At 46.1% G+C, this 115,343-nt stretch carries 115 protein-coding genes, 15 pseudogenes, 1 riboswitch and 1 other annotated feature (2 of these 132 running past the window's edge); of the genes and pseudogenes, 41 read left to right on the forward strand and 89 right to left on the reverse strand.

Annotation, left to right across the window (positions count from 1 at the left end):
* The 23 genes from ACWGOO_RS00810 to ACWGOO_RS00920 all read right to left on the reverse strand — a co-directional run.
* A protein-coding gene (locus tag ACWGOO_RS00810; RefSeq protein ID WP_452481578.1) for a ribonuclease HII crosses the window boundary here: on the reverse strand, nt 1-420 show its 5' portion. 249 nt of this gene lie to the left of the window's left edge; only the first 420 of its 669 coding nucleotides appear in the window; its start codon is at nt 418-420; its stop codon lies off the left edge, out of view.
* A gap of 197 nt (nt 421-617) precedes the next feature.
* Nucleotides 618-1,478 (reverse strand): ribosome biogenesis GTPase YlqF, encoded by an 861-nt coding sequence (gene ylqF, locus ACWGOO_RS00815; protein ID WP_452480675.1) that lies wholly within the window; start codon nt 1,476-1,478, stop codon nt 618-620.
* Nucleotides 1,479-1,565: 87 nt separating this feature from the next.
* Nucleotides 1,566-2,192 carry a signal peptidase I gene (gene lepB, locus ACWGOO_RS00820; protein WP_452480677.1) on the reverse strand — a complete coding sequence of 209 codons (627 nt, stop codon included), beginning with the start codon at nt 2,190-2,192 and terminating at the stop codon, nt 1,566-1,568.
* A 101-nt stretch (nt 2,193-2,293) separates the two neighbouring features.
* Nucleotides 2,294-2,638, reverse strand: a complete 345-nt coding sequence (gene rplS, locus ACWGOO_RS00825; protein ID WP_452480678.1) for a 50S ribosomal protein L19 — start codon at nt 2,636-2,638, stop codon at nt 2,294-2,296.
* A 246-nt stretch (nt 2,639-2,884) separates the two neighbouring features.
* Complete coding sequence (gene trmD / locus ACWGOO_RS00830) at nt 2,885-3,691, reverse strand: tRNA (guanosine(37)-N1)-methyltransferase TrmD (protein WP_452480680.1); 807 nt, start codon at nt 3,689-3,691, stop codon at nt 2,885-2,887.
* The gene (gene rimM, locus ACWGOO_RS00835) at nt 3,691-4,206 is read right to left on the reverse strand and encodes a ribosome maturation factor RimM (protein ID WP_452480682.1); all 516 of its coding nucleotides are present in this window, start codon (nt 4,204-4,206) and stop codon (nt 3,691-3,693) included. The genes trmD and rimM overlap by 1 nt, the downstream gene beginning before the upstream one ends.
* A 97-nt stretch (nt 4,207-4,303) precedes the next feature.
* Nucleotides 4,304-4,534 (reverse strand): KH domain-containing protein, encoded by a 231-nt coding sequence (locus tag ACWGOO_RS00840; RefSeq protein WP_452480684.1) that lies wholly within the window; start codon nt 4,532-4,534, stop codon nt 4,304-4,306.
* A gap of 23 nt (nt 4,535-4,557) precedes the next feature.
* Nucleotides 4,558-4,830, reverse strand: coding sequence for a 30S ribosomal protein S16 (gene rpsP / locus ACWGOO_RS00845; protein ID WP_014281051.1), 273 nt, complete (start codon nt 4,828-4,830; stop codon nt 4,558-4,560).
* Between the two features lie 67 nt (nt 4,831-4,897).
* Nucleotides 4,898-6,274 carry a signal recognition particle protein gene (gene ffh, locus ACWGOO_RS00850; protein WP_452480687.1) on the reverse strand — a complete coding sequence of 459 codons (1,377 nt, stop codon included), beginning with the start codon at nt 6,272-6,274 and terminating at the stop codon, nt 4,898-4,900.
* 52 nt (nt 6,275-6,326) lie between these two features.
* Nucleotides 6,327-6,695, reverse strand: a complete 369-nt coding sequence (locus ACWGOO_RS00855; RefSeq protein ID WP_452480689.1) for a putative DNA-binding protein — start codon at nt 6,693-6,695, stop codon at nt 6,327-6,329.
* Nucleotides 6,696-6,861: 166 nt separating this feature from the next.
* Nucleotides 6,862-7,512: a PAQR family membrane homeostasis protein TrhA gene (gene trhA, locus ACWGOO_RS00860; protein ID WP_452480691.1), complete on the reverse strand. Its 651-nt coding sequence runs from the start codon at nt 7,510-7,512 to the stop codon at nt 6,862-6,864.
* Between the two features lie 180 nt (nt 7,513-7,692).
* Nucleotides 7,693-8,709, reverse strand: a complete 1,017-nt coding sequence (ftsY, locus tag ACWGOO_RS00865) for a signal recognition particle-docking protein FtsY (RefSeq protein WP_452480693.1) — start codon at nt 8,707-8,709, stop codon at nt 7,693-7,695.
* 38 nt (nt 8,710-8,747) lie between these two features.
* Nucleotides 8,748-12,317, reverse strand: a complete 3,570-nt coding sequence (smc, locus tag ACWGOO_RS00870; RefSeq protein WP_452480694.1) for a chromosome segregation protein SMC — start codon at nt 12,315-12,317, stop codon at nt 8,748-8,750.
* Nucleotides 12,318-12,574: 257 nt separating this feature from the next.
* Entirely contained in the window at nt 12,575-13,273 is a 699-nt protein-coding gene (gene rnc, locus ACWGOO_RS00875; protein WP_452480696.1) for a ribonuclease III, read from the reverse strand.
* Between the two features lie 12 nt (nt 13,274-13,285).
* Complete coding sequence (gene fabF, locus ACWGOO_RS00880; RefSeq protein WP_452480698.1) at nt 13,286-14,524, reverse strand: beta-ketoacyl-ACP synthase II; 1,239 nt, start codon at nt 14,522-14,524, stop codon at nt 13,286-13,288.
* A 226-nt stretch (nt 14,525-14,750) separates the two neighbouring features.
* Nucleotides 14,751-14,984 (reverse strand): acyl carrier protein, encoded by a 234-nt coding sequence (locus ACWGOO_RS00885; protein WP_007429985.1) that lies wholly within the window; start codon nt 14,982-14,984, stop codon nt 14,751-14,753.
* Nucleotides 14,985-15,093: 109 nt separating this feature from the next.
* Nucleotides 15,094-15,843 carry a 3-oxoacyl-[acyl-carrier-protein] reductase gene (gene fabG, locus ACWGOO_RS00890; RefSeq protein WP_452480701.1) on the reverse strand — a complete coding sequence of 250 codons (750 nt, stop codon included), beginning with the start codon at nt 15,841-15,843 and terminating at the stop codon, nt 15,094-15,096.
* A gap of 52 nt (nt 15,844-15,895) precedes the next feature.
* Complete coding sequence (gene fabD, locus ACWGOO_RS00895) at nt 15,896-16,837, reverse strand: ACP S-malonyltransferase (RefSeq protein WP_452481579.1); 942 nt, start codon at nt 16,835-16,837, stop codon at nt 15,896-15,898.
* A gap of 81 nt (nt 16,838-16,918) precedes the next feature.
* On the reverse strand, nt 16,919-17,908 hold the full coding sequence (locus tag ACWGOO_RS00900) for a beta-ketoacyl-ACP synthase III (RefSeq protein WP_452480703.1): 990 nt from the start codon (nt 17,906-17,908) through the stop codon (nt 16,919-16,921).
* 8 nt (nt 17,909-17,916) lie between these two features.
* Complete coding sequence (gene plsX / locus ACWGOO_RS00905) at nt 17,917-18,909, reverse strand: phosphate acyltransferase PlsX (RefSeq protein WP_452480705.1); 993 nt, start codon at nt 18,907-18,909, stop codon at nt 17,917-17,919.
* Nucleotides 18,893-19,489, reverse strand: a complete 597-nt coding sequence (gene fapR, locus ACWGOO_RS00910) for a transcription factor FapR (protein ID WP_452480707.1) — start codon at nt 19,487-19,489, stop codon at nt 18,893-18,895. The genes plsX and fapR overlap by 17 nt, the downstream gene beginning before the upstream one ends.
* A gap of 276 nt (nt 19,490-19,765) precedes the next feature.
* Nucleotides 19,766-19,939, reverse strand: coding sequence for a 50S ribosomal protein L32 (rpmF, locus tag ACWGOO_RS00915; protein WP_007429979.1), 174 nt, complete (start codon nt 19,937-19,939; stop codon nt 19,766-19,768).
* 185 nt (nt 19,940-20,124) lie between these two features.
* Nucleotides 20,125-20,643: a YceD family protein gene (locus tag ACWGOO_RS00920; protein WP_452480709.1), complete on the reverse strand. Its 519-nt coding sequence runs from the start codon at nt 20,641-20,643 to the stop codon at nt 20,125-20,127.
* A gap of 355 nt (nt 20,644-20,998) precedes the next feature.
* Here ACWGOO_RS00920 and ACWGOO_RS00925 point away from each other — a divergent pair, with 355 nt between their 5' ends.
* Nucleotides 20,999-22,234, forward strand: a complete 1,236-nt coding sequence (locus ACWGOO_RS00925) for a nucleotidyltransferase (RefSeq protein ID WP_452480710.1) — start codon at nt 20,999-21,001, stop codon at nt 22,232-22,234.
* Here the strand turns inward: ACWGOO_RS00925 and ACWGOO_RS00930 are convergent.
* A complete protein-coding gene (locus tag ACWGOO_RS00930) occupies nt 22,224-23,255 on the reverse strand; it encodes a YlbL family protein (RefSeq protein WP_452480712.1) in 1,032 nt (343 codons plus the stop codon). The two genes, ACWGOO_RS00925 and ACWGOO_RS00930, sit on opposite strands and share 11 nt — an antisense overlap.
* A gap of 233 nt (nt 23,256-23,488) precedes the next feature.
* On the opposite strand from ACWGOO_RS00930, the gene ACWGOO_RS00935 reads away from it, so the two are divergent.
* Entirely contained in the window at nt 23,489-24,784 is a 1,296-nt protein-coding gene (locus ACWGOO_RS00935; protein WP_452481580.1) for a nucleoside recognition protein, read from the forward strand.
* Here the strand turns inward: ACWGOO_RS00935 and coaD are convergent.
* The 8 genes and pseudogenes from coaD to ACWGOO_RS00975 form a co-directional block, all read right to left on the reverse strand.
* The gene (coaD, locus tag ACWGOO_RS00940; protein WP_452480714.1) at nt 24,747-25,268 is read right to left on the reverse strand and encodes a pantetheine-phosphate adenylyltransferase; all 522 of its coding nucleotides are present in this window, start codon (nt 25,266-25,268) and stop codon (nt 24,747-24,749) included. The genes ACWGOO_RS00935 and coaD overlap by 38 nt on opposite strands.
* The gene (gene rsmD, locus ACWGOO_RS00945; protein ID WP_452480716.1) at nt 25,261-25,899 is read right to left on the reverse strand and encodes a 16S rRNA (guanine(966)-N(2))-methyltransferase RsmD; all 639 of its coding nucleotides are present in this window, start codon (nt 25,897-25,899) and stop codon (nt 25,261-25,263) included. The genes coaD and rsmD overlap by 8 nt, the downstream gene beginning before the upstream one ends.
* Nucleotides 25,900-26,211: 312 nt before the next feature.
* Nucleotides 26,212-26,334, reverse strand: a complete 123-nt coding sequence (locus tag ACWGOO_RS00950; protein ID WP_452480718.1) for a cyclic lactone autoinducer peptide — start codon at nt 26,332-26,334, stop codon at nt 26,212-26,214.
* A 5-nt stretch (nt 26,335-26,339) separates the two neighbouring features.
* On the reverse strand, nt 26,340-26,855 hold the full coding sequence (locus ACWGOO_RS00955; RefSeq protein WP_452480720.1) for an accessory gene regulator ArgB-like protein: 516 nt from the start codon (nt 26,853-26,855) through the stop codon (nt 26,340-26,342).
* Nucleotides 26,848-27,480: a hypothetical protein gene (locus tag ACWGOO_RS00960; protein WP_452480722.1), complete on the reverse strand. Its 633-nt coding sequence runs from the start codon at nt 27,478-27,480 to the stop codon at nt 26,848-26,850. The genes ACWGOO_RS00955 and ACWGOO_RS00960 overlap by 8 nt, the downstream gene beginning before the upstream one ends.
* A 174-nt stretch (nt 27,481-27,654) precedes the next feature.
* Nucleotides 27,655-28,245, reverse strand: a pseudogene (locus ACWGOO_RS00965) (acyltransferase family protein); the annotation flags it as partial.
* A 257-nt stretch (nt 28,246-28,502) separates the two neighbouring features.
* A complete protein-coding gene (locus ACWGOO_RS00970; protein WP_452480724.1) occupies nt 28,503-30,320 on the reverse strand; it encodes an APC family permease in 1,818 nt (605 codons plus the stop codon).
* A 192-nt stretch (nt 30,321-30,512) separates the two neighbouring features.
* Entirely contained in the window at nt 30,513-30,650 is a 138-nt protein-coding gene (locus tag ACWGOO_RS00975; protein WP_452480726.1) for a helix-turn-helix domain-containing protein, read from the reverse strand.
* Between the two features lie 266 nt (nt 30,651-30,916).
* Here ACWGOO_RS00975 and ACWGOO_RS00980 point away from each other — a divergent pair, with 266 nt between their 5' ends.
* On the forward strand, nt 30,917-31,549 hold the full coding sequence (locus ACWGOO_RS00980) for a hypothetical protein (protein ID WP_452481581.1): 633 nt from the start codon (nt 30,917-30,919) through the stop codon (nt 31,547-31,549).
* A gap of 37 nt (nt 31,550-31,586) precedes the next feature.
* Here the strand turns inward: ACWGOO_RS00980 and ACWGOO_RS00985 are convergent.
* The 3 genes and pseudogenes from ACWGOO_RS00985 to ACWGOO_RS00995 form a co-directional block, all read right to left on the reverse strand.
* Nucleotides 31,587-32,344 (reverse strand): annotated as a pseudogene (locus ACWGOO_RS00985) (VOC family protein).
* Nucleotides 32,345-32,459: 115 nt separating this feature from the next.
* The gene (locus tag ACWGOO_RS00990; RefSeq protein WP_452480728.1) at nt 32,460-33,290 is read right to left on the reverse strand and encodes a DegV family protein; all 831 of its coding nucleotides are present in this window, start codon (nt 33,288-33,290) and stop codon (nt 32,460-32,462) included.
* 21 nt (nt 33,291-33,311) lie between these two features.
* Nucleotides 33,312-33,485 carry a hypothetical protein gene (locus ACWGOO_RS00995; RefSeq protein WP_452480730.1) on the reverse strand — a complete coding sequence of 58 codons (174 nt, stop codon included), beginning with the start codon at nt 33,483-33,485 and terminating at the stop codon, nt 33,312-33,314.
* 157 nt (nt 33,486-33,642) lie between these two features.
* Between ACWGOO_RS00995 and ACWGOO_RS01000 the strand changes: the two genes are divergently transcribed.
* Together ACWGOO_RS01000 and ACWGOO_RS01005 are read left to right on the forward strand one after the other, a co-directional pair.
* The gene (locus tag ACWGOO_RS01000; protein ID WP_452481582.1) at nt 33,643-33,816 is read left to right on the forward strand and encodes a GNAT family N-acetyltransferase; all 174 of its coding nucleotides are present in this window, start codon (nt 33,643-33,645) and stop codon (nt 33,814-33,816) included.
* 291 nt (nt 33,817-34,107) lie between these two features.
* Nucleotides 34,108-34,388 (forward strand): annotated as a pseudogene (locus ACWGOO_RS01005) (IS3 family transposase); the annotation flags it as partial.
* 60 nt (nt 34,389-34,448) lie between these two features.
* On the opposite strand, the gene ACWGOO_RS01010 reads toward ACWGOO_RS01005, so the two are convergent.
* On the reverse strand, nt 34,449-34,994 hold the full coding sequence (locus tag ACWGOO_RS01010) for a DUF1003 domain-containing protein (protein ID WP_452480732.1): 546 nt from the start codon (nt 34,992-34,994) through the stop codon (nt 34,449-34,451).
* A 315-nt stretch (nt 34,995-35,309) separates the two neighbouring features.
* Nucleotides 35,310-35,482, reverse strand: a riboswitch (M-box (ykoK) riboswitch).
* Nucleotides 35,483-35,707: 225 nt separating this feature from the next.
* Between ACWGOO_RS01010 and ACWGOO_RS01015 the strand changes: the two are divergent.
* A pseudogene (locus tag ACWGOO_RS01015) lies at nt 35,708-35,803 on the forward strand (DUF3231 family protein); the annotation flags it as partial.
* 133 nt (nt 35,804-35,936) lie between these two features.
* Here ACWGOO_RS01015 and ACWGOO_RS01020 read toward each other — a convergent pair.
* The 3 genes and pseudogenes from ACWGOO_RS01020 to ACWGOO_RS01030 all read right to left on the reverse strand — a co-directional run.
* Nucleotides 35,937-37,037 carry a fibronectin type III domain-containing protein gene (locus ACWGOO_RS01020; protein ID WP_452480734.1) on the reverse strand — a complete coding sequence of 367 codons (1,101 nt, stop codon included), beginning with the start codon at nt 37,035-37,037 and terminating at the stop codon, nt 35,937-35,939.
* Between the two features lie 240 nt (nt 37,038-37,277).
* A pseudogene (locus ACWGOO_RS01025) lies at nt 37,278-37,491 on the reverse strand (NucA/NucB deoxyribonuclease domain-containing protein); the annotation flags it as partial.
* Nucleotides 37,492-37,536: 45 nt separating this feature from the next.
* A pseudogene (locus ACWGOO_RS01030) lies at nt 37,537-38,189 on the reverse strand (IS630 family transposase); the annotation flags it as partial.
* 257 nt (nt 38,190-38,446) lie between these two features.
* On the opposite strand from ACWGOO_RS01030, the gene ACWGOO_RS01035 reads away from it, so the two are divergent.
* Nucleotides 38,447-38,827 (forward strand): VOC family protein, encoded by a 381-nt coding sequence (locus tag ACWGOO_RS01035; protein WP_452480736.1) that lies wholly within the window; start codon nt 38,447-38,449, stop codon nt 38,825-38,827.
* A 180-nt stretch (nt 38,828-39,007) separates the two neighbouring features.
* On the opposite strand, the pseudogene ACWGOO_RS01040 reads toward ACWGOO_RS01035, so the two are convergent.
* The 9 genes and pseudogenes from ACWGOO_RS01040 to ACWGOO_RS01080 form a co-directional block, all read right to left on the reverse strand.
* Nucleotides 39,008-39,085 (reverse strand): annotated as a pseudogene (locus ACWGOO_RS01040) (YjcZ family sporulation protein); the annotation flags it as partial.
* Nucleotides 39,086-39,254: 169 nt separating this feature from the next.
* Nucleotides 39,255-39,470 (reverse strand): annotated as a pseudogene (locus ACWGOO_RS01045) (hypothetical protein).
* 202 nt (nt 39,471-39,672) lie between these two features.
* On the reverse strand, nt 39,673-40,329 hold the full coding sequence (locus tag ACWGOO_RS01050) for an ABC transporter ATP-binding protein (RefSeq protein ID WP_452480738.1): 657 nt from the start codon (nt 40,327-40,329) through the stop codon (nt 39,673-39,675).
* A gap of 5 nt (nt 40,330-40,334) precedes the next feature.
* Nucleotides 40,335-41,615: an ABC transporter permease gene (locus ACWGOO_RS01055; protein WP_452480740.1), complete on the reverse strand. Its 1,281-nt coding sequence runs from the start codon at nt 41,613-41,615 to the stop codon at nt 40,335-40,337.
* Between the two features lie 2 nt (nt 41,616-41,617).
* The gene (locus ACWGOO_RS01060) at nt 41,618-42,667 is read right to left on the reverse strand and encodes an ABC transporter permease (RefSeq protein WP_452480741.1); all 1,050 of its coding nucleotides are present in this window, start codon (nt 42,665-42,667) and stop codon (nt 41,618-41,620) included.
* Nucleotides 42,668-42,761: 94 nt separating this feature from the next.
* Complete coding sequence (locus ACWGOO_RS01065; RefSeq protein ID WP_452480743.1) at nt 42,762-43,061, reverse strand: hypothetical protein; 300 nt, start codon at nt 43,059-43,061, stop codon at nt 42,762-42,764.
* Between the two features lie 93 nt (nt 43,062-43,154).
* Nucleotides 43,155-43,562, reverse strand: coding sequence for a hypothetical protein (locus ACWGOO_RS01070; RefSeq protein ID WP_452480745.1), 408 nt, complete (start codon nt 43,560-43,562; stop codon nt 43,155-43,157).
* 14 nt (nt 43,563-43,576) lie between these two features.
* Complete coding sequence (locus ACWGOO_RS01075) at nt 43,577-43,717, reverse strand: hypothetical protein (protein WP_452480747.1); 141 nt, start codon at nt 43,715-43,717, stop codon at nt 43,577-43,579.
* Between the two features lie 727 nt (nt 43,718-44,444).
* On the reverse strand, nt 44,445-45,884 hold the full coding sequence (locus ACWGOO_RS01080; protein WP_452480749.1) for a DNA-binding protein: 1,440 nt from the start codon (nt 45,882-45,884) through the stop codon (nt 44,445-44,447).
* Between the two features lie 283 nt (nt 45,885-46,167).
* Between ACWGOO_RS01080 and ACWGOO_RS01085 the strand changes: the two genes are divergently transcribed.
* Nucleotides 46,168-46,374, forward strand: a complete 207-nt coding sequence (locus tag ACWGOO_RS01085; protein WP_452480751.1) for an XRE family transcriptional regulator — start codon at nt 46,168-46,170, stop codon at nt 46,372-46,374.
* Nucleotides 46,375-47,202: 828 nt separating this feature from the next.
* On the opposite strand, the gene ACWGOO_RS01090 is transcribed toward ACWGOO_RS01085, so the two are convergent.
* From ACWGOO_RS01090 to ACWGOO_RS01130, 9 genes and pseudogenes are all read right to left on the reverse strand, one after another.
* The gene (locus tag ACWGOO_RS01090; RefSeq protein ID WP_452480753.1) at nt 47,203-47,841 is read right to left on the reverse strand and encodes a GDSL-type esterase/lipase family protein; all 639 of its coding nucleotides are present in this window, start codon (nt 47,839-47,841) and stop codon (nt 47,203-47,205) included.
* 127 nt (nt 47,842-47,968) lie between these two features.
* A complete protein-coding gene (locus ACWGOO_RS01095) occupies nt 47,969-48,391 on the reverse strand; it encodes a GNAT family N-acetyltransferase (protein WP_452480755.1) in 423 nt (140 codons plus the stop codon).
* Nucleotides 48,392-48,433: 42 nt separating this feature from the next.
* On the reverse strand, nt 48,434-48,988 hold the full coding sequence (locus ACWGOO_RS01100) for a nucleotidyltransferase family protein (protein WP_452480757.1): 555 nt from the start codon (nt 48,986-48,988) through the stop codon (nt 48,434-48,436).
* Nucleotides 48,989-49,008: 20 nt separating this feature from the next.
* Nucleotides 49,009-49,302 (reverse strand): hypothetical protein, encoded by a 294-nt coding sequence (locus ACWGOO_RS01105; RefSeq protein WP_452480759.1) that lies wholly within the window; start codon nt 49,300-49,302, stop codon nt 49,009-49,011.
* Nucleotides 49,303-49,441: 139 nt separating this feature from the next.
* Nucleotides 49,442-49,606, reverse strand: a complete 165-nt coding sequence (locus ACWGOO_RS01110; protein WP_452480761.1) for a hypothetical protein — start codon at nt 49,604-49,606, stop codon at nt 49,442-49,444.
* 177 nt (nt 49,607-49,783) lie between these two features.
* Entirely contained in the window at nt 49,784-50,242 is a 459-nt protein-coding gene (locus ACWGOO_RS01115; protein WP_452480763.1) for a MarR family winged helix-turn-helix transcriptional regulator, read from the reverse strand.
* Nucleotides 50,243-50,421: 179 nt separating this feature from the next.
* Entirely contained in the window at nt 50,422-50,868 is a 447-nt protein-coding gene (locus ACWGOO_RS01120; protein ID WP_452480765.1) for a VanZ family protein, read from the reverse strand.
* Nucleotides 50,868-51,536, reverse strand: a complete 669-nt coding sequence (gene rpiA / locus ACWGOO_RS01125; RefSeq protein WP_452480767.1) for a ribose-5-phosphate isomerase RpiA — start codon at nt 51,534-51,536, stop codon at nt 50,868-50,870. Before rpiA ends, ACWGOO_RS01120 begins: the two co-directional genes overlap by 1 nt.
* 114 nt (nt 51,537-51,650) lie before the next feature.
* Nucleotides 51,651-52,066: pseudogene (locus tag ACWGOO_RS01130) on the reverse strand (GNAT family N-acetyltransferase).
* A 469-nt stretch (nt 52,067-52,535) separates the two neighbouring features.
* Between ACWGOO_RS01130 and ACWGOO_RS01135 the strand changes: the two are divergent.
* From ACWGOO_RS01135 to ACWGOO_RS01145, 3 genes are all read left to right on the forward strand, one after another.
* Entirely contained in the window at nt 52,536-54,305 is a 1,770-nt protein-coding gene (locus ACWGOO_RS01135; protein WP_452480769.1) for a methyl-accepting chemotaxis protein, read from the forward strand.
* A 143-nt stretch (nt 54,306-54,448) separates the two neighbouring features.
* Complete coding sequence (locus tag ACWGOO_RS01140; RefSeq protein WP_452480771.1) at nt 54,449-58,147, forward strand: non-ribosomal peptide synthetase family protein; 3,699 nt, start codon at nt 54,449-54,451, stop codon at nt 58,145-58,147.
* Between the two features lie 116 nt (nt 58,148-58,263).
* The gene (locus ACWGOO_RS01145) at nt 58,264-59,262 is read left to right on the forward strand and encodes a polysaccharide deacetylase family protein (RefSeq protein ID WP_452480773.1); all 999 of its coding nucleotides are present in this window, start codon (nt 58,264-58,266) and stop codon (nt 59,260-59,262) included.
* Between the two features lie 87 nt (nt 59,263-59,349).
* Here the strand turns inward: ACWGOO_RS01145 and ACWGOO_RS01150 are convergent, their stop codons facing one another.
* Both ACWGOO_RS01150 and ACWGOO_RS01155 read right to left on the reverse strand, forming a co-directional pair.
* Complete coding sequence (locus ACWGOO_RS01150) at nt 59,350-59,970, reverse strand: TraX family protein (protein WP_452480775.1); 621 nt, start codon at nt 59,968-59,970, stop codon at nt 59,350-59,352.
* A gap of 20 nt (nt 59,971-59,990) precedes the next feature.
* A complete protein-coding gene (locus tag ACWGOO_RS01155; RefSeq protein ID WP_452480777.1) occupies nt 59,991-60,674 on the reverse strand; it encodes a CBS domain-containing protein in 684 nt (227 codons plus the stop codon).
* A gap of 165 nt (nt 60,675-60,839) precedes the next feature.
* Here ACWGOO_RS01155 and fsa point away from each other — a divergent pair, with 165 nt between their 5' ends.
* Nucleotides 60,840-61,487 carry a fructose-6-phosphate aldolase gene (gene fsa, locus ACWGOO_RS01160; RefSeq protein WP_354452659.1) on the forward strand — a complete coding sequence of 216 codons (648 nt, stop codon included), beginning with the start codon at nt 60,840-60,842 and terminating at the stop codon, nt 61,485-61,487.
* Between the two features lie 288 nt (nt 61,488-61,775).
* Nucleotides 61,776-61,952, forward strand: a pseudogene (locus tag ACWGOO_RS01165) (MFS transporter); the annotation flags it as partial.
* A gap of 60 nt (nt 61,953-62,012) precedes the next feature.
* On the opposite strand, the gene ACWGOO_RS01170 reads toward ACWGOO_RS01165, so the two are convergent.
* Both ACWGOO_RS01170 and ACWGOO_RS01175 read right to left on the reverse strand, forming a co-directional pair.
* Entirely contained in the window at nt 62,013-63,320 is a 1,308-nt protein-coding gene (locus ACWGOO_RS01170) for an MFS transporter (protein ID WP_452480780.1), read from the reverse strand.
* Between the two features lie 89 nt (nt 63,321-63,409).
* Nucleotides 63,410-65,125 carry a methyl-accepting chemotaxis protein gene (locus ACWGOO_RS01175; RefSeq protein WP_452480782.1) on the reverse strand — a complete coding sequence of 572 codons (1,716 nt, stop codon included), beginning with the start codon at nt 65,123-65,125 and terminating at the stop codon, nt 63,410-63,412.
* A gap of 184 nt (nt 65,126-65,309) precedes the next feature.
* On the opposite strand from ACWGOO_RS01175, the gene ACWGOO_RS01180 reads away from it, so the two are divergent.
* Nucleotides 65,310-66,299, forward strand: coding sequence for a serine hydrolase domain-containing protein (locus ACWGOO_RS01180; RefSeq protein WP_452480784.1), 990 nt, complete (start codon nt 65,310-65,312; stop codon nt 66,297-66,299).
* 178 nt (nt 66,300-66,477) lie between these two features.
* Here the strand turns inward: ACWGOO_RS01180 and ACWGOO_RS01185 are convergent, their stop codons facing one another.
* The 5 genes and pseudogenes from ACWGOO_RS01185 to ACWGOO_RS01205 all read right to left on the reverse strand — a co-directional run bounded on the left by ACWGOO_RS01185 (nt 66,478) and on the right by ACWGOO_RS01205 (nt 73,273).
* Nucleotides 66,478-66,819, reverse strand: coding sequence for a darcynin family protein (locus ACWGOO_RS01185; protein ID WP_342417431.1), 342 nt, complete (start codon nt 66,817-66,819; stop codon nt 66,478-66,480).
* Nucleotides 66,820-66,899: 80 nt separating this feature from the next.
* The gene (locus ACWGOO_RS01190) at nt 66,900-67,481 is read right to left on the reverse strand and encodes a Crp/Fnr family transcriptional regulator (protein WP_452480786.1); all 582 of its coding nucleotides are present in this window, start codon (nt 67,479-67,481) and stop codon (nt 66,900-66,902) included.
* A 161-nt stretch (nt 67,482-67,642) separates the two neighbouring features.
* Nucleotides 67,643-69,484: pseudogene (locus ACWGOO_RS01195) on the reverse strand (adenine deaminase).
* Between the two features lie 83 nt (nt 69,485-69,567).
* Nucleotides 69,568-71,946: an RNA polymerase recycling motor HelD gene (gene helD, locus ACWGOO_RS01200; RefSeq protein ID WP_452480788.1), complete on the reverse strand. Its 2,379-nt coding sequence runs from the start codon at nt 71,944-71,946 to the stop codon at nt 69,568-69,570.
* 295 nt (nt 71,947-72,241) lie between these two features.
* The gene (locus ACWGOO_RS01205; RefSeq protein ID WP_452480790.1) at nt 72,242-73,273 is read right to left on the reverse strand and encodes an FUSC family protein; all 1,032 of its coding nucleotides are present in this window, start codon (nt 73,271-73,273) and stop codon (nt 72,242-72,244) included.
* Between the two features lie 292 nt (nt 73,274-73,565).
* Here ACWGOO_RS01205 and ACWGOO_RS01210 point away from each other — a divergent pair, with 292 nt between their 5' ends.
* A complete protein-coding gene (locus ACWGOO_RS01210; protein WP_452480792.1) occupies nt 73,566-73,748 on the forward strand; it encodes a hypothetical protein in 183 nt (60 codons plus the stop codon).
* Nucleotides 73,745-74,107 carry a hypothetical protein gene (locus ACWGOO_RS01215; protein ID WP_452480794.1) on the forward strand — a complete coding sequence of 121 codons (363 nt, stop codon included), beginning with the start codon at nt 73,745-73,747 and terminating at the stop codon, nt 74,105-74,107. Before ACWGOO_RS01210 ends, ACWGOO_RS01215 begins: the two co-directional genes overlap by 4 nt.
* Nucleotides 74,108-74,328: 221 nt before the next feature.
* On the opposite strand, the gene ACWGOO_RS01220 is transcribed toward ACWGOO_RS01215, so the two are convergent.
* The 3 genes from ACWGOO_RS01220 to ACWGOO_RS01230 form a co-directional block, all read right to left on the reverse strand.
* Nucleotides 74,329-74,532: a YwbE family protein gene (locus ACWGOO_RS01220; RefSeq protein ID WP_452480796.1), complete on the reverse strand. Its 204-nt coding sequence runs from the start codon at nt 74,530-74,532 to the stop codon at nt 74,329-74,331.
* A 71-nt stretch (nt 74,533-74,603) separates the two neighbouring features.
* On the reverse strand, nt 74,604-75,344 hold the full coding sequence (locus ACWGOO_RS01225; RefSeq protein WP_452480798.1) for a DUF1361 domain-containing protein: 741 nt from the start codon (nt 75,342-75,344) through the stop codon (nt 74,604-74,606).
* Between the two features lie 263 nt (nt 75,345-75,607).
* Nucleotides 75,608-76,675, reverse strand: a complete 1,068-nt coding sequence (locus ACWGOO_RS01230; RefSeq protein ID WP_452480800.1) for a LacI family DNA-binding transcriptional regulator — start codon at nt 76,673-76,675, stop codon at nt 75,608-75,610.
* 218 nt (nt 76,676-76,893) lie between these two features.
* On the opposite strand from ACWGOO_RS01230, the gene ACWGOO_RS01235 reads away from it, so the two are divergent.
* Both ACWGOO_RS01235 and ACWGOO_RS01240 read left to right on the forward strand, forming a co-directional pair.
* Nucleotides 76,894-77,061, forward strand: coding sequence for a hypothetical protein (locus ACWGOO_RS01235; RefSeq protein ID WP_452480802.1), 168 nt, complete (start codon nt 76,894-76,896; stop codon nt 77,059-77,061).
* Nucleotides 77,024-77,314 (forward strand): annotated as a pseudogene (locus tag ACWGOO_RS01240) (ABC transporter substrate-binding protein); the annotation flags it as partial. The gene ACWGOO_RS01235 and the pseudogene ACWGOO_RS01240, both read left to right, overlap by 38 nt.
* On the opposite strand, the pseudogene ACWGOO_RS01245 reads toward ACWGOO_RS01240, so the two are convergent.
* Both ACWGOO_RS01245 and ACWGOO_RS01250 read right to left on the reverse strand, forming a co-directional pair.
* Nucleotides 77,313-77,402, reverse strand: a pseudogene (locus tag ACWGOO_RS01245) (GNAT family N-acetyltransferase); the annotation flags it as partial. The pseudogenes ACWGOO_RS01240 and ACWGOO_RS01245 overlap by 2 nt on opposite strands.
* A gap of 63 nt (nt 77,403-77,465) precedes the next feature.
* Nucleotides 77,466-77,831: a DUF2500 domain-containing protein gene (locus tag ACWGOO_RS01250; RefSeq protein WP_452480804.1), complete on the reverse strand. Its 366-nt coding sequence runs from the start codon at nt 77,829-77,831 to the stop codon at nt 77,466-77,468.
* A 402-nt stretch (nt 77,832-78,233) separates the two neighbouring features.
* Here ACWGOO_RS01250 and nrdI point away from each other — a divergent pair, with 402 nt between their 5' ends.
* From nrdI to nrdF, 3 genes are all read left to right on the forward strand, one after another.
* Nucleotides 78,234-78,593 carry a class Ib ribonucleoside-diphosphate reductase assembly flavoprotein NrdI gene (nrdI, locus tag ACWGOO_RS01255; RefSeq protein WP_044646968.1) on the forward strand — a complete coding sequence of 120 codons (360 nt, stop codon included), beginning with the start codon at nt 78,234-78,236 and terminating at the stop codon, nt 78,591-78,593.
* Nucleotides 78,580-80,664: a class 1b ribonucleoside-diphosphate reductase subunit alpha gene (gene nrdE, locus ACWGOO_RS01260; protein ID WP_452480806.1), complete on the forward strand. Its 2,085-nt coding sequence runs from the start codon at nt 78,580-78,582 to the stop codon at nt 80,662-80,664. Before nrdI ends, nrdE begins: the two co-directional genes overlap by 14 nt.
* A 207-nt stretch (nt 80,665-80,871) precedes the next feature.
* Complete coding sequence (nrdF, locus tag ACWGOO_RS01265) at nt 80,872-81,837, forward strand: class 1b ribonucleoside-diphosphate reductase subunit beta (protein WP_452480808.1); 966 nt, start codon at nt 80,872-80,874, stop codon at nt 81,835-81,837.
* Nucleotides 81,838-82,059: 222 nt separating this feature from the next.
* Here nrdF and ACWGOO_RS01270 read toward each other — a convergent pair whose 3' ends face one another.
* Nucleotides 82,060-82,485, reverse strand: a complete 426-nt coding sequence (locus tag ACWGOO_RS01270) for a VOC family protein (protein WP_452480810.1) — start codon at nt 82,483-82,485, stop codon at nt 82,060-82,062.
* Nucleotides 82,486-82,862: 377 nt separating this feature from the next.
* Here ACWGOO_RS01270 and ACWGOO_RS01275 point away from each other — a divergent pair, with 377 nt between their 5' ends.
* Nucleotides 82,863-83,756, forward strand: a complete 894-nt coding sequence (locus ACWGOO_RS01275) for an IS256 family transposase (protein ID WP_452480812.1) — start codon at nt 82,863-82,865, stop codon at nt 83,754-83,756.
* 323 nt (nt 83,757-84,079) lie between these two features.
* On the opposite strand, the gene ACWGOO_RS01280 is transcribed toward ACWGOO_RS01275, so the two are convergent.
* The 5 genes from ACWGOO_RS01280 to ACWGOO_RS01300 all read right to left on the reverse strand — a co-directional run bounded on the left by ACWGOO_RS01280 (nt 84,080) and on the right by ACWGOO_RS01300 (nt 88,557).
* Nucleotides 84,080-85,012 (reverse strand): M23 family metallopeptidase, encoded by a 933-nt coding sequence (locus ACWGOO_RS01280; protein ID WP_452480814.1) that lies wholly within the window; start codon nt 85,010-85,012, stop codon nt 84,080-84,082.
* A complete protein-coding gene (locus ACWGOO_RS01285) occupies nt 85,013-86,137 on the reverse strand; it encodes a serine hydrolase (protein ID WP_452480815.1) in 1,125 nt (374 codons plus the stop codon).
* A 10-nt stretch (nt 86,138-86,147) separates the two neighbouring features.
* Nucleotides 86,148-86,936, reverse strand: a complete 789-nt coding sequence (locus tag ACWGOO_RS01290) for a DCC1-like thiol-disulfide oxidoreductase family protein (protein ID WP_452480817.1) — start codon at nt 86,934-86,936, stop codon at nt 86,148-86,150.
* A gap of 544 nt (nt 86,937-87,480) precedes the next feature.
* On the reverse strand, nt 87,481-88,164 hold the full coding sequence (locus ACWGOO_RS01295; protein WP_452480819.1) for a DUF5819 family protein: 684 nt from the start codon (nt 88,162-88,164) through the stop codon (nt 87,481-87,483).
* Nucleotides 88,165-88,239: 75 nt separating this feature from the next.
* Nucleotides 88,240-88,557, reverse strand: coding sequence for a hypothetical protein (locus ACWGOO_RS01300; RefSeq protein ID WP_452480821.1), 318 nt, complete (start codon nt 88,555-88,557; stop codon nt 88,240-88,242).
* 234 nt (nt 88,558-88,791) lie between these two features.
* On the opposite strand from ACWGOO_RS01300, the gene ACWGOO_RS01305 reads away from it, so the two are divergent.
* Nucleotides 88,792-89,013: a hypothetical protein gene (locus ACWGOO_RS01305; RefSeq protein ID WP_452480823.1), complete on the forward strand. Its 222-nt coding sequence runs from the start codon at nt 88,792-88,794 to the stop codon at nt 89,011-89,013.
* A 459-nt stretch (nt 89,014-89,472) separates the two neighbouring features.
* Here the strand turns inward: ACWGOO_RS01305 and ACWGOO_RS01310 are convergent.
* Nucleotides 89,473-90,821: pseudogene (locus ACWGOO_RS01310) on the reverse strand (class I SAM-dependent methyltransferase); the annotation flags it as partial.
* Nucleotides 90,822-91,254: 433 nt separating this feature from the next.
* Nucleotides 91,255-91,493 (forward strand) — a binding site (T-box leader).
* 43 nt (nt 91,494-91,536) lie between these two features.
* Between ACWGOO_RS01310 and ACWGOO_RS01315 the strand changes: the two are divergent.
* Entirely contained in the window at nt 91,537-92,721 is a 1,185-nt protein-coding gene (locus tag ACWGOO_RS01315; RefSeq protein WP_452480825.1) for an aminotransferase class I/II-fold pyridoxal phosphate-dependent enzyme, read from the forward strand.
* Nucleotides 92,722-92,833: 112 nt separating this feature from the next.
* Nucleotides 92,834-93,112, forward strand: coding sequence for an iron-sulfur cluster biosynthesis family protein (locus ACWGOO_RS01320; RefSeq protein WP_452481583.1), 279 nt, complete (start codon nt 92,834-92,836; stop codon nt 93,110-93,112).
* A gap of 46 nt (nt 93,113-93,158) precedes the next feature.
* On the opposite strand, the gene ACWGOO_RS01325 is transcribed toward ACWGOO_RS01320, so the two are convergent.
* Nucleotides 93,159-93,392: an SDR family NAD(P)-dependent oxidoreductase gene (locus tag ACWGOO_RS01325; RefSeq protein ID WP_452481584.1), complete on the reverse strand. Its 234-nt coding sequence runs from the start codon at nt 93,390-93,392 to the stop codon at nt 93,159-93,161.
* Nucleotides 93,393-93,603: 211 nt separating this feature from the next.
* On the opposite strand from ACWGOO_RS01325, the gene ACWGOO_RS01330 reads away from it, so the two are divergent.
* Entirely contained in the window at nt 93,604-94,839 is a 1,236-nt protein-coding gene (locus ACWGOO_RS01330; protein WP_452480827.1) for an MFS transporter, read from the forward strand.
* A 93-nt stretch (nt 94,840-94,932) separates the two neighbouring features.
* Here the strand turns inward: ACWGOO_RS01330 and ACWGOO_RS01335 are convergent, their stop codons facing one another.
* The 3 genes from ACWGOO_RS01335 to fabF (ACWGOO_RS01345) form a co-directional block, all read right to left on the reverse strand.
* A complete protein-coding gene (locus tag ACWGOO_RS01335; RefSeq protein WP_452480829.1) occupies nt 94,933-95,676 on the reverse strand; it encodes a zinc ribbon domain-containing protein in 744 nt (247 codons plus the stop codon).
* Nucleotides 95,677-95,755: 79 nt separating this feature from the next.
* A complete protein-coding gene (locus ACWGOO_RS01340) occupies nt 95,756-96,730 on the reverse strand; it encodes a helix-turn-helix transcriptional regulator (protein ID WP_452480831.1) in 975 nt (324 codons plus the stop codon).
* A gap of 162 nt (nt 96,731-96,892) precedes the next feature.
* Nucleotides 96,893-98,131 (reverse strand): beta-ketoacyl-ACP synthase II, encoded by a 1,239-nt coding sequence (gene fabF, locus ACWGOO_RS01345; RefSeq protein WP_452480833.1) that lies wholly within the window; start codon nt 98,129-98,131, stop codon nt 96,893-96,895.
* Between the two features lie 163 nt (nt 98,132-98,294).
* Here fabF (ACWGOO_RS01345) and ACWGOO_RS01350 point away from each other — a divergent pair, with 163 nt between their 5' ends.
* The 4 genes from ACWGOO_RS01350 to ACWGOO_RS01365 all read left to right on the forward strand — a co-directional run bounded on the left by ACWGOO_RS01350 (nt 98,295) and on the right by ACWGOO_RS01365 (nt 103,475).
* A complete protein-coding gene (locus ACWGOO_RS01350; RefSeq protein ID WP_452480834.1) occupies nt 98,295-99,134 on the forward strand; it encodes a helix-turn-helix transcriptional regulator in 840 nt (279 codons plus the stop codon).
* Nucleotides 99,135-99,219: 85 nt separating this feature from the next.
* Nucleotides 99,220-101,109 (forward strand): DEAD/DEAH box helicase, encoded by a 1,890-nt coding sequence (locus ACWGOO_RS01355; protein ID WP_452480836.1) that lies wholly within the window; start codon nt 99,220-99,222, stop codon nt 101,107-101,109.
* A gap of 1 nt (nt 101,110) precedes the next feature.
* Nucleotides 101,111-102,118 (forward strand): YqhG family protein, encoded by a 1,008-nt coding sequence (locus ACWGOO_RS01360; RefSeq protein WP_452480838.1) that lies wholly within the window; start codon nt 101,111-101,113, stop codon nt 102,116-102,118.
* A 253-nt stretch (nt 102,119-102,371) separates the two neighbouring features.
* On the forward strand, nt 102,372-103,475 hold the full coding sequence (locus ACWGOO_RS01365) for a hypothetical protein (RefSeq protein WP_452480840.1): 1,104 nt from the start codon (nt 102,372-102,374) through the stop codon (nt 103,473-103,475).
* A gap of 94 nt (nt 103,476-103,569) precedes the next feature.
* Here the strand turns inward: ACWGOO_RS01365 and ACWGOO_RS01370 are convergent, their stop codons facing one another.
* Nucleotides 103,570-103,761: a YqzE family protein gene (locus ACWGOO_RS01370; RefSeq protein ID WP_452480842.1), complete on the reverse strand. Its 192-nt coding sequence runs from the start codon at nt 103,759-103,761 to the stop codon at nt 103,570-103,572.
* A gap of 274 nt (nt 103,762-104,035) precedes the next feature.
* On the opposite strand from ACWGOO_RS01370, the gene ACWGOO_RS01375 reads away from it, so the two are divergent.
* A complete protein-coding gene (locus ACWGOO_RS01375) occupies nt 104,036-104,797 on the forward strand; it encodes an N-acetylmuramoyl-L-alanine amidase (protein WP_452481585.1) in 762 nt (253 codons plus the stop codon).
* Here ACWGOO_RS01375 and ACWGOO_RS01380 read toward each other — a convergent pair.
* Both ACWGOO_RS01380 and ACWGOO_RS01385 read right to left on the reverse strand, forming a co-directional pair.
* On the reverse strand, nt 104,772-105,710 hold the full coding sequence (locus ACWGOO_RS01380) for a divergent polysaccharide deacetylase family protein (protein WP_452480844.1): 939 nt from the start codon (nt 105,708-105,710) through the stop codon (nt 104,772-104,774). The genes ACWGOO_RS01375 and ACWGOO_RS01380 overlap by 26 nt on opposite strands.
* 121 nt (nt 105,711-105,831) lie before the next feature.
* Nucleotides 105,832-106,046 (reverse strand): annotated as a pseudogene (locus tag ACWGOO_RS01385) (peptide-methionine (S)-S-oxide reductase); the annotation flags it as partial.
* Nucleotides 106,047-106,823: 777 nt separating this feature from the next.
* Here ACWGOO_RS01385 and ACWGOO_RS01390 point away from each other — a divergent pair.
* From ACWGOO_RS01390 to ACWGOO_RS01425, 8 genes are all read left to right on the forward strand, one after another.
* Nucleotides 106,824-107,615, forward strand: coding sequence for a ParA family protein (locus tag ACWGOO_RS01390; protein WP_452480846.1), 792 nt, complete (start codon nt 106,824-106,826; stop codon nt 107,613-107,615).
* A complete protein-coding gene (locus ACWGOO_RS01395) occupies nt 107,605-108,102 on the forward strand; it encodes a JAB domain-containing protein (protein ID WP_452480848.1) in 498 nt (165 codons plus the stop codon). Before ACWGOO_RS01390 ends, ACWGOO_RS01395 begins: the two co-directional genes overlap by 11 nt.
* Nucleotides 108,090-108,227, forward strand: a complete 138-nt coding sequence (locus ACWGOO_RS01400; RefSeq protein WP_452480850.1) for a hypothetical protein — start codon at nt 108,090-108,092, stop codon at nt 108,225-108,227. Before ACWGOO_RS01395 ends, ACWGOO_RS01400 begins: the two co-directional genes overlap by 13 nt.
* 17 nt (nt 108,228-108,244) lie before the next feature.
* Nucleotides 108,245-108,517 (forward strand): hypothetical protein, encoded by a 273-nt coding sequence (locus ACWGOO_RS01405; RefSeq protein ID WP_452480852.1) that lies wholly within the window; start codon nt 108,245-108,247, stop codon nt 108,515-108,517.
* Nucleotides 108,499-109,116 carry a secretion protein F gene (locus ACWGOO_RS01410; protein WP_452480854.1) on the forward strand — a complete coding sequence of 206 codons (618 nt, stop codon included), beginning with the start codon at nt 108,499-108,501 and terminating at the stop codon, nt 109,114-109,116. Before ACWGOO_RS01405 ends, ACWGOO_RS01410 begins: the two co-directional genes overlap by 19 nt.
* Nucleotides 109,117-109,132: 16 nt before the next feature.
* Nucleotides 109,133-109,441, forward strand: a complete 309-nt coding sequence (locus ACWGOO_RS01415) for a DUF4320 family protein (protein WP_452480856.1) — start codon at nt 109,133-109,135, stop codon at nt 109,439-109,441.
* A 144-nt stretch (nt 109,442-109,585) separates the two neighbouring features.
* Nucleotides 109,586-109,888 (forward strand): hypothetical protein, encoded by a 303-nt coding sequence (locus tag ACWGOO_RS01420; protein ID WP_452480858.1) that lies wholly within the window; start codon nt 109,586-109,588, stop codon nt 109,886-109,888.
* Nucleotides 109,885-110,223, forward strand: a complete 339-nt coding sequence (locus ACWGOO_RS01425) for a hypothetical protein (protein WP_452480860.1) — start codon at nt 109,885-109,887, stop codon at nt 110,221-110,223. Before ACWGOO_RS01420 ends, ACWGOO_RS01425 begins: the two co-directional genes overlap by 4 nt.
* A 292-nt stretch (nt 110,224-110,515) precedes the next feature.
* Here the strand turns inward: ACWGOO_RS01425 and ACWGOO_RS01430 are convergent, their stop codons facing one another.
* Both ACWGOO_RS01430 and ACWGOO_RS01435 read right to left on the reverse strand, forming a co-directional pair.
* Nucleotides 110,516-110,701, reverse strand: coding sequence for a diguanylate cyclase domain-containing protein (locus tag ACWGOO_RS01430; RefSeq protein WP_452480862.1), 186 nt, complete (start codon nt 110,699-110,701; stop codon nt 110,516-110,518).
* Complete coding sequence (locus ACWGOO_RS01435) at nt 110,701-111,378, reverse strand: diguanylate cyclase (protein ID WP_452481586.1); 678 nt, start codon at nt 111,376-111,378, stop codon at nt 110,701-110,703. Before ACWGOO_RS01435 ends, ACWGOO_RS01430 begins: the two co-directional genes overlap by 1 nt.
* Nucleotides 111,379-111,400: 22 nt before the next feature.
* On the opposite strand from ACWGOO_RS01435, the gene ACWGOO_RS01440 reads away from it, so the two are divergent.
* The gene (locus tag ACWGOO_RS01440; protein WP_452480863.1) at nt 111,401-112,339 is read left to right on the forward strand and encodes a hypothetical protein; all 939 of its coding nucleotides are present in this window, start codon (nt 111,401-111,403) and stop codon (nt 112,337-112,339) included.
* Nucleotides 112,257-112,907, forward strand: coding sequence for a hypothetical protein (locus ACWGOO_RS01445; protein WP_452480865.1), 651 nt, complete (start codon nt 112,257-112,259; stop codon nt 112,905-112,907). The genes ACWGOO_RS01440 and ACWGOO_RS01445 overlap by 83 nt, the downstream gene beginning before the upstream one ends.
* A 159-nt stretch (nt 112,908-113,066) precedes the next feature.
* Here the strand turns inward: ACWGOO_RS01445 and ACWGOO_RS01450 are convergent, their stop codons facing one another.
* On the reverse strand, nt 113,067-114,614 hold the full coding sequence (locus tag ACWGOO_RS01450) for an MFS transporter (protein WP_452480867.1): 1,548 nt from the start codon (nt 114,612-114,614) through the stop codon (nt 113,067-113,069).
* A gap of 23 nt (nt 114,615-114,637) precedes the next feature.
* Nucleotides 114,638-115,343 carry the 3' portion of an RNA polymerase recycling motor HelD gene (helD, locus tag ACWGOO_RS01455; RefSeq protein ID WP_452480869.1) on the reverse strand. The gene runs 1,634 nt beyond the window's last position, so the window shows 706 of its 2,340 coding nt (coding positions 1,635-2,340); its start codon lies off the right edge, out of view; its stop codon occupies nt 114,638-114,640.

The raw sequence follows: 115,343 nt of genomic DNA on the forward strand, positions 1-115,343 counted from the left end.
GAGCTGGGGGATAGGCAAGTCCACCTTTTCTGCATCTACAAGCAAATAATCAGGAGATACCTGCAATGCCTCAACTGCCTGCTTCATCGCCAAACGAGCTGCCTGTTTAATATTGATGGCATCAATCGTTCGTGCGTCCACATACCCGACTCCTACGGCAATGGCCTTCTCCATAATTAGCTCATAGTAGGTTTCCCTCTTCTTGTCCGTCAGCTTTTTGGAATCATCCACGCCCTCCAGCAGCTCACCATTCTGCAAAATGACCGCTGCTGCCACAACATCCCCGAACAAGCAGCCTCGGCCTACCTCATCAATACCAGCGATGCGCTCATAGGATTGCTCCCAGCATTCTTTTTCATAGCGCAGCATGTTCGTTACTGCTACCCCTTGTTCTTCCATACTCCATACCCGCCTATCTATATGTAGTTTGACGCTTAATTTACGCCATGGTTCAGCACAATTTTATTCAGCTTAACACAGACCAGCCCGTCCCAAAACCCCTTTCGTTAACCTGGCTTCACATACCAAAAAACCTTCCTCTCTCCGGAGAGATGGGGAAGGTTCTTCCTTGCCACACTATACTATGCGGTGTATCCAATACATCAGGCAGAATCGAATCAGTAAGGAGCTTCCAAACTGAAACGTCCCAGCTTACCTGCACGCAGTTCACGCAAAATGATTTTTGATGATTTTTCGAGATCTACACGTCCACCGCTGACTATACAGCCGCGTTTACGTCCAATCGCTTCCATGACACTGACAATTTCATCGGCATTTTCCGTATCCTCAGGATGTTCAGTCAGCTCAAAGCGCGCTGCCAGCTCATTCCAGTAATATTGAACCAAATATTTTGTCGCGAAAAAAGCGATATCCTCAACATTCAAAATCTCTTCTTTGATCGCGCCTGTAACCGCCAGACGATAACCAACATTCTGATCCTCAAATTTGGGCCACAAAATACCCGGTGTATCCAGTAGCTCAATTTCACCAGTCTTGATCCATTGCTGTGCCTTCGTCACCCCCGGACGGTCGCCCGTAGCTGCAATGCTACGTCCTGCCATACGGTTGATCAGAGTCGATTTACCGACATTCGGTATACCAACAATCAAAGCACGCATAGGACGTGGGTTCATACCTTTAGAAATCTGCCGATCTATCTTTTCCTTGAGCAGCAACTTGGCCTGAACCGGAATTTCTTTCATTCCTGTACCTGTTGTAGCATCCACCTGAAAAGCGATATGCCCTTGCTCCTTGAAGTAGGCAATCCACTGCTGTGATACTACCGGGTCTGCCAAATCTGCCTTATTTAAAATAATCATTCGCGGCTTGCCCTGCAAAATATCATCAATCATTGGATTCCGGCTGGAAAGCGGCAACCGAGCATCAATCAGCTCAATTACCAAATCAATCAGCTTTAATTTTGCTTCAATTTGGCGGCGCGCTCTGGTCATATGACCAGGAAACCATTGAATCGTCACCGTCATCACCTCATTGATCGTAACTCCTAACGTTCCCCCTACGGTTAATCGTCAGGATTACGGCAGCTATGCTGCATATTAGTTGTTCTAGTGGTTAATCCACTTCATATCCTTCACCGGCCAAAAAATAACATCAGCCCGGCCCACGACTTCCTTCAAATCAATATATCCAATCATCCGACTGTCTGTACTGTTGGAACGGTTATCCCCCATAACAAAAATATGTCCTGCCGGAACTTTACCATCCTTAAATTTTTCATTCGGGAAATTCGTAAACTTGTTGTAAAGCTCACCATTTTGATGCGCTTCGTCCAACGGAGCTTTCAAGTAAGGCTCCTGAATAGGTTTACCATTCACCGTAATCGTGTCACCTTCTACCTTAACCGTGTCGCCCTCAACGGCAATGACGCGCTTAATGAAGTCTCTTCCTTCATCTGGCACATGGAACACGATGACCTCTCCCGGTTTGGGGGAACGGAAATCATACAAAATTTCATTTACAATGACACGTTCTCCGGTATGAAAGTTAGGCTGCATCGACGGGCCATCCACAATAAACGGCTTAAAAAGAAACCAACGGATTAAAAAGACCAACACTAACGCGATAACGATGGCCTTGATCCACTCAAAAATCTCATTTTTCGGTTTACGCTTGGGTGTACCATCCTGATCAGTCGGCTGCTGCATAGCTCCTTGTCCTACTTCTTGCTCCATAGCTCACTGTCCTCTCTTTACGGTCAATAATCCACAGTTCCCTATGTACGTAGAAAAAACGAAAGGAGCTTGTAAACAAGCCCCTTTCGTTATTCGTTGTATTAACGACGAATTTCTTTAATTCTCGCTGCTTTACCGCGCAGTTCACGAAGATAATAAAGCTTCGCACGACGCACTTTACCACGGCGAGTCACGTCGATTTTATCGATTTTCGGGGAATGAAGCGGGAAAGTTCTTTCCACACCTACACCGTAAGAAATTTTACGAACTGTAAAAGTCTCACTGATTCCACCACCATGGCGTTTAATTACAACACCTTCAAACAACTGGATACGCTCACGAGTTCCCTCAATAACTTTCACGTGCACTTTCAAAGTGTCACCGGGACGAAAGTTAGGCAAATCTTTACGCAGTTGTTCTTCAGTGATCGCTTGGACGATATTCATCTATGACTCCCTCCTTCCGTACAGGTGTTCATGCATCTTCTGGAAACACATTCGTTTCCTTCATCATCCACAGAGGACCACCGTATTACACACAACAGATGTATTGTATCATGGAGGATACCGCATTGCAACAAGAAAAAGGGATTTGACCAAACATTATATTTAATTAATTACATTATAAAACAGGTTAGTACCTACTTTCAAATCCACTCGTTGCTAAAGCCCTTTAGCACACTCTCACCATGATCAATCCATCTTGCGCTGTTCCTCTATCCATACCCGTTCCTTGCCTGTCAATTCAGCCTGCTCCAGCAGGTCCGGTCGGCGTTCCATCGTACGACGCAGTGCCTCCTGCCGTCTCCAGGCATCAATATTAACGTGATGCCCCGACAGTAGCACCTCAGGTACTTTCCAGCCCCGAAATTCAGCAGGTCTGGTATAATGTGGGTACTCCAGCAGACCCGTGCTGAAAGAATCCGTTACCGCGCTCGTTTCATTGCCCAGCACTCCAGGTAGCAACCGTGCCACACTATCTATAACGGCCATGGCGGGCAGCTCCCCACCAGTCAACACATAATCTCCAATAGAAAGCTCATCCGTCACCAAATGCTCACGAATACGCTCATCATAGCCCTCATAATGCCCGCATATAAAAATAAGATGGTCCTCTTTAGCAAGCTCCTCCGCTTTCTTTTGCGTAAAAGTCTCACCTTGCGGACACATCAAAATAATACGCGGAGCTTTCAAACCTGCACTCGACCTGGCCTCTCCTTCACCTTGAACAGCCTTGTCTGTGTTCCCCAATATGGTTGGACGCTCTGATTCATCCAATAACACCTCCACCGCAGCGAAAATCGGGTCAGGCTTCAATACCATCCCGCCTCCGCCGCCATAGGGTGTATCATCCACTTGACCATGCTTGTTCCCGGCATATTGGCGAAAATTAACTGCTTGCAGTGATATGATTCCCTTCTCCCTTGCTTTTCCCAGAATGCTTGCATTAAATACACCATCAAACATTTCGGGAAACAGGGTCAGCACATCCACCCGCATTACAGTAGTCCTTCCATCAACCGTACCGTAACCCGTTTTTCAGGCACGTTTACATCCAAAATGACATCTTCTATATACGGCAACAGCAGTTCCTTGCCATCGGGCATTGTGACTACCCATACATCGTTAGCTCCTGGTGTCAAAATCTCTTTCACTACACCAAGCTTTTCTCCATCTTCTGTCACAACTTCCAAGCCAACAACCTCATGAAAATAAAACTCATTTTGCTCTAGTTCACCTAGTCGTTCCGCAGATACCTTCAATAAGCTGCCTTTATACTTTTCAACATCATTGATGTTATGATATTCCTTGAATTTGGCTACAACCATATTTTTTTGAAAACGTGCTGTTTCAATGGTTACAGGGATCGGCGCTTTACCATCCGCAAAAATGATCAACAGTTCGCTGCCTTTGGCAAAACGATCCTCCGGAAAATCAGTCGTCGTTAATATTTTAAGCTCGCCGCGGATTCCGTGTGTATTCACAATTTTCCCGACATTAAACAATTGCTGCATCGTGTTCCTCCTGCATGTAATCGGTTCCGCTCCATATCATCTTCATCATGTACGAAAAAGGGTTAGGACATACATCCTAACCCACTTTCGTATATCTTTAAGATATGATGTCCACGGTAACCCGTTTATCCATCTTAACGGCTGCTGATGCAACCACAGCGCGAAGCGCCTTGGCGATACGACCCTGCTTGCCAATGATTTTTCCTACATCCTCAGGATGCACGCTAAGCTCATATACGACAAGCCGCTCCTTCTCCAAGGTCTTCACGGTTACATCTTCCGGATGATCGACTAAAGCCTTAGCAATGACTATCACTAATTCTTCCATGGTTGACCCTCCGTATCAGCACCTTATTTCTGTTGTTTAAGCTCATGAAACTTTTTCATTACGCCCGCTTTGCTAAGCAAGTTGCGGACTGTATCGGATGCTTGTGCACCATCTTGCAACCATTTCAACGCTTTATCTTCATCAATTTTTACAACTGCTGGTACTGTAATAGGGTTGTAATAACCGATTTCTTCGATAAAACGACCGTCACGCGGGGAACGGGAATCCGATACCACGACGCGATAGAAAGGAGCTTTATGTGCACCCATACGTTTCAGACGAATACGAACTGCCACGAAAATTCACCTCCTTCAAAAAGTAGACTGTATATTGTTATCCTATACTTCCAACGGCCTATTGGCCTTAACGGAAAGGAAACTTCATACCTTTACCCATACCCTTCAACTGCTTCAGGGCTTTGTTTTTGCCACCCTTAGGACCCATCATGTCTGAGAACTGCTTCATCATGCGCCGCATTTCATCAAATTGCTTAATCAGGCGGTTTACTTCAGTCAGTGATGTTCCACTGCCTACAGCAATCCGTTTGCGGCGGCTATGATTAATCATGTCCGGGTTTTGTTTTTCTTGTGTAGTCATGGAATGCACGATAGCCTCAATCCGGCCCATCTGCTTGTCATCTACTTTGACATCTTTCATTTGCTTCATGTTGCCCATGCCGGGAATCATATCGAGAATCTGGTCGATCGGGCCAAGCTTTTTAACTTGATCCATTTGCTCCAAGAAATCTTCGAAGGTAAATTCAGCATTACGCATTTTCCGTTCCATTTCCTTCGCCTTATCGGCGTCGATATTGGATTGCGCTTTTTCAATCAGGGACAACATGTCGCCCATACCCAAAATCCGTGAAGCCATCCGTTCCGGATGAAACGGCTCCATCGCATCCAGCTTTTCACCCAATGTAGCGAACTTGATCGGGCATCCGGTCACAGCCTTAACTGACAAGGCCGCACCGCCACGGGTATCACCGTCCAGCTTCGTTAGTACAACCCCTGTTAACTCCAAGCTAGTATTAAAGTGCTCCGCGACGTTTACTGCGTCCTGACCTGTCATGCTATCAACAACCAGCAGAACTTCGTCCGGATTGACGTTCGCATGAATCTGGCGCAACTCTTCCATAAGCTCTTCATCCACGTGAAGACGACCGGCAGTATCTATAATAACGTAATCATTACCGTTATCCTTGGCATGCTGTAAGCCCTGTTTTGCAATTTCCACCGGGCTTGTCTGATCACCAAGCGTAAATACAGGAGCATTAATCTGCTCACCAAGTACCTGTAGCTGCTTGATCGCAGCCGGTCTATATATATCACCAGCTACAAGCAATGGGCGATGATTTTGCTTTTGCAGCAACTTCGCCAGCTTACCAGATGTCGTCGTCTTACCTGCACCCTGGAGACCCACCATCATAATGACCGTAGGCGGTTTGTTTGCCTTGGCAAGCTTGGCCTGACTGCCACCCATCAACTCGGTCAGTTCCTTATTCACGATGTCGATGATCACCATGCCTGGTGTAAAGCTGTCCATCACTTCCTTGCCGACGGATTTCTCCTTCACCTTGGCAATAAAGTCCTTTACAACCTTGAAGTTAACGTCCGCCTCCAGCAAAGCTAATCGTACTTCGCGCATCGCCTGAGCTACATCATCCTCAGACACTTTTCCTTTGCCACGCAGTTTACTGAATACATTTTGCAAGCGGGTCGATAATCCTTCAAATGCCATATTTTCGCACCTCCTTGTCTACCAGGGTTGTTTGTTTACTAATCTATATGACCTACAATTCCTGCAGGCGATTTACAATTTGACTAACATGTTGCAGAGTGCCATCATCGGGTTCACTGATTTTACCGAATACCTCATACAACGCCGTATTTAGTTCTTCCAGGTCTCGACTTCTGCGCTCATGTTTACTGAGCAATCCGAGCTTTTCCTCATACATTTCCAGCACCTGCTCGGCACGTTTAATATGCTCATACACGGCCTGACGGCTAATTTGAAATTCCGAAGCAATCTCTCCCAGAGAAAAATCATCATGGAAGTAATATTTCAAAAACATCTGTTGCTTCTCCGTAAGCAGAGGTTCATAGAAGTCAAACAGTCGGTTAATCCGGTTTGTCTTTTCCAGCCGATTCTCCTGACTCATCACGTATACCTCCATCGTCAAGGAAAAACACTTTACAGTTCTTTTCAACGATCCTTATCATACATAAAAGAAAAGAAGATGTCAAGCGTTATCCCTTGTCAACCAAAAAAAAGCCGATCCACTGCCCTTAAACGGAAGTACGGATCGGCTTTTTGCCTGCTAGGATTTAAACTCTTACCGGAGTAAGATACAGCAGAACAGCCAGAAAATGAAGTATGCTGCCCGCCAGAACAAACAGATGCCAGATCGCATGATGATACGGAAACGCCCGCCACACATAGAAGATTGTACCCAACGTATACATTAGACCGCCCAAGAACAATAGCGTCATGCCCCCGGCGGGAACAGCCGCCACCAGCGGGTTCCAGGCAATCGTGATAAGCCAGCCCATCACGATGTAGAACAAGGTAGACACGAACAGGAAGCGCTTGGTGAAAAATGCCTTGAATAGCACACCAAATAGAGCGATTCCCCAAATAACGCCAAACAGCGTCCAACCTAAAGTCCCGCGCAGTGCAACGAGCATAAACGGGGTGTAGCTGCCTGCAATGAACAGGTAAATGCAAGAATGATCGAATATTTCGAACAAATCCTTCAATTTTCCTTCGCGCAGGCTATGAAGCAACGTGGAATTGGTGTACAACAGCAGCATCGTAATTCCGTAAATCGTGAAACTGACGACATGCCAAGTGGTCCCTTTCAAGCTTGCAAAAACAATGAGCAGCACAAGTGCCGCCACACTTAAAACGGCTCCAATTCCATGTGTGATCGCATTGGCTATTTCTTCCCGGCGGGAATAAGTATAGGTGTTCGCCATTGGTTTTTCACCCGGCTTCCTGTGAAATATTTTTTACATCCAAAAAAATTCATATCCGGCGCCGACATGCCCTTTTCTTTCATTTACATCCCTGTGATCTCACGCAGCAACGGACCCTACTTAGCACCAAACCTGGTAAGTCATTAGATTAAAAAAGCTTCGTCTAACCTTACAACTTGATTAGGCCTGTTCTTCCTCATCCGAAGCCGTTTCATCTACGCCTTCTTCCTGAATCAACCCAGCGAACAACGCATGAACGAATTGCTCGGAATCGAATGGCTGGAGATCATTCACTTTTTCACCCAAGCCTACCAGCTTCACTGGCAAATTCAGCTCTTGGCGGATCGCCACGACAATACCACCCTTGGCTGTACCATCCAGCTTCGTCAGTACCAGCCCGGTTACGCCACTTTTCTCCCCAAACATTTTGGCTTGATTGAGCGCATTTTGTCCCGTCGTCGCATCGAGTACCAGCAGTACTTCATGGGGAGCATCGGGAATTTCACGCTGGATCACGCGGAAAATTTTGTTCAGCTCCTCCATCAGATTGCTTTTATTCTGGAGACGTCCTGCGGTATCACACAGTAACACATCCACCTGACGCTGCTTGGCAGCCTGTACCGCATCAAACATAACCGCCGCTGGATCAGAACCAGATTGCTGCTTAATGACCTCTACACCAGCCCGTTCACCCCATACCTCCAGCTGTTCAATTGCACCAGCACGGAACGTATCCCCGGCGGCCAGCAGCACTTTCTTACCCTCTTGTTTAAAACGATGCGCCAGCTTGCCAATTGTTGTTGTTTTGCCGACACCATTGACACCGACGAATAGAATGACCGTAATCCCGTCAGGGCTCATTTGAAGCTGACTGTTGTCATTGCCCCGTAGCAGTTCAGACAGCTTTTCTGATAATACAGGCTGTAGCTCGGATGCGTCCTCGATTTTGCGTTTTTTCACTTCTATCCGCAAGTCTTCAATGAGGTTCATAACTGTGTTGACGCCAACATCGGCACCGATCAGAATTTCTTCCAGCTCCTCGTAAAACTCCTCGTCAATCTTCTTGCGGCGAATCATCAAATCCGTTACTTTTTCAACAAAACCTTTGCGTGTTTTTTCCAAACCGTCCTTGAACTGTTTGGTGACGGATTCGGTTTTGCTTGTAATGCTTTCCTTTAATTTCCTGAAAAAACTCATAGGTTCCCTCCGTTGATCTGAAAGTATGTTATTTTATGTCAGGCAATCTCGGCTTCATCATTGCCCAGCTTAACGGATACAAGCTTGGAAACCCCGCCTTCTTCCATCGTAACCCCATATAGCACATCGGCTTCTTCCATCGTGCCCTTGCGATGTGTTACTACAATGAATTGTGTTTGCTCGGAGAATTCCCGCAAATATTGGGCAAAACGCACTACGTTGGATTCGTCCAGCGCGGCCTCCACTTCATCCAGCACACAGAATGGAACAGGCTTGACATGTAAAATGGCAAACAATAGCGCCATCGCCGTTAACGCCCGCTCGCCTCCTGACAGTAGTTGCAAGTTTTGCAGCTTTTTGCCCGGCGGCTGGGCTACAATGTCAATTCCCGTCTCTAGCATGCGTTCCGGGTCAATTAGCACCAGATCGGCACGTCCCCCCCCGAACAGCTTGGAGAACACCGTACCAAATTCGCGCCGGATGGCATCGAACGTAGCTTTGAAACGTTTGGACATTTCATCATCCATTTCACGAATAACCTGATAGAGCGTTGTCTTGGCCTCGACCAGATCAGACTTCTGCTCATCGAGAAACGTATAGCGCTCATACACGCGCTGGTATTCCTCAATGGCACCCAGGTTTACCTCGCCCAACGTGGAAATACCGCGTTTGAGCCTTTGCACCTCGGCCTGCGTACCTTCTATATCCTCCGGTATCGGATAACGCTGCTTGGCCAGCTCATAGCTGAGTTCATAGTCATCACTTAATTTTTTCAGGACGTTCTCCAGCTCTACATCAAGCCGATTCACTCCAATTTCTGTCTGGCGAAGCTGTTCCTCGACCGACTTGAGCTGAATGCGTTGCTCTTTCGTCTCGGTTTCGGCCACTTCCAGCTTTTTGGACAAGCTGCTGCGTGCAGCACGCTTAAATTCCAATTGCTGCGAAGCCTCTTCCTTTTTAAGCCGATACTGATTGAGATTTTCAATCTGCTTCACGCTTTCCTGCTCATTGGTCAGCAGATCAGCTTCGATGGAAGCAAGCAAGGTCTTGTTCTGTCTCGAATCCTTGCCAAGGGTATCATAATCCGCCCGTAATCTACGCAGCTGCTCTTCCAGTGAAAAACGCTCCTGATCCAGCTTCCCTTCTCTTACCTTGAGATCCGTAAGTTCTCCCTGTAGCTGTTCTTTGACAGATTCGTTGGCCTTACGGGCAAATTCAGCAGCATGGATAGCCTGGTAGGTTTTCTTCTCTTCTTCCTCCAGCGCAGCTAATTTCAGCAACGCCTCTTCACGGGAAGCTTCCAGTTCCTTGATCTCCTGATCAAATCCCTTCTTCTCCTGACCAGATGCAGCCACCTGCTCCAGAACATGACGAAGCTCATGCTCCAGTTGCTTGAGTTCCATTGCTGTCTGCTGCTCTTCGCCGCGCTTCACATCGCCGCCCTGACGCAGCTCGTCCAAACGGGTCTGTGTCTCTTCCAACTGACGTTTTGTATCTACCGCGCTCTGACGCAACCTCGCAATTTGTTGCTCCGTATCCATAATGTCTTGATCCAACTGATCCAGCTGACGTTTACGCCCAAGCAGGTTGGCATTTTTCTTGAATTGGCTACCACCTGTCATGGAACCACCTGCATTAACGACATCGCCTTCCAGCGTCACGACGCGATATCTATATTGGCAACGTGCCGCAATACGGTTAGCATCTTCCAGCGTACGAGCGATAACCACATTTCCTAGCAGGCTGCCTACAATGCCAGTATACCGTTCATCATACTGAACTAGATCCGCACCGATTCCGACAAAGCCCTCGGCCCCTTCCGCAATTTGGCGTTCACCCGCCCCAATTTGACGCGGACGGATCACATCCATAGGCAAAAATGTCGCTCTGCCCAACTGACGCTGCTTCAAAAAGCTGATCGCCTGTCTGGACACCGATTCATTTTCCATCACGATATGCTGCATCGAAGCGCCCAAAGCCGTTTCCATAGCCTGCTCCAAATGCTCAGGTACCCGGATCAGCTCTGCTACCGCCCCATGCACACCATGCAGGGTTTCTTTGCGCGCCGCCTTCAATACTTCTTTAACACCCAGCATAAAGCCATCGAAGTCATCCTGCATTTCCTTCATCGTATCTCGGCGTGAAATTTGGGCCTCGCGTTTTTGTTCCCATTTGCGGACAGTGCCCTGACTTTCTTCCAGCAGCTTTTGCAGCGCCTGGTATTTTTCGCTTCCCTGTATATATCCGCTGCGCAGACTGCCGATTTCCTGACCAAGCTTCTGAACAGTCGCTTCCAAACCCTTTTTACGCTGTTCCAGTTCAGCTTTCTGGGCTTCCCACTTGCCGGATTCGTCACTTACGCGAGTCACCCGCCGTTCCAACGCTTCCTTCTGCTGGTCGGTATATCGGATTTCGTTACGCGCCTGTGCCATCTGATTCATCAGCTCCAGCAGTCCGCCCTTCAGGCTTTCCTCCTGCTCTTGGCTGATTCCACCTGTGACACCAATCAGCTTCGCCTCTTCGTCGGATAGCCGTTCACGCAGTTCGTCAAGCTCGACAGTCAACGCAGACAATTTTTCGTTCAGTAGATCCAGCTCACTTTTGCGCTCGGAATGACGTGATTCGCTCGTACTGAGCGATAAAATGAGTTGCTCTCGATTTGCCTCCAGATTGCGTGTGCGCTCTTTCAACAGTTCACCGTAGCCTTCACTCTTTTCCGTAGCTTCACTGTATTGCAACAGATCACTTTGCAGCCGCTCCACTTGCTCCTCCAGCTGGCGCAGCTCATTGCGGTCGCTCTCCAGCATAGCATCATGACGGGACACCACCGTAGACAACTGTAGCTGCTCCTGTTGCAACAAAGCCAGCTTGGAAGTCGCATCGCTCCACGAGGTATGAATCTGTTCAATTTGGTGGACATACATCGAAATTTCCTTCGATTTCAGTTCGCCCCGAAGTTCCTTATAGTGGATCGCCTTCTCCGATTGCTCCTTGAGCGGTCCGATCTGATCCTCCAGCTCAGTAACCAAATCATGAATACGAAGCAAATTTTGCTCCGTGTCATCCAGCTTGCGAACCGCGTCTTTTTTACGTGATTTGTATTTAACGATACCGGACGCTTCCTCGAAAATCCCCCGGCGGTCCTCAGAACGGGTACTCAAAATCTCTTCAATGCGCCCCTGTCCGATAATGGAATAAGCCTCTTTACCAATACCTGTATCCATAAACAGCTCGGTAATATCACGAAGTCTGCATGACTGTCGGTTAATGAAATATTCACTATCTCCACTGCGATGCACACGTCGCGTGACCGTGACCTCGCCAAAATCAAGCGGCAACGCCTGATCCTCATTATCCAACGTAAGCGACACTTCACCGTAATTAACGGCCTTACGAGCATCACTACCCGCAAAAATAATATCCTCCATTTTACCGCCGCGCAGTGATTTGGCGCTCTGTTCACCCAGCACCCAGCGAATACCGTCGGATATATTACTCTTTCCGCTTCCGTTGGGTCCGACGACCGCTGTAATGCCGCGAACAAATTCCATCTCCGTTTTATCTGCAAACGATTTGAAGCCCGCCAGCTCAATGCGCTTTAAAAACATACTCAATCTCACCTCTAACATTTAAATATGCTTGTACAAAACCGTTTACCTGATTCACAAGAATTATTCCTATTGTAGCACAAGGCCACTTCGGATAAAGCAAGGCAAAGACATACAGAGCTAAAGCAGCAAAGCCACGAAAAAAGAGCAAAACGCAGTCCATTCGCCATTGCGGGCCGGGACTCCCCGCGGACTGCCCTTTGCTCTTACTTTGTGTCCCCTGCTCGTGTAACCCGTCCGGGCCGCTCAGGTACCGATTACGATTCCGTCAGCTTCAAACGGTTTAAGGCTACTGCCGCCGCCTGCTGCTCAGCTTCTTTTTTGGAGCGTCCTGTACCTGTACCCAGCCGTTCGCTGTCCATATATACCTCAGCTACAAACTCGCGCTCATGGGCAGGTCCGCGCTCCTCCACAATCCTGTATCCAAGCATCCCCATGTTATGATGCTGCGTCAGTTCCTGAAGCTCTGTTTTGAAATCACTCATCTGAAGCTTACCGTTTAACACAATTTGAGGAAAAATATAACGTTCCAGAAACGACCGGACGGCATCCAGACCCTGATCCAAATAAAGCGCGCCTACGAACGCTTCGAATACATCGGCCAACAGAGCCGGACGAGTACGTCCGCCTGTCAGCTCTTCACCTTTGCCAAGCAGTACGTATTGCCCGAACTCAAGTCCGACAGCAAATTTCACCAGAGAAGGCTCACAGACAATGGCTGCACGCAGCTTGGTCAGTTCGCCTTCCGGCCGGTTAGGGTACTGATTGTACAATTGCTCGGATACGGTCAGTTCCAGAACAGCGTCGCCTAAAAATTCAAGCCGCTCATTGTCTGCATGCTGACTGAACCGATGTTCGTTTACGTAGGAAGCGTGCGTAAACGCCTGCTTCAGAAGCTGCCGGTTGTTGAATTGAATATGAAGTTTCTGCTGTAATTGCTTCAAGTCTCCACTCAACGAACTGACCCCTTACGCTTCATATTTTTTTAGAATAACCGTAGCATTGTGACCACCAAAACCAAAGGAATTGGACATCACTACATTCAGTTTCGCTTTTCTCGGCTCGTTAGGTACATAATCGAGATCGCAAGCTGGGTCCTGATTATCCAGATTAATCGTCGGCGGAATGATCTGATGCTGGAGAGCCAAACCGCAGATCACGGCTTCGACACCGCCAGCTGCACCCAATAAGTGCCCTGTCATTGACTTGGTTGAGCTAATCGCCACTTTATAGGCATGCTCTCCAAGCGTTTTTTTAACCGCTTCTGTTTCCGATTTGTCACCGACTGGCGTAGATGTACCATGCGCATTGATATAATCAATATCTTCAGGATTCAACCCTGCGTCGCGGATCGCCATTTTAATACAGCGTGCTGCTCCATCCGGATCTGGCTCTGTCATATGATGTGCATCGCCGGACAGACCGTAGCCGATCACTTCGCCGTAAATACGTGCGCCACGCTTCAATGCGTGCTCCAACGATTCCAGAATCAGAACACCAGAGCCTTCGCCCATAACAAACCCGTCTCTGTCAGTATCAAAGGGGCGGCTTGCCTTCTCAGGCTCATCGTTACGAGTGGACATCGCCCGCATCGAACAAAAACCAGCCATTCCGATCGGACGAATCGTTGCCTCGGCACCACCGCAAATCATAACGTCAGCATCACCACGCTGAATCATGCGGAACGAATCGCCGATCGCATGACTTCCCGTTGCACAAGCCGTAACCGGTGATGTATTGGGTCCTTTAGCGCCGAGTGAAATCGACACTTGACCGGAACCCATATTAGCAATCATCATCGGGATAAAGAAAGGGCTTACGCGTTTAGGTCCTTTTTCAATCAGCGTATTGTGCTGATCCTCCCAGGTACCCAATCCGCCAATACCGGAGCCAACGGATACACCAACACGCTCGGCATCCGCGTTCTCTCCGATTACGAGTCCGCTGTCCTTAAGTGCCAATTTACTAGCAGCAACGGCAAATTGTACAAAACGGTCCATTTTACGGGCATCCTTGCGGTCTATATAATCCTCAGGATTAAAATCCTTAATAGAAGCCGCAATTTTCGTTGTATATTCACTGGTATCGTACGCTTCGATTTCACTGACGCCAGATTTTCCAGCCATCAGATTATCCCATAGTGTGTTCAAATCCTGTCCCAGCGAAGTGATTACACCCATTCCTGTTATGACAACACGTTGTTTCAAAGAAAATCACCTCTATGTCTACTGCATATTGTATTTCAAGGCCATACGCTCTTGTGTACAAAAATAATATAGAATCAACTAAAGTTAGTAATGCCGCACTCTCCCAGCCTTGACTATGCCATGCCGAGCCAAGCTCAAGGACACCCGGCAATTCCGTCTTTAGTTCAATCTGTATGATTAGGAGAAAGTCCCGCCTGTAACAGAACGGGACTTTTGTTGACTTGAATTAGGTATGAGATTGTATGTACTTTACAACTTCACCTACGGTTGTAATTTTCTCTGCATCTTCATCAGAGATTTCCATATCAAACTCATCTTCCAATTCCATAACCAATTCAACTACATCGAGAGAATCAGCGCCTAAATCATCTTTGAAAGATGCTTCAAGTGTAACTTCGGCTTCGTCGGCTCCCAAACGGTCAACGACAATGCGTTTTACACGCTCCAATACGTCGGACATCCGGCTCACCTCCTCCTTAGGTATTATACGAAAATTACAATTAAAATGCCATAGAAGAGAATTTTCATTCAATACTCTTCATCGGGGCATGCAGATTAGCAACATGTAGCTACATGTACATGCCGCCATCCACATGCAAAGTCTGGCCCGTCATGTATGAGGAAGCATCCGAGGCCAAAAATAGCACCACATCTGCAATTTCCTCAGGCCGTCCGAGACGGGCCAGCGGAATACCGCTGAGCAAATTATCACGCAAATCATCAGCAAGCACCTGTGTCATTTCGGTATCAATGAACCCTGGGGCTACGCAGTTAACAGTAATACCTCTCGAAGCAAGTTCTCTCGCAGACGATTTGGTAAGACCGATCACTCCTGCTTTGGCAGCCACATAGTTGGCTTGTCCTGCGTTGCCGAGTACGCCGACAACGGAAGAAATATTGATAATCCGACCGGAACGCTGCTTCATCATCGGACGCGTCGCTGCCTTGAGGCAATTAAACACACCTTTGAGATTCGTCTCGATCACCTGATCGAACTCCTCTTCTTTCATACGCATGATTAAATTATCTCTTGTTATTCCAGCATTGTTCACCAGAATGTCAATCTGACCCCAAGCGCCAATCACATCCTTGATTAACCGATCTGCCTCGTCGGCGCGACCGACATTAGCCTGAACCGTAATAGCTTCCACACCTTTGGCACGAATTTGCTCCGCAACCTCTGCCGCAGCCGCTTCACTACCAGCGTAGTTTACCGCTACATTAACTCCCGCTTCAGCCAATGTCAATGCGATACTACGGCCGATCCCCCGTGACGCACCTGTAACAAGCGCCGTTTTTCCACTTAATGGCTTAGACATCATCCAACCTCCCCTTGCAAGTATATAACCGTTAAGGCGGTAATTGCTACTTTTAACGGGCCTCCAAGGCTTCCGTTACCGAAACAAGCGATTCAAGGCTGCTTATATTATACAGCTTAGCCGTTTTGTCAATCTTTTTAACCAGTCCGGTCAAAACACTGCCCGGTCCGAACTCGACAAAAGTGTCAACTCCCTGTTCCAGCAGCCATGCTACACTCTCTTCCCACAATACGGGGGAATATACCTGCTCAACCAGTAGCTGGCGAATTTCGCCACCCTCACGCACAGGTTTCGCTGTGACATTGGCTACAACCGGAACCTGAGCTTTGGAGAAAGCTACGTCTTCCAGCTTGCCGGACAACTTAATCGCTGCTTCCTTCATCAACGAAGAATGAAAAGGACCACTGACCTCCAAAGTAATAGCACGCTTGCCACCCGCTTCCTTCACGCGTTCAGCGACAGCGGCTACGCCTTTCTTCGCACCGGATACGACAATCTGCCCGGGGCAGTTGATGTTAGCCAGTTCAACCAGTTGACCGGATTCTGTAATATCACGGCATAGAGTTGTCAGCGCTTCACGGTCGGCTCCCAATACAGCAGCCATCCCGCCTTGTCCGTCAGGAATGGCTTGCTCCATGAACTCGCCACGAGTACGAACGATTCCAACTGCATCTTCGAATGCAAGTACGCCGGAAGCAACGAGTGCGCTGTATTCTCCAAGACTGTGTCCAGCCACGTAATCAGGACGAATGCCCTTTTCCTTGAACGCTTCATACAACGCAATACTCGCTGTCAACAGCGCAGGCTGCGTATTGGATGTTTGCTTCAAGGCTGTATCTGGACCTTCAAAAATCAGTGAACTTAGCGCGAAACCCAACCGTTCGTCCGCTTGGCGGAACACTTCTCTTGCCGCAGGGACCGCTTCATAAGCATCTTTAGCCATACCTACAGCTTGTGAACCCTGACCGGGAAATATAAATGCCGTTTTGCCCATCGTGTATGCACCTCTCTGTATCCAATGCTTGTCCTGTAAAATACCAGACAAATTCAATATTGTATCAAACCCGCCGTTTTCTTACCAGACAAGAACCGACGCGCCCCATGTCAAACCGCCCCCGAAGCCCACCATTAATACCCGGTCGCCTTCCTTCATGCGGCCTTCCTCGGCTGCTTCCACAAGCGCGAGAGGAATCGATGCCGCCGACGTATTTGCATATTTATGAACATTAATGACGACCTTTTCTGCCGGCAGATCCAAACGCTGCATCGCCGATTGAATAATGCGAACATTGGCTTGATGCGGAACGAACAGATCAATATCATCTTTGGAAAGCCCTGCTTTTGCCAGCACATCGACGGTTGCTGTTCCCATAACACGTACTGCGAACTTGAACACTTCGCGTCCGTTCATATAAATATAGTGTTGCTTGTTTTCCACAGTATCCGCACTCGCAGGCAAACGTGAACCGCCAGCTTCTAGCTTAAGCAATCCGCCTCCTGCTCCTTCGGCACCGAGATCAAAGGATTGGAACCCTCTACCTTCAGGAACTTCACCAATCACTACAGCTCCTGCACCGTCTCCGAAAAGAACGCAGGTATTGCGGTCGGTATAATCTGTAATTCGAGAAAGACAGTCTGCCCCAATGATTAATGCATTATTATAAATACCTGTCTTAATGAAGCTCGTTGCCGTAGCCAACCCATATACAAACCCTGAGCATGCCGCAGACAAATCAAAAGCCGCTGCACCTTTGGCTCCGAGCTTGTCCTGAAGAATGCAGGCAGTCGAAGGAAACGCCATGTCCGGCGTAATTGTAGCCACAATAATCAAATCCAAATCCTGTGCCGTCATACCTGCGGATGCCAATGCCTTAATCGCTGCTTCATAAGCCAAATCGGATGTAGCCTGCTCTGGAGCTGCAATGTGGCGCTCCTGAATTCCTGTACGGCTGACAATCCATTCGTCACTTGTTTCCACGATTGCTTCTAAATCTTTGTTCGTCAGTATTTTCTCAGGCACGTATTTCCCTGTTCCGATAACACCAACCGACCGCAAATTATTCATATCGTCACTCACTTCCTGCTGATTTCCTTGGATATACTTTCCACCAACCGATTTTGCAAGACCGTACGGGCCTGTCTTACCGCGTTTTTGACGGCAATGCCGTCAGATGAGCCGTGACCTTTCAAGACGAGTCCGCTCAGTCCCAGCAAGGGAGCGCCGCCGTGCTCTTTGTAGTCCAGCTTATCTTTCAAACCGCGAAGCTCGGGCATAATCAGGGCCGCTGCCAGCTTGGTCTTTAAAGATTTACTAAACTGCTCCTTTAAGAGAGAGAATATCGCACCCGCCGTACCTTCCAGCGATTTTAGCATGATGTTTCCGGCGAATCCGTCACACACCAGCACATCGCAATTCCCGGTCAGCACATCTCTGGACTCCACATTACCTACAAAGTTAACAGGCAACTGCTCAATCAGAGGGAAAGCCAGTTTCGTCAGTTCATTGCCCTTCCCGGCTTCCGTCCCAACATTCAGCAAACCCACTCTGGGGGAAGCCACACCATGAACCTTTTGGCGGTACAAGCTACCCATCAGCGCATATTGGGCAAGATGTTCGGGCTTGGCGTCCATATTAGCTCCCAAGTCCAGCGCCAGCACACCCTGATCGTCAATCGTCGGAATCATCGGTGCCAGAGCAGGGCGCTCAATGCCTTCCATTCTCCCGACCACCAACAACCCTGTCGTCATTAGCGCACCCGTATTACCTGCCGATATCATGGCATCCGCTTCGCCTTCTTTGACCATTCGGCCAGCTACGACCATCGAGGCATCCTTTTTACGTCGCACTGCCTTCACTGGCTCGTCCTGCGCATCTATCATTTCAGATGCATGGCGAATGCTGAGATTCGCGGGCAGCGCTCTGCCGTTCAGCACCGATTCGATCCGTTCCCGGTCACCAACCAACGTAATGTCCGTATCCTTCCATTCCACCGCCGCAGATAGCGCGCCTTCTACTGTCGCCTCAGGAGCATTATCTCCCCCCATGGCATCAATGGCGATCCGCATGCTGACTTCCTCCTTCGCTGTACTCTTCCTCTGTGGAGCGGTAAATGACAAAGTTGCCTTGGAACACCATTTCTTCTCCTACGTAAGCAAACACTTCCACTTTGGCCCTCCCTTTTTGCTCGGGATTTGAACGTACATATGCCTTGGCAATGCACTTTTCTCCCAAATGAACGGGGCGGACAAAGCGAATATCCGCCGAAGCGGTCAACGCTATCTCATCATTAATCACGGCAACAGCCAATGAATTGGCCTGGGCAAACACATAATGTCCCCGCGCGATGCCGGTGCGTGAAAAGATATGCTCTTCTTTAATTTCAAAAATGGAAATACCGCTTCTGTCCAACTGGAGATCAACGATATCCCCGATCACTTCATGCAAAGGCAGGGAGCGAACCTGATCGTAGGAACGCTCAGCCATCAGCTTCAGTCGCTCCCGCAACTCCGGGATACCCAATTCCATCCGGTCCAGCCGGATCGTCTGAATGCTCACCTTAAGCTGTCTTGTCAGTTCCTGATCCGTTACGAACGGATTCTCATCAATTAATTGAGTCAGCCGTTGCTGTCTCTGTCTCTTTGGCAAACGTTCGATATCAGTGGCGCCTCCTTTCCCTGCAATAAACTACCGTTCAGCCGACGGTTCGGGTTACTTCACGTGCTAGCGGCGAATGCTTCATGCCGATTTGTCATCTTGTATGTAAAAAGAACCCCTTCGATCCTTCTTTCTTAGAACCTGGTACTAAAACAGTATATAGCATGCCGCCGCAAAAAGAAAGTACGATGACAAAAAAAGTAGCGCCTCACTAGAGTGAAGCGCTACTTTTCCTGCGAAGATTCCAAAGAATCCGCTTATCGGACATTATTGAGAGATAATCTCTCTAGCTTTGTACGTTCCGCAAACTTTGCACACATGGTGAGCAAGTTTCAATTCGCCGCATTCGGAGCATTTCACCATACCTGGTACTGCCAGTTTAAAGTGAGTACGACGTTTGTCGCGACGAGTTTTGGATGTTCTCCGTTGAGGTACTGCCATTATTCCCACCTCCTTAACCAGATCAACCCGTATAACGGGTGTGACTTCTTATCTCATTCAAGACTGAAGGAAGCTGCCGGAAGCAGCTACCTCACAGCCGGTGAATCAAGCCTGCAACATCCATGCGTCGGTTCTATAGTTCCCCTACACAAATGATGATGATTTGTCAGAATTGAACTCAATTCTCATTTAAAAAAATCCTTAAGCCCTGCCAGACGCGGATCAATCTTTTTCGTATCGTCATCGTCACTGTCATCGGAGCCAACGCTCCAGTTTTGTCCGGCCGCAGGAGCGATTCCCTGACAATTCTCACTGCACACAGGCGCAAACGGCACTTGCAGCACAAACAGCTCTTCACAATACGGTGCAATGTCGAAGGAATCCCCCGTCACTGCGATAAATTCGCCATCTTCATCCTTCTCTTCGCCAACCGAAGAGATTTGCTTGAACCGTTCACGGAATTCCATCTTCAAATCCTCGTGCATCGGACTCAAACAACGTGAGCACAGCAGGTCCAGACCTGCGGTCAACGTGCCTTCCACGCTCATCAAGCCTTGACCCAGACTAACGGCGACCATATCGGTCTCCAGCGGGGAAACGGCCATAACATCAGGACGATCATCCACCAATTCACTCACATTGAGAGCTTCACGGATCGGAAAAGGTCCGTCACTTGTTGCTACTTTGCGAAAAAATAGTTGCATCACTATCACTCCAAACAAACAAAAATTATTATACCGACTGATCGAGTCGTTTGTCAACACCTTTCACTTTACACCACTCACCAATCCATCGATTTCCCAATGGTTCAGGAAGTTTTTGCGGAAGCGAAAATACGTTGCATGGATCATGTACCTGTGAGATTCGTACCCCCGCCACTCTTCGTGTACAATAATGCGAGTATAAAGCTTTTTTCTTCAGGTCTCAATGGCCTTGTTCATTTCCGATCACAAAAAAGCATCATCGCTGACTCTAAGAACAATCAATAACTGATCAATAACCATCATTTTCAGAATAGTCGCCAGACTAGCAACAAAAGAAAGGAGTCGACGTACAGCCTTGAAAACACTCGGTATTATTGTAGAATACAACCCGCTGCATAACGGTCATACTCATCACTGGAAGGAGTCTCTTCGCATCACTGGCGCACAGCGCACGGTAGCTGTGATGAGCGGTCCCTTCCTCCAGCGGGGGGAACCCGCGATTGTGGACAAATGGTCCCGCACCGAAATGGCACTCGCCATGGGTGTGGACCTGGTTTTGGAGCTGCCTGTGGCCTATGCCGTCCAGCCCGCAGAATGGTTCGCCCACGGGGCGGTCGCCCTGCTCCGCGCCACGGGCGTCGTCGACACTCTCTGCTTCGGCAGCGAGAGCGGCGACATCGCCCGGCTACACGCGCTGGCCCGCGTGCTGGCGGCGGAGCCGGCCGAGCTTAAGGCCGGCATCGCGCAGCGCCTGAGCAGCGGCGCAAGCTACCCCGCCGCTTACGCGGGGGCCGCAGCCGCGCTCGCGGCCGAAGGGGCGGACGGCGCTGCGCTAGCCGCCCTCATGCAGCAGCCCAACAATACGTTGGGGCTGCATTACTTGATTGCGCTGGAACGACTGGACAGCGCAATCAAGCCCTTCACCGTAGCCCGCACGGGATCGGGCTACCACGAAGCCGTGGCGCCCGCGCACGGAGTCATCGCCAGCGCCACGGCCATTCGCCGTCTGCTGCTGGACGGCGGGCCGGAGGCCGCGTTGCCGTACGTGCCTGCGGCGACGCTGGAGATTTTGCGGCGCGAATGGCAAGCCAGACGCGCGCCGCTGCAATGGGAAGCGTTCAGCCAGCCGTTGCTGAACGCCCTCATCACGCGCAGCCCGCAGCAGCTGGCGGAGCTGCACGAGGTTACCGAAGGGCTGGAGCATCGCCTGCGGCAATCGCTGTACACGCTGCCCCAGCCCTCCGTAGAGGCATTACTCGCCGCTGTCAAGACGAAGCGGTACACTCGTACGAAGCTTCAGCGTATGTTCACACATATTTTGCTGAATCATGCCAAAGCAGATATGGCTCCCTCCGAGCTGGCGAAAGGCCCCGGCTATATCCGCGTACTCGGCTTTAATACTGCCGGACGCGAGCTGCTGGCCCGGATGAAGCAGACAGCGACCCTTCCGGTATGGGTCAAGCCGTCTGCCGGATCGCATCCCCATCTGGACTGGGATCTGGCCGCAGCCGCCATACACGCGGCCGGAATGCCACGTCCCGCGATCCGTGACATGTATGCCGATTACTTGCGGCCGCCCGTCATGGTTTGATCGGGAGCTTTTCCATGTAAGTTAACGCATCGTCAAGCTTGCGAACCGGAACGAGCTTCATCCGGGTACCGATTTGCTCAGCTTTGGCCTTGGCTTCCTTATAATTGTCCGCCGGGACGAAAAACAATTCTGCACCCTGACGGTCAGCGGCGACAATTTTATACTTTGCACCGCCGATAGCTCCCACCTTACCGCTCTTATCAATCGTTCCCGTACCGGCAACACGATATCCCTTGCTCAAATCGCCCGGTGTCAGCTGATTATAAATTTCCATCGTAAACATCAAACCAGCCGAAGGCCCGCCCACATCCGTTGACGTAAAATGAATTGTTTTACGTTCATCCTTCGGCTCTACTTTCTGAACCGTAGCGATGCTGACTCCAAAACCGGGACGTTGTTTGCCCGTCTCGCTGTCCGTGATGGTTGTTAATGGAGCTTGTACCGTCATCAGCTTGCCATCACGTTTTAGCTTCACTTTGGCCATCGTTCCTGCCATTTCATCCTCCAAGGCGTTTCGAATGGAACGATTATCTATCACCCTCACGCCGTTCAACTCCAGAATTTCATCTCCAGGGTGAAACACACTGTTCGAGCCGGGAACCTTAAATACATATACATAATCCGGCATAATGCGATAAGGAATATTGGCGCGGGTATAAGCAGCCTCCATCGCGGAAGACTGGGAATCTCCCATATACCACACCTGCTCTGCTGCATATTCGTCTTCACTTCGGCCGTGCAGCCGATCCTCCTTGCGCTGTATCTCTGAATTGGCATCCAGCTTCGACATACCCAGCATAATGACATTGGCATAACGCGCCGATACCGTCGTCATCATAAAGGTCCCCCGTTCGCTTCGGTCGCCTTCCTGAACGTTTACCATCGGCTTGATTTCATTCGCTCCACCGGGTCCATAGATCAGATATGGGGTTGGCATATATACCAGCACATAGACCATAACGGCCAGGAACAGAACATATCCGGTTGTAAAAAAAGCTCTATTCCGGTTTATTCGTTTCATCGCTTCTCCCCCTCACAGCCTTAAATTCTCTTGTATCAACCCAATCCACTCTGTACCCCGCCTGTTCTCAATTCTTACAAAAAAGCATACATTATTTTACCGACAGCGCGTGCGAGCACCTCGACCGATTACAAACGTCGAACAGGCGCTAGAAACAACATACGGTGAACTCTACTATATTTATGCACAATGAGATTCGTTTTTAAATGTTAAATCATATCACTTCTAGAGAGGTGAACCCTTTGCTACAAAAGGAAGCCTATTCCGCTTCTTATTGGACAACCCTGTTGCTTGGCCTTGGAGCCATTCTGCTTGTGCTGGCTGTTGTCGCCTCACCGGAAGAGGTGTTTCAAGCCTCCGCGCAAGGGCTTAAGCTATGGTGGAACATTATTTTCCCGGCCATGCTCCCTTTTTTGATGCTGTCCGAAATGCTCGTCGCCTTCGGTCTGGTGCATGGGCTTGGCGTCCTTCTGGAGCCGTTCATACGCTCCTGGTTCCGTCTTCCAGGTCGAAGCGGCTGGGTACTGGCCCTCGGCCTGACCGCCGGATTTCCGGCCGCTGCGGAAGCTGTGCGCCAATGGGCACAGCAAGAGGATATGACCAAGCGCCAGCTTGAACGACTGACGGCTATCGCTCATTTCTGCAATCCGATTACCATCCTGCTCGTTATCGGAACAGGATTGCTGCATAATGCTGCTGTAGGCGCCATGCTGCTTGCCGTTCACTGGATCTCGGGCTTATTGGCGGGATGGATTACAGCCAGACTGACTGCATCATCAAAAGAATCGCAAAAACGGGAAACGCCAGTTGCCCTCCGGCGAACCTCTGTTTCCCGTACTTCTACCACTCTCATCCGGTCCGCATGGGACGCCACACGCTCTGCCAGAGAACGGGACGGCCGCAGCTTCGGAAAGCTACTGGGCGAAACTGTATCCCATGCCGTACAGACGCTGATGATGACAGGTGGATTCATTATTTTCTTTTCCGTGCTAATTCGGCTGTTATCCATTCACTCAGGCCAAGGAACATTTTCTTTCATATGGCCCGCCTGGATGGAAATTCATCTCGGTTCCTATGAAATCAGCCGCCTGCCGTATGATCTCCGCACACAAGCGGCTCTGATCAGCGCTGCGCTAGGCTGGGGAGGGCTATGCGGCTGGCTTCAAATCACAGCCGTTACCAGACCCTCAGACAAGGGCATCACGTTCACCATATCCAGAGTGCTTCATGGCATCATCGCCTTTGTGCTCACACTCGTCGCCTGGACGCCTCTTAGCCGTATGACAAGCCATACACTTCCCGCTCATGTTAGCCGCAGCTCTGTTTCTTCCTTCACGGAAGGCGGTTATGATTCCGCCGCGCATTCTGTCATGGCGGAGAGCAACAACCTATGGTCACAGTTGGAAAGTCCGTCGCTGTATCCCTGGCAGCTAACCATGTTGTCTATTGCGCTGTTGGGCGCGATTATACTTACACTGCTTGTCATTTCCTTTATGACTTCATGGTGGAGCCGCCGCGCTTGGCGCTAACCTTGACACGCAGCGCATCCTCGACCTCAGGGGCCACCAGATCTACGACCTTGCCGTCAAAATGGGCGATTTCCTTCACCATACTGGAACTCAGATATGAATAGGCCGGGTTCGTCATCATAAAGACCGTTTCGGCATCCGGGTTCAGCTTATGGTTCGTGGAAGCCAATTGCAGCTCGTATTCAAAATCTGTCACCGACCGAATTCCTCTGACGATAACCTGAGCCCCTTTTTGACGTACATAATTGGCTGTCAGGTCACGGAAGCTGTCCACCTCAATGTTCGGTATATGGCGGGTTACCGTCCGCAGCAGCTCCATTCGCTCCTCTAGAGAAAACAGTGGATTTTTACTAATATTGTTAAGTACCGCGACAATCAGCAGATCAAACTGCCTCGCCGCTCTTTGAATAATATCCTGATGCCCCATCGTCACGGGATCAAAGGTTCCCGGATATACGGCAATACGTAGTTTGTGCTCAGTCATGATGGTCCTCCCCGCCTGATTCGGCTATACCGGATTTTTCCGTTCCGGCCTCAGTATGTTCTGCATCGTCCGGTTGCTCTGCTGCAAAGCGGTAGATAGATAACGTTGTTTCGCCATAGACCGCTTTTCTGACCTGTTCGAACGGCCCAAAGCTTTCCGGGTACTCATGTCCCGACTCATACTCCAGCACAATGACTGCCTCAGAACGAAGCAAGTCCAGTTCAGCCATACGGCTCATCAATACATCACCATGCTTGAGACGATAGGGCGGGTCCAGAAAAACAGCATCAAAAAGAGCTCCACGTTTTGCCAGCGCCTTGAGCGCTCGTCCGGCATCATTGCGGAACACTTCAGCCTGTCCTTCCAATCCGGTTTTTCGCAAATTTTCTTTAATGACCTCCATACTTTTCGATTCCATATCAATAAAGACTGCCTTGTCCATTCCTCGGCTAAGCGCCTCTATACCCAGGCCGCCACTACCTGCAAACAGATCAAGCGCGACTCCCCCATCAAAATAAGGACCTATCATGCTAAATAGCGCTTCCTTGACCTTATCCGTGGTCGGCCGCGTCCCTATGCCGGGAACTGCCTTTAACGGCCTTCCTTTGGCACTACCCGATACGACTCTCACGCTGAAACTCACCTATTTTCTATATGTGTTCATAACCATATAAAGATTATGACGTTATCGTACCACATGGATCGCCGTTTGAAAATCGCAGGGGTTGAGGAGGTATAAAAAACCATATCGTGGGCATCCTTAAGATATCGGCATTCAACCAATGTCGTAGACAACCACGGAGAAGACTTACGTTTCCCCATAAGCTCTTCGTCCGGTTTCTCCTCTCCCATTCAGGCGCTCTAATAAGAGCGCCTGATTTTTTTTGCAAAAAAAAAGAAGCTGCTCAATGGCAGCCTAGGTATATAAGGAAATGAAGTTATACTATTTGAGCAGCTCCTCGGGCGTATCTCCCTGATAGACATACACATAACTCGCTACCGATACAGCAAATGCAGCAAACATAGACAACGATGTCGCTAGACTATATACGATTTTTTTCACCATTTCCCTCACCTCCTTCCCCGAATCAACGTCAGGCTCTGGATTAGAAAAGCAACAGCCACTACAGAGGAACCGATTACAAAATTAGTACATACAAGCAGGGAAGATAACAGTCGCAGGAGGGGATAAAACCGAGATGGAATGCGCGACTGCTTTTCAATTCTGGACGGGGCAAAGCATAAGACAAGAAGCAGAGATAATCCGGTGAAGAGGTTTGTCCACCAACTATGTAAAGAGATACAGGATATGGCTGTAAAAGCTACAGAGGTGACCACAACACATGCCATCCCTGTTTTTAGATGAATCCCTCCTGACATTTGGCGCAACAAGGCAAAAGCCACTAGAATCATCACAGCTTCTGCCGTCCGCCCGGTGAAGAATGAGGCGAGTAGCGTCAGCACAATAATCATGGAGGCATTTATAATAAGAGCGAGTGCATATTTAAGTACCGGGATAGAAGCCGGATGATCCGGCACAGTCCGTTTGATCTGGTTAGCAAGCTTGAAAGCCATCGTTTCAATCATCCCGATATTCCTTTCCAACCGCATAGTAGATGAAGAATCCCGATACCAGTGCAAAAAACACCATATTTAACCATACCTCGTTGTAGTACAGCACGATTGAGGTGGATATAAGGGATAAAATGATGAGCGTAATCACAATGCCGTATTCATCTTTAAATTTAAGCTTTTTGAAATTAGCGGCAAACCCGATGCCTTTTCGATACAAAATAAATGAAATGAGCAATCCTACCACCGCACTTACCGCTTGCAGCAGATAGCCCTTCAGGGAGCCGACCTGTAGCTCAGAGATTGGCAGGCTCCCGAACATCGCTTTTAAAAGCACCGACTGAATGACCGCATAAGCAAAATAACCGGTAACCGTCATAATGCCTGACCATACAATCGGAATTTTCACCACCGTAACGAGCAAAAAGATAAAGAGCAGCATGTTAATGACAGGCACCAGATAAGCGAGGGAAAATTCTTCTCTCTGCAAATAACTTTGCAAGTTCATAATCAGGTTCACAAAAATCGCTTGCCATACATAAGGAGTCATTTTAACTTTAAAAATACTAAGAATGAGCGCAAAAACCGCCATTCCTTCAAGCGTGGAAAAAAACAAAAAGCCGATAGGCTTCACAAGCATGTGTGCATCTCCTTTTCAATCCAACAAATCTCATCATCGGTGTATTCAAAAAAATTGGATATACATCGAATATAAAGGGCTGTGGCCTACTTTTCAAGAGGTCTTTTCAATGATTTGATATATTTCTTTATTCACTTCAACGAAATGTTATCGGATGCAGCAGGAAGTTACGGCTTAGGCAACACTTTCCTTGACCGAATCTTCCTGTGAGCGCACAGACTTCATACGTGATATGATCTTTTTTCCCCAACGAATGCCCGGTTGCTCGATCCATGAATAGGTGAACCAGGACAGACCTATGGTCAATAGCAGCGTCATGATAAACATAAGAGTCAAATTAACAGTAGGGGAAAATGGTAGCTCAATTTGGCTTACAATCTCCAAAGCAAGCATATGCGTCAAATACATACTGTAGCTAAAGCAGCCGATCCATGACCATCCCCGGTTTAGCAGCCACACAGGCTGCCAGTGATACAAAGCATAGGCTCCCAGCAGCAACAGGACACCGATGAGATAATCCATCATACCTGTACAAAGAGCAAACAGCACGGAGCCAAGCAGCACTACGCCGCTAAACCGGTCCACACTTTTCCAATGCCGCTCGTCTTTCCATATCAAGAACAACAATATACCCAGTCCGAAGACAGGCAATTGGTTCGGAAACCATAAATACAGATAATGTCCCCATAACAAGTGATCACTAATCCATGGAGCATACGCAAACACCGTATTCAGCCCAAAGCTCAGTAAAAGCACGCCCATAATCGCCAGTGCTCTCAGCGTATCTACAAATTGCAGCTTGTTATGTTCCGTTTCACCCTTGGCTTCTTACATCATATCCCTCCATATCCATTCTTTAACGATACATTTTGTATCTATAATACACAAAACGTATCGTTAAAGTAAATATGCCGGTATGAAAAAAAAACACCCTACAGCCGCAATGATCTGCGGCCAAAAGATGTTCATTTTGTCATGCTATAATCGCCTGTTCCCTTCCCTTGCAAGAACTGTTATACGATTTATTTGTTTAAATGAAAAGGGACAGTCGTTACGATGACGTCTTTGTAATTGATCAGATAAGCTCTCATCAACAAGCTGGTCTGGTTGTGCAAAATATTTTCCCACCAGTGCTTCGTGATGAATTGTGGAATAAGGACGGTAATATGATCCTCATCCGCTTTTTTCCACTCCACCGTATCAATGAACTTGCGAAGCGGATTAATAATGCTGCGATAACGGGATTTCAGTACCACCAAACGGATACCTACATCCCATTCTTCCCATTTTTGCTCCATCTTGCGAGTCGCTTCATCATCAACACCTACATATACAGCAATCACATTGTCCGACAAGGTCTTGGCATAGCTGATGGTATTCATCACGACCCGTGTAATCCCTGCCACCGGAATAATGATCGTATTGCCTTTGACCATAGGTTTATCCTTCGTAATATCGATCCGAAGCTGCTCAGCCGTATTTTTATAATGTCTACTGATCTTCATAAAGAAATACAGAACCAGAGGCAGGAAGATAAACACCACCCACACCTGACTAAACTTGGTGAAAATAAAGATAAGCGTAATGGACAGCGTGGTCAGCATCCCAACCGTATTAATAGCAAGCTTGACGACCCAGCCTGACGGCTTGAGACGAATCCAGCGAATCATCATTCCCAATTGGGAAAGCGTGAACGGAATAAATACCCCTACAGCATAAAGCGGAATCAGATTTCCCGTATTGCCGCCAAATACGATGACCAGCAATGCCGAGAAAATACTCAGAAACAGAATACCGTTCGAGTAACCAAGCCGATCTCCGCGAACCATGAACATATGTGGCATATATTTGTCTTTAGCCAGCATAAATGCAAGCAACGGAAAGGCCGAATAAGCTGTATTCGCCGCCAAAAACAAGATCAGCGCCGTCACGCCTTGAATGATGTAATACATCACACCGCGCCCGAAAGTGGCATTCGCAATTTGCGAAATGACCGTTTCATGAGGATTAGGACGAACACCGTACCAATAAGCCAGCAGGCTGATTCCGATAAACATACACCCGAGAATCAAACCCATCATCATCAGCGTAGTTGCCGCATTTTTGGCAGCAGGCTTGCGGAAGTTCGGAATGGCATTCGAGACAGCCTCTACTCCGGTTAACGCCGAGCAACCTGAGCTGAACGCCTTTAGCAGCAGAAACAAACTGACGTTGGATACCGTAGCTCCAAATTGCGGTGCCGCAGCATGGGCTCCTCCTGCCACGTAATGGATGATACCGCTAATAATTAGGACAAAGATCGAAACAACGAATAAATAAATCGGTACAGCCAGTACCGAGGCGGATTCCGTCACCCCGCGCAAGTTCATAATGGTCAAAAAGATGATCATGATCAGTGCAATCGCGATCCGGTGATCATGCAATGATGGTAACGCCGATGTAATGGCATCTGTACCTGCCGACGAACTGACTGCTACTGTCAGAATATAATCCACCAGCAAAGATCCGCCTGCAATCAGACTCGGGGCCTTACCCAAATTATCTTGAGCGACGATATAGGCACCACCGCCACCGGGATAGGAAAAAATAGTCTGCCGATACGACAGGATCAGAATGACCAGCAACCCCAGTACCGCGATGGATATAGGTATGGAATACCATAGGGCAGCGAAGCCCGCTGTAATTAAAACCAGCAGAATTTGCTCGGTTCCATAAGCTACAGAGGACAATGCATCTGAGGACAGAATGGCTAGAGCCTTGAGCTTGTTTAGTTTCTCCTCTTCAAGGGCCGTCGACTTTCGAGGGCGACCAATTAGTAATCTTTTGACTTTACTCAGCATTTCGTTAACTCCTTCTTGGTTAGGGGTTTTGCATAAGAACTTTGAATCGTATGTTTATTATGTCACCTGCACATCAGATTGATGAAACAAATGAACTATTATTTTATACTCCCTCATCCTAAAAAAAACAATAAGGAATGCTTCTTATAATGACCATTTCCGAGTAAGAAAGAGCATTTCGATAAAATACCCTTATGTATACGGTAATTTGAACCTTTTCGGCTTAATTCCCTCAGCACGGCGAAAAGTTGCCGCAAAATGACTTGCATCCCAGAAACCTACCCGCTCCAAAACTTCCTTAACCGTTAAATGCGTGTACTCTGTCATCATTCTTTAGCCTTGCGCAGCTGAATCACAATCAGGTAAGCATGCTTTCTCCGAAGCTGTGCAGTTCACTGTGGGCGTCCCAATGATACCCGCGCGTATGCTGCAATCTAAGCCGGGGGCGCCATTTTTATATAACCAGATGAGTGTACCTGTACAAAGACCTATTTTTATCCAAAAACAGATCATTGCCTATGAAACGCAGGACAGATATCCATGCCTCCCCTAGATGAATGGAGTAGTATACAACAAACCATATGGAGGTGTTTGTATTGGGTCGTCCCGAATTGAAACGAAAGAAAGGCCGTAAAAAAGACGTTTTTATCAGCTCTTGGTTTAGTAAAAAACGCCCGAAGAGAAAATGCCACTCGAAAAGAAGGTGCTTTTGCAAGGAAATCATCGTCAGAAAGCAAATCGTCCGTGTAAATATACCTCAAAATGTTTTAGGTATAACAGGCGCAACTGGATCCATAGGTGCAGCAGGTAACGTAGGTGGAATAGCTCAGTTTGGTTATGTCTACAACTTAGGAGCCCAAGTCGTTCCGATAGAAGCGGATGTCATTTTCGATACGAACGGTATACTTACACCCGGAATTACCCATGCTCCCGGCACCACTCAAATCGCAGTAACTGACGCAGGGAACTATGAGGTTAACTTTTCAGTGTCGGGTGTAGAGCCAGGCCAATTCGCCATATTTATTAATGGCGCCCTCGCTGCGGGTACCGTATACGGCTCAGGAGCCGGCACGCAGCAAAACACAGGGCAGGCCATCCTCGCTCTAGCATCCAGTGATGTCCTTACCCTACGAAATCATAGCTCTGCCGCTGCGGTTACCCTGCAAACCTTAGCTGGAGGTACCCAAACCAACGTAAACGCTTCTGTAATTATCAAAAAATTAAGTTAGACTTGGATACATCCGGTATAGCGTATGGCTGACCTGCTTATCTGCTAATATCAAACACCAGCTTGTTTCCGCTTAGGTCAATGACAGAAAATCCAATTTCTTCTCCATGGATTGCATGACCGTCAAGCTCCATGTGTTTCTTTAGCTCTTGTAAAGCCGTATCGTCCGGAAGCGGCAGTGTGATTTCCTTAACCCCTGTCGCATGAGCGAGAGGATGGGGATTACCTTCTCCATTCCATACATTACCGCCAATATGGTGATTGGTATTCACATAAAAACGTAACGAATCTTCGATATTAGCTACGCGTAAGTGTACATGACCTACAACCGTGCCAAAGGGCAGCTTTCCATCTGTTTTAAAATCAGTCAATTCAGCCAGTACTTTAAAATTCAGAGGATAGCTGCCCTGAGGATGCAATGCCCATTCTTCTCTCGCACGATCTGCATAGATTTCAATACCATTCCCTTCAATATCGTACAAATAGAGCGCTTCACTATATCCATGATCACTTGCACTGTCAAAACGGGCATATAAAAAAACTTATTCGCAAACGCCTCTCTTGTAGGAACTAGAAAAGCCGTGCGAAAAATCCCCGTCGTTCTGGGTTCCTGTAAAACCTCAGCACTTTTCTCTAATAGAAATAGTGTCAGTTGATTGTTACCAGCCCCTAATAATGCTCGTAGTTCATTTCGTTCCACTAGACTTAACCCGATCACCTGTTCATAGAAAGCAATCTGTCTATCCAAATCCTTTACTTTCAATGTCACCCAACCGCCCCGTGCTTCCCGCTCCATACATCCTATAGAGGGTCAACACCCCTTTTCAGCATGTCAAAAAGGCTTACCCCAACTCAGGCTCGAATTGGCATAAACCTTGATTTAATAAGAGAGTACCCTTCACTCCAATAGCTTAAAACGCCATAATAATTCCTTTGTCATTGGCATACATTGAACTGATTCCTCTGGTGGGTACAATCAGAATATCCTTAAATTGATAGCGGTTCTTCAACGCATTTACCAGCTTCTCCGCAAGCCCGGGATTATTACAGTGGGTAATCACAATGCTTTCCCCCTCCGTAGCCCGACCACTTTTTTCGATCGTATCTGCCAGCTTTTCAATGATTTGATTTTGACCACGCGCTTGGGTAAACAATGTGATATTTCCGTCATCGTCTGAACCCAAAATGGGTCTGATATGCAGGAATGAAAGTATCTTTCCCGTAATTTTATTCATTCGTCCGTTCTTCACCAAATTGTCCAGGTTCTCTAGCACAAAATAGGTTTTCATCTTCGTGATAAAGCTTTCCAAGGAAGAAATAATCTCTCCTTTATGATGCCCCTCGTCGATCAGCTTGCGTAATTTTAGAGCTAACAATAATTGTCCAGCCGATGCGCTTTTCGAATCGAATACATGAACATCAGCCCCTTCTTCCTCCGCCATATCCTTGCCAACCAATGCACTTGAATACGAACTAGACAGATTGCTGGATATTGTAATGGCAAAAGAAGTATGCTCACCTTGAAATGCTTCCTTATACAGCATAGGTGACGGTGAAGCCGATCCGATCTTGGTTGTACAGGCTTTCATTTCTTCCATAAACTGAGGTAAATCTAGCGTTTCATCATCTATAAAGCATTTTTCTCCCAAAGTCATGTTTAACGGGATCATCGTGATTTTCATTTCTTCTCTAAGCTCTGTTGTTAAGTCACAGCAGCTATCCGCTATTATTTTATACCTCATCCTATACACCCTCACATTATTTTATTTTCCAGTAGAATCCGCATTCATAATACGAATGGAAAGCTCGATCAATCGTATAAATTCTCTGACATTGTCCTCACCCAGACCCTCTACCAGCGCTTCAAAATAGCCTTCAATTCTCTCTTGTTTCTGTTCGAACAGGGAGGCACCTTCTGGTGTGAGCCTTACACACATTCGTCGTCTGTCAAAACACATAATACATACAGTTAACTATTAATACTATGTACTATAATAAATTGCCAGCGATAATAACAATGAATTATTTGTGAATTTATTACAAGGGTTATGAGAACTCTTCCGTGCTGCATTCGACTCTGTACATACCTGAATTATCGAAGTAGATTCTTCTTTTGTTGGTTGCATAGCTTTTAAACCGACGTTAAATGATTACTTATTGGAGCATTTTTACATTCACCCCAATTACCAAGGTAAAGGGGTCGGCAGTCAAGTATTAAGAAATCTACTTCAGGGACATACAAGAAACCTCTACTCTTGCATCCAATGACAGGCGTGAACTCATGGTACAGGTGTGGGTGTTGGAATTTTCATTCTACACGAATCCGGCCATGGGCCCTTTTTTATTGATTTCCAGCGGGTGTCGCACTTCATATTACAATCCGTCTTAAACAAAAAATACCCTACCAACTTAATGCCAGTAGGGTATTTACTTTATTCTTTAATTCAGTAGTTGCAGGTGTTGAACACTTTTTAATCTTTGTATATATCCCCAGTTCTGATAGATTATATTCAAAAATGAATTGGGTTATGTAAATTGAAACGCCTTATTGCATGTCTGTTCAAGAATAAGCTCATCGACGATGCGCTGAAGGCTTTTCAGATTGAGCGTTCTTTGAGTATGAAAGGCTGTCCCTATGACAATGCCGTTGCGGAAGCTACTTTTAAAATTTTCAAAACTTAGTTTGTGAAGAAACGTCATTTTGAAAGCTTGCTGAGCTAACCACAGAATTACATGACTATGTACACTGGTTTAACCCTATTCGGATTCACGGTTCTCTGGATTACTTGAGTCCGGCCGAGTTCAAGCAGAGGCACCACAAAAAAAATTCCCTAGTTTAGTGTTGACAGCCCAACTTTTCTACGGTGCCTCCATATAATCCAAAGGGGCATTTGTGTTCTTCATTCATCCGGTTGTTTTAGAACAAGTAAGAGTTTTTTAATCTCAATCAGTTCGCCTTCGATCCGATGAAGGTGGCTCTGCATATCGTCAATCTCTTGTTCGGCTTTGTAGTTGATCGCGAAGTCAATGATCGATTCATGCTTATCCCTTGCAGTTTGGCGGTTCTGACTCATCATAATGACCGGAGCCTGGAATGCTGCGATAAAGGACAAACACAAGTTCAACAAGATAAATGGAGGTTCATCGAAATGAAAGCGAGTAAACGGCAAGCTGTTCAAGAGTATCCAGATGGTCAGAAAGATAGCGAAATAAGTAATAAATCTCCAGCTACCGCCGAATGATGCAATCCGATCTGCAAGACGATCTGACCAGCTTGTCGTTCTTTGGTACGCTTCATCTAAATGAGAAAGAATGCTATTTTCGTAACTATCGACTAACCGATCAATACGACGAGTATTTTCCTGATTCAATTCAATATCAAAGCCTTGAATATGAGCAGCACTTTTATTTTGCTGCTTTTTTTGAAAAAAATTCATTTTTGACATGTCGACTGCCTCCTTGTTTTAAGGCAGTCAGGCCCAATACTACCCCGTAGGAGAGGAGTTGCAACCATACTCAATTACGGTATCTAGCTTTAACCCGACTGCCAATAGACTCACTGGTTCTGGATCCGGTTCAGACGAACTTCGACTACTCATAAGAATGGTTCACCCCCTCTCCCAATATCATGTTGTTGGCTCCATATTTTACTGATCATACTGGAACCATGTCACTGCCAATACCTAACACATTAAAATAAAAACGCCCCTCAGCTCAACTGAAGGGGCGTCGTTCTGCATGCAAGATAAAGCATGCAAATATCCGATTCCCCCAAGTCGAGCTTTAGCACTATACGACGTAAAAGAATCAACGTTCTTTAGTCACATTAAGAAGAGCCTTAATCCGGCAATTCCTGTTATACCCATTGGCATCTTTCGATGTTTCCGGGCAGTGGCTTATGTTCGTATAGGAGCCTCACCTAACGAGGACATCAATATTTCCCTAGCAAGCATACTGCTGTCCAAATGTGCTGTCAACCCAAATATATCAGTATGGTAATTTCTTCAAGTAAAAAAATCCGCCGATCGTTTAGGACAGCAGAGACTTTTTAAGGTGTTTTTTGAGTTGTTATTTACGATTATCTTTTTGTACAACATTAAAATAAACAAGGAGTGGTTTTTATAATGGGTATCCTAACGGGAATCCAAAAGACGAGCCTATGCATTACGGAGAAATTTATAGTGTGTGGCAGTTTTCAGCGTTAGCGAAAGGCAGCGTTTCATTTTACCAAGCATATTTAAACCACGCAGGTGATACCTCCCCCTCTTCAATTAAAACGACCTGAACCAGTTAAAGCCTAAATTTCCTGTACGATCTTCAACACACTGTTCCTTAGATTCTTCAACATAAATCCCCGCCGACCAGTTAAGGTTAGCGGGGATTTAATCTTATTTAGAGTATTCACTTACTTCAAATGTTAGGATACGATCATATAACATGTAATCTTTACGGCTGCTAAATGGACCTTTGTTGTTATCGTGTTTATTAATGGCATATGAAGCCGATCCAGACCCAGCCTGCTTGCCTTCATACCAGGAAATAAAGTCATTGACCTCTTTCATGCTCAGATCAAATTCTTTCTCCAAACCCGTTGTCATGGTGACCACCAGAATGGCACGGTTGCCTGAAGGTGTTTGAGAATTCTTAGGCTCGCCAGTTCCTGGTTTACTTGACTCTCCCGTAGAAGGATTACCCGGAGTTGTCGACTCAGTCGTTTGAGACTCATTTGGTGTAACAGCCACTTCATTAGAAATAGCCGTCTCGACTCCATTAAAAATAGCTACTACTTGAAAATAGTAAGTCGTCCCGTTCTTCAAATTTGGAATGACATAGTTACCAGCTGCGTCTTTTTCTACAACAATTGAATCTGTATATTTATTAGGTTCTGTACCGTAATTAATTTTATAATTAGTAGCATCCTTGATTGTATTCCAGCTTAATTTAGCAGACGAGTTCTGTGGCTGACCCTTAAGATCAATTGCTTCCACCATGCCAATAGTTATTTCGTTAAATGCTAACCATGACGAACCTCCGTTAGCATCAATTTTTATACCATCATAGGTTCCAAGCTTCACCTTATCAGGTTGTGACGTTGTATATGTAGCAGTTAAAGTATGAGTTATTTGCTCACTTATTGGTACCCACTTTCCACCTTCTAATCCATAAATGGTGTATGAAATCTCTCTCGGTGGCAAAGCAGCAGTAGTAATATGAACGAAATCCATTTCGATTGGGCTAGGAAAAATTAATTCAATATTCCCATTGAATGTACCGGCATTCCAAACCGTTTCGATGTCACCGTCTATTGAATTTTCCGCTACATAGTTACTATAAATACTGCTGGCTTTTACAGTAGTTCCTTCTGGAGGTGAGAATCCAAGCATCCCTTTTACTGTTTTATTTGATGTAGCTGCATGTGTTACAGACGGTAGTAAGATGATACTAATTAGAAAAAAAGTTAATACAGTAGCCATAAATTTCTTTGACATGATTATTATCCCCCTATGAATATCTTCTATATCTATATCCATAAAGATAAATTAACACTCTTATATTGTCTAAACATAAACTTGCTGATCTATAAATATAAACCACGTATTTGCATATTTATTTTTTATTGAACGTAAAAAAGGACTCTTTCCGGCTATATACCGTTGGAGTCCTTATCTTTATTTCACTATAAATCTTACCTTTGTTCCATCAACATACTTATCTAATTGATGACTTACCTAAGATCCTGCTCCCCGGCTATCACTAGGACTTATGTATCGGATATCACCTGCGCCACCTTCGGACACATTGCCATTGGCCATCGACACGGTCTATTGTACATACCGCAGAATGTCCGACTGCTATCGCATCTTTAATGTGCGCTCCGGTTTCAGGGTAGCGTGAACTTTGGAGCTCCAGCTTATACTCCCTACTGCTTGTTGACTGGTTGGATTGTCAACACTAAACTATATAAGTTGAACTAAAGAAAAAAACTGACTAGAATCTGACACAGAGACGGTCAATGATCGTCAAAGGTACTTTCATAATCTCTTCCATGAATTGTTGTACGTTGGTGCGAATTTCGGTGACCGTGTGGTAGAAAACGTTGTTAATCACATCCGATTTAAGCCATTTCCACAACCCTTCGACTGCATTAAGTTGTGGGCTATAGGGAGGCAGAAAAACCAGTTCAAGTTGGTCCTTCATCTCGGTTAGGAACGGTTCCAGCAATTTCGCATGGTGGATTCGTGCATGATCCAACACCATCACGATTTTGCCTGTTGGATATTCGGTTACGACTTTTTTCAAAAAGCTCAAAAAGGTTTCTGCTGTATACTGCTCATCTTCCTGCCATACGATCTGGCCTGTCCCATAGTCGACGATGCCAGCAGTTTGACGCCGCGATGTTTACCTGTCGTTTGAATGATACGCTGCTTGCCACGAAGCGAATACGTCACTCCAAATTCCCGTTGGATAAAGGCTGCCATGATCTCCCGTGTCCAATTGTGCCACGCGGTAAAGCCTACATCATGCGGAACGGAGCCCACGATGGTCTGTTTCAGCTTTTCTTGTTGTTCTTCGGTTAATCGAACGGGGGCGCCTGGCGAATGATTCATTTGCAGACCTGGAAGACCTCCTGTTTCATAGGCTTGTTCCATTGAATTCCCCTGCCTGTCTAAAGTCATTTACTACATACTTCGACATGTAGCAACGAAATACTTACCATATTTTTTCCAATTTTAAGTTCAACTTATATAGATTACATCTTTGTTTGTATCTTAAATTGGTTCTGTTTCTGATCGGCACTTATGATAGCATAGAGCTTGACTCGTCAAAACCTGTACCTATAGAGGATTAAGATCATCAAGTTTGGTAATGACTTATACAAAGGAGTGAAAAAAAAACAATGATTAGTAAAGTCGGTCAAATTATGTTGTATGTAAATAACCAAGATGAGGCACTGGATTTTTGGACAGAAAAAGTAGGATTTAATGTAATTTCTGAAGAAAATAATGGTCAAGGAATGAGATGGATTGAAATTGCTCCTACACAGGGTGCAGAAACAAGCATCATTCTGCATAATAAGGAATTAGTTTCTAAAATGTCACCTGAATTAAATCTCGGTACACCTTCTTTAATGTTTTTTTCGGAAAATCTCGATCAATTACATGGCGACTTATCAAATAAAAATGTCAAAGTCGGAGAAATTGTAAATATGCCTTTCGGAAGAGTATTTAACTTTGTAGATAATGAAGAAAATTACTTTGCTGTGATGAAAAAAAAGTAAATTACTATACAAACGGAACAACGATCAACCATACCTTATCGTACCTTTTGCGGTACTTTAGAATACGTCAGAGGACAGGGCATACAGGTAAACATTACAAAGGCTCTACTGGGTTACATACCAGTAGAGCCTTTTATACCGAAACCATGATTGGGCGTTACCGCCACGATGCTTTAAAAATTAAACCCAACAGGCTTTAGTGATGATAACCAACAGAATAAAGAGCACCAAAATTGCTGCTGGCGATGTGAAAGCACCTAAACAGTTTTCCCTACGCTCTTCCCTACGCTCAGCTCCTCCAACACATCCACTCACATGAACTCCTCCTTTTTTTAAGTTATGGTATATAGTATGTATACATAAAGAAATTGACTAGACTAAACGGTAATTCGCACAAGAAGGGCTCCTTCAGCTAAGTTCCCGCAGATCACTTCTTTACATCTACTCTAAATTCAAACTGATTACGAAAGAAATAAGATCCGTTAATCTTGATGCGGCGAAAACCTTTCTACGGGGCCTCCACATAGTCCACAACCTCTATCAAGTCCTCGCCAAGTGACTGGACAACATATACTCTTACCTGGTTTAATGCAGCTGCAAACAGTTCGATGTCTGACTTTAGCACTTTATATGTCTGGTTCATGTTGCTCATCTCAAATAGCTATTGGGTGAATAACGTAGAAATTCCTTCAACGTAAAACAATCCCCACTAACAGTTAAGGTTGCGGAGATCGTTTTGAGCCAATTCCGGTTGAGGCTTTGGCTTACCAAGCAGCTTCTCTTTCAGCACTGTATGAACGTTGAATTACACCGATTAAGAGTCTTAATTAATAGGTTGATTTAAACTACACTCCCCCATTTTTTATAGAATACGTTTTATGGCACATATCTGCTACTTGTTGATTATGAGTTACGATAATGATTGTTTTACCTTGTTGGTTGAGATCTTTGAAAAGGGAAAGTACTTCGTTTTCCGTTTGTTCATCTAAAGATCCGGTTGGTTCATCTGCTAAGATAAGTTTGGGATTTTGGATAAGGGCTCTAGCTATGGCAACTCGCTGGAGCTCTCCGCCTGATAACGTTTCTATGGAACTATACTGCAAGGGTTTTATATCCAATGCCGCAAGAACGAAGGCTACCTTTTTTTCAATGTCAGTTTTTGAGGATTTAGCGTATCGCAAAGGTAAAGCTACATTATCAAAAACATTTTTACTATCAATAAGTGCTGAATTTTGAACAACATACCCGATATTTTTTTTTCTAAAGCTAGCAGACTGGTTCAGGCTCATTTCATTAATATTTTCTTCGCCATAGAAATAAGTTCCTCCATCTGCTTTCAGCAAACCCGCCAAAATATTTAACAATGTAGATTTTCCAGATCCGCTTCTCCCCATGATAGCAATCATTTCACCTTGATTTACTTCTAAATTTATATCTTTTAACACATCTATTTTTTTATTTCCAATGGCATAGTATTTTCTTAAATTTTCAATTTGAATCACTTCATTCACTCCGTTCGTTTTAGCAATTTACTGATTTCCAATTTCCTAAATTGCAGAAGTACTGGAATCACTGTAAAAAGAAACATTCCTAACATGCAAGATATAATCAATAGAAAGTAAGATCCGAGAAAAAAATCAACAAAGCATTTATAAACCATAAGAGAGAGAATTCCAGGAAGCACAATTATACTTATTACCTCAGCTATATAATAAGATAACAACTGATTCATGGATGCCCCTGAGATCAAATGTACTGATATATTTTTTAATTGATTTTGTAACTTAGTTACAATTAAGATGCTTATACTGAGAACACAAACAATGAAAATTATAGCTGTTATGAGACTTAGCCATGACTTATTTACCTGAAGGGTAGAGAATATGAAACTTAGAGGAAGCTTATTCGCCCCAAGAATACTTGTCTTATGAAAGTCAGATATATCTTTTACTTCTTCTAGCTTATTCTGGACAACGTACTCATTTTCTGGACTGAAAATATGCCCGTTAATTAATTGGAGGTAATGTTTCTTCTGAAATGAAAATTCTTCGTTATTAACAGGAGAAGGAAATTCTTGAGCAGGCATTACTATATAACGATCCAGATATAGTTCAGGAAATTGAGAATTATATACCAGGGCATTCGATCGAATGAATCCCTTTACTATCAGTGTGAAATCTTTCATCAAATAATTTGCCGATATTTTATCACCAATCTGGTATTTTTCATCATATTCTGATCCTAATAAAATAGGAATTTCTTTGTTATCTTTATTGATGAAATCATCTGATGAAAAAGGTTTTCCTTTCTCGACCTCGATGGAATAATTTTTGAAAGCTTGTTCATTCATTTGTACAGCCTTGGTTGCATAATAAGGCTCTTTGTTATTCATTTTGAAAGCTGGACTATCTTGTCCGTCTTCATAGCCGTATAAAAACTTCTGCTCCCATTCTTTTGAATCCGGAAGGACTGCGATAGATTGGTTAAACAAATAAATATATTTATCATCCAAAATTTTATTTAAGTTGTTGTAGAATGCCTTGGCAATCACTAAGAATTTGGGATTATTAGTGAATTCCTTCATATCATTGTCTTCAATTAATGTATCAGCAAGCTGATAATCATTCATAGCTTTTAGTGAACTAACTTGGCCTGATTTTTCTTCAATACTAGAATACTGTAAAAAAAGAATAGTAACCGCAGCATAGAAAATAACAATCTGAAGTAGAATTAGCATGGAGTACATTTTTTTTCGTTTGAGGCTTTCTATGACTTCAATAATGATCATTTTCATTTATCTAAATATCCTTTCAAAGTTATCTGTTTAATAGTCTGATTAAACGATATCCAAACAGATAGTGCTGATGAGAGCAAGATGGGAATATAGCCTTTTAAAAATTCGAAAGAGTATTTTAACAGTACATCAATATTCGAAGAGATACTTAGGATCAAATATAAATAGCTAATAAAGCAAATAGATAGGTAACATACGAATGTGATTAAGAAGTAAGATATAGCATAGCGTTTAAAGATTTGGCCAGTAGTTATGCCACTTTGCCAGAGAATCAAGATTTCTGTTTTCTTTTTGTTAATCCAGTAATAAGTAAAAATAAAGCTTGAACTAATTAATATCAGGATTATAAAGATGAGTATCATCATATGAAAAGCACCCATATTCAAAAAACGTGTTGAACCAGTGTCCCCCCTATCGAATACATTGACTGATAAGGTGTAGTTCTTAAATTTAAGAACTCCTTCTGTCATTGGATTTTCACTTATATTCAGTACATGAATTTTGGATTGCAATGAATTTTCTGAACCAACACCATCTATATTTAACAATATCGTATTATCTAGCTTAGAAGAATATTCTGCTCCCATCGTTCCAATGATTTCAAAGTTTTCATCCTGATATTTGTAGTAATATTTATCGTTTTGTTTTTTAGTATTGATTCTATCCACATTTTTACCAATAACAGCGAATCTCTTGTTATTATAGAAGTCTCTATTACTAAAATACCTTCCTGAGACCATGGGAGGGAGGTAAGTATCATTTTTAAAATAAATCGCTCGAATATCTTGAATTTCATGTTTAACTTTTATGGTTTCTAGCTCTGAGAATATGGTGTAGGATTGCGAGGTATCGATTTTGCTCCAATCCATTGGTTTTTCGTGGCTTTTCAAGGTGAAAAAAATACTATCTTCATTATACAAGCTTCTTGATAACGTATTTATCTCATTCTGTTTCACCTGATAATAACTAAATGAAACTACAATAAGACCTAGCAATACATATAATATGGCAACCCAGAGCGTGCTGCTTCTTGTGGTCATTTTCATAATTTTACCCTCTTTAAAAAATAGTGAGATTGCCAAATAAAAAAGAGCAATCTCACTATTTCACAATTTTGTTTTTTAGCTTTCTTTACATTTATTAATCTTTACCATAGTAGGTTTTACCTAGGTATGTTGAAGCTGCATAAGGAGATGCCGCATAAGTATCTTGGTAGCCATATTGTCTACCGCTGTCAGTAACTGCACTACCTCCAGGCAATTCCATTCGCGCGCGTGTGTAATGGTACGTTTCTTTCCACCAAGTATCTCCTACGGCACGTTCAGCACCCCAAGAATTTTTCTCTGTCCAACCATTATGAATAGTTACCACCTCAGCGTTTGGAGAAATCGTTCGCTCTGCCGTGGAAAAATTGCCTCCATCCTCCTTTAACAGTTTCATCTGGGGAACTTGGTGTTGCAAGCGCAGCATTCAATAATCCAATCATTAAGGTTAGCGGGGATTGTTTTGAGCCTATTCCAGTTGAGACTTTGGCTAACCAAGCAGCTTCTCTTTCAACTCAATACTCCTATTGCTCTCAGCCAGCTTTTCAAGCACTTCCCTAGCGTCCCACTCATGAATGGGGTGCTCTTTGAGTTGATAATCTTTTATAAATTTTTCAAACTCTTCGTAACTCAATTCAAAATCAGTGACCTCGAAAAGTCCTTCAAAGTTTCTAGTGATTTTCTGAACATCGGGGTTATTCTGATCAGGATGCAAACGAATGCTGAATAGCATACACAGATTTGTTATAAAATGTTGATCTTCCTGACTAAGTTCATTTTCAGCGCACCATTTGACAAACGGTGATAATTCATCTTCTGCAAGACGTAATAATACTGATTTCCACTCTAGCAGAATTTCAATCCGTTTTTCAAGGTACTTCTCATCTAAGTTGCTCATTTTAAACCCCTCTTCTAAAGTGCGATTTTACTTCCATACTTTATGAGCCATTCTACAACCTGCCCCACTCCTTCAGCTATTCCTTTATCAACTACTCCTCTTAGGTTTTGTATAATTGCAGATTTTGCTCCTGCCGCTATTTCATTAACACTCATATCAACTGCATAAAGATATTCATCTAAATAAGGCGGTTGCCACTAAGCTTAAAGCAGTTTTTTAGCTAATTTCCATTTCATTTGTACATTCCTCCAAATATATAATTATTACCATGTCGAAGTAAGGGGAATGTAGAGAAATGGAAAAATCAGTGATAAAGCCCTAGTATAAAACCTGTAATAACTGCACTAAAAGGGCAATTCGTACAAAGTTTCATAGTTATGCTCAGGACTAAATTAACAACTTTATACCTATATGAAATATCACAATAATGTAAAAATACGACAAAAAAAGACTCTACCCGTAGATCCTTGTTTACCGAAACCATGATTGGACGTTACCGCCACGATGCTTTAAAAATTAAACCCAACAGGCTTTAGTGATGATAACCAACAAGATAAAAAGCCTGTATGTGTCATTCAATACATTGGGTTAGGCTAAACGGAATTTACTTCAACGGTAAAAAGCCTTAGGTACCTCAGCAGTCTGTCAGGTGGAACTAATATTCGATCCATAAGTCCACACTCACTATAAAGTAGGATGATACTATGTTATCAGACGGTTGAAATGATGGATATCCGCGTTTTATTTCCTTTTGCATCCTTTAACAAAAAATCACTCCTTGAGAAACATGTTGCTACGATTAAATGATAGAAAAAAAGCAGAAAACCCCTGCATCAAGTGGCAAGGGTCAGATGTTATTTTGTAGTTTATGTGGGTTATACTCTATATGATCTCCGAAAAGTGTGATTTTGTTTTATCAAGCCCAAGCAACAACAGAGCAATATAGTTGCGATGGCTAAGATCAAAACTTTCGTGTTCTTTAACCCTCTCCAACAAATCTCTGTAATCGTTTCGTTGGAATTCACCGACTTGATCTTTACAAGATTCGAAAAGAGATATTCCCTGAATGAATAGATTAATATTGTTAAACAGAATGGATGACTCCAGCAATTCCAAAATACTATCTGCTCCATTTTCAATCTGACCTTTGCGTAACTGATAAATAGCAAGTTGATAATAAAATTTCAAATACCAGCCTTTATAGATAATGTTATCTCGTCGCTCTGCCGTTACCATTTTCTTAGATAATTTTGCGAGCGTTCCCTCAATCGTAAATCCATACTTATTTGCTGCTTCTGTGATAACTGCCAAACCAGTTAAAATCTCTTGGGGATGGCTCAATAAATATTCGGTATACTCTTGTACCAAATGAGCATGCCCCATATACATATCCAGCGTGTAGGAGTTAGCTATAGCAAACATTTTAAAATCCTCTACATCATTCATCCCACCATCATCCAAGCCTTCAAACCAGCTCAGATCAGCATAACCTTTAATGTATTTTTTGGATTCTTCATAAAGACCCTGCTTCTCATAGGAGATTGCCTTCATCAGATAACCTTTACCATAATACACAACAAGATTCCGCTCTGTTTTTAAAGGAACTTTCTTACCCTTACTCGTTGTTCTTTGTTGTTCCTGATAAACGATCTTAGCTAATACAATTAGCTCATCAGCATACTCCCTAAACTGTTCCCAGTCATTAAAAGTAAAATATACGTTTCCCAACTGCAATAATCCATCCAACTGATAATTCACAGGTAAACGATTACGAAAGGGTGCAAATCGGGTTACCGCATCTCTATTATTTTCCAAATCCTTCCCCAATGCTGCTCGAAACAGCCGATATTGGCTGATTGCCAAACGCTCGGAGTGCTGATATCTCTCATGTTCTGCTACACATTCATAAAACACAAGCGACTTATGAATATTTCCTTTGGTGTGCAATTCCTCTGCAACTTCAAACACCAGAGAAATATAATTCAAATCCTCCATCATACGAGATAATACTTGCTCTATACAATTCTTTTTGTCCAACTCCGCGCAACGCAACAAAAAAGGCTTTACACGACTACGATGCGGTTTACCTGACAAAAAACATTCATCTACATATAACTCATAAAAGCAACCCCCTGGGTTTCCTAATGTAACATTAATTCGATCTAAATGCTGAACCGATAATGGTCGACTCGGACTCTCACTAAGTAACGAACTGAGATGACTGGAAGTGATATCTGATGCTTTCGCAAAATTTGACAAGTTATAGCCTCTTTTTTGCATACACTTCCGAATTTCTGTACGGATTGCAATCGCATATTCCATAAACCTTCCTCCTAGCATCGGAATACACCAAACAACGAAATTGACCTATATCTTAGGGCTACTGTTTTTTACATAATACCCTGATTATACAACTACTTTAGAATAAATATCAATAATATCCAAACTAAATTCGACTTTCACATTTTTAATATAGAGCAGAAATTATGGTAATTCATAGTATTCTAAAAAAAATCAATAAATTAGTAAAATTAGCATCATAGTAATAGCTCAATTCGTCCCTTTACTAATCCCTGCAAATAATACATAGAGAAGGTGAATCATATTGAACAACAATAAAAAATATCCTATAACCCCCTTCGGATGGACGATCAAGCAGAAGCTTGTTGAGAGACAGATGGATCAGAAAACGTTTTGTGAGACGTACCAAATTCCACCTTCTCGTCTGTCGAATCTTATTCATGGTACAAGAACAGCCAAACGACACAGGAAAATAGTATCCCAATTACTTGGCATTCAGGACGAGTCATAGAAACCTATCTTACAAATGAGGGGAGACTTTGAACATGCGATATTTTTACAAACATCAGCCTGAACGTTGTGTACTCTGCCATTCGACCGATTCGATCATTATGTCCAAAGGTGCATTCATTTGTGCTCATTGTTATCTCAAAAGCACGTACAAGTATCCTACCAAGTTAGAAAGCTACCACCGTTCCAAAATCAACTTTTTGGTAAGAATGTACATCGAACATCATAAATGAACACACACTACTTCACACTGCCTGTTTTACGCTTCCTCGAAACCTCACCATGCTAATAACCCTTAAAAAGACAGGAACTAAACCTCAAGCATCAGCTCCCTGATCGGGAAAAATTGAGACAGCTTTACTTGATTGCGCTGGGCCGGATCTACAAGAACAGAATTCATTTGCTGGTATACTCCGTCCCTTTAATCGGTTCCAAGGAAGAAAAAATTACGCATGCTATGGATCGTCTTGAGCATAATTTATCCAGCCTGAGGGTCGATTTTGGAGTAGATGTTTATGGAGAGTCCATACATATCTGGACCAAAGGAAACAAATCGAATTAGATGAAGCCATCCAGAATGAACATATGCAAATCTTAAGCAGGCTACAGGGTGAACTGTCCGAACAAAACGTGGAGACAGCCCACGTGAAAGCACTCCTCCTTTTTTGGGAGCAGTTACCTGCATTATTAGAAGACTGTACCAAGCTGAAAGCTATTTTAGAAATTTAAAGGGTTCCGTTCAGCTAAAGATAAAGATAAAGAGGTCCACGATGGTCAGATACTACTGCCATGATGAACCTCTTTTTTCTGTTGCAAATTCCTTCTACGCTCACCGTAAAGGCGCATAGCCAAGCCGATCCAGCTCCTCCGCAATAACGCGATAGCCACGGCTGTTCGGGTGCACCCGATCCAGCGAGAGCAGCACCCGTTCGCAGCCCTCAAACGCAGGGTAAATGTTCGCCACCCGGTAATTCGGCCCGCCCAGCGTAGTGAGAAATGAGTTATATTGGTGCACATATATCCCCGCCTCCCGCACGCCCGGAAAAGGATTATACAACCCTACCATCCGAATGATAAATGGCTCATGCTGGCCAAACTTTATCTGATACAGGGCATGTACGATTTGGCGTACATGTTCTTTCGTGCGGTTCAGCGCTTGCGGAATGGACGATGCAGACGAACCGGAGCCTCCAGCAAGAGCATTGGCGTATGGACGAAGATCATTCCCGCCGATCGTCACCGTTATGAGTTCAGCCCGGCTCAACGCCGACCGAAAATGCGGATTGTTGCGGACCAATGACAGCAACTCCTGCGATGTCAGCCCGTTGATCCCCAAATTCTCGTAACTGACTGGAGTACGAAGACGTTTTTCCGCCATCCGCCGATAGGTAGGCACAAATCCGCCAGTCAGCAGCGTCCCCGCACCTGTCGTTAATGAATCTCCTATAGCCGTGTAGTGGTAACCCATTGGAACCCACCTCCCCTGCTAATGCCTTTGCAACCAAAGGCACATCAACTTTTACATGAGAATGATGTCAATTCACGACCATAACATATCTTATGTAAAAAAAGAGACGCGGGACCCGGTGATTCGCTTATTCTTCGTCCATTTCATACACACAATGAAATTGCCCGCCCTCGGACAAGTCCTCCGATCCGTATACGGCAAAGCCCACGCTGCGGAAGAAATCTGCCCCCTCCGCATCCGTGTCCACAGTAAGCCGTTTCGGATTACGCTCCTGAATGAGCGTAAGCAGCATACCTCTGGCATATCCTCTATGACGGTTTTCGGGCAACACGGCCAGATGCCGAATTACGGTTGTTCCATCCTCCTGCTCCTCAAATCCGACAATACCTACAATAAGTCCTTCATCTTCTACACCGAACAGCTTCCAGTCATCCGAGGCTTGATAGGTACGTAAAGCTGCCTCTCCGCGTTCAGGGTGATCCAGCACGGCGTAGGTTAACAGCTCCAGAACCTCCTCACGATCTGAATCTGTTTTTATACTTTTAAACATCGTTCGTCGTCTCTCCTTATAACCTGAAATGGGGATTACACTCTAGTTCTCCAACATAAGCAACGGCCAGTTATCCAGCCACTGCTTCTCAAATACACGCTGACGAAAAGCCGTCGTGTGGCGGAACAACGGACTTTGGCGTACCCTCATATCCAGCAGATCATTTAATCCATGCGGACAAACGATCTCCATTTGGTCCTCGTCATTCAATCTAACCGCTACTGCCGTAGCCGTCTCCGGCCAACAGCTCATCGCATCCTCTACCGAAGCATAAGGAGCTGCCCCGTTGCGAAGATGCATCCGCGCCTGATTTTTGACAGACCAGTTGCGTCCCGCCTGCTTGCGGTTCAAGGACAGCTCAAGGTGCTCGTCCCGTTCCTCCAGCGTATTTCTCGGGTCAAAATAAATAACATCTATATCATTCAAAGGCGTAGGAGTTGTATAACCATGCAGCTTGTCCCATACCCGATTACGTACATAACCTGCGGCAATACAGCCTTGCGGCAGCCTCAGCTCTCGCACATAGCGCAAGTCTTCCAGCACCTGCGGATCATTCATATATTGTATGATTCGTAGCACATCTTCTTCCGACTTCATCCTGCACTCAGCTCCCTTTTTTATGATGACAGTTGCTGCATGGACTTCCCTCCTCGAGCCGCAATCCGATGAGCATAACCCATGACGCAAAATACCGCCTCCAGCAAAATGGGCATAAACACCAGATCACGACTGGCTGTACGGAACGCCTCATCCATCTGCAGTGAAGCCTCTTCCGCCGTTACCCCTGTACGCAGATCTGATGCATACCGAGCAAATTGGATCAACAGCAACACCCCGTATAACGCATACACACCAGCCGCTACCATAAACAGTGTACCCGAGGATGCCGATCCCAACATTAAACCAAGCACCGGCCCTGCCACCCTACATTAATCGCCGCATATCTCATATTGTAGATGAGCAGTCTTTTCTCCTTGGGGGTTACATCTGATAACAGCGCCCGCGAGGTTGGCTTGAACAAGGATCTGCACAGTCCACTCAGAGCATTGATCACGAAAAAGGCCAGGCTGCTTCAGCCAACGCAAATGCCATGAATACAAGCGCCCAACTGGCGATGGACACTAGCATCACTTTACGCCGTCCGATCGGGTCCGAAATACATCCACCGTAAAAGCTGGCAAAAATGCCAACTAATGAACTGACCGATACGATCATCCCTGTATGGAAAGGGGAAACTCATGGATGTCGCCATCCGGACGTGACTATTCGTCAATTATACCTGATTTCCGCCTCTACATTAACCCCGTTGCCCAAAATGACGACAAAAAAATAAAATACCGGGAAACCGGTATTTTATCTAAAAGCACATTTAGCACGGATATTCGCAGCGTATTAGTCGTTACTTTTCTGCCCCTCAGCCGTTAGCCCCAACTTTTTGAGCAGATAAATGGCCTGTTCCTTCTCTTCCATAGATAATCCATCTACTGTCTCCATAATGACACGATGATGCTGTGGAAATATTTGCACAAAGAATTGACGTCCCTCGTCAGTCAGTTCAGCATAAATCACACGCCGATCATCTTGTGATGCACGCCGGGTAAGCAGTTTTTTTTTCTGAAGTTTATCTACGACGTACGTAATATTTCCGCTGGAGATCAGCACCTTTTCACCAATTTTCTGCAAGGGCTGCGGTCCACGATAATACAACAGATCGAGCACACCAAATTCCGTCGTGTTCAATCCATGACTATGAATATCCCGATTCGTGCGGGATGTGACCGAATTATAGGCTCTAGCCAACACAACAAACAAGTTAAGCGCCAAGTCCTGATGATCTGATTTTACAGACATATTAACAGCCTCCGTTACTCATATCTTTATTCAAAGATATATTAATTGCAAACTTTTGTCAAGCTCAACCGTTGTATCCCTTTGTTAATAAGGTATTATGAGAAAATTACAGTCTAATATGTAAAAAAGCCCGTCTCCAATTGGTACCAGAGGCACTGTTCGTGAGAGCAGGGCTTTCATCATTCAATCCCTAACCTCTTTCGTAGAAGCTCGTAAACAACTCGGCCAATAAGCATGCCCAGTACATTCAGGATCACATCATCCACGTCCATCGTGCCTGCGCCGAGCAGCATTTGGGACACTTCAAGAATGACCAGCGCGACCACCACTGTCAGCAGCAAGCTACCTAATCTGCGTAAGGGTACCCAAATGATAGGCAGAAGGATGCCAAACGGGACGAATATACCCATATTACCGAGCAAATTAACACCCCACACCCGGAAAGGAAAGGACTTCGCCGCCCTCAGATATCGCCCAATCGTATCCAATGGAACCATATTATACGAATATGGAGGACCCAGTCGTAATGTGCGTCCAAAACCAAGAAACATCCAGTATAATAACAGTCCCGTATATAAAATGAATACCACGAAGGCCATAGTACGAAGCAGACGGACGCTAGGCATCACTTGTTTCGAACATCAATCTGTCCATTGGCCCGTGCGATGATAACCTGGTCCGCCATGTTAATGAACAGTCCGTTATCAACCACACCCGGAATTTGATTCAATCGAATTTCCAGTTCTTGCGGGTTCTCAATGGTTCCGTAATGACAATCTGCAATATAATTGCCGTTATCCGTAAGAAAACGCTCACCGTCCTTCATGCGCCATTCAGCCTGGCAGCCTGTCTGCTGTAATGCCTCCAACGTCCATACACTGGCAAAAGGTACGACTTCGACTGGTAATGGAAATGCACCCAGCACCTTCACATCCTTGGACTCGTCCACAATAATAATTAGCCGGTTGCTGTTGCTTTCCACGATTTTCTCTCTCAGTAAAGCTCCGCCTCCGCCCTTCACCAGAACAAGCTGCTCATTCACCTCGTCCGCTCCGTCAATGGTTACGTCGAGTCGTCCAATCTGATCCAATGGAACGATGGGAATTCCCAGTTCTCTGGCCTGATCCTCCGAGGCTTGGGAAGTAGCTACGGCCTGTATATGTAAGCCTTGCGCCACACGCTCACCTATTTTTTGAATGGCCCAATAAGCCGTCGAGCCTGTGCCGAGTCCTACTTTCATGCCGTCCTGAATGGCTTCAACTGCTTTTTCAGCTGCTTTTTGCTTCAAATTCATGATCATCTCTCCCGCTTTATAGGCTAGTATAGTTCATCATTCATTTTATATGAAAACGTTTTATAAAGACACTGTCAGGTTCTAACCGTAACAAAGACTATTTTCATCCTCTTCCTATTCACCAAATCGTTCAATAAGCTCATATGCCTGCTTCGTGTAGAGAGCAATGGCTTCAGGTTGAGCAGCCCCTGTCTCCAGCTTGATTCTTACAGTGCCTCGTTTCCGGGCCTCACCTTCCAGAAAAACTAACAGACTGACGGCAATGCCTTGCCTGCGATAAGAAGAATCGACATAAAATCGTTTAAGCTCCATCTCTTCCGCATCTATAGGCCTAAGTCCGCCACAAACGCCCGGTTTTGCAGCCGAATACACAACAGCGAAAATCATTTCTTTAACTTTTGGACTGGAAAAATAAATTAAATAAACTCCATTATAAGGATACGATTCCAATAAACCCTTATCCATCCTTTAAATCATTCATGCGGATCTGCATGATTGCTTTCAACCTTTACAATTGTAAGCCTGGACATTCTCTTCATCCCTCTTCCTATGTCGTGGCTATTGACTCATTGTGCAAGGAATCCACAAAAACAGCGGCAAACCAAGCATTTTCAACACCTAATATGAAAAATGTCCCAAATTCATAAGTGCATTTGACTCTAATATAAAGTATGATGGTTTCTATTGGATACCTACTCGAAGCCAGAAATGAATTTGAATTTGAATTTCAAGTTGAAGCACAAAATGGAATTGCTTAAATTAACACAAGAATTACCTAGCAAAAATTAAATTTTAATTGAGCAAGGTATTCATTTCAAGGGCTTATCGTACGACATATATAGAGATACATAATTATCTAAAAAAAGACTAAATGCCTATTTTTAAAAAAATCAAGAGGTCTATCGCCTTAATTATTATGTTTGTAAGGAGAACTAAATTATCTCATTCGATAACCGGTTCAACACCATATACAAAATTACAACCAGGGAGTGAAGCATTTTGAAAAAGTGGAGTAGCTTATCTTTCTTCACCAAGAACTTATTATTATCTTTCTTCAACATCGTATTGATCGGGTTAGTCCTCATAGTATCCAGCTATTTGATCCAGCGTACGATTTTGATAGACCAGTTACATGGGCAAGTGGAAAAAATTACATTAAAGTGGGCTGAGGGCATTAATGTGAATGAAGTATCCCATGCCGTTCAGGAAAAAAGTTTTAATGGTCCCGTTCAGGCCAAACTCCGAGCTTACCTGGATAACATCACAGCGACGAACCCGAATATCTCTCATGCTTATATTTTCGGAACCGAGCTTGAAGATGGTAACAAGACCTCTATTGTAGCGATGCCTACCGATCTAAGAGAAGCATTCCAAAAAGATAAACTGGATGTCGGCAGTATGTACAAGCAACCCACTGTAGTCGCAGAAGGTGTAAGCAATATGCTGGATACCGGAAAACCGGCATTTACCAGTTTCTATGAAGACAGCTTTGGTACGTGGACAACCTTGACGTACCCGCTTAAAGATTCAAGCGGCAAAATCTTTGCATATTTTGCTTTCGATGCAAATGCAACCGCTGTACCTGCCGGGTTGACCAAGCTGCTGATCAGTGGTGCTATAATTCTGACTATCTTCCTGCTCATTTGCTTGGCGCTCCAATATTGGGTCGTGAAACGTACGCTATCCCCTATTAAACAACTGGTGTACGGTATCAGTGAAGTAAGCCGAGGAAATCTGGATGTTCAGATTCAAGCAGGTCAAGACGATCTGGGCGTAGTGAATAGCAACTTCAACGATATGGTAAGTCATATTAACAGCATTATGACCAAAGTGAAGCTGACAACTAATGAAGTGAATGAATCGGCGAAGGAATTGCTCGCGATCTGCGAACAAAACGGAATCAATTCGAACATCATTAATCAGAACATCAATGAAATTACGGAAAATATTCGTTCGCAGGAAAAAGCAACGGGCGATAGCGCACGTGCCATGGCTGAAATGGCCTCGGTTATTCAAAATATTGCCGCCAGTTCCGCCACCGTGGCAGAGGAAGTCAATTCGGTAGAGAAGGGTTCTAATGAAGGCAACGAAATCGTGGGCAAAGTTTCTTCACAAATGCATTTGATTACCGATACGGTTACGAATACATCCCGCATTATCAAGTTACTGGACGACCGTTCACAGGAAATTGGTAACATCATTGGTACGATTTCAGGCATTTCCAGCCAGACAAACCTGCTCGCCCTGAATGCTTCTATTGAAGCAGCGCGTGTCGGTGAAGAAGGTAAAGGCTTTGCCGTGGTTGCCAGCGAAGTACGCAAGCTGGCAGAACAAACAGCGGATGCAACGGAACTAATCACACCGCTGATTGAAGAGATCCAAAGCGGAATCGGACAGGCTGTGAAGTCGATGGAACAAGGCAACGTTGAGGCACAAAACGGAATCGTCGTAGCCGGACAAGCCGGTGAGCTGTTCAATAACATTCTTCAAGCAACCAAAAAAGTAGCATGGAAAATTCAAGAAGTATCCAGCGCTACCGAGGAAATATCCGCCGGTACACAGGAAATGACAGCGACAGCGGATGATCTTTCTTCCAACGTAAGCAAGACAGCAGGCAACAGTGTCCACATTGTGCAGACGGTTGAGGAACAAAAAGCTTCTCTGGATTCCATCATTGAATCGTCCCATAAGCTGTCATCCATGTCGGAAGAGCTTCAGGAAATTACTTCTTACTTTAAAACTGCGAACCCTAACCGCACCAAATCATAATTTTCATTTACCTACTTTAAAACTTATTTCATAAGTAAGTCGTTAGGTAGTGCCTCCCGCCTATTCATGCATTTGAAGGGATCGGATACATTTACTGACTTTAGCATTCATATTAAGACATCATCGTTTAGGAGGTTAACGTCATGGCTTCATTACTACAAAACAGTACACAAACAGCGCCCTCCCCATTCCTGGTTCCTTTGGATTTTGCACGTCTGCAACACGAGCATACATACTCTGCTTATCAGGTAGAGTTAGATCCATCCATCTCGAAGCTCTTGCATCAGCAAACGCCGGCGGAAGAACAACATGCCTTGCTTCTGTCTGTGTATGCAGCATGGCTGTACCGTCTGTCCGCAGAAGAAGAAGTCTCTTTCTCTACTTTGGTGCCTCAATCCGGTATACTCACGGCTTCGCTGACGATGGAAAAGAATACTACTTTCCACGAGCTGGCAGGCTTGTTTCAGGACATGCTCCACAAACCCCAGGCTTATCTGGCAGACCCGCAAGCTGATACCTCGTTTTCAGCAAATCTGCTGGCAGATGAAGGTACAGAGCCTCGTATCATGAACTGGGCTGTTAGCGAGAGCAACGGCACTTACCAAATACAGATTCGGTATGATGATTCACTTCTTCTGGAAACAACGGTTGTCCGGTATGCAGAATACTTCGAACTGCTACTGCGTGGCGCACTAACCAACAGCCATGCCCTTGTCAATTCGGTTGACATCTTATCCGAAGCAGATCGGGCTGCTCATGAAGCCTTAAATAATACAGTTGTGAAGTATCCTGAGCATCAGACTATTCATGGAATGTTCGAGGTAGCCGCTTCGCAGTATCCTGAGCGTCCGGCTATCGCTTCCCATGCCGGAGAGTATACGTACCGTGAGCTAAACGAACGCGCAAACCAAGTCGCACGTGTGCTGTTGTCCAAAGGTCTTGCCAAAGGCGAATTCGTGACCATTTTCATGGAACGAAGTCTAGAAACCGTCATTTCCCTGCTTGGTATTCTGAAAGCCGGGGGTGTATACGTACCTGTCGATCCAGCCCATCCAGCCGACCGTAGCAGCTACATCGTTGAGGACACGCGTTCTCCCTTCGTCCTCACCACTTCCGCGCTCGCCGGGCAAGCTGCTGAACTATGCGGCTCCATTGAGACGGTAAAAGAAATTCTGGCCATTAACGGGCCTCTGGCAGGATATGCCGCAAGCAATCCGAACGTTAACGTAGGACCGGATGATCTCGCTTATGTGATTTATACGTCCGGCTCGACAGGCAAGCCGAAAGGTGCCCTGATCGCTCACCGTGGCGTCGTTAACCTGGGGGCTGTCGTACAGCGCGATTGCGACATTACACCTCAGGATGTATTGACTCAATTCGCCACCTATAGCTTTGACGCTTCCGTTTGGGATACGATTGGAGCCTTGTTCTACGGTGCCAAGCTGTACCTGCTGTCCTCCGAAGAACGCGTGTCTGTTGAAGAATTCGCAGAAGCCATCGCACGCACAGGCACGACGATCATTACCATCTTGCCAACCGTGTTCTTTAATCAGCTGTCCACGTATTTGTCGGACGAGGGCTACCACAAATTGGCTAAGGTACGAATTGTCACCGTGGCAGGCGAGGCGCTGTACGGCTCACAAGTTCGGGCGTTCCAAAGCAAATTCGGTACAGATACAGACATCGTTAATGTGTATGGACCGACAGAGTGCACCGTAGCGACGACGACCCACCGGGTTCGTGGTGCTGTGCCTGAGCACGTCGTCAACATCCCGATCGGCAAGCCAATTTACAACTACAAAGTCTATATCGTCAACGATGATAACAAGCTATGCCCGATTAACATTCCGGGAGAAGTATGCATTGCTACGCCGGCACTGGCTCATGGCTACCTCCATCAGCCAGAACGGACGGCACAATCGTTCGTGGACAACCCATTTGTTCCGGGTGAAAAAATGTATCGCTCAGGCGATATCGCCAAGCTGCTGTCAGACGGTACGATTGAATACGTAAGCCGGAAGGATTCACAGCTCAAAATCCGGGGTAACCGGATCGAAATCGGAGAGATTGAAGATCATTTCTCCAAGCATCCGGGCGTTCAGGACGTGTCTGTCGTAGCTGTCAAGGATCACACGAATCAAAATATGCTGGTCGGCTATTACACCACTTCGGACGGACAGTCCATTCGGCAGGACGTGATTCAGTCTTATATTGCGGCCAAGCTGCCTTCCTATTTTGTGCCGAGCCATATTGTTCATCTGGAAGCCATGCCGATTTCACCGACTGGCAAGATTGACCGCAAAAAGCTGGCCCTGCTTCCGCTTCCCGAGGTATCCAACAGCTCCTACGGCGGAGAACCTCTCCGTGAAGGAACTGAAACGCTCATTGCCGAAGCATGGACACAGGTACTTGGCAAAACCAACATTGGCGCAACGGATGACTTCTTCTTGATCGGTGGCGACTCCCTTCGTGTCATTCATGTGCTGGCTATTTTGAAGCCACGTTATGGCGCGTTACGCATTGGAGACTTTTTCCGCTACAAAACCGTTCGTGAGCTTGCCGAATACGTGGAGCAACTGGGTACGAAACAAACGCCGCAACGCAAAGCACTAGCGGTTCCACAAGAAAAAACAGACCTGAATGAGTATCCTATCGAGCTGTCGGACACTGCGGGTGTAGCTGAATTGCGCGACATGAATGTTGTTTTATTGACCGGGGCTACGGGTTATCTCGGCTCGCACATTCTGTATGACCTGCTTCAACGGACAGAAGCCAAAGTGTACGCAATGGTACGCCCATCACAGGACGGGCCATCCGGCATCGAGCGTATTCAAGCTGTACTGGCAGGATATTTTGGACAAGATGCCCTCTCCGCCCTGATCGAAGGGCGGGTCGAAGCTGTGTACGGTGATCTGGAGCAGGCAGACCTTGGCCTCTCTGCCGCTGACCGCCATATGCTGAAGCATCATATTGACGGCATTATTCACAGCGCCGCTGACGTTCGCCATTTTGGTGATTCGGCTGCCTTTGACCGTACGAATGTAACCGGAACACTGGAACTGCTGAAAATTGCTCAGGCCAAGCCGGGTGTATCCTTCCATCATGTCTCAACCATGGGTATACCGGAGGATCTGGCGAATGAAGGACAATGGGAATCCGTATTGGAGCTGTCCTCCTTCCCGGACGAGCTACAGGTGGACAGCCTCTACACGAACAGTAAGCTCGCAGCGGAGAGGCTATTGTTCCAAGCGGCTCAGTCGGGCACACCTGTCTCTATCTATCGTGCAGGCAATCTGACGGCCCACTCGGCTAACGGACGCTTTCAGCGCAACATCGACAGCAACGCCTACTATCGGATGATGAAGGCCATGCTGCTGCTGGGCAAAGCACCACAGGCTGATTGGCATACGGACTTTACGCCGATTGACTATGCGAGCCGCGCCATTGTAGAGCTGTCCGTGCATCAAAAAAGCACGAACCGCATTTTCCATATCTGTAATCCGAACCCACTGCCGTATGATGAGCTGATCGCTATGGTCAACCAGCTTGGCTATGCAGTAGAAACGATGGCTTTTGACGATTACAGCGCTTGGCTGCTGAACCCCTCTTCCGGCATTCAGGAGGATGCGTTGTACCTTGCTATGGGTCAGCTGGAAGGGGACGGGGCCAAGGATTCCGCTTACCGATATGGCTGCCCTGTGACCGCCGCGCTACTAGATCAGGCTGGTGTTCAGTGCCCGGCAACCGATCTGGAGTTTATTCGAAATATGATCCAGCATGCGGTTGAGATCGGTTATTTCCCTATCGCGTCATCGGTATCCGCAAAAGCAACACAGAGGTAACAAAGTTGTGATATTTCCCCCGTGTGTATTAGATATGATAGACTATATTTTGCTGACAGATATCTGGTTTACATATCTGTACTTTTAGAATTTCTGCATGCGGGGGATGTCATCACATGAAACACGTCATATTCAAAAGAACGATGCTTATTATGAGCATGTTAGCTATTTTAGGGATTTTGGTGTACGAAGCACGCGCTACCTACCATCCACCCATTGCTAAAGGGACTCACCGTACACGTACGGCTAATGCAGATCGGCTAGTACGACATCTATTCTCTCTGACACCAACGCCGGATAAAGTATATTACCAAGACAAGGTTATTGTCCTGATGTATCATGAGGTAACCAAAACTCCACCCGATCCCGGCGCTCTCAAGCTCAGTAATTTGACGAAGCAACTGGATGAAATGAAAGCCAACGGCTTCCACTGGATCACGATGAAAGAATATACGGACTTTATTCTGCATAAAGCCAAGGTGCCCGATAATGCTGTACTTATGACCTTCGACGACGGCTATGAATCTTTTTATACAGACACCTTTCCCGTGTTGAAAAAGTACCGTGTACCAGCAACCAATTTTCTCATTACATCCACGATCAGTAATCCCAAGCACATCGGTATTCCGAAGCTGACGTGGGAGCAAATCCAGCACATGCATTCTGAAGGTGTTGATTTCTACAATCACACCAATGATCAGCACATGTATGGGTACGCAAATGTAGCACGCACCAAGGAAAAACCGCTTCTCATGGGTCCGGTATATTCGAAAAAACTGGGGCGTATGGAAACCGAGGACGAATTCAAGCAACGAGTTTACAACGATTTGGACACCGCCGACAAGAAGCTGTTCAAGCATCTTCACAATGATCGCAACGTCCTTGCCTTTCCGTATGGAGGATATACCAAGGAAACGCTGGAAATTTGCCGCGCCTTGGGCATTGACGTTACCTTCACAGTGAAGCGTGGCATTAACTCACCTGGACAAACGAATGGCTATCGCGTTAATGCAGGTGGGATACACAATATTCCGGAAGTATTGGTGCAATATATGAAGGAAGGCGCTCCGGAACGGCCGTTGCCTTTTGCCCAAGGTCCTAACAATGCATCCTAAACTTTGGAATAAAAAAGAACCTTTGAAACCATGTATATCGTGGTTTCAAAGGTTCTTTTGCTGATTTTTGAAGTTATGAGCTTATGATTAGGACCAGAGCCGAATGGCCGCAATAACAGCCAGATGCACTGGATAAAAGCTGCGCCACAACCAGCCCGGTACCCGTCTATAAAAGTTGCTTTCCCCGGATGCAAAACATGCGATAAGAATGGTGGACAGCAGGCTAAAATGCTGGAGATTCGCGTGATGCACCAAATCATACACGACGTTCAGCGCAAAATGCGCCACAACCATAATATAGGAACAGGTGTAGCGGTAAATGAGGACAAGCAGCAGCCCGTAGGCACCGTAATCCATCAGGCTAAGCTCCATGACCAGAGCTGTGAGCACATATAAGCCTGTTATAGCCGCCCAATTCTTCAATCGCGACGCAGCAGCCAGCACCAGCAACGAGATCAACAGCGTCCAGACCACGTTCGGCCTATACACATCAAACGCCAGTATATAAGGCACCTGAGAAATCAGGGCGATTCCGAGCAAGCGAAGCATATAGCTTCGCATATTCCGGGTGTGGGCATACCCCGTATACAGCGCATATGCATAGAGTGGAAAAGCAAGCCTGCCGGCAATTCTCCAGGCCGGATCAGCTGGGAAAAATACGAGTCCGACATGATCAATCAGCATGGTCAGCATGGCCAACCAGTACATATAAGGCCCCCTTTTTTCTTCTACGTCTTCTCTTCCGTCAAGCTCAAAATAGCGTTCATGATGTCCGTTTTGGTAACCCGACCCACCAATCTATGGGCTTGAATGAAGGAGGTCTCCATACACTGCTCGTCCATAACTGGAAGGCAATTGACCTGATGACGAACGAGCCTAGATATTGCCTCCAGTAGAGAATCCCCCGGAGTCAATGTCGTCATTTGTGCGCGTCGCGTCATTGCCATCGTTACCGGAACGGCGTGAAGATCGGTATGCCCCAGTGTCACCTTCAGCAGATCCTTGCGAGTGACAATTCCGATCAGCTCCTGATCCTCTCCCGTGACCATCAACGTGCCTGTATTTTGCTGAAACAACATCAGCACCGCATCGTAAGCCGTAGCGTCACCGGAAATTAAAATCGGATCACTGAGCACATCAGCTACGGTAAGCTTTTTGAGCATGGTGCCGATATGACTGTCATATTTAGGATAACGGCCCGGCAGATATCCCACCTTCGGCTTGGCGTCTACCAGACCGAGCATGACGAGCAAAGCAAGATCGGAACGGAGAGTCGGTCTCGTCAGCCCCAACTCCTCAGCGATTTTATCCCCCGTAACAGGCGCCAGGCGCTGGACAATATCAACAATTTCCCGCTGTCTGTCAGACAGTTGAATAATGATTACCTCCTTATAGAATGGGGTAGTATACATTATAATTAAAGACAGCTTGTTTTCAATTTTAAAATGTGTCACAATTAAGTATATAATACATACTAATTAAAAGTTTAACGTGTGCAATATGCCACCTTTTATTTAGCTTATGTACATGGCGTGTGATATGTATTATGAATTATACAACCCTGAGGAGGAAATCAAATGAAATTTTTCTTGGATACTGGTAACATTGAAGAAATCAAACGTATTGAACGTTTGGGTCTGGTTGATGGTGTAACTACGAACCCTTCGCTGATCGCTAAAGAAGGCCGGGTGTTCAAGGAAGTCATTCAGGAGATTTGCGGTATCGTTGAAGGCCCCGTAAGTGCTGAGGTCATTGGCTTGAAAGCCGAGGATATGCTCAAGGAAGCTTATGAGATTGCCAAATGGGCACCAAACGTTGTTATTAAGCTGCCTATGACTGAAGACGGTTTGTATGCTTGTAACGAACTGACCAAGAACGGGATTAAAACGAATGTAACGCTGATTTTCTCCGCGGCTCAAGGTTTGATGGCTGCCAAAGCTGGCGCTACTTTTATCAGCCCGTTCGTAGGACGTCTGGATGATATCGCCGTTGATGGTATGAAGCTGATTCGTGACCTGAGAAAGATTTTGGACATTTATGGTCTGAAAGCCGAAATCATTGCAGCCTCCATCCGTAACATCAAGCATGTGGAAGATGCTGCTCTATCTGGTGCGCATATTGCCACCATTCCTGGCTCCCTGCTCCCTTCCCTGTGGAAACACCCGCTGACTGACAGCGGTATTGAACGCTTCCTGAAGGACTGGGAAACTGTACCTAAAGCCTAATTCGCCCGAAACGGCAAAACTATATTGCTTTAAACCCGCACAGCCCGCATATTACGGGCTGTTCTTTTTGCGTCCGCATCATTTTCACTCCATAGCTCGCAAATCTGCCAGAGGCCGCATCAAGTTTCTCCAGCGTTCAGGCACATCCTCACCATGATCTACGTAAACCGATTTCAGATAGCTAGACATATAGTCAACCCGATCCTCTACCAGCAGGGCTGAGCAATATAGCGTCGAAATGAGCAATCATCGATACATTGCATACTCGTGTAAAATGATAAGGAGTTCCTGCTTTCCTACGCGCATAGTGACGCCTTCATGTATCTGCCTGCTCTTTGCTATGGCATAGGTTTTGGCGTAATGCAGCCAACTTTACAAACGTGGATGATTCAGGTCGTGTCACCCGAGCAGCGGGGCATGGCAAACGGTATGTTTCTGTACTCCCTCGATTTCGGGGCCGGAGCGCAAAGAGCACCCAACACCATGACTTCATGGAATCGGGTGCTCTTTGTTTTTAGATCGCTCTTACTTTGCCGGGGTTTTGCGTCTCAACTTGGAAGAGAGCGGATTTTCCCTGGATACGTCTGTCTGCCCCTCAGTCATGTTTGTACGTTCACCGGATTTTTCTGAGGGTTCATCTTGCTTCGGTTTGACCGCAAACAGCATGAGCAGAGCCGCAATTCCGCCCACTCCGACCATCACGCCAAAAAGCAAACCATGTCCACTGCTTCCGATCAGCAAGGATACAACCGGAGGACCTAGTGACACCCCAACAAAGCGCATACTGCTGTACAGGCTGGTAATCGTTCCGCGCTCCTCTTTTTCAATCCCTTTCGTAATCAGGGCATCTAAACAAGGAAGTGCCAGTCCAATTCCGGCTCCCCCCAATGTAAACAGTCCGATCATCGCATAAATATGTTGAAAAAATCCGAGAATGCCCAAGCTGATCGTCAATACGGCTAATCCGCCAAAACCGATCCATTTCATCCGTTTTTTGTGCTTACCGATGATCTTTCCTCCGATAAAAGAGCACAGACATAGAGAAACCAGCGGAATTGCCAACACGAACCCTTTCCAGACCCCGCGAAGGTTATAACGACTTTCCAGTATGTCAGATAAGTAGAACAGGACGCCAAAAATGACAAACATGCAAATGCCACCCACGGCGAAAATAGCATATAGCCAGCGTCCTTTTTCAGCAAGCACCTGCTTCACATTTCCCACAAACTCCCGAAACGTAACCGGTTGGTTCTTACGTTTGGGCGCATGAATCAGCCAAAGCACCAAAATGAGCGAAATCATACAGAGGCCCGGAATCACTGCCAATGGCAAAAACCAAAGGACTGCTCCCAATGCCGCACCCAGTATCGGACTTAGCACTTTGCCGAATGTATTGTATGTCTCAACTACACCCAGATTTTTGCTGGCTTCTTCCTCGTTCTCATACAAATCTCCCACGAGCGGAATGACAATGGGAAAAGCTCCCGCCGCTCCGACCCCCTGAAGCAACCGTCCCCCAATAATGGTCCAGTACGCCGCCTGATCATGAAGCAGCCATGCCCCCACCGCAGAAATTCCCCCGCCAATCACCGTCATGATTAAACAGGGTACAATCACCGCCTTGCGACCAAATCGGTCGGAGAGATAGCCCGCGATTGGAATTAGCAAAATGGCAACTACCGCATATACCGTAATCAACATGCTAACGCGAAAGGAACTGACATGTAGCTTACGTCCGATTTCCGGCAAAACAGGAATCAGCATAGAATTGCCCAGCGTCATCATCAGCGGGATGGAACCTAATGCAAGCAGGTTTCCTTTATTTTGTTGCATCCCGTTACCACCTTTGCAAAAGTAATAACCAGCTGTTCAAAATGGTTCAACAGTTGTTATTGTGTTTGCATTGGTGTGAATTTATACAACTATACCTTAAATTCTCCAACCCTTGCATTCAGCAATTTCGACATTTCTGCCAGCGTATGAATGGATGACGAGATATCCTCTATGGAAGCCAGCTGCTCCTCAGCGGCTGCGCTGACGCTCTGGGTTCCACCTGCGGACTGTTCCGCTACTTCACGGATACGCTCCACGGCTTCCACCATTTGCCCTGATCCGGTAGACATCTGTTCCACAGACTGATTTACACTGTGAACCTGTTCGCTGACCTGCTGAATGGAGCAGCCAATCTGGCGAAATGCCGTTTCAGCCGATTCCATAATCTTCACTCCTGACTGCACTTCAACTGTTCCGGCTTGCATCGTTGATGCGACATTACCCACATGGTCCTGAATATGCTGCACAAATTGTGTATTTTCCGCTGCTGAAACGGATACCTGATCAGACAGCCTTCTTACCTCAGATGCTACGACAGCAAATCCCCTGCCCTGTTCCCCTGCTCTGGCGGCTTCAATCGACGCGTTAAGCGCCAGCATCCCTGTCTGCTTGGCAATACCAGTAATGACAGAACCGATCATTCCAATCTGTTCAGCCTGTTCACTGAGCAGATGCACAGCACGAGCAGAGCTATCTACACTTTTGCTTACCTTTTCCATCTGCCGCATCGCCTGACCGATGGATTGCTCCCCTGCTTCCGCATCTCTGGCAGCCGTATCAGACAGCTCATATACCTGCTGGCTCGTCACCGCAATATGGTTGAGTCCCTCAGCAAGCTCCTTCACTGTATCGATGGTGCGTGTAATATCATCGACCTGATGCTCCATACCTGCTGCAAGTTCTTCCATCACACCGGAAGTATGACGATTAGCCTGATTCATTTCTTCAGTGCTCAGGCTTACCCGCTCGGCCGTCACAGATAACGTACGAGCCGTATCCTGAGCATCCACAATAATATTGCGAAAGCCCGCGATCAGCTTGTTGTACGAGCTGGCAATCATGCCAATTTCGTCTTTGGACGTAATATCGAGTCGGCTGTGCAAATCTCCTGAGCCCTCGGACATCTCCAGCAACTGTTCATTCATATGGTGCAACGGTCGGATCGAACGAATCAAAATGACCGATTGTGCAATACTGTAAATGATGATCAGACAGCCCACAATGCTCGTAATCCAGGTTGTGTTCGTCATGGTTTGGTGCGCATGCTGTATTTTCGCCTCTACCATGTCCTCCTGAGCTTTGACGAACGCCATCATTTTCACATCAAGCTGCTTTCGTTGAACCCGTTCATTTTCAAACATATCGAGTAAATCCGAAAACGGTGGAAACATGTCCTTCGTACTTCGGTAACCCGCTGTATTCAGTAAGCCATGGACACGGTTAAAATAGGTATTGATTCCCGTTTTCAGGTCATCCATCTTTTTCTTCGAATCCCCATTATCTGCATCAAGCAAAGCTTCCGTTTCCTGTAGCAGCTTCACGATTTCGCTCTGCTTGTTTTCGAACTCTTTTCCATACTGTTCGTCCCGGGTCAGCAAATATCCACGCTCGTCATTGGATATCCCGTTCAACAAAAACTGAAGAGACTTTGAATTATATACAATGGTCTCCTCACGATTCATAATATCCTTATACTCGTTCTCATTGTGCACACTCAGAATGTAATTTGTCAGCAGCATAGCTGCAATGACACCCGGAATAAGCAGCGCACTAAGAATCATTTTGGCCTTGATCGTTAAATTCATGAATCGGTCCCCCAGTTATGTCTGAATATAATGTCAACTTACTATATATCGTTTAATTTAGAGAAGTTTTGACCGAAACGAGAAAAGTGTATAGATTTTTCAATGTAATTGTGACAATGTGGTGAATTAATATGTAATGATATACTATTTACTTATGTACTATAAATGTCAAGGAGGGACTTACTTGAGTAGTCTGGAACTTACACCGCTTGTTCGCGGGCTTACCGAGCTGGAAATTCGTAGCTGCCTGATCGTTCAGCAGGAGAACATGATACTGGAATACTACCGTGAACCTCAATTCGCGAATGAACTCTATAAAATAAATTCCTGCACCAAAAGCGTGATTGCCGCATTAGCCAGCATGGCGATGGATCAGCAAATCGTACCGCAACCAGACACGCCTATCCTCGAATTTTTCCCCCAGATTGCCGAGGACAGTGATATACGAAAACGTGATATTACGATTGCACATCTGTTAACGATGTCCGCGGGCTTTAACTGGACTGAATTTGGCGGGCAAAATTCATTTCCAACGATGAGCCGAACATCAGACTGGGTGCAATTTGTGCTGTCGCAACCGCTGGCTGATGTACCAGGTACGCGAATGGAGTACAACTCCGGCTGCTCTCAGCTTTTGGCTACCATTTTGCGTCATGCTTCTGGACAAGCGGTAGCTGAATTTGCCGAGCAGCAGTTATTCCAACCGCTGGGTATCGAAAACTACCACTGGGAAACCGATCCTCAGGGTACTCATACTGGAGGATTTGGGCTGCATCTTAAACCCATGGATATGCTCCAATTTGGCCTGCTTTATCTGCACGAAGGAAGTCGGGAAGGTCGTCAGTTCATCCAGGTGGAGACAGTCCGACAGTCCACCCGTGCGCTCCTTCCAGCGGCCAAACCACAAAAAGCCTTTTACGGCTGGCACTGGTGGGCTTCTTCCTTTTCAGACGAAACGGAGAAAAGCACTGAAACGGATTATTATTACGCGCTCGGCTTTGGCGGTCAATACATTGTTGTCGTCCCATCTTATGACATGGTGGTTGTCGTTACTGCTGACAAATTCAAAAAGAAGCGGACTCCTGTGGATATATTCAGGCAGTACATCGTACCGATGCTTGTTCAGCAAGGGGAACTGGCAATTCCAAAGCAGAAAAAGGGCCTGCCCGCTTGACTTCTGCCATCCTCGACTTGAATAGCCTCGTGACTCCCTCTCAGTACCAGTGACCATGGTTTAACCGCACCCTCAGCCTTCACCGTAATCACTCAATGATGGCAAAAAGGCAAAAGGCGAACTCCAAGCTGAATATGAACAGCACAGAAATTCGCCTTCTTTTAAATTGGTATTAATGTTATTTTTCCATCTGTAGTATTTCTGACTCATAGGACTGAAAGGCATTTTCCATCCCCATGACCACATCTTTAATCTTCATATATCCCTTGGTGTACGGCTCCGAGTCACGAATTTCTTCCCACATATAGTGGTATTGTCTCATATCCTCCGTTTCGCATACGACGAAATCGGTGTAATCCTTGCCGGGAAGCGCCTCTGCATCAAAAAAACGAACTTGAACATGCTCGCTATATTTTTGAATGCTCTCCTGCAAGGACCCCGCATGTTTTCGACGCTCTTCCCGAGGCAAAGCCAACCAGGAAGGATAAAATTCCAATAATACAATCATCATATAACGCATATGCCTATCCCCTTTTTTATAAAGCTCGAATGACTAACGTTATTGTACTCTGCTTGTCCCCCAAGCTGCATTAACCTATGTTAATGCGGATCGCTGCGGAGCAATCGGCTAAGCGAAACGGGGGATACACCGATGTACGAAGCAATATGATATTGGGCAATTCGTTTGTCCAATCCGGGATATTTGAGAAGAAAGGCATGGTAACGTTCCTTGGCGGAGAGATACAATAGTTCGCGTTCCCGCTCCTCTTTTCGAATATATAGTCTCTCTACACTCTTGCGCACGAATCTTTCCCACATATGGCTTGTATCCATAAGCTCCTTCAGTACATCATAAGGGATTTCAATGACTACCGAATCCTCCATAGCCTCAATGGTAAAAGTCGACGGTTGCCCTTGAACCATAGCCCCGTAAGAGGTTACGTAATCATCTGCTGGCGAAAAGCCAACATTATACTCCCTGCCATCTGCCAAAGTGTAAAATAAACGGAATAATCCCTCTGAGCAAAAATAGGCATAATTCACGGGTCCACCCGTTTCGATCAGATACGTACCCTGCTGCACATGCTTCACATGGGTTCGTTCTACAAATCTGTTCCAATCCTGCTCTACAATCGAGGCTTGATAAGCCACCTTCTCTAATGAACGATAATACTGATGCATATGCTCATTGCTCCCCGGAATTCTAATAGAAGGAAACTTTTTTTGTTATTAAATGTAAAAAACAGGGGCTATCCCTCCAGTCTTTACAGACCTTGTAGGATACCCCCCCCCTTTCAAAAAAACACATATCGTAGTTACGCCCGTATGGGCAAAGTATCTTGTCAGGCTTCCGCAGCATCTTCTTCCACGAAGAGCGATACCTTGCGGATACCGTCTGCTCCGATCACAACAAGTCCCTGATCCGACAGGCGGATTTCAGGGATGACGACCAGCGCCAGCAGTGACAATGTCATCAGCGCGTTGTTCAGCACACAGCCGGATTGCTGAAGTGCCCGACTGATGCTCTCGGACTGCGCAGCCACCTCTGCAAACGGCGCAGGAGACATCAGCCCGGCGATAGGCAGCGGGAAGCGCGTCTCGCCCGAGGCGGACACGACCACCACGCCGCCGCGCATAGCCACGGCCTGCTTCGCCGCCTGGGTCATAAGCTCGTCATCGTTACCAATGACGAGCAGATTGTGGCTGTCATGCGCCACGGTCATGGCAATGGCGGCAGGCTCGGTGAAACCGACGCCTGTCACGAGTGCCACCGCGTGGCTGCCACTGCCATGATGCCGCTCGAAGACGGCTATTTTGCACAGATCCTGCGCTGGATCTGCCGTGACCTCACCATTGCGGACCGGAACGGTCATCTGCACTTCCTTCGTGTCCACATGATTTTCCGTGACACGAATCACTCGTACAGGTACGTTCCCCTCCTGTACTGGAGCCGCAATGCGGAAATCCGCAGCACTCAGGTCGCGTCCCAGACGGACCGTGTCCATCACTTCCGCAGGATAAGCGAAGCCTTCCCAATCGGTGACCATTTGCCCATGCTCGGCCACCAACTGCCCCGCCGCAATCGTAGCGGTCACGTTCACTTCGGCCAGACGGCCATCGAGTAAAATAATATCGGCAATCGCGCCCGGAATAATCGAGCCGATATCCCGTGCTACGCCGAAGCGCTCTGCCGTATTCAGCGTAGCCATCTGAAACGCGGTCACGGGCTTGACGCCCTGAGCAATGGCATGACGGACGACGAAGTCCATCTGCCCCTCATGGAGCAAGGATTCCGCGCTGCGGTCATCCGTCACCAGCATCATGCGGCGGGTGTCGAGGCCCATTTCCGTGCTGGCACGGATGGTCTCGGCCACATCATGCCATGCGGAGCCTTGCCGCATTTTGGCGTACATGCCGAGCCGGATACGCTCGGCTACATCCTCGGGCGTGACACATTCGTGGTCGCCCGTAATCCCTGCGGCTGCATATACCGGCAGCCGCCAATCGTCGGAGGCCCATGTAAAATGGCCGTCCGCCACCTTGCCCGCGCGCAGCGTGGCCTGAATTTCCCCGATCATCACATCGTCTCCATAGACGACGCCCGGGAAATTCATGACTTCGCCCAGCCCGATCATATCCGGGCCCCAGCGTAAGGCTTCCGCGACTTCCGCCGGGCCGAAGGAGGCCCCTGTCGTTTCCAGCTCCGGCCCTGTGGACGGAACACAAGATGCCACCTGCATGTAGGCAGCCAGCGGCGTCGTGCGTGCTTCATCGAGCATCAGGCGAAGCCCTTTCAGACCAAGTACATTGGAAATTTCATGCGGGTCAAAGAAACCACCAGTCACGCCGAGCGGCAGCACCGCTTTTGCAAACTCCGTTACGGTAAGCTGCGTGCTTTCGATGTGACAGTGTCCGTCCAGTAATTCCGATGCCATATAGCGGCTTTCCGCTTCAATGATCACGGTGTCTTCTCTGATGATATGGCTAACGTCCCGACCGACGTATGCGATACGGGAGCCCTGCACAGCAATATACATTCCCAGTAATCATTCGAACAATACCACATCGACCAGCGTTCCTCCGCGGATAACCAGCGATGCCTTGCGTTCCCCCTAGCTGTAGCTACCCGCTCGGGTACACAGTCCGGTCAGCGGCGGGCGTTGAAATATACTCTTCATGTCCATTACGTTTTGGAGCCTCCGTTTATGCTTCTTACCTGTTTTGATTATTTGCTTATGTTACTGGAATACACACAATTATGCCAGTCTTACAGAACAGGATCACTTTCTTCCACTTTACGGGTATACGTATCCGATTCCTGCGAACTCACGAACGGTGTAATTTCGCCTATTGTATAGATGTGCAGCAAATGCATGGCCCGCGTACATGCGGTGTAGAACAACTTGCGCTCACTTTCACGCTGGTATTGCTCCGCTGATCCGTCATAGATCAGGACCGCATCGAATTCCACGCCTTTTGCCAGGTAAGCCGGAATGATATGAATTCCCTTTTCAAAAGCCGGAGTTGTCTTCTTGATTAGCCTTGGCTTCACGGGCATCTCTTCTTCGAGCGCTTCGTAGACTGCCGCACTTTCTTCGGCATTTTTGCAGATCACCGCCACGGACTCATAGCCTTCTGCCAGCAATTCCGAGATGTTCTGGACGATCAGACGATGCAGCATTTCACGCGAACGTACCTCCGTAACACGAGGCTTCTCACCCTTGCGGTTAAACGGTACAATATGCTCGCCTCCAGCCACCATTCCCCGGGTAAACTCCACAATTTCCTGTGTCGAGCGATAGCTGCGTGTCAGGGAAATCATCTCAGTCTGTTCCGCTCCATACAGCTCATAGAGAGGCTTCGCATCCTGAAGCACTGAGGCATGCGCATAGATCGCCTGATTAAAATCGCCCAGCGCGGTCATTTTGGCCTGTGGAAACAAACGTTTGAAAAAAGCCAGTTGAAAGGGTGAATAGTCCTGTGCTTCATCAATAAACACATGACGGATATGGCTATTGGAACGGAAACCCAACATCAGCTCACGCAGATACAAAAAAGGGGTTACGTCCTCATACGCCAACTCCCCGGCCTGCATCCGTTCCAGCGTTTGACGACTGATTTCGCTCCAGCTATCAGGCAGCTCGGCGTGATCGGCCAGTTGGCTCAGCAACGTCTCATTCAGGAACAGCTCACCATATAAGCGGGTCGTGTCCACAAAACGAAGCGCTTTGATCCATTTGCGCAACGGCTTCAAGCGGTCACTGACCACCATTCGCGCCAATATTTCCCGTTCACGTGTAAAATCGTCGAAGGTATCGCCCTTATTCTTGGATTTACGTCGCATGCGATTATAAGCACGCTGGTAATCCTCCGGCTCCATCAGATCCATCTGCTGATCCACCCATGGAGCAGAGCATTCTTCTTTACCGAAACGGGCCAGCTCCTTGAGCATCCAGTCCCGTAGGAACTCCAGTCGATTTGCCAGCGGCACCGAGGAGTCGAACCCATAAAACTTGCGCACCATTTCCTCCAATGGAACCACCTCGCGCCCTTGGAACCGGATCGGCTTAAAACGCATACCCTCCTGCTCCAAATACCCCTTATATCCGATAATGGCTTGCAAAAACGTCTTGGACGACTTAAAGCGGATACCTTCCATTCTGGCCTCATACCCCGTCTGCGACGATGCCGAAAGTACATATTCCAGCTGCTCAAAAGGGTCTTCCAATTGAAACTCCCGGCCCAATCGGCGCTCCAAATACTCCTGAAGCGTCGCCTGGAGCATGTTTTCCTCACCCAATTCAGGCAGCACCGTCGAAACATAGCTGTTAAACATCGGATTGGGCGAAAATAGCACCACCTGATCCGCGCGTAAGCGGTCACGGTACTTATACAGCAAATACGCTACTCTCTGAAGCGCAGCAGATGTTTTACCACTTCCTGCCGCCCCCTGCACGATGAGCATACGGCTTCGATCATCACGAATGATGCGATTCTGCTCCCTTTGAATGGTTGCCACTATACTTTTCATCTGAGCATTCGAGCTACGACTCAGCACCGCCTGAAGCAGTTCGTCCCCAATCGTTACCCCTGTATCGAACATGAAACGAATCTGTCCATCGCGGATCGAGAATTGGCGCTTAAGCGTCAGTTCTCCTTTCATTTCGCCTGCCGGCGTCTTATAGGAAGCGGGACCCGGCATATTATCGTAATAGAGATTGGAAATAGGCGCACGCCAGTCGTAGACCAGAAATTCCTCGTCCTGATTATCCAGCAGGGAGGCGATCCCCAGATAAACACGCTCTGCGGGCTGCCCTTCTTCAGCAAAATCAATACGTGCAAAATACGGTGATTCCAGCAGCTTTTTCAAACGACCTAGCGCCTCTGTAGAATGCTTGTGCCTGCGCTCCCGCTCCGACAATATTTCAGATTGCTGACGTAAACTGGTGGATGTCTCTCCCACATCATCCGCCTCACTGAAATTAATCGTTACCTCATCCCAAAAGTCTTTACGCATATCTACGACATCTCCGCGTACAGAGCCAACCTCCGTCTCCAGCTTCCGAATACGCCCGCTAATGACAGCAGTCACGTCCTCTACTCTCCGTTGTTCCTCGTTCCATTGCTGCTCAGTAGTCACTGACATCACTCCTGTTCCGTTTCCTCCTGCTCCACCGCAGGGCTAAACTATGCTCTATTATGGACCTGGGCATACCCATGGTATCCCTCTGATCCGGGGGAATTGACTTAAACTTTGAAACATGCTATAATGCAATAAGAAGTGTAGCTAACGATTTTTATCATAAACATAGCATCCTCTATTGTAGCAAGTTCAACCCCTGTTCGCAAGCAGCGGGCTTTTTTTATGCCTTTTTATACGTAAAAAGCGGTCGTCCATCTGTATAGATGAATACGGCCGCTTTTACTTTTTAATACATTCGCTACTTGCTCTCTTCCACAGGATGAATATGATCCTCCAATCTGCTCAACCGTTCCAGTTGATGACCATAGTCATACATCGCGGCAGCCACAATCGACAGTCTCAGCATGCCCTCCTGACAGTGGTCAAAACGGGTAATCGCATGCTTCATAAATTCGCCGTTTGCCTGCTGGAACATTTCACTTTCTTCCTCGTTCGGTTTCAGCTTATCCTCGAATTTTAGCAGCGCATGTTCATGGAACCGGATCAGCAGCTCCAGATGACCATCAAAAAACGCATCCGTTCCCTTCGGTCGTAAAGACTGAAAGTAGTGCCTTTCCACCGCATCCAGTACCTCATACCCTTTGTGCAAACTTTCGAGCATTTGCTTGTATACCACCATCCGTCTCGTCTGACTGAACCGGGAGCGCTTGAGCTTCTTCTGCTCTTCCTCGAACAAATGATATTTATCCGATAGCGATTTTATGGCTCTCTCCAGATTGCCTTTTTCCTCTTTAAAGACAGACTCCTTGATCTCATCGGAAATGGCGGTACGCAGCAGCAAGGACATACTGTTGAATACACTCTGAATCTGATTGATAAACTGCCTTTTCGGTTTCGGGGGAAAAACAGTAACATTAATGACAAAAGCAGAAACAATCCCGATTAAGGTGAGTACAAAACGGGTCACCGCAAATTTCCAGTCACCGGAAGCCTCCATTACAGAAACAACGGTAACGAGTGTCAAACCTACCGTATCAGCCATATTTATTTTCAGACATATCATAAGTACCAGTACACATACCAATCCGACTGCAATCGGTTCATTTGAAAATACCATCCCGCCCAGCAACGCCATGATTGCACCCAGCGTGCTTGTTTGGAGTTGATCCAGAAAATAACGCCACGATCTGTATATCGACGGTTGCATGGCAAAAATAGCGGCTATCGCTGCCCCCACAGGCGAATGGGTATTCAAGAAGGTGCTCAAAAAAAGGGCGAGCGTCACTGCGATTCCCGTTTTTAGCACCCGTGCTCCAAAAGCCAAAGCCATCCCTCCTACTTACCCTTCAAATTTATTCATACCGAATTACTATAATGAAATTTCAATGTAATGTCTATGCTTTATTATTACCCCAAAAAATCAGAGACAAGGAATATTTATGACATGCACAGATCCTGCTAGTATATATATCAACAGCATCAACTTGTCTGCATCAACGTCACAGGAGGATCGCTGTATATTCAGGGGCTTGGCTTTGGGGATGACATGAATGGCCGGGTGGTGAGCATCCAGGCACTGGCTGTGCCCCTTTTTAGCGGAAAGCATAAGCAAAGCCCAACGCTTGAAAATATTCAGCTATTACTCTGCTCTTGTACTCGCGGCACAGGTCATGGGGAGCTTTGGCGGTGGTGTGCTTGCAGATGGTCTGCAAACGTGGGGGATCACACAGCTCTCCAGTCTGCGGGTCGCCCTGTTCCTTGGCGGAATGGCAACACTGACCGCTTTATTCCATTATTGTTCATGACAAAAGCCTCTCACGTCGAAGAAGATGCGACTCTTGCCAAATCGAGACCTGAACCGGTATCAGCGAATACAGCGGAATCCACGCCCGCTTTACCAGTACCACCTGCTCCTGCTGCTTCTTCGGTTACCCGAGTCATCGGTCAATTTGTTCTTGCCCAGTTTTTTCTCAGGCTGGGCTCAGGTCTGGTCATCCCGTATCTCAATTTGTATTTTACAAACCGCTTTTCCGTATCGCTCAGTGCGATGAGTTTGCTGATTGCTCTCGGTCAGCTGATAACCATCCTACGGAACAAGCTACGCAGCCAAACACCATGTTCCACTCGTCGCCTCATACCATGCATGTCGACAGCTGCCTCATAACGCAGATATAGCCCCAGAAACTGCGGTTTTCAGGATACATCAAAGGGTGGTTAGAAAATGCTTTAGCATGCATTCTGTAACCACCCTCCACTATCATTACAACTTTATATCGTCCAGCTATGATCTCCAATAGAAAGGAACCTGCTAATGTCTTAGCTGTTTCAGAAGCTTGTTATGTACTCCACTCAACAGAATCGCAGCTGTCAGGGCGCCGATCAGCTCTAACCTTTATTCGTTACGATATGTTTGACACGCCCAACCTGCCCGTCTGCCAAACGCACTTTAATTCCATGTGGATGACGAGGAGAATTGGTCAAAATATCCTTCACCGTTCCTCGCGTCAGCTTTCCGGTAGGCTGATCCTTTTTAAGTACAATATCCACTTGAAGCCCTGCGCGAATATCTGATCGGTTCTGTCCGTTCATTGTCTCTATTCCTCCTTTCTATTCAAGCTTATGAAGCTACTCAGCTACTCGACCACTCGGTCGCATTGAAATCACCAGTTACGCCATTCATCCCGACGACTGTTGCCGATCCAAATCACGCACATCGTGGATACATAGCTAATCAACAAAATAGCGAATACCATCCCGCTAAATTCCACAAAATGAGTACGCTGTAGGGTATCTGTCCATATGGAGGACACCTGTGCATACAGCTGGGAAGGCGCAGAAATAATATCCCACGTGTTCCCCCGAAAGAAACGGCCAATATAAATGCCTAAGCTGCTTAACAGTAGTACCGCCAGCACAAACAGCCAGCTTACAAACCCGCCGCGTGCACGTCGTACCAGTTGTCGTACAGATTCGAGCGATACAAATCCCATCGTCAGCCCAAGAACAGCGACCAACAGCATCCCCAGTTCATGATTCCAGAAATACGGCTCTCCCCAAAAGCGTTGCTCCCCGAGAAAAGGATATTTCGCGAACACATGCAGCAAATCTGTGATTAAATACGGTGTGTTGGGATAAAAAAAGAGCCATACCGCTCCCGTTATCCAGAGCAAAAATGTTCTCGTTCCCCGCCGCCAAGAACAATAAATCACATCAAGCAGCAGCGTTAAAAGCATCGGAATCCAGGCCAGCATCATATTCCACCAAATAAAAAGATAAGGGCGGCCTCCTGTGGGCAGCCGCACGTTCATGATCCACAAGGTGCTTATCACTGAGCATACAGCCAATACAATAAAAACATACCCTTTTACAGGATAATTTAACGATCTTAAACGGGCATACATAGGTGTCTCCCTCCTTTGTAATCGTCCATCCTTCTTGACGTTCCAATTTACGCCTGTTCTGGACAGTGTACACCACAATCGCTTCAAGCTCAATGAAAGTGCTCCATTCAGCAGGGCTCAAGACGCGAAAAAGCACCTGTTTCCGAGACTGACCTCCCCCCGGAAACAGGTGCTCATCGCACCTCTGACCCTAATGCTTTTATGACCCAAAGCGACTTTTTTATCTTCCCTGTGTACGGAAATCAATCATCTATATCCGGACATCAACTATATTTGTTTGTACTAATCGGGCGTTCTTGATCATCATTTCCCTGACTGAGCCGCGGGGCATACCCCTCCCGTACGACTAGCTCCGCGTGCAGCAGCTTTTTCTCGATGGGCGACTCCGGGTTGGTTATACGCCATAGCAGTTGATCCACCGCACGCATTCCCAGCAGCTCCTTATTCACTCTCACCGTAGCATAAATCGGCATCTGCTCGCTCGTATCGTCAAAACCAGTCACTCCACAGCGCCTTGGGACGTTAATTCCCTTTCGTTTGAGCGCATCCACCACGTGCCCGGCAGTTACATCGTTCACACATACAAACATCTCCGGCAATTCATCCTCGGTCAGCTTGTCCAATTCCTCGGCAAGCTTCTGCGCTCCCATGTGGAGCAAAGCTCCGTTTTGCTTTAAGTCTATTCCTCCAAGCTCCAGTGTGGAGCGAAAAGCTTCCCAACGTTCATAGAAACTGTGAGCATCGTCGATATTTCCGACAAATTGAAAGCGGGTATAGCCCCTGCACAGCACATTTCTCATGAGTTCAGACATACATGTGCGGTTATCTGTAAACACCGCATCACTTAAAAACGCAGAATCCCAATGATCCACCATGACGACTGGAATGCTCATTCGATAAATATTCAGTAATATAGAAGTGGAAATCGACCCCACGGTGATAATGCCCTTGATCGCTTCCGGATTCAGCAAGGAAAACATATCTTCTGTCGAAGGCTCCGTTAACGTGAGCATATTCATCCCCTTTCGATTCAAGCGCTCAGAAATACCTTCAAACACAGGGCCCCAATACCTGGATTCTCTGTCCTGGTGGCATATGTTCGGAAATAACACCAGCACAGTACCCGACCATTCCCCGGCATCCGTGTCACGAGGCTCCACCCCCGTTGTCTTTGGATGATTGCGAAAATAGCCCATCTGGGCAGCCAGCTTGACCAACACTGCCCTCGTCTCCTCACTTACTCCGGGCTTGCCGGACAATGCACGCGAAACAGCGAACTTTGAAACGCCCGCCGCATCCGCAATTTCCTGCAACGTTACTTTTCCACGCATCTTCTCACCCAACCCTATTCGGAATCTTTTTTCTACCTCTGCCTTTCCAATACATGGGTGTACCCATAAACTGGTATCATCGTAGCACACTTTGTTTTAGATCATCAAACGATAGATTTGCACAAATCCACACCATTCATCAAAATTTGTTTGCATAATAAAAAAACAAACCACATAACAAATCATCATAAATCACTTACATTATGTAAGTAATAATTATGAGTGAATATTTTACATATATTGAAGAACAGGTCGGTACGGCAGAAAAGGAAAATCCCGATGATACAAGTCCTATTGCACTTACTTTTTTTGGTGGTGACGCCAGCTCCAACTGGAATAACATGAAGCTGGCTGAATCATATGTACAACGAAAGACTGCTGGATAAGGATACTTTTATGCACAAAAGTGATCAATATAACTCCAAAATCGCCACAGGTCGTGTGATTGAGCTCATCGATCAGGATTGAAACTATCAGGATGCCGAAAACGTATTCAAAGCATCGGGCAAGGATGAATTTACCTACACGCACTTTCCGGTCACGTTAAGCGAGAAATACGAGGATCATTCCCTCCAACTGCTCGGCTTTGATGCTGCATACGGGATCGGAATTACGACCTCATGCCAAAATCCCGTGCGTCCGGGTCATTGACCCATTTTCGTATTTCCGAAATATCCTCCTGACGATACTCTCTCAATACGATGCGTTCCCCAATTATATGTGGCATAGTACACCTTCCCTCCGGTTATGTAATGGCATCCTGGCGACGACCACTCCCAGCTTATGCAGCTTACGCTTCCATCACTCTCACGAACTCCAGAAAACGCGTCCCTTTATAACGAAGCTCCCCACGATCTCCAGTGACAATCATACCAAAATCCCTATCTTTCACCTTCAGTTCCTTACGCTCGCCCCCGTCAAACTCAAAGGTAACATAATAATCTGTCGAAGCTGAACAATCGCTTGAACCCCCGCGAACCCTCGTTCTCTTGTCCACGACCGTGCATGCACGTTGTACCAACTCAGCGGCTTGATTCGAAAACCCGGTGTCGATTACCTTGGAAATGATAATGATAAATCCAATTGCAATGATTCCAAAAACGATTAAAAATATGGCATCAAACGACCCTGAATTCATAAACCCATTTCCCATCATACGTACTCCCCCTACAGTAAAAGGTATATTTACCACTCTATCTCCTATTGACAAATCGTACATCTTCATCCTCCAAAACTCCAGTACATTTGTAAAATTCGCACGAAAAAAAAGTTATTCCGCTTATCCCGCACCCCGCTTGGACTTGCCCCCAATTCTTGTGCCCAACCTTTTAAAAGTGATTGACCTCAACTATATATAGATATAAAATAGAAATCGTGCTCTAAATATAGTGTACAATGCACATTTCCTACAGATATCTCGAAAATACAGATATGGAAATACCGATATAAATAGGCGTTAAAATTTTGGCAAAGCATAGCCAGCAAGGGTTTGCGCATCTTTACAGGTTCGAGCCTTGGGTAGATGCTGTTTCGCCAAATGTCAAGGAGGATGAATACAATGCTGATTGCTTATGATTCCAAGACCGGCAATGTAAAAAGATTTATCGGGAAGCTCAAGCTTCCGGCGGTCCAAATCCAGGAGCAAATGACTATAGAAGAACCATACGTACTCATTACATATACAACGGGGTTTGGACAGATACCTGAGAGGGTATCTTCCTTTTTGCAAAAAAATGCTCAAAACCTCGTGGGTGTGGCTGCCAGCGGCAACCGTAACTGGGGCGAGAGCTTTGCCAAAAGCGCGGATTTGATCTCCGACCATTACAACGTCCCTGTCATCAGTAAATTTGAATTATCCGGAACGTTCGGCGATGTAGAGCGTTTCAAACAGGAGGTGAGCCGAGTTGCGGCATATTGAATTGAACAACATGTTGATGAAACGCGATACAGACGGCTTTTTCCAATTGGAAAAGGACCAAGAGGCTGTAGACGAGTTTATGAAGGAAGTCGATGAACGGAGCTTGAAGTTTGCGGATCCAGCGGCTAAAGTGCTCTACATGATTGAGAATGATTATTACGATAATTTCTATAGTAGCTATACAGCTGACGAAATTAAGGATATTTTCCATATCACTCATAGTTATCATTTTAAATTTCCTTCCTATATGGCAGCATCCAAGTTTTATACGGATTATGCAGTGAAGAGTAATGACCGTAAGGTTTATTTAGAGCACTACCCTGACCGGGTGGCGGTCGTCGCCCTGCATTTGGGACGCGGCAACGCTGATACGGCGCGTCTGTTGTCTCGCTCGATGATGGAACAGCGTCTCCAGCCGGCAACGCCAACCTTTCTGAATGCAGGCAAAAGCCGTCGTGGAGAACTGGTGTCCTGCTTCCTGCTCGAAATGGACGATTCCCTCAACTCGATCAACTACGTGCTGAACACTTGCATGCAGTTGTCCAAAATCGGCGGCGGTGTCGCGGTCAACCTGTCGAAACTGCGGTCACGCGGCGAAGCGATCAAAGGTGTAGAAGGCGCGGCTAAGGGAATTATACCTGTTCTCAAACTGATGGAAGACGGCTTCGCCTACGCGGATCAGATGGGTCAACGTAAAGGTTCCGGCGCAGCATACTACAACATTTTCGGATGGGATGTCCTGGAGTTCCTGGATAGTAAAAAAATCAATGCCGACGAAAGAGTGCGCCTGAAGACACTCTCGATCGGACTGATTGTTCCGAACCGCTTTTATAAGCTGGCTCAGGATGATGAGCCGCTGCATGTATTCGCTCCTTACAGTGTGTACAAGGCCTACGGTACGCATCTGGACGATATGGATCTGGATGAAATGTACGATACACTGCTCGCTGACGACCGGGTGAAGAAAAAAGTAGCGATGAGCGCGCGTGACATGCTGACCAAAATTGCCATGATCCAACTGGAATCCGGCTATCCATACATGATGAACAAAAGTAACGCGAATCAGGCACATGCTCTTAAAAACGTGGGTCAGGTTAAAATGTCGAATCTGTGTACAGAAATTTTCCAATTACAAGAGACGTCTGAAATTACAAATTACGGCCAACAGGATACCATCCGTCGGGATATCAGCTGCAATCTGGCTTCCCTCAACATTGTAAATGTGATGGAGCATGGCAAAATCCGCGAATCCGTTCACGAAGGTATGATTGCCCTGACCTCGGTCAGCGATATGACCCAAGTCGCGAACGCTCCGGGTGTTGCCAAGGCAAACCGTGAAATGCATTCTGTCGGTCTGGGTGTCATGAACCTGCATGGCTACCTTGCCAAGAACAAAATTGCTTATGAAAGCAACGAAGCGAAGGATTTTGTCCGTACTTTCTTTATGACGATGAACTATCACTCGCTGGAGAAAAGCATGGAGATCGCGCAAGCGGCCGGGCAAAGCTTTTATGGCTTTGAGGAATCGGATTACGCGACTGGTGTGTATTTTGATCGTTATCTGAACACAGATTACCGTCCGACAACGGCACGCGTACAAGATCTGTTTGGCGGCATCTATATTCCTTCTCCAGAGGATTGGGACAATCTGAAAGCAGACGTGCAGAAGAACGGCCTGTATCACGCGTACCGTATGGCGATTGCGCCGACTGCCAGCATTTCATATATCCAAAATGCGACGTCCAGCGTGATGCCAATCGTGGAACAAATTGAAACACGTACCTATGCGAACTCGACGACCTATTATCCAATGCCTTACTTGCAAAGAGATAATGTGTTCTTTTATAAATCCGCTTATCAAATGGATCAATTCAAAGTGCTTGACCTGATTGCAGAAATTCAGCCTCACGTGGATCAAGGAATTTCAACCGTGCTTCATGTGAACAGTGACGTGACTACACGCCAATTGGCACGTTGCTATCTGTATGCTGCTCACAAAGGACTCAAATCGTTGTACTACACACGTACCAAAAAGCTGTCTGTAGAAGAGTGCCTCACCTGCTCGATCTAAGACCGTACTCATAAATTAACATTAGAAGTCCTCATATATATGGATGCTTTTCATTAGAAGCTGTATCCAGCGTGATGTTCCGCCCTTTATGGATTGGGACACGGCCTCGCGGATGCAGCTTCCGTATGTCAAGCATACGATGATTCGCCTTTTGTCTTTCATTATGACTCTAGGAAATCTCGGAAGCTGAAGGGAGAATGCTAAACAATGACAGGTATACAAGCTGTAAACTGGAATCGCTCGGACGATGATTTCACACTAATGTTCTGGAATCAGAACATTATGCAATTTTGGACGGATGATGAAATTCCGCTGTCCGATGATAAAATGAGCTGGGTAACCCTCAGTGATATTGAAAAAGAAGCCTATATGAAAGTATTAGGCGGCTTGACGTTGCTTGACACGATTCAAGGCGGCGTGGGTATGCCGCAAATTATGGAGCATGTGGACGGGCTGCAACGCAAAGCTGTACTGAGCTTTATGGCGATGATGGAGCAAATTCATGCGAAGTCGTACAGCAGCATTTTTACAACCCTGGCTTCTACGGAAGAGATTGATGATATATTCCGTTGGGTAGAGGAAAATCCGCATCTCCAGACCAAGGCGGAAACCATTCGTCAGTATTATATGAATATTCATACGCCAAAAGACTTGTATCTCGCTATGGCAGCGTCAGTGCTGCTAGAAAGCTATTTATTTTATAGCGGCTTCTTCTACCCTCTCTATCTGGCGGGTCAGGGCAAGATGACATGCAGCGGAGAAATTATCGACCTGATTTTGCGGGACGAAAGTATTCACGGTGTTTATGTGGGTGTGCTGGCACAGGAGATTTATGCAGAGCTGGACGAGGAAGAGCAACGGGATCTGTACCAGACGCTGGTAGAGTTGCTGCGCTATTTACACAATAACGAGGAACAATACACCGAGCAAATTTATGCTCCTATCGGGCTGGTGGACGATGTCAAAGTCTTTTTGCGCTACAACGCCAATAAGGCCATGATGAACCTGGGCTTTGATCCGTTGTTTGAAGAAGAAGAAGTCAATCCGATTGTGTTCAACGGCATCAGCACCCACACCAAGCAGCATGATTTCTTTTCTAAAAAAGGAAACGGCTACGTGCGTGCAATGAATGTAGAGCCGCTGACAGATGATGATTTTAATTTTGAAGTGTAGGGTATAGGTATATGTGAAAATAGTTTGTTTAGGTGATGCTGAGGAAGACCACTCCGCAAGTGGATGGCTCTTCCGATCGCTGTTGTCAGGGGATTCTTTTGGATTAGTATTAAGGCTAGAGTCCTTTGGGCAAAGGCGAACGCTTCGCTTCGCTTGAACGAGGATTCATGTAAAAAACGGCCAGATCGCCAAGGTAGCGAAATCTGGCCGTTTTCCATTTTTTTAAGGCCGAGCCTCAGTGAAAATTTGAAAAGTGACACCAAACTTGTCCGTTACATTCCCATAAGCAGGACTAAAATGGGTTTCTTGCAAGGCCATGCCCACCTGTCCTCCTTGCTGTAGAGCATCAAACATTTTTCTGGATTGCTCGACGCTGTCGGTTGTAATACAGATGCTCACCTGATTTCCGCTGCTAAACGGCGATCCGGGAAAGGTATCGGAAAACATAAGCTCTGTCTCACCGACTTTGAGCGTGGCATGTCCCACACGTGCCTTGACCTCAGCTGGAATCGGAAATTCCGGATTTTCAGGCATTTCGCCGAAGGTTTGGATAAAAAGCAGTTCAGCATCCAATGCCTTTTCATAAAATTGAATCGCTTCCTTCGCATTTCCATCCATCGTAATATAGGGGATCAAACGCTTTGACATTTTCTACACAACTCCTTCATTTTTTTAAAGTTATCCGTCATTTCTCCTGTATTATATGCAAAAAGTGTTAAGGTAAACAGAGTTGTTTGTTATCTTACTTCTAAACTTTCAGCCCATTCCTGATTTTCCTTCGGTGTATCTATAATTTTCCCCTGCAAAAAGGATAAGCCATCATCATACCCTATGTTTCTCTTTAGTCTACTGCTATATGGTGGTTCCAGACGGCAAATCGCGAATTCGCTTAATGCGGTATACGGATCATGGACTTATCATTGGTCGGGATATGATCGGAATTTCACTGACTACCAAACCAAACAAATGATAGATTACTATAACTCTGTAGCCTTAGGCGGTGGTATGGTTGCTGGTGCTACATATTGGATTCCTCCCGTACGATTCATACCGAATACGGGGATCTGTGCCTTAGCATCCCAAGGGATCGTAACGGTGAGTTTAAACAGCAGACCGTAGCTCCTTATAAGCGTTCCAATGACACCCTGGAGTCCTTTGTCATCCACATGTTCCAAAAGGGCGTAGCGATGACTGAGATTTCAGACCTGCTCGAAAAAATGTACGGTCATCTACACGCCACAGACGGTGTCGAACATGACCAGGGGGATGGTGGAGCATGTGGATGCCTTTGCGAAGCGCACGCTAGCTCCGGCTGTTTACAGGACGTGAAAGCACGAGGAGCCGAAGACATATTACGGTTCATCTCCGATGGTCTGACTGGCATGGAATCCGCCATAGAGCAAGTGTATCCCCAGGCTAAATACCAATCCTGCCTCGTACACGTTGCCCGTAATATCGCCCATAAAGTACGGGTGTCTGATCGTGCGAGCATCTGTGAGGACTTCAAAACGGTGTATCGGGCAGAGGATGAAGCAGCGGGTAGAGCTGCCCTGGAGACCTTTTGCGACAAGTGGAAGTCCTCTTACCCCAAGGTGGTTAAGTCATTACGCGACAATCCCAACCTCTTTACGTTCTATAGCTTTCCCAAGCCCATTTGGAGAAGCATTTACTCCAGCAATCTCATTGAATCGTTGAACAAACAAATCAAAAAATACACCCAGCGCAAGGAACAATTCCCTCATGAGGAGGCCTTGGAGAAGTTTCTGGTTTCACAGTTTGAGAGCTACAACCAACGCTTCGCTACTCGTTGCCATATCGGCTTCGATCAGGCTCGTGCCGAACTCCAGGCCATGTTCACCACCACAGATCAATACCACCTTCTACGGGAAAGGTTATGTTCACGTACACAAACTTCTTGACGCTCCCAGTTTCGCGTCCTCTTCTTGCGCTTGTATTCTATAAAATTGCCCTTAATTTGAGGAAACTATTTAACAAAAGGATACACGATGTAGCTTACAAGCAGGCCCAAAATAAAAGCAACTGAGACATTAATCCACTTCAGCCGAATCTTTGAATCTACATCCAAAATACCCACCACACAAACCAAAATGAATACAGCAATCTTCCACTTTATATCAAGATAGGGATTCAACAAACCCGCTGTAAAAGCCACGAAACGTAACACTATGCTCCAGAAAACAGGAAACAATACATAATCCCCTTTTTAAGTAAATTTTAATTATTATCGAAAAATAAGCGTTTGATCAAGTAGTAAATCATTTCTCTTTAAGTAATTACCATTAAAGGTGATAGGAACAGAATCTCCGTTAAAATAATCTCTCTTATTGTCATGTTTTATAGCATGAATATGAAGATGCGGCTCACTGCTATAACCTGAGTTCCCTACTTTCGCTATTTCTTGTCCGACCTTAACAAAATCATTTTTCTTAACTAACAGACTATTTTTCTTCAAGTGTAACAACAAAATATTATATCCTTTGTGTTTGATGATAATCATATTTGTAGTACTACCACCCAGGGAGTTTGGGACATTATCTTCTACTCCATCCACAACTTCGATAATTCTACCCTCAACAGGACTATATACTGAATCATTATAAATGGGATAGGATTTTAAGGATTCAGGATTATCAAATTTTTCTTTTCTTGAGCCTAAAGGGGCGAGTTTAGTTAGATCCACCGCATATTTCAAAGTACGATGCGAAAAATGATAGTTCATGGATGAACTCATTCCACCATTCACTACCTCGTAAGCCCCTCCTTTCAAAGGGAGCGCTAAATCGACCGCATCTTCGTGTTTAGGAGTGGATGTAATGTATGAAATACTAAATAAAATACATATAAAAACTTGATATATCGCTAACAAACCATAAAGAGTAAGGAATATTCTTGATCTTTTATTTAAGCCTTTAGATCTAAAAGAGCGTAAAGAAATCATTTTGCGAAGTAAGGAACATCCAAAGAATACGATGCAAACCGGGCGTAAATAATAACTAATTTCTGTCCAATCATTTATAAATAAAATCATGAACGTATATGCACTTGTAAACAAAGTGTGTACATACCACGAAATACGATTTTTAAATGGAAAGTAAGCCATGATCCAGTAAAATATAAGCGGAATCAGCATCATTTTTACAAAATAAAAAAACATTCAATTTCTTCCCTTATCATATGATAATTTACTTCTTACCTCTTCTTGAAATGCAGTATCCGTTAATAATTTATAAAAAAACAAATCCAGCTTCTGCTTAAGCCAAATATGATCCATGCCAGATTCATCTTGAATAAACATAGCTAATTGAATATCGTTTCCTTCCATATCCGTACAATATAAAGCCTCTGTTAGAACAGAAATGGTAGATCCACCTTTGTTTCCAAACGCTATTAACTTGGAGTTATCCACTTTTTGCTGAATTAGCATTTTTAGATATGGATTTATAGTAGAAGGAACCAGTTCTTCCTTGTGTATAAACTTCATTATATGAGCATATTCTTTAGTCGTAGAACAAGGAAGATTTCGCGATTCTAGCACTTGAAGCTTTCGTGCATAATTTTGCTTGGTGTTCCATTTCTGAATACATCCTAACCCCTCATCACTATTTAGTATCTGGTGAATTTCAATGGATTTTTCCATGTATTCCTTATGACTCATCTCACTTATTTTTAGTATTGATTCTTTAAAATCTATTTTATCCATCTCTTGAATATAAGAAGACATCAATCCCGCAGATGAAAAAGGAAATAATTTATCATGTGACGGAAGTGAGAGTTTGTGTATATTCTCATTTATCTGATCTAAGCCCATTCTCGCCATTAGAAATTCTGTATTGGCATTGGAGCTGTAAGCTAACATGCCGTGAGCAATATCAAATAACGTAATTTTTCCTTGAATCTCTTTATGGTTTGACTTAATCCATTCGATCCAGTTATGATGAGCGTTGCCATCAGAACCAGGAATATAAAATTTATTTAATTCCTCTAAAGGAACAAGTTCATGTTCGTCTAATATTTTTGCCGCTACTTGACGAGCAAACTCAATAGCAATGATCACTTTCGCAGTGCTGGCAAGCGGCATTTTAACTTCTGAGTTGTAGCTGATTTTCTCCATACCATTTTTGATCATATACAAAGAAGCTTTATTTGGATTTTCCATTAAAAAGTTAAGAACATCCATTTCTGTTTTCTGATTATTTCGGTGCTTCGTAATTAAAAAAAATATGATAAATATGAAAACAAATATTAGAATCATAGCTACTATAAATAAAATTATTTTCATACTTTACTCCTTAATAAACACGTTTCGGATGAAGTTCACATAATTCGTCACAGTTCCCCACAGGAATAACTTTTCTTTTAGAAGCTATAAAATCATACAGATACCCGCCTATACCCATCTTTTTAAAGACAATTATAAAAGGAACAGTCCACCAAAGAAGCGGTATTCTTGTACAAATTTGTGCAATAGAATCAATCCCACGTTGTATTTTACTGGAACCATTTACCGAGAAACTATGCATTCTCTTTTCTAATTCATTAACATCTAACTTATATTTTTGAACCAATGAAGAATTCCGAAAGCTAACAAGCCGTAGCATTCTAAAATAATCCATCTTGTGCAAGTTGTCTTTTATACTTGTACAGACAGGACACCAACCGTCATAGAAAACCAGAATTTGTTTATTCCGAAATCTTACATATCCTAATCTTCTTGTTTTTCTTCGAATTGAAATTGATATTTTCCTGAAACTGTTTTTTATAAACCGGTATAATTTTTTATATTCTTGATCCGTAAACAATAATAGTTCCATTACTATCATAATTAATGAAAATGTCAATAAGCCCATGCCTATACCGATTCCTGCATGAAACAAAATCATAGCTGCAACTACAAATGGTTTAAGCCTTTTATTAATCACAGCAAAAGGAAATGCAATTTTAATAATTATTGATAGATAAGTGAATAAAATGGTGAGACCAACATAATGGTTAACTATATACCCCAAAATAGGTCTGCTAAACTCTCTCACTTGAGATATATAATAAAGTGCTGTTCCGTTTTGCCACATTTCGCCCATAAGCTGGTACATGCCCGAGAAGAAATAAACAATACACAGTTGTATAATACAAACAAGTACTGCACAATTGTGAATTATTACAGATAACTTATAAATCAAAGACTGGTTCAAGTCTTTCCTATGTGAGCTATTCAGTTTAGAATCAAAAGAAAAATATGCAGTGTTATTAGCGAACAGGAGAAAAAACATATTCACTATTAGTAAATTGTCACCTCCGTCACTTATATGAAAAGAACGAACATACAGTGAATAAAAAAATAGATAGGCCAGAAATGAAAAAAGACGACCTTTATATCCAATTAAATAAAAAATAGTGACCACAATTCCTAAATGATAGATGCAGTCAAAAAATAAAACTGAAGAATTTAAATTATATAAAGACCACGTTAATGACTTGTACTCAGCGGAATACATATTAATTCCAGATTCATGCCAAAAAAAATACCTTTGTTTGTAATGTATAAAGTAATTGTAAAGTAATATCAAACCAATACAAATTCTAAGAATACTCGTTCCAATAAAAAAGCGTTCATTCATAAAAAATTTACGGTAATTTAACAACATCCTTTACAACTCCTTTCCAACCATATACCACATTAGTTTCTTTCACTTTAAATTTGGGATCCCCTCGCTTTGAATATGGAATTGCATCAGATGTTGAAGTCATAAACTGAACTTTGGTTAATTCAAATTTTGCAAACTTTCTTTTAGCAAATGCAGAAGCATAGCGGTAGATAATTTGTTCAACGTGTTTGGAATCTTTATCTAAAGAAGCATTTATTTCTTTGCTAACCTTCTCTTTTTCGGATATTTTCTCCATTAATTTATATGTGAGATCATCTTTCCCTCCTATATATAATTGATGTATGTATCCACTTCCAATTCTGAGCATTCTATTATAAGGAGAAAACGTAGTCGCCTGGTTGGTCCTGATCATAGGTTCAGTAACATCATACCAATTGCTTATAACTGTTTTGGAGTTGTCCTGCTCCTTATATTTTACTCGCACATATAATTTTAGATTTTGAGTCATAGGTTGAGGAGCAAATAGATGCCAGTTTTGTTGAAAAAACCGTCCTACATAATTATCAGTTACTGATTTTAATGAAACAGAGATAGGGTTAAGTGGGCCAGCATGAAGAAAAATAAAGAAGAAATGAATCATTATGAACAACGATAAAGAAAACAACGTAACATTTAGAATACATGATTCCCTTCTTTTTTCCATTTTAACGATCACCTCTTTTAAATATCACCAGGGAGAGTGAGACATAAAAATCTGATCCCCTCCCTGCTAATTTAACTATTTATCGAAGATTACATCTGCGTTCTCTACATCACTACCGGAGACACCTGTGCCGCCTAATAGGCTGCCTAGACGGGTTGCTTCCCTCAGTGCATTCTTGTTAGCTTTATAAGCTGCTTTACCATATACTACTGCTTTACGGGCAAGGGATACTATTGCTTGGGGTTCAATAGAAGCTCCGTTTGCATTTGCGCTAATTAAAGGTGAATTTCCATTGGGAACATTATAATCAGAAGCGTAAGAAGCACTTAAACTTACAGTAGAGAAAGCTGCAATGGCTACAGCCAGACTAAGTATTGTTAATTTTTTCTTCATTAATAATTCCTCCCGAAATAATTAGTAAAAATATTTTTAAACACTTTATTTTATGATTTTTTTGATTACAGGTACTATTATTCAATATAATTAATCATTATATCACTTTCTTCCATTTTTTATATATTACTTTCATTTGCCAAAAATCATAAACATTAATTTTTAGTAATTAAAAAAAATATTTAGATCAGAGTTAACATACACACACTTCAACAACGGGAGGGATAATGTACCATGTCAAATTGGCCTGAATGGTTTCAAGAGGCATTACACCAACGTTTTTATCAGATAGAACTAGCTAGTGAACAACAGGCTTCATATTCATCAGAGGATAAAAATCTATTCACTCAAATGGAACAATTCAAAATGAACCAAAACGAGGATATCCAACGTCTGTTATCCGAATGGGAAGAAGCCATAGGCGATCAGCTAAGCCAGAACAAACAATCCATCTAAATGGAAGGAGTAAAAGACGGGATTCGATTGGTTCTTCCCGCCATGCAGTCCACAGTTACTTGTTAGCTTTTTGATCACTTTAGTCTATGTTTTTTAGTCCTGTATTTCGTCTATGCTCATTCCACTTTTCAAGGGTAAAAACAAAATGCGCTGGTGAGAGAACGGTTATCTTCTCCATCAACGCATTAAATAGGTTATCATCAAATTGTTCTAGTATATCTTGCCGTGAGCTTAGTACTTGAATAATCTCATCGACACGTTCCTGATTTTTCCCTTCTGATCCTCTTCCTCCTCTAATTTCAGCATCTGTTGCCGTAGCTCATCGAGCTCGCTGGAAAGTCTGTTCGTTTCTTCATCATGTACTAATATTGGTAAACCTATATTCCCTAACACGCTGACCCAACTAATGGCTAGAAAGATAAGGGATTTACAGATGCCGCAGAGGGAATAAAGTAGCTTGTTGAGTAAAAAAGAAGAAGCTGAACCATCCAGTACACGAGTTCCCGTCACGTAGTCCAGAATGGTCTTTTGGTAATCTACGATTTGGTTCATATCTGTAAGGTGCGTTTTTAATTGTGAAAAAGATCACAATTATCGCGGCGCAAGCCGAACAAATCAAACAGCAGTACTATGGCTTTGTCATACAAAGGCGTTTTTTCCGCCTCGATGCAAAAGTCGATCAGCTTCTCAGCCGCAGATGAAAAATGAAAATTGAAAAACACGGTACTCGGTAGTTCCTCTTTATGCTCCACAATCACATTCAAATGAGGATTATGCTTCCGGTTTCCTTTTAAGATATCCTGCCAGGGTAGCGCGTCTAAATATTTTTCAATCATCCGTTTTTTATAAACGTTAATTTTCTTGATGCCGCGATAGTCATAATGCATCGTGTTCATAAGGGATTCAAAGCTGATATGGCGCACCGTTGCAGGCAATTCCTGGCCCGTACCCTCCCGTAACGTGAGCAAAATTACCTTCACCAACTCCTGAAGCGAAAAATCTTGCAAAGCCGACTCCACATACCAAAGCGTCCGATTCTCCAACGAAGCCAGCGCCTTATCTACATTTAGTTCGCGTTCCAGCTCGGCGTAATCCTGCTCAAATGGCTCCCCTTCATGAACAGAAACAGACCGTAATCGTTTCAGCCGTTCTTTCACACTCCAGGCCACAGGGGCGTTATCCCACGCAATCCAGCCAATCAGCTGCTCTACTTCACTTCGTACCTGCTCCCATAATTCAGGGTTTACCCCGGAGATAATGCACTCGTTCAGCGCCCGTAAGGCAAGCTCCAGTTCCTCGTGGCTTAACCAGCCCTTACGGGTAATTTCCAGCAGCGCCCGATTTTCCGCAAAAGGGATTTCGCCCCGTATATACTGTCCGATTAATCCATGCGTTTCAATTAGAATCCGGGTCATGCTGTTGCGCGGGTACACAGGTGATTCTGCTTGGGCCTGTCTGACATACAGTTGGGCGGAACCGATATTATGTACAAATAAATTGATGCCCTCCTGCTGCCAGCGCAGCCGTTCGCGAACTGTGCCTCCTTTGGTCGTCTCAGACCATACCAGCACGTCTTCTAACAGCTCCTTAATCCAGAAAGACAATGAAAGTCCGTCCAAAATAAGCAACGTACGCTCCACATAATCCAGTACGGGATTAGCATCCTTTAAATCCCCTATGGAGCAGATGCGTTCCAAATTCACAATGCGCCCCTCAGCCGAAACAAGCAGCTTCAGCCAAGTTGGCGTATCCCAGGCCAGATCGTTTTCTTTCCGATAGTTGGCAATGGCTTTTAGTGATTGCAGCATTTTCACTCACCTCAATTGATTTGGATTCGGTATACACGAGAGACTTTAATAAGAACTTTTGGATAAGAGTCTTGTATAACTACACTTTACCATACATTTGCAGCTTCCATCGCGTGGAAAATATTAAATATTTTTGTCAATCATACACCTTACATGCTTACCAAACGCATACATGACCCCCAGATGCGCTTTGGCCTGTAGTGCCCCCCATTCATTGGGCATCCTTTCCCGGCGGCAGCTTGAATGCCGCTCAAATATACAATCTGCTTCTCCCGTTATTGCGGATTGAAAACGTCCATCTTCCCAGATATACAATCATCGGACGTATCCCGTGTGACCACACTAAGAGTAGAGGGAGTGCTTTCAAAGTATAAAAAAAGACTTGCCATCCTGAAATGTTGTGCTTATAATTACACCTAACTTGATACGATAACAAATTTCAATGACGAGAACGAGTAAGCTATACAGCGGATTTGCAGAGAGTTGGGGCAGGTGAAAGCCAACATTCCGAGGGTAGCCGAACGCCATCTCCGAGAAGCGGGCTGAATCTGTAGTAAGCTCTGCCGCCTTTCCAGCGTTAACCGGAACACGTATTGATGGATACGTGAACAGAGTGTCATTTCTTATGGAATGAAACTAGGGTGGTAACACGGGTATAAACTCGTCCCTTTACAGGGGCGGGTTTTTTTTGTTTTTCAAAAAGGAGGAAATCAACATGACGAACGTATTAACCACAGTATCTATAAGCGACTTTTTGACTCCAGCTGTACGGGAAATGCCTCCTTCAGGCATTCGTAAGTTTTTTGAATATAGTACGGGCAGAAAAGATATCGTTTCGCTTGGTGTTGGTGAACCGGACTTTGTGACCCCTCAACATGTCATAAAGGCCTGTATCACAGCACTGGAAAATGGCAAGACCTCGTACACACCGAATGCGGGTCTTCCCGAGCTGCGTGATGAGATTGCCGGGTATCTGGAGAGCAACTTTAACACGTCCTACAATCCGGCAAATGAAATCATGGTAACGATCGGCAGCAGTGAAGCGTTGGATTTGGCGCTCCGTGCGCTGATTACGGAACACGATGAAATTCTCATTCCGGCTCCCTGCTATATTTCGTATTCACCGATCACGTTCCTGAATGGAGGGCATACCGTAACGGTTGAAACCTCTGCTGATCAGCAATTTAAGCTGACGGCTGAAGCGCTCAAAGCCAAGCTGACTCCACGATCCAAAGTACTTATTCTCTGTTATCCAAACAATCCGACAGGTGGAGTGATGACTTATGAGGACTGGCTACCGATTGCCCGCTTGGTGGAGGAGCATAATCTGGTCGTGATCTCCGACGAAATTTATGGTGAGCTGACCTATGGACAGAAGCATGTAAGCTTCGCCGCTCTGCCGGGCATGAAAGAGCGAACCCTGCTCATCAGCGGCTTTTCCAAAGCCTTTGCGATGACGGGCTGGAGAGTCGGCTATGTATGCGGTCCGCAGGAGCTGATTTCAGCCATGCTGAAAATCCATCAATATACCGTTATGTGCGCTCCTATTATCGGGCAAATTGCCGCTATTGAGTCACTGCGCCACGGGCTGGAGGAAAAAGACCGCATGATGGAATCCTACAATCTGCGCAGAAAATGGTTTGTTGAAAGCTTGCGTCAGGCAGGACTGCCCTGCCATGAACCGAGCGGTGCCTTCTACGTTTTTCCTTCCATTACGCACACGGGATTAAGCTCAGAACAGTTTGCCAAGCGGTTACTGGAAGAAGAGGGCGTCATTACCGTACCCGGCTCTGCATTCGGCCCGGGTGGCGAGGGCTTTATCCGCTGCTCCTATGCATCGTCGCAGGAACAGCTAGAAATCGCTTTGGAGCGCATCTGCGTTTTCTTGAAACGTCTATAATCAGCGGCCTATCCCCTACACGGCAATAACCAAATGTCGGAGATTTCAGAGCTTGGTCGGAAAGTCCCAGGAATAACCCGGCCTGAAAAAATGCCCAACACAGCAACCAGAAATTTGTGTTGCGCCCGATACACCCATTAAGCTTTTTTACGACACAGAAGGCTGCGGCTGTGATGGTATTACGGTGCTAAAGATCGTCAGCGCACCCGACAGCGGCGATCTTGAAGTACAGGCGGGCAGCTTGCCTTTTCTCGTTAGCGGTCAGCAGGCGATTTATTTTGAAGAATCCATGCGGCTTGATGCAGACGAGAAGTTCCCTTCCTACAAACTATCCAGCGATTCTACCTTCTATAGTAACAATGTGAAAACCCTGGATGTCCGGCCGTCCTAATCTTTAGGATGGTCCGGCATCCAGAACGTTTTGCACAAAATCGGTTTTAGCCTCTATAAACACCTGCATTATTGACTAAAGCTGTGATGTCCGTGTGTTCTTCCTTAATGTATGTAAAGAAATGAGTTACTTCCGTATAGTTACTTATGTCTATCAGATAGGTGTACAAACTTGGTGAATTCAGTTCAGCCTCAAGTTCGTTTAAAGAACGTTTATTCATATCACACGCAATAACACTTGCGCCTTCCCTTAAGCATTGCTGAGTAATTTCCTGTCCAATGCCTTTTCCTCATCAAATTCCCGTGGTCGAACCATAAATACCTCCTTATTTTCGTACCGTTCAGTATATTAAGATTGTATGCTCATCAGGATCAGCTGTCAAATATGCACATGATAACTCTTGACATCCCATATGAACGTGAGTTATATTGACCTAAATAATTACGTACCATTCGGTATGTAAATAACAGAAAGTGACGTGGTATGTGAAAATGAAGACGTCAGAAGAAAAAGCGGTACTCCTGCCCCATCAAACCGTAGCCAACGTTACCGAAACAGCCCCCGTTCGTTCCATGTCCCGATCTGTGGCACTCTTGTTTGCCATAGCCTGTGGGCTGGCTGTCGCCAATATTTATTATGCGCAACCATTGCTGGACGCGCTGGCGCACGAGTTTGGCATCACACCTTCATCGGTTGGTATCGTCATTACAGTGACGCAGATTTGTTATGCATTGGGACTGCTATTGCTCGTCCCGCTTGGCGATCTTTTGGATCGACGGCGGCTGATTACCGGACAAATGCTCTTATCCGTGCTGGCGTTAATTGCGGTTAGCTTGGCTCCCACGCGTACAATCCTGCTCATGGGCATGGCAGCGGTTGGGCTGCTGGCTGTCGTCACACAGACACTTGTTGCGTTCGCCTCGACCTTGGCCGAACCGGCCGAACGCGGACGTATCGTAGGTCTGGTGACCAGTGGAATCGTTATCGGCATTCTGCTGGCACGAACCGTGGCCGGTGTATTGACCGATCTGGCAGGTTGGCGTTCGGTGTACCTTATTTCCGCCGCATTGACGCTATTCATGGCTGTAGCGCTGTTTCGGGTACTGCCACAGAATGAACCCAAAGGAGCAACGCTATCCTATCCGCAGTTGCTTCGCTCGGTTCTCACACTGTTCATGCAAGAACGGATTCTGCGTGTCCGAGCCGTGCTGGCTTTGCTCATTTTTACTGCGTTCAGCATATTGTGGACTTCGCTAGTATTGCCTCTCAGTGCCCCACCGCTATCTCTTTCACATACTGCCATCGGGGCCTTTGGTCTGGCCGGAGTCGCCGGAGCATTAGCGGCTGCACGGGCAGGGCGTCTTGCCGATCAAGGCTCAGGACAGCGGACAACGGGTATTGCGCTGGCTCTGCTACTGCTATCTTGGTTGCCTATCGGCTATACCGAGCACTCGCTGTTCGCTTTGGCCCTTGGCGTTATCCTTCTGGATCTGGCGGTACAGGCTGTGCATGTGACCAATCAGAGCATGATTTTCACCGTTCGCCCTGAGGCACGCAGCCGACTTACCGCAGCCTACATGATATTTTATTCCATCGGCAGCGCCACCGGAGCCATCGCTTCGACTCATATGTACACATATGCCGGCTGGAACGGGGTATGTCTATTGGGTGCTGGCGTCAGTACTCTGGCTCTCGTCTTTTGGGCAGTAACCTGCCGTTCAACTTGAATGAAGGGTCGACTGCTATGATTTTAACAGCCCAAAAAACCGTCCGCACCACAGCAATGGCTCGGACGGTTTTCTCTATTTACTACAAAATCATCACTTGATCGCAATGTAAATCAGTACAGGCTCGTCAGGATTGCCATACACTTCAAAATCACCTGTGTACGTCCGCTCTGCTTGTCCCGAGGCGGCCCAGCTCCAAATCGCTTGCCATATCCGGAAGATCGAGGAAGGTTCGGATGTAGCTTGAAAGACAGCGTAACGCGCAGCCGGGATGACGAGTTCTTCAAGACCATCAGGCGTTTCACCATCCACAGCCGCTTCCTTCCCGATAAAAAAGGTATAATCGCCAAAAACCCCATTTTCATAATTGGTATAGCAGCCATAGACAGAACGGTGTTCTTCATGCCTGCTTATCCGTCCAGGCACATCCTCACGCCAAAAACGTTCCCACATGCCTGGAATGATCGCCTGGGACGTTTGTTCGTTCCGGTTGCTTGTACGTGCTGCCAGTCCGATCAGGCGAATCTCTCCCCGACTTTCTTCCCGGATCGGCTCAAAATCTTCTTCACGTCCCATATTCTCCTGTGGACACCAGCGTTTTAAATTCGGCAGATAATTGCGCATCATCGCAACAGCCTCTTCTTCCTGCATCCCTTGCTCTGCGAGAATAGGCGCGCATTGCTGAATCATCTCCTCCATCGTCAAATCAGGCTGCACAAACGCACCTTCCTTATAACAATACTTACAATATTCATCTGTTTTGACCTGTTGTGCGTCTGTTCCATATTGTTCCTCATGCTCCAGCGGCATCCCGCAACTTTGACAAGCTTTATCCATTTTCGTAAATCCCCTTTCGTGATTGATATGGCACCAGTATAACGAAACAAACCTGACAGCTATCCGTCAGGTTTGTTTTTTACGTCCTATGTTTTTCGAGATCCTCTATAAGAGGCTCTCCATAATTGGATGCAATACGCAATGCCATATCCCGAATCTTCTCCCGCAAATGGACGGGTTCCTTGACGACCACATCCGGCCCCAGACTTAAAATAAATCCGTACATCCACGCATCCTCGGGAAAAGGAACCGAAACCGTATATATCCCTTCTGCCTGCTCGGTCAGTGCTTCCACACCAAACCAGTCTTCCGCCAGATGCCGGGACTTATGGTTAAATTGCAACATAAAAGGCTGTACCGCCTTGACCGCCGCCAGCCGTTCCTCATTCCATGGCAGCACTTCATAGGAAAGGTCCCGGCGAGTGAAAGCCCTCTCCGTAACTACAGAATCACTCATGCGGGATAGTTTGAACAGACGAAATTGCTCCCTGTCGGGACAGTAAGCATATACAAACCATTGCTGTCCTTTCAGAACGAGCGTATGCGGTTCGACATTCCGTGCGGTTACAGCCCCTTGCGCATTCCGATAAGTAAAAGCAATGGTACGCGCTTGGCTCATAGCCTCTTTCACCTTTTTCAATTTACCTTCCTGCGCAGACGGATTCCCCCATCCCGAATGATCAACGATAAACTGTGTGGTATTGACACTGAATTGCGCTCTTCCGGAATACGGTATAATGCTTTCAAATTTATTGAGCAACCGAGTCACATTCGGTCCACCAAACGACGAGGACAAGCTCTGCAAACCCATTACAATGTCCTTCACATCGCCATCGGTCAGCAGACTTCGATCCAGACGGTAGCCATCCATCAGGCCGATTCCCCCATTTACCCCCTGATAGGTTACCACCGGAATACCAGCCAAGCTAATCGCCTCGATATCTCTGTAGATCGTCCGTATCGAAACCTCATACAAATCTGCCAGTTCCTTCGCCTGAATTCTATTTCTTTTCAACAGCAAAATGACGATAGAAAGCAACCGATCAATTTTCATTTCTCCAAAACCTTTCCTAACTGTGAATTAACATAAAGCCCCCAGATGTTTTCCTCCATCTTACTCTATCTCTTTTCTAAAATGAACCCGTTGCCTATATCAAAAAAACCTCAGGCTCCTTCCGATCGAAAGGTCCCTGAGGTTTAATCATTTTTATTTCACTTATGGTTCGTAACGCTTCATTACGATGACCGCATTGTGGCCGCCAAAGCCGAAGGAGTTGGATAGCCCGATATTTAATGAAGCCTTGCGTGCTTCGTGAGGCACATAATCCAGATCACAGGCCGGGTCCGGGTTGTCCAAATGAACCGTTGGCGGAATGATGCCTTCCCTTAGACTCTGTACGAGTGCAATGGCTTCGACACCACCTGCGGCTCCCAGCATATGACCGAGCATGGATTTATTCGCGGTAACCGGAATTTGGTAGGCATGTTCACCGAACAGTTTGTGTATCGCGAGGGTTTCAGCCAGATCGCCGACGGACGTGCTCGTTGCATGCGCACTGATCACGTCGACCTCTTCAGGCGTGATACGGGCGGATTGAAGGGCTGCTTTCATCGCCAGATAAGCTCCGGTTCCTTCCGGGTGCGGTGCTACCATATGGTGAGCATCCGAGCTAGCCCCATAGCCGATGATCTCGCCAACTATCTCCGCGCCACGCTGAACAGCGTGCTCCAGCGACTCCAGTACCAGAATGCCCGCCCCTTCGCTCATAACAAAGCCGTCGCGGTCTTGATCAAATGGTCGGCTCGCAATCGAAGGCTCCTCGTTACGAGTCGACAAGGCCGTTGCATTAGAGAAGCTCGCCAAAGCCAGTCTGGTAACCGCAGCCTCCGCTCCACCTGCAAAAATCACATCCGCATCTCCTGTGCGAATCGTACGAAACGCCTCTCCAATCGCTGTATTTCCAATGGAACAGGCTGTAACCGGCGAAAGCGTAGGACCCATCGCTCCGAACGAAATACTGATTTGCGCCGCAGCCATATTTGAAATCATCATAGGTACCAGGGTCGGACTGACTCTGCCCGGCCCACGATTCTGCAATACACTCACATTGTCCACCAACGTATCCAGACCGCCGACTCCTGATCCTACATAGACACCGACACGTTCCAGATTCGTGTTATCCAGCTCCAGACCGGAATCCTTCAGCGCTTGCTCTGCCGCAAACAACGCAAACTGCGTGAAACGATCCATTCGTCTGGCGTCTTTACGTCCCCATTGCTTTTCTGCATCAAAATCCTGTACCAGTCCGGCGATCTGTGCTTTCAAATCGGACACATCGAACGTGTCTATTTTTCGTATACCTGAATGACCCTCCAGCAGATTCTTCCACAGCGTGTCCACATCATTGCCCAGTGGCGAAACCACACCCATACCTGTAATTACAACTCTTTGCATACGCTCTTCATTCCTCCTGCTCGTTTGCTTACTTATAATCCTCATTTTACTCTCGGTTTATCCTATTACAAGTGTTTGTTTATCCTGGTATAATGAACACTACTATAGTTAGAGCCTTAACTACTCATTACTTATCCCCCCACCGAATGGAGAGAACTCGCCTATGAAACCGGAAGCACGTCTGGAAGCACTATCTGTTTTTCTCAAAACCAAAAGAGCCCGTTTACACCCGCATATGGTCGGTCTGCCGAACGGATCACGCCGCAGAACACCTGGCTTGCGCAGAGAAGAAGTCGCTCAGCTAGCAGGTGTCAGCACGACATGGTACACCTGGCTGGAGCAGGGACGCGATATCAAGGTGTCCGCCTCTGTCCTGGATGCCATTGCCGCTGCCTTACAGCTAAACACGGATGAACGTAAGTATTTGTATGATTTAGCGCTTGAGACCGGATTTCAGACACCTCCTGCTCTTGCAGAGCAGACGGTTATTTCTCCATCCCTGCAAAAAATAGTACAGGAGCTCCGCTATTGCCCTGCTATTATTTCAGATCGGCGCTGCCATATTGTCGGCTGGAATGCAGCCGCGGCTCATGTGTTTATGGATTTTGCCGAGCTGCCCCATGAACAACGCAACATGATTGAACTGCTGTTTACCAAAAAAGAGTTTAAAAGTCTCGCTGTAAACTGGGAGCATTTTGTCAAAGGATTCCTTGCTATTTTCCGCGCTTATTACGGACAATATGTGACGGATCCTTGGTATGCACAGTTCATACAGAACATGAGCCGTTCTTATCCGCAGTTTAATGAACTTTGGAATCAGAGTGAGGTCAGCTCTGCGCCAGAGGTGCTGATTGAATTTCGTCATGCCAAGGCAGGCAAAATGTTGTTTGACCTGACCTCCCTTCAGGTGCAAGGCAGCGTCGATCTGCGTTGCAGCATCTACACCCCGAACGAACAAACCTCTACAGAAAGCAAACTTCAAAAGCTAATGGAAGGCAGCTAAAGGATTTCCCCCTCCTGTTATGAAGATACCTTTTTCCGTCCATACTACATCTACGATCTGTGCAAAAGGAGGGAGGGAATTCATCATGAAAGCCAAATCGACAAGTTCCCCACAATCACAAAATCAGGCACCACTGCCTGTTCCGATACAATTTGACCGTAGCTGGCAGGATGAGCTGGACCAACGCCTCCGCAGAGGAGGACCTTGGGGAGATTGGGATCTATATCAGTTGGCAATTGAGGCGGAAAAGGCAAAGCTGGTCCCCAACTTTGATGAGCTTCAATGTCTGAAGCATTTGCAAGACCTCACTCCACTGCCCCATCAGCTGGATACGGCCCGTAAGGTATTGTTTGAAATGTCCGGCCGCGCCATTCTCGCCGATGAAGTCGGCTTGGGTAAGACGATCGAAGCTGGAATGATTCTAAAAGAATATCTGGTTCGCGGACTTGCCGCCAAAGTGCTTATTCTTGTCCCCGCTTCCCTGGTGCTTCAATGGGTTCGTGAGCTGAACAGCAAATTTGGCATTTCAGCTGTCGCTCAGAAAAAAGCGTATTCCTGGTCGTCTGAGGTCGTCGTGGCCTCTATGGATACGGCCAAGCGGGAGCCACACAGTAACATCCTGCTGGATACCGATTATGATCTGCTCATTATCGACGAAGCTCACAAGCTGAAAAATAAAAAAACATCCAACTACCAGTTCATTATGAAGCTGCGTAAAAAATATTGTTTGCTCCTGACCGCCACCCCTGTACAAAACGATTTGTCCGAGCTCTTCAATCTCATTACATTGCTTAAGCCAGGTCAGTTAGGACGACATGGAGATTTTTCAGCCAACTTCGTTGTGGATAAGCGTCTACCCAAAAATGAAGATCAGCTCAAGGATGAGCTGTCCAAAGTCATGATCCGTAACCGTCGCGGCGAAGGGCCAGTCCAATTCACCAAACGAAATGTTTCCAACATTCACTTGGAACTTTCGCCAGAAGAACAAACGTTATACGATGGAGTCACTTCCTTTGTCAAGGATCAATATCAGGCGAATGGCGGAAATTTGAGCAGTATGCTGTCTCTCGTTACCCTTCAGCGGGAGGTGTGCAGCAGCCGGGATGCGGTATTCGTAACGCTTGTCAATTTATCTAAAAAGATGGCGCCCGACTCTCCCTTACGCGATCGCGTCTGGGAATTGGTCGCGCATATCAAGGCGATTAAAGCCAATTCCAAGGCGGAAAAAGCGCTTGAACTCATTCGTCAAATGAACGAAAAAGTGATTATTTTTACGGAATATCGGGCTACACAGGAATATTTGCTGAACTATTTTCGCGACCGGGGGCTATCCGCTGTTCCTTACCGGGGCGGCATGAACCGGGGACGCAAGGATTGGATGATGGATTTGTTCCGTGGACGTATTCAGGTGATGATTGCCACCGAAGCGGGCGGCGAGGGCATTAACCTGCAATTTTGCCACCATATGATTAACTTTGACCTGCCCTGGAACCCCATGCGCGTGGAACAACGGATTGGACGTGTGCATCGACTGGGACAGACGCATGATGTCAATATTTTCAACCTGTCCACAAGCGGAACGATTGAAGAGCATATCCTCCATCTGCTGCATGAAAAAATCAACATGTTCGAAATGGTTATTGGCGGACTGGACGTCATTCTAGAACGGTTTGAAAAGAAAGAATCGATTGAAAAGAGCCTGTATAGAATCATGCTTGAATCCAGCAATAACGATGAAATACGCCGAAAAATGCAAAAGCTCGGTCATTCGCTGGATTCGATCAAACAGGAAATGAAACAGATTCGTACAGATAGTCCATCCACTTCGGATACGGCAACCGATATGTCATCCGAGACAGGCCAGATCCATGGGCGCCTGACGGGAACAAGCCAAAGCACCGCTGATTTGCTAGGCTTATCAGGTAGCGCTGTTCCTCCAGCCAAAGCCCGACGCGGCGCAAAAGGAGGCCGCTGATATGACCATGAATTCACAGCAGGTACAGCGCTTTGTCCTCACATATCTGGAGGCCACCGGATGCAGTGTGATCGAGAGGTCGACAAACCATGTGACCGTCAAGCTTTCTCCCGAAGCGGATAAAGCTCTAACGAACCGCCCCTACTATTGGGGCTATGTGGAGCGTACTGGTGTTCCGGCTCAAACGATGTCGTTCACCTTTATTTTCGATGGGGAAGCCTACCGGACGGCACAGGAGAGTTCGATGGACAATACGTCACCCACAAAGAATACGTCTCTCCCCCCGTCACAAGCCCAACCGGGGCAAGGACCACAACAAGCACCAGTGTCCGGCAGTCTGGCGCAGGATCAGGTCATGGGCCGTTACTTCGGACATGTTCCGGCTTTACCCCAGTTGGGACCCGGACGTATTTTGCAGGAAGAACTTCGCTATGGGAGTCGTCGGCTGCATCAAATTTTTGAAGCTGCACGTGATGGAGGGAAATATGTCAATTTGTTCGAGCAACCCAATGCCCGTCAATTATCCGCCCGTTCTCCCGCAGTGTATGAAGCCTGGCTAGGCGTTTGCTACAAGATCGAATTTGCTTGTGATTTGAAGCGGGAAGAGCTTTATTGGCTCGGAATTTCGCTCAAAAGCGGCACCATCGTACCCGACTTTGACAGCATGCTCCAATCCCGGCAGCTCAGCCCGCTGCTGGCAGGCAATATGCATGTGCAGCCTGCTAAATTATCTGTTTCGGAGGCCTCCACCTCGCTGGAAAACTATCTCAATGTTCAGCTAAGCCAGCAAGATTACGAGTGGGCTGAGCAGGCCAGAGAACGGCTGCGCGAGGAATTGGAGGTTATAGATCACTATTACGATGATTTGGTCAAGGAGCAAAAAGAAGAAGAGGAAAAAAAAGAAGCCATACAAGAGCAGCATCAAGCCCGCCGCAAAGAAATGGTATGGCAATATGAACCCAAGGTGCTTGTATCCGCCATTAACTGCGGGATATTTCATCTGCGGTAACCGATATCTCACGCTCCTTCGCAGGCTAGTTGCAGAGGTATCGTCAGCTTTTAACATCGTGCTTCAGACTATATCGGGTTTATTGCTGTACCGACAAGCTTTGCCATGCCTGCCGCTACTTATCGACAGCAAAAAACGAACCCGGTCAGGACAGATGTGCCGACAAGGTGTAGCAGTCTTTTTATCGGACAAGCTTTATGCTGGATAAAAAAGCTTCCATCGGTGCATTATGCCGTCAGAAAGGTGGATTCCATTGAAAAAAAATTCCGGACACCATAGCGTTGGTATGATTGCGGCCGTTCTGATCAGTCTGTCCGCAGTCTGTCCGTTTGCTTCCATTCAAGCGGCCCCCTCAGCAACCCAAGACCAAGACCACAGCGCAAACCCGTCACCCCCTTACGAAGCAAGTTCATTGGTTTCCCCATCGGAACCCACGAACCAAAACCAGGATGAGAAGCAGGGGCAAACCGAGGCGACTCCTGTAATCCCTTCCCTTTCTCCGGGTAACTCTTCCGCAAGTCCGCCTGCTCAGGAGCAAGGAGTACCTACGGACGTAAAGCAGGTTTCCGCCGATATGGTGCAGTCGCTATCGGCACAGCCGCCTTTTGCCCAGTGGAAAGATGCTGAGCTTAGCTACCACCCGCTCGGCCCAGGAACACATAGCTGGCTCGTCCAGGTGAATCGTGCAGGTGAATACATCGGCTACCTGATTATCGGGGCAGATCATAACGGCGCTTATCAGCTTCATGAATACGGAACCGGGCCGGGCGGGCCGTACAGTATGAATTTACTCCGCCAATCCCTTAAATCCCTCACAGAAACCGAGCTTTCATCCATCGACAAGCTGCAAATTACCCCTATGTATGAGGAACCGCTATTAGCCTACTGGCTGGTGCGTTCCTCCACTGGCAGCGAAGTATGCATCGACGCTTTTACGGGTGATCCATTGCCTGCGGAGGTAGCTAATGGGAACTGGAAAAATAAGCTCCACAGCAGCACAATTCCTTCACCTGCTCTCTCTCTGAAAGCAGGGGCACAGGCGATTACCCTTTCGGCTGAGCCTTTTGACCCCTATGACGATCTTAGCTGGCTTCTACCCAAACAAAAGCTTTCCCTCCATAATGTAAATCAGTTTACCAACACGCTGAGTGAATCATCACGTATCGTATTTTCTGCGACAGGCATAAATTTTGCCTTTGGCGGCCCTTTGGCTATTAACGGATATCAATCCTGGAACCCTTCGCATGATCTGTCTCATCCTATTATGTATGCGGTAACTTGCCGCACCGGGCTTTCCCGCTTTGTGCCGCTGGATCGGTTGTTACCTGGCGGTGAATTTTATCGTATCCACTCTTAGTCATAAATCACGAAATCATTCTTGATTATTTCTATAACACAAAAAGAGACCTCAAACGGCATTCCGTATGCCTCTTGTGGTCTCTTTGGCGAGTTTAATGCCGCTCCTTTCGCCCTTTGCGTGCGGATTTAATCCACATATTCAGAGCGAGCGGTAGCATTCCGAACCATTTGTATGCCCATGGCTCTCTGGATTGTTTGCGGCTTCGGCGCACATCGCGCGGCGTTTCCATATACCGAACAATTCGCTGCGTAATGTACGTCACCAGTTCGTCACTCTTGGCCATCCTTCGCGACCTCCCTCAATCTGCATCCCTGACATTTTGTTCGCATTGCAGGAAAAAAATCAAATTCACACGTTGGATACAGATAAGCTTAGCTTGCTCATTTTCCAAAAAGTCTAACCCTGTGGGAATAACCATGCATGGTTTCCCTTAAATGGAACATACTATCTCAAACAAAACAGTTATCCGAAGAATAATGGTTATGTTTAAGGCAACTATGCTGCTTTATAAGGTTGGTTTTCAGAAAAGTACAATCCGTCTACTGGAGGAATGGGACGTGCGAAAAGAAAAGTTAAACTTCATATGGCTAACAGGACTGGGACTGAGTTTAAGTGTCCTTTGCAGTGCTGGTTTTGCATCCTTTGCCTATGCAAGCGCCCAGCCCGGCGAAACAAGCACCAATCCGAACAAGGACACAGAAAGCCAATCCAACGTACACTCGTCCTATCACGCTTTTGCCAAGCCGGTTGTGCTCATAGACGTCGGTCATGGAGGCGTGGATGGTGGAACGAGCCATAAAGAGCTTTTGGAAAAAGATATCAATCTCGCAATTGGACAAAAACTGTACCTGATTTTACGCTCACAGGGCTATCCTGCGGTCTTAAACAGGGACAAGGACTATGCTCTGAGCGACGATAACCGTTGGCTGCAATCCAAATCCCGGCATCTGAAGGACCTAGCCCAACGTAAAAGCCTTACCGAACAGTTACCTACTGCTTTGGTCGTAAGCCTACATGTTAATTGGACCAAACGTGCCGAAAAACGGGGTGCGATTGTTTTGTATCAGGATGAAGGCAGCAGCTATCTGTTGGCAGAGCGGATTCAACATTCATTGAACCGCTTATTCTGCATGAACAGAAAAACGGTCTACGGAAAACCCTTCTATCTTTTGAATAAAATCCAGCATCCCGCTGTAATCGTGGAAACCGGATTTATCAGCAATGAACGGGACAGGGCTATTCTTTCCGGGGATCGCGGTCAAAAAAACGTCGCAGAGGCGATAGCCGAAGGCATTATTGCTCATTTGACGGTATGGTAGTGTGGGTGGCAGGAGTTCCTTTCCAGCCCCATACGGAACGCACCAAATCACTAATGCCCACAAACTTGGCGTGATCTTTTAACGCGGTAACCGATGAATGGAGTGCCGAGGACGTGTACATGCCAGACACACCAACATGACCTATGGTTACACAGGTATCGTGCTCGTCCACCCATTCAGCCACCTTAGTTAATTGCCGATTCACATGGGCAAGTGTATGGGCATCATCCAGAAAAATGTCATTACGCACTGGCGGCATTCCCTTTTCTACAGCAAGTTCAGGCACTACAGACCAATAGTTCGTACGGCTATCGACAAAAAATAGCCCTTGCTCCTTGCAAACATCGAGAACGATGGACATAATACGTTTGTCTGAAGTAACCTTGGAACCCATGTGATTGTTCATACCTATCGCAAAAGGGACTTCCTTAATGGCTGCTGTCACCTTGGCACGTACTTCTTCATCCGACATATTCGCCTTAATCGCTCCGGGTCCAAGCCATTCGGGCTTTCCCTGCTTTGGCTCCATCGGAAGATGGACGATGACGTCATGACCGCGCTTATGCGCTTCCATAGCGTCCTGTTTGGTTGTAGGCAAGAAGGGCATCACCGCAACCGTAATTTTAACCGGCAAATTTAAAATTTGCTCTGTCCCTTTCATGTTGTTGCCTAGATCGTCGATAATGACGGCAACCATCTTTTGATGCTGATCCTGCTTACCCGTAGCGCTTGCTACATCCATGTTCCAAACATTCCCACATACCGAAAGAACAAGACCAACCACAATACACGCTGCTATATTTTTTCTCATCTTTGGATTTTGGCGAACCGCATGTGCATAGGTTGACTCTCTACGGCTGCGAGTAGCCTGTATAGCGATGTTTCTCAGGTGCAGTTTCGTTCGTTTACTCATTATAGGTCAGCCTCCTTCTCTGTCCCTTCATTGTGTGAGTAACGTCGCCTAAATATGTATGGGCAGACCCAGAGGTCACCCCTGATCTGCCTTACGTACGCAAAACATATGCCATACTTGCTTACCAGTTCTGATTTATAAACTCATCACGACCCGATTGGGCGCGGTCTTCCTTGTAATGCTTCACGTTCTTTTTGTGGTAATCCCTCTGGTAATCCTCTGCCGGATAAAATATGGAAGCGGAAGAATCTCTGTCACAATGAGCTTGTCAAAGCGCCCGCTTTGTGCCAATTGTTCCTTGAATTGCAGTGCGAGTTCCCGTTGCTGCTCTGTATTTCACCTTAATATTCCTCTCATGTCAATTGCGAAAATTTAAATCTAAGAGTTCAAAATCCGTTTCTTTTACTTCTTTCGAGTTGTCCCCTCATCGACCGCGCTCCGTGCATCGCCCATTCTCTTGTACCTCCATATATAACGTCATGTTGTACATTATATGAACACCGGTACGAGGAAATGATGTGCCGCTTGCGTCGTGTGACGGTTAAGCATTAAACACCAAACAGGCCCCCATACCATTTCAGGACTACAGCCTCTTTTGTTGGTGCGATATAAAGTTGGCTTTTTCAGAAACAGTCATGATACTCTTTGCTATTATAGAATGTCCAGCCAGGTTTTGAAGGCCATCGCCAGAAACAAATCAAAATCAAGACCGCATCTGGGTGTCATGAATATCACTTTACATATCCCGAATATGCAAAAAGCTCCTGAATCTCCACATGGGAAATTCAAGAGCGTTCATTGTTAGATGATGCGGTCGAGAGGACCCGAACCTCCACGGGGGTTAGCCCACACGGACCTGAATCGCGGACGCGATTCGGAACCAAGCGGAATATAAGTCAATGGAACGGAATTAAAAAACCGTCAAAACCCTTGTAAAACCAAGGTTTTTGGCGGTTTTTTCGTTCAAATCCAAGCGCCGCAAGGATTCCTGGAAATTCCGTAAAATGCGGCCGATTTGGGACGTTTGAGAGAACTCGGAGAGAACAATGACCAAACCAGCCCACTCCCTGCCATTGACAAATTAACGAAGCGACCGCTTCGGGGAGGGTTAACATGAGAAACGCAACAACTGTTACTATCGCTAAGCAAAAAGGCGGCACCGGTAAAACGACCACTGCCTACAACTTGGCATATGCCTTATCCAATGAGGAAAAAAGGGTTCTGCTGGTGGATTTCGACCCCCAGGGTAATCTGACCTTATGTTTTGGCATCGACCAGCCCGACAAGTTGGAAGTCAGTATGTTCAATGTAATGAACGCTGTCATGGGAGACGATCCTATTCCCTCCCCTGACAAATACCTTTATTCACAGGGGAACATTGACCTCATCCCGAGCAATATTGAATTATCGATTGCTGAAATGAACTTGCGAGATGAGATGGGTGGTGAAAAGACGTTGGTCGCACTGTTGGAGCCAATGAAAATTCATTACGATTACATCATTATCGACACAAACCCGTCTCTCGGTTTGCTGACGATTAACGCACTCGCGGCTAGCGACAGCGTTTTGATTCCTGTCAACCCCCAGCTCTGGTCAGCCACAGGGTTGACTCAACTGTTGAACATCATCGTCAAAGTAAAAAAGCGGATCAACCCCCGCATTTCTATTGAAGGCATCCTGATGACGATGTGCGATGTTCGAACTAACTTGTACAAAGAAGCTTTCCGTCTGATTGAGAATTACTACGGTGATCGCATTCGTATTTTTGAAACGCAAATTCCCTTGTCCGTTAAAGTTGGTGAAGCGAACTTTTACAGCCAAAGCATCATGGAGTTTCATCCGAAATCTAAAGTTGCTGGCGCCTATCAAGGTTTAGCAAAGGAGCTGATGAATCATGGCGGGTAAACGCTCTGTTCCCAAACTTGCCAGCATCGACGAATTGCTGCTGCTTTCGGAGCAGCCGTCGGAATCCCCAGATTTAAAGGTAGAGCAACTCAATGCCTTTCTTCGCTCTCATCGTGTCTTGCAGTGGGAAGAGGAAAACGCGAAACAATCTCTTTCGACTCCCGAGAAGGCAAGTCGGTATTTTTCCTCTTTTCTAGGCGGTATTAAAGATCGGGAGCAATTTATGGTGGCCTTCCTTGATATTAAGAATCAAGTTATTGAGACACGCATTATCTCGGAAGGAGGCATTTCAGAAACGGTCGTACATCCACGCAATGTATTAAAAGCTGCTTTAAACTGCGATTGCTCCTCCATCATCCTTGCTCACAATCATCCGAGCGCATGGTTGCTATCTTTGACCCGCTCCACATTAGCGTGTTGGATCATATCATCATCGGCGGTACGAATTTTGCTTCCTTGGCTCAATTGGGACAAATGCCCCGTGTAGCGGAAAAAGCGCCTTCTTATGAAGTTATTACAGCAAAAGCCCGTGAACCATCCGTTTTTTTTGCTGTAGATGAATTGGAACAAGGGATCGAAGATGAGCTTTCAGATGAAGAGTGGGAGCGCTAAAGGAGATGTGAACATAAATGACAGGATGGTTGGTTAGCTTCGACTTGCTTGTGACGGTCGGGGCTTATTTGATTTTGGCCGCTTGGCTCAAGCTGCCTACACTTGCAACTACACGTGCCATCCTCAAGGTGACAAAGATCGGTAAACACAAAGATTCGCCAGTTCAGGTATTTCTTTTTCGTTTATCTACGTGGCGGCAGGGAAGATACCCCTTAGCAACTACTATAAGCGAAAAACGGCAGCAACCCTGCGCTCGGCGGGTATCCAAACCATGCCAGAGACATATATAGCGGGAGCCATAGTCAAAGCTGTTCTTATTTTCGGGAGTGGACTGCTTCTGCTCCCGCTCTTGCCGCTCTTATTTCCTATATTCGTTTTCCTCGCTATCGCTATCTTTTTCAAGGAGTCCCGAAGCGCCGACGAGATCGTGCGAAAAAAGCGTGAGCAAATTGAAGTGGAGCTCCCCCGCTTTGTCGCTACTGTTGCCCAGGAATTAAAAGCAACGCGGGACGTTCTGCGCATATTGGAGGTTTATACTAGACATGCAGGAGGCAGCCTGCAAAGCGAACTCTGGATGACGATAGCCGATATGAAAAGCGGCAATCAGGAAACGGCACTCTTACGACTGGAGGCACGTATTGGCAGAACTATGCTTTCGGATGTAGTGCGGGGGCTACTGGCGGTCATGCGCGGCGATCAAGGAGTTGTATACTTCGAGATGCTGGCCCATGATTTTAAGCTCATGGAAATTCAGCGACTAAAGCTCATCGCCATGAAGCGTCCAGGCAAAATCCGCAAATATTCCTTCTATATGCTTGTCTGCTTCATGTTGATGTACATGGTCATCCTGGGAATGGAAATTATGAAGGCCATGGGCAAGCTGTTTTAGCCCCTCGTCCCATCCCATGAAGAAGGTCGTTCCAGTATTCATCGCTAAATATCAACTGGATACATTCGCAGCAGAACTGGTACGCGAAGCCGAAATCTCCGGCAGAGTAGGTCCGGAAACAACCAAGAGGTTTGAACAATTACAGCTACAGACAGGACTATACCCAGCCATGAGTTGGAATCAAAGCGGCCAGATCCCCATCAATGAGGAAGTGAAGGTAACTCTGCTAACTCATGTTAACATAGGATTGTTTGGTGACTTTGGCTCCTTCCTAATCAAATTGACTGCCAAAGCCAATGGAAAGAGCGAGGTGTATTGGAAGTGAAACGAATCTGGCAAAATCGCTCCGGCAGCGGTTTCCCCTTAACCATAGCAATTGTACTGGCAGTGTTGATTATTTCCTGTGCCGTACACGAATACTTGCGACTTTCTATTATTGCGGCTGAGGGAATGCTTTTCCGAGGAAGGGATGCAGCGCTTTAAGCCTCTCTCCTTCGTAGCAGAAGAAAAGCCGAGTCCCACGCTTCTCGCAGAAAACGTGCAGTATCGCTTTACCTGTTCCAATCTCAAAATAGCGATTGCGGGATGCGACCGCCGCGTGGGTGTCACAACAACCGCTATAAATCTAGTCTGCTGGATTAATGCACATGGCGGAAGTGCCTGTTATGTAGAGGCCAATACGAACAATTACCTAGCACATATCATTCACTTATATTTGAACCAGAAAAGACAGGAAACTATTACCAGTCGGAAGGTAACGACCTTTATATGACAGAAGAATTAAATCACGCTTACAACGTTATTGTGATGGATTGCGGGGTTCTTGGTGAGCAGCGCATTCAAGAAAGATTTGCAGCGTCAGATATTCGTCTTCTTTGCGGATCTGCCATGCCATATGAACTGGCACGATTTTACCGGGCTATAGAACGGTGTAAAAACCTCTCTGTACAGTCACTTGGATTATTCGTTCCCAATAACCTGAAGTCGTATGTGCTCGAAACGATAGACTCAAACATTTTGTTTGGTGAAAGCTCACATAACTTGTTTAATCCACATATCAATGATGAGGTTTATCGGAAGTTGCTCGAAACACAGATCACTGGCTGAAAAGACTACCAAGATAACCCGGTTGGACATCTATCTTGGCTTTATCCTGCACGACTTTTTCCTTCTTCCCTGGTGAAATGCAATACGCTGCGCACCGCACCATGATCGATCAACTCGCCTTGCTTGCACCAGCGCTGAAAGCCAAGACAGGCGAGTTGGATATTGGAGGAATGGTCATACCACTTAGTACCCTATTGGCAATTTACACAAAACACGCGACGTTCCGTGAACAGGTTCACGGATCATCGCTTGTTTTGGTTAAATGTCATATCGGTGACATGGCTACTAGCAGTTAAGCCGGGGTGACGATATGTGGGGTTACCGCATTGCATCCGTTCCTCTTGGATTCGTATAGCGCGAGACCGGCATATCTGAGCACGGTTTCCAGTGAATCGGCGGCATCAGACTGGTACTCGGCAACTCCGAAACTGGAGGTGAGAGTAACGAGAATGTCCTGGACGTTCAGCGGTTCGTTCATCAACGCTTGCCGCAGCTGCTCCGCGAAGTATGCGGCCTCACAGATGCCGGTGGCAGGCATGTCTGCACAAGGTGAATCAGCGCCAGGTCGCCGGTATCGTGTCCGTAGGTATCGTTAATGCGTTTGAAATGATCCACGTCAAACAGAATAAAGGAGATTGGCTGCTTGTCCGTCCTGGCGGCCTCTAGCAATTCACGGCTGCGGAGCAGGAACTGCGAGCGGTTGTGAATTTTGGTTAGGCCATCGAAATAGGCCATCTGTTTCAGCTGTTCCTGAAGAAAGCGCTGCTCCGTTATATCAATCAGCATGACGAGTGTGCCGACAGTCAGACCGGCTTTGCTGTGTACGGAGGACAACCGGATCTGGTAGCACACCTGCTCCCCGTCCTTCCGCCAGTACATGTCGTGCTGCAAGCCTCTCTTCGAGTAATCCATCTGCAGCTGCTTGCCCGTCATACTGAACCAGATCTCTTCCGGAGTCTGGCCCAGCATGCTGCCACGCAGCTCAGGAACCATCTCCTTCGCGGCCTTGTTATAGTCGATGAGCCGATGGGATCTGTCCAGTACAAGCACGCCTTCCCTCATGCTCTCGAAGATGCCGTCCTTGGCGATAGGAATCAGGGTGAACTGGTGGGAGGACATAATGGCCCATATATACATCGAAGAGGTTACGCACATCACGACGGGGAGAGGATCAACTGTGAAGCCGTCAGGGCGAGCAGCTGACGACGATATAAGGCCCTACTCTGCCTCCACTGCTGCAGCAGGCCAGATGCATACAGGAAAAGGAAAGGCGCACCACGTACCATTCGCCAAAGGAGAAATCTATCATAGGTACAGAACTATTCTGCTTCAGCCCTACAGTCTTGTAATACAGATGATGGTAATCATTGGTGGCCACCATAATCAGGCCAAGTGGAGCGGTAAACAAAATGCCCGTATATTCAACAATGGTCCAGAACTTCTTCAGTTCCAGTGTAGGGCTGGCCAGTTCCAAAGCATAACCGAACGTGTAAATGGCGATCGAAGCGATATTGAGAATGAAGATACGGGCTCTGGGAATCTCGGAACGCTTGACATAGGCATACAGTGCTATTTGGTCTCGTCCGGCGATCCGTTCATGTACTGTGAAGAGTGGTTAAACAGAACCGCTTGTTCGGACGTTGGTTCGCTGTCTTCGCAACGCATTAGCGATCTACTTCAAACGATCACGGACATAGAACGGGAAGTGTTTTTTCAAGCTTGGTGCAAGCTGCGCTGCGAGCAGAAATACCTGGCGCTCGACATCACCTCCACTTCCTCCTACTCAGAACTCATTCCAGATGTAGAGTGGGGGTACAATCGAGACAAAGAACAGCTACCGCAGATCAATATGTGCATGCTCATGGGAGAAACCTCGCGGCCCCCCCCCATCTACCAAGTGCTCTACAGCGGCAGCTTGAAGGACGTGAGCACGCTTGAAACCACCTTATTTAAAAATGGACGCGATCTTAGGCGGCAAACAGGCGCTCACCGTGATGGACAAAGGGGGCTTCAGCACATGAAACGTCAATGCCATGCTGAATCGCCAAAATCCCACCCGATTCATCATCGCCGTTCCGTTCACTTCACAATTTGCGAAGAAAATGGTCGTCAGTGAACGAAAAGATATCGACCGCTTGCAGCATACGCTCGTGATCGGGGGAGACTCCTTGCGCGCCGTTACCAAAGAACGCGTCTGGAACGAAAAGTACCGTCTGCATACTCACGTGTATTACCACGCGATGCAGGCAGCGAAATTTCGGGAAGAACTGTATGCCCACGTTACGATTCTGAAAGAGCAAGCGGAATCCGATCCACAAGCCTCGCTGCAAGACGAATCATCCAAGAAATACCTGATCATTCGAAAATCCGAGAATACGTCCTCGGGTTATACGGTCAACATCCGTGAAGATGTTGTGGAGAAGGAACTGGAAACGACAGGGTGGCTCGTTGTGCTAAGCAACGATATTTCTGACGCGAAACAAGCCCTTTCTATCTATTGTCAGAAAGATGTGGTTGAGAAAGGATTTCTTCGCCTAGAAACTCAACTGGACTTGGGGCGCCTTCGCGTACATCGAAACGACACGATGCAAAATAAGGTATTCATCGGTTATCGCATTCATCCTCATGTCTCACCTACACAAAGTGATGCTGGATCAAGACCTGTACAAAAAGATGACCATTAAGAAACCTACTGCTCGTTCTGACCAAACTTCGGGTGCAATACATAAACGGTCAGCGTATCCTATTTCCGCTTACCAAAGAGCAAAAAGCGATCTATAAAGCTTTTGCCGTCAAGGAACCCGTGTAGGTATAATTTGGGCGGGACTTTTAGGAAACTTGTTTTATCCATTTATCGATCCGTGGCTCTCCGCTTCTTCTTTCGACTTTGCTCCCAGCGATTTCGGCAAAATTGCTATGATCCACACGGCACATAGAATCAACAGGGTCGAGCTGATTTTTAACGTATAATCCATTCCATCAATATAAGCAACATTAATTCGTGCTAAAATCGAGCTCTGAATGGACTCATCCATTGTATAAGCCATTTTGGTTGCCGTCCCGATGGAACTCGTTATATAGTCGACATACTGGCTGGGCACATCACTAATTACCTGATTGATTCCATTTTGGTATCTAGTGGATATGAGAGTCCCTAAGACTGCAACGCCCAGCGCGCTGCTGACCTGCCGCAAAGTGTTATTCACCGCTGAACCGATCCCCACTTCTCTCCTCGGCAATGATTCCATGACTGCCGACATACATGGCGACAGTGATAAACCAAATCCAACTCCTTGGATCGCTAAACAGATGGCGACAAACCCATAGCTGTCCTGAACATCTATGGTTGACAGCAAGAACAACCCCATGCCCATGATCAGAAGTCCGGTTGCAATCGCCCATTTGGTTCCCAATTTACTCGCAACCCGGACACTGAATAGCGAAGCTACAATCATCCCGGCCATGAAAGGAATCAGCCTAAGCCCCGTCTCATAGGCATTGCTATTCAATGTGAATTGAAGATATTGGGTCAAGAAAAACAGGAGGCCATTCAAGACAAACATAATTACACATACGGCAAGGGTAGCCCAGGTGAATAAAGGATGTTTGAACAAGCCTAAATTCATCATAGGCTCCTTTGCAAACCTTTGCCGTGTAATGAACAAAGCAATAAAGAGTCCCCCAATGCATAAAGCCAGGATGACTTGCATCGAACCCCATCCGAGGCGTGAGGATTCAATAATTCCATATACTAGGCTGCCTAATCCGATACAGGACAGCAGCATACTCAGCCAGTCAATCCGAGGAGCTTTTTCATTTTTGGATTCTGGTATTAGAAAGTATCCCCCTATCAATACGGCTGCAATGATCGGCACGTTGATCAAAAAGATGGAGCCCCATGAGAACCTCTCAATCAAAAACCCTCCCAGCAACGGTCCGACCAACAATCCCACACCCGAGCTCGCTGACCAGATGGCAGAAGCTTTCCTTGCTTCCTTAGGAGTAAATACAGTAGGAAGAATGGAAAACGTGAGCGGCATAATGATCGCTCCCCCTACTCCCATAAATGCCCTTGCCACAATTAACACATCCGTCGTTCGAGCAAATCCTGCCACAAGCGAAGTTATGGCAAAAATGATTAAACCGATAAACAGCATTTTTTTTCGCCCGAACCGGTCTCCCAGACTGCCTGCGGGAAGCAGCAACACGGAAAAAACCAGAAGGTACGAATCCATAATCCATTGGAGCTCATTGGTGCCGGCATCAAATTCCCTGGAAAGCGTTGGCAGCGCGACATTAAGGATGGTTACATCAAAGCTGATGATCAGGAGACTCAACACCAGACAAGCCAGTGTCCACCATCTATATTTATGACGATCGAAAGAACTCATGTAACTCCTCCTAGCGGAAATTTTTATACTTTCACGGTATACAGGTCGTTCGATACATTCACCATAAATGGATTCAATTCACCGTTAATACAGACATGCAGGTCATGCATCGCTCTTGTACAGGCTGTGTAGAACAATTTGCGTTCGCTTTCTTTACCATACGTTGCCTGTGAAGCATCGTTGATAATGACCGCATCAAATTCAACACCCTTTGCCAGATAAGACGGAATGATCAGAATTCCAGCCTGAAAGGAGGCTGTTTCCTTTTCGATCAGCCTTACATTGGTCAAGTCCTTTAATGCCTCATAAGCCTTGCTGCTCTCGGCCGCTGTCTTACAGATTACGGCAATCGTTCGGTGGTCCGCAGCCTGCAGCTCCTGAATACTCTCTATCACCAGGCCAGCATGCTTCTTCGGATCAGACGTTTGCTTCAGGACGGGCTTATCGCCTTTCCGGTTAAACGGCTCAATAACCTCTCCGCCTTCAATAAGGGCACGGGTGAATTCGATGATTTGCCGCGTCGAGCGGTAGCTCCGGGATAGGGTCACGTGGCTAGTATCCTTCTCCCCGTATAACAGCGTTAAGTTATCTGTGTTCAAGCTGCCCTGGTCATGGATGAATATCCTTTGGTTCCAGTCCCCCAGTACCGTCATTTTACTCCGGGGAAACAATCTTCTGATAAATCTGAATTGGAACGTGGAGAAATCCTGCGCCTCATCGATAAATACA

Source organism: Paenibacillus sp. NPDC055715, assembly GCF_053617595.1.

Coding starts and splice junctions, on each gene's coding strand:
- ACWGOO_RS01420 (WP_452480858.1), top strand. CDS start 109,586: ATGCAGCGCTTTAAGCCTCTCTCCTTCGTAGCAGAAGAAAAGCCGAGT.
- ACWGOO_RS01055 (WP_452480740.1), bottom strand. CDS start 41,615: ATGATCATTATTGAAGTCATAGAAAGCCTCAAACGAAAAAAAATGTAC.
- ACWGOO_RS01370 (WP_452480842.1), bottom strand. CDS start 103,761: ATGGCCAAGAGTGACGAACTGGTGACGTACATTACGCAGCGAATTGTT.
- ACWGOO_RS00975 (WP_452480726.1), bottom strand. CDS start 30,650: ATGATGACAGAGTACACGCATTTAACGGTTAAGGAAGTTTTGGAGCGG.
- ACWGOO_RS01380 (WP_452480844.1), bottom strand. CDS start 105,710: ATGAGTAAACGAACGAAACTGCACCTGAGAAACATCGCTATACAGGCT.
- nrdF (WP_452480808.1), top strand. CDS start 80,872: ATGACAGGTATACAAGCTGTAAACTGGAATCGCTCGGACGATGATTTC.
- ACWGOO_RS01335 (WP_452480829.1), bottom strand. CDS start 95,676: ATGGATAAAGCTTGTCAAAGTTGCGGGATGCCGCTGGAGCATGAGGAA.
- ACWGOO_RS01350 (WP_452480834.1), top strand. CDS start 98,295: ATGAAACCGGAAGCACGTCTGGAAGCACTATCTGTTTTTCTCAAAACC.
- ACWGOO_RS00950 (WP_452480718.1), bottom strand. CDS start 26,334: ATGGTGAAAAAAATCGTATATAGTCTAGCGACATCGTTGTCTATGTTT.
- ACWGOO_RS01090 (WP_452480753.1), bottom strand. CDS start 47,841: ATGGGTTACCACTACACGGCTATAGGAGATTCATTAACGACAGGTGCG.
- ACWGOO_RS00840 (WP_452480684.1), bottom strand. CDS start 4,534: ATGGAAGAATTAGTGATAGTCATTGCTAAGGCTTTAGTCGATCATCCG.
- ACWGOO_RS01070 (WP_452480745.1), bottom strand. CDS start 43,562: ATGAGCAACTTAGATGAGAAGTACCTTGAAAAACGGATTGAAATTCTG.
- ACWGOO_RS01110 (WP_452480761.1), bottom strand. CDS start 49,606: ATGATCGTATCGGTCAGTTCATTAGTTGGCATTTTTGCCAGCTTTTAC.
- ACWGOO_RS01190 (WP_452480786.1), bottom strand. CDS start 67,481: ATGCATCAGTATTATCGTTCATTAGAGAAGGTGGCTTATCAAGCCTCG.
- ACWGOO_RS00960 (WP_452480722.1), bottom strand. CDS start 27,480: ATGCTTGTGAAGCCTATCGGCTTTTTGTTTTTTTCCACGCTTGAAGGA.
- ACWGOO_RS01250 (WP_452480804.1), bottom strand. CDS start 77,831: ATGATGGGAAATGGGTTTATGAATTCAGGGTCGTTTGATGCCATATTT.
- smc (WP_452480694.1), bottom strand. CDS start 12,317: ATGTTTTTAAAGCGCATTGAGCTGGCGGGCTTCAAATCGTTTGCAGAT.
- ACWGOO_RS01340 (WP_452480831.1), bottom strand. CDS start 96,730: ATGAAAATTGATCGGTTGCTTTCTATCGTCATTTTGCTGTTGAAAAGA.
- fsa (WP_354452659.1), top strand. CDS start 60,840: ATGAAATTTTTCTTGGATACTGGTAACATTGAAGAAATCAAACGTATT.
- ACWGOO_RS00885 (WP_007429985.1), bottom strand. CDS start 14,984: ATGTCCGACGTATTGGAGCGTGTAAAACGCATTGTCGTTGACCGTTTG.
- ACWGOO_RS01430 (WP_452480862.1), bottom strand. CDS start 110,701: ATGAACGAACCGCTGAACGTCCAGGACATTCTCGTTACTCTCACCTCC.
- ACWGOO_RS01120 (WP_452480765.1), bottom strand. CDS start 50,868: ATGCCTAGCGTCCGTCTGCTTCGTACTATGGCCTTCGTGGTATTCATT.
- ACWGOO_RS01295 (WP_452480819.1), bottom strand. CDS start 88,164: ATGGAAAAAAGAAGGGAATCATGTATTCTAAATGTTACGTTGTTTTCT.
- ACWGOO_RS01140 (WP_452480771.1), top strand. CDS start 54,449: ATGGCTTCATTACTACAAAACAGTACACAAACAGCGCCCTCCCCATTC.
- ACWGOO_RS01145 (WP_452480773.1), top strand. CDS start 58,264: ATGAAACACGTCATATTCAAAAGAACGATGCTTATTATGAGCATGTTA.
- ACWGOO_RS01215 (WP_452480794.1), top strand. CDS start 73,745: ATGACAAAAGCCTCTCACGTCGAAGAAGATGCGACTCTTGCCAAATCG.
- trhA (WP_452480691.1), bottom strand. CDS start 7,512: ATGGCGAACACCTATACTTATTCCCGCCGGGAAGAAATAGCCAATGCG.
- ACWGOO_RS01450 (WP_452480867.1), bottom strand. CDS start 114,614: ATGAGTTCTTTCGATCGTCATAAATATAGATGGTGGACACTGGCTTGT.
- rplS (WP_452480678.1), bottom strand. CDS start 2,638: ATGAATATCGTCCAAGCGATCACTGAAGAACAACTGCGTAAAGATTTG.
- ACWGOO_RS00990 (WP_452480728.1), bottom strand. CDS start 33,290: ATGAGGTATAAAATAATAGCGGATAGCTGCTGTGACTTAACAACAGAG.
- ACWGOO_RS01290 (WP_452480817.1), bottom strand. CDS start 86,936: ATGGGCGAAATGTGGCAAAACGGAACAGCACTTTATTATATATCTCAA.
- ACWGOO_RS01220 (WP_452480796.1), bottom strand. CDS start 74,532: ATGAACGGACAGAACCGATCAGATATTCGCGCAGGGCTTCAAGTGGAT.
- ACWGOO_RS00970 (WP_452480724.1), bottom strand. CDS start 30,320: ATGCTGAGTAAAGTCAAAAGATTACTAATTGGTCGCCCTCGAAAGTCG.
- ACWGOO_RS01400 (WP_452480850.1), top strand. CDS start 108,090: ATGCCCCGTGTAGCGGAAAAAGCGCCTTCTTATGAAGTTATTACAGCA.
- ACWGOO_RS01225 (WP_452480798.1), bottom strand. CDS start 75,344: ATGTATGCCCGTTTAAGATCGTTAAATTATCCTGTAAAAGGGTATGTT.
- ACWGOO_RS01010 (WP_452480732.1), bottom strand. CDS start 34,994: ATGTCAAAAATGAATTTTTTTCAAAAAAAGCAGCAAAATAAAAGTGCT.
- rpiA (WP_452480767.1), bottom strand. CDS start 51,536: ATGAATTTGAAGCAAAAAGCAGCTGAAAAAGCAGTTGAAGCCATTCAG.
- trmD (WP_452480680.1), bottom strand. CDS start 3,691: ATGCGGGTGGATGTGCTGACCCTGTTTCCCGAAATGTTTGATGGTGTA.
- ftsY (WP_452480693.1), bottom strand. CDS start 8,709: ATGAGTTTTTTCAGGAAATTAAAGGAAAGCATTACAAGCAAAACCGAA.
- ACWGOO_RS01300 (WP_452480821.1), bottom strand. CDS start 88,557: ATGAAGAAAAAATTAACAATACTTAGTCTGGCTGTAGCCATTGCAGCT.
- ACWGOO_RS01155 (WP_452480777.1), bottom strand. CDS start 60,674: ATGTATACTACCCCATTCTATAAGGAGGTAATCATTATTCAACTGTCT.
- ACWGOO_RS01360 (WP_452480838.1), top strand. CDS start 101,111: ATGACCATGAATTCACAGCAGGTACAGCGCTTTGTCCTCACATATCTG.
- ACWGOO_RS01235 (WP_452480802.1), top strand. CDS start 76,894: ATGAGTGAATATTTTACATATATTGAAGAACAGGTCGGTACGGCAGAA.
- ACWGOO_RS01285 (WP_452480815.1), bottom strand. CDS start 86,137: ATGAAAATAATTTTATTTATAGTAGCTATGATTCTAATATTTGTTTTC.
- ACWGOO_RS01410 (WP_452480854.1), top strand. CDS start 108,499: ATGCCAGAGACATATATAGCGGGAGCCATAGTCAAAGCTGTTCTTATT.
- ACWGOO_RS01185 (WP_342417431.1), bottom strand. CDS start 66,819: ATGCGTTATATGATGATTGTATTATTGGAATTTTATCCTTCCTGGTTG.
- ACWGOO_RS01270 (WP_452480810.1), bottom strand. CDS start 82,485: ATGTCAAAGCGTTTGATCCCCTATATTACGATGGATGGAAATGCGAAG.
- ACWGOO_RS01280 (WP_452480814.1), bottom strand. CDS start 85,012: ATGTTTTTTTATTTTGTAAAAATGATGCTGATTCCGCTTATATTTTAC.
- ACWGOO_RS01305 (WP_452480823.1), top strand. CDS start 88,792: ATGTCAAATTGGCCTGAATGGTTTCAAGAGGCATTACACCAACGTTTT.
- rpmF (WP_007429979.1), bottom strand. CDS start 19,939: ATGGCAGTACCTCAACGGAGAACATCCAAAACTCGTCGCGACAAACGT.
- nrdI (WP_044646968.1), top strand. CDS start 78,234: ATGCTGATTGCTTATGATTCCAAGACCGGCAATGTAAAAAGATTTATC.
- ACWGOO_RS01020 (WP_452480734.1), bottom strand. CDS start 37,037: ATGTCAAAGAAATTTATGGCTACTGTATTAACTTTTTTTCTAATTAGT.
- helD (WP_452480788.1), bottom strand. CDS start 71,946: ATGTCAGTGACTACTGAGCAGCAATGGAACGAGGAACAACGGAGAGTA.
- ACWGOO_RS01100 (WP_452480757.1), bottom strand. CDS start 48,988: ATGAAGTCGGAAGAAGATGTGCTACGAATCATACAATATATGAATGAT.
- ACWGOO_RS01445 (WP_452480865.1), top strand. CDS start 112,257: ATGCTGAATCGCCAAAATCCCACCCGATTCATCATCGCCGTTCCGTTC.
- ACWGOO_RS01035 (WP_452480736.1), top strand. CDS start 38,447: ATGATTAGTAAAGTCGGTCAAATTATGTTGTATGTAAATAACCAAGAT.
- fabD (WP_452481579.1), bottom strand. CDS start 16,837: ATGGGCAAAACGGCATTTATATTTCCCGGTCAGGGTTCACAAGCTGTA.
- plsX (WP_452480705.1), bottom strand. CDS start 18,909: ATGCGGATCGCCATTGATGCCATGGGGGGAGATAATGCTCCTGAGGCG.
- rimM (WP_452480682.1), bottom strand. CDS start 4,206: ATGCAGCAATTGTTTAATGTCGGGAAAATTGTGAATACACACGGAATC.
- ACWGOO_RS00995 (WP_452480730.1), bottom strand. CDS start 33,485: ATGTGTGTAAGGCTCACACCAGAAGGTGCCTCCCTGTTCGAACAGAAA.
- ACWGOO_RS01315 (WP_452480825.1), top strand. CDS start 91,537: ATGACGAACGTATTAACCACAGTATCTATAAGCGACTTTTTGACTCCA.
- ACWGOO_RS01080 (WP_452480749.1), bottom strand. CDS start 45,884: ATGGAATATGCGATTGCAATCCGTACAGAAATTCGGAAGTGTATGCAA.
- ACWGOO_RS01330 (WP_452480827.1), top strand. CDS start 93,604: ATGAAGACGTCAGAAGAAAAAGCGGTACTCCTGCCCCATCAAACCGTA.
- ACWGOO_RS01395 (WP_452480848.1), top strand. CDS start 107,605: ATGGCGGGTAAACGCTCTGTTCCCAAACTTGCCAGCATCGACGAATTG.
- fabF (WP_452480833.1), bottom strand. CDS start 98,131: ATGCAAAGAGTTGTAATTACAGGTATGGGTGTGGTTTCGCCACTGGGC.
- ACWGOO_RS01435 (WP_452481586.1), bottom strand. CDS start 111,378: ATGTGCGTAACCTCTTCGATGTATATATGGGCCATTATGTCCTCCCAC.
- ACWGOO_RS00930 (WP_452480712.1), bottom strand. CDS start 23,255: ATGAAACGAATAAACCGGAATAGAGCTTTTTTTACAACCGGATATGTT.
- ACWGOO_RS01390 (WP_452480846.1), top strand. CDS start 106,824: ATGAGAAACGCAACAACTGTTACTATCGCTAAGCAAAAAGGCGGCACC.
- ACWGOO_RS01065 (WP_452480743.1), bottom strand. CDS start 43,061: ATGAAACTGTTAAAGGAGGATGGAGGCAATTTTTCCACGGCAGAGCGA.
- ACWGOO_RS00920 (WP_452480709.1), bottom strand. CDS start 20,643: ATGCAACTATTTTTTCGCAAAGTAGCAACAAGTGACGGACCTTTTCCG.
- ACWGOO_RS00855 (WP_452480689.1), bottom strand. CDS start 6,695: ATGAGTCAGGAGAATCGGCTGGAAAAGACAAACCGGATTAACCGACTG.
- ACWGOO_RS01205 (WP_452480790.1), bottom strand. CDS start 73,273: ATGGCTTTGGCTTTTGGAGCACGGGTGCTAAAAACGGGAATCGCAGTG.
- ACWGOO_RS01175 (WP_452480782.1), bottom strand. CDS start 65,125: ATGAATTTAACGATCAAGGCCAAAATGATTCTTAGTGCGCTGCTTATT.
- ACWGOO_RS00900 (WP_452480703.1), bottom strand. CDS start 17,908: ATGAATAATTTGCGGTCGGTTGGTGTTATCGGAACAGGGAAATACGTG.
- ACWGOO_RS01095 (WP_452480755.1), bottom strand. CDS start 48,391: ATGTTTAAAAGTATAAAAACAGATTCAGATCGTGAGGAGGTTCTGGAG.
- ACWGOO_RS01170 (WP_452480780.1), bottom strand. CDS start 63,320: ATGCAACAAAATAAAGGAAACCTGCTTGCATTAGGTTCCATCCCGCTG.
- ACWGOO_RS01415 (WP_452480856.1), top strand. CDS start 109,133: ATGAAGAAGGTCGTTCCAGTATTCATCGCTAAATATCAACTGGATACA.
- coaD (WP_452480714.1), bottom strand. CDS start 25,268: ATGACTGAGCACAAACTACGTATTGCCGTATATCCGGGAACCTTTGAT.
- ACWGOO_RS01405 (WP_452480852.1), top strand. CDS start 108,245: ATGACAGGATGGTTGGTTAGCTTCGACTTGCTTGTGACGGTCGGGGCT.
- ACWGOO_RS01425 (WP_452480860.1), top strand. CDS start 109,885: ATGACAGAAGAATTAAATCACGCTTACAACGTTATTGTGATGGATTGC.
- ACWGOO_RS01355 (WP_452480836.1), top strand. CDS start 99,220: ATGAAAGCCAAATCGACAAGTTCCCCACAATCACAAAATCAGGCACCA.
- ACWGOO_RS01060 (WP_452480741.1), bottom strand. CDS start 42,667: ATGAAAATGACCACAAGAAGCAGCACGCTCTGGGTTGCCATATTATAT.
- lepB (WP_452480677.1), bottom strand. CDS start 2,192: ATGGAGCAAGAAGTAGGACAAGGAGCTATGCAGCAGCCGACTGATCAG.
- fabG (WP_452480701.1), bottom strand. CDS start 15,843: ATGTCTAAGCCATTAAGTGGAAAAACGGCGCTTGTTACAGGTGCGTCA.
- ACWGOO_RS01150 (WP_452480775.1), bottom strand. CDS start 59,970: ATGTACTGGTTGGCCATGCTGACCATGCTGATTGATCATGTCGGACTC.
- ACWGOO_RS01115 (WP_452480763.1), bottom strand. CDS start 50,242: ATGTCTGTAAAATCAGATCATCAGGACTTGGCGCTTAACTTGTTTGTT.
- ffh (WP_452480687.1), bottom strand. CDS start 6,274: ATGGCATTTGAAGGATTATCGACCCGCTTGCAAAATGTATTCAGTAAA.
- ACWGOO_RS01075 (WP_452480747.1), bottom strand. CDS start 43,717: ATGAGTGTTAATGAAATAGCGGCAGGAGCAAAATCTGCAATTATACAA.
- ACWGOO_RS00955 (WP_452480720.1), bottom strand. CDS start 26,855: ATGATTGAAACGATGGCTTTCAAGCTTGCTAACCAGATCAAACGGACT.
- ACWGOO_RS01230 (WP_452480800.1), bottom strand. CDS start 76,675: ATGCGTGGAAAAGTAACGTTGCAGGAAATTGCGGATGCGGCGGGCGTT.